Source organism: Catellatospora sp. KI3 (genome assembly GCF_029948125.1).
GTDB lineage: Bacteria > Actinomycetota > Actinomycetes > Mycobacteriales > Micromonosporaceae > Catellatospora.
In genome coordinates this window covers 1-113,736 of the sequence record NZ_JASAMB010000005.1, presented here as the reverse complement: position 1 = coordinate 113,736, position 113,736 = coordinate 1, and the positions used below count along the sequence as shown (strand labels likewise).

Here is a 113,736-nt window from a genome sequence, read left to right as displayed (position 1 = left end):
CAGCCCGACGGGCAGCGCGCGGTGGATCTACGCCGTCACCTACGTGCTGGCGATCTGGACCTGGGCGATGGGGCTCATCGGCGCCGCGCTGGCGCTGCTCACCACCGAGCGCAAGGCCGTCCGGTACGTCGCCGACGGCTCGTACTGGATCTACATCCTGCACCTGCCGCTGATCATGGCGCTGCAGGCCGCGTTCATGCGGGTGCCGCTGCCCTGGGCGGTGAAGTACCCGCTGATCCTGCTCATCGCCTTCCCGGTGCTGCTGCTCAGCTACGAGTACCTGGTCCGCTACACGTTCCTCGGCCGGCTGCTCAACGGCCGCCGCCGGCACCGGGAGCGGGCGGCCGCCAAGCCCGTCGAGGCCGTCGCCCTCGCCGCGGCGGAATGAGGGACCCCCGCCGCAAGGACGGGGGGACACGATCGTGACCAGGCTGGTGCTCAGGCGTCTGGCCTGGTCCGTCCCGATGCTCCTCGTCATCACGCTGCTGTCGTTCGTGCTCGTGTCGCTGATCCCCGGCGACACGGCACGGGCGATCCTCGGCCCGTCCGCCGCGCCCGAACAGATCGACGCGGTACGGGCGCAGCTCGGCCTCGACCAGCCCCTGCTGCAGCAGTACCTCTCCTGGCTCGGGCGCGCCATCCGCGGCGACCTGGGCTCTTCGCTGCTCACCGGCGTCGACGTCAGCCAACTGGTCAACGCCCGGCTCGCCCCGACCCTGAGCCTCATCACGCTGGCCACCCTCAGCGCCGGCGTCATCGGCGTGACGCTCGGCGTGCAGAGCGCCGTGCGCGGCGGGCGGCTTGGCCGACTGGTCGACCTGGCCTCGATGAGCGGGCTCGCGGTGCCCGGCTTCGCCCTGGCGCTGCTGCTCGTGGCCGTGTTCGCGGTGCGCTGGCCGCTGTTCCCGGCCACCGGCTACGTCGACTTCGCCAGCTCGCCCGGGCAGTGGCTGCACGCCCTGGTGCTGCCGGTGGCAGCCGCCTGCCCCGGGGCCGCGACGGCCGTGGCCAAGCAGGCCCGCGACGCGACCCTCGACGTGCTCGACCGCGAGTTCGTACGGGTCATGCAGGCCAACGGGGTGCCCCGGCGCACGATCATCTACCGGCACGTGCTGCGCAACGCGGCCGGTCCGGTCGTCTCGCTGCTCGGAGTCGTCAGCGCCAGCCTGCTCGGGGCCGCGGTGCTGATCGAGAACGTCTTCGCGCTGCCCGGCCTCGGCTCGGCCGCGGCGGTGGCCGCGTCCCAGCACGACCTGCCCGTGCTCCAGGGCGCGGTCGTCTACTTCACCCTCATCGTCATCGTCATCGGACTGCTGGTGGACCTGGTGCAGGCATGGCTCGACCCCAAGGTGCGGCTGCGGTGACGCGCGCGCCCCGACAGCTCGCGCGCACATCGCTGACCGTGCTCGCGACGCTCTGGCTCGGCGTGCTGGCCGTCGCGGTGCTCGCGCCGGGCCTGCTCACCGGCCGCGACCCGCTGGAGCAGGACCTCACCGCGTCGCTGCAGACCGCCACCGGCGAGCATCTGCTCGGCACCGACCGGCTCGGCCGCGACCTGCTCAGCCGGCTGGTGCACGGCACCGGCACGGTCCTGTGGGGCGTGGCGGTGGCCGTCGTCGTGGCGGTGGTGCTCGGCACCGTGCTGGGCCTGATCGCCGGATACTTCGGCGGCCTGCTCGACGCCGCCGTGATGCGCCTGTCCGACCTGCTCTTCGCCGTGCCCGGCATCATCCTGCTGCTGGTCGTGGCGTCGACCTTCCCCAACGACGTGACCATCGCGATGACCGCGTTCGGGGTGATCATGGCATCCGGCCTGATCCGCGTCGTACGCGGCGCCACCAGGTCGCTGCGGGCCGAGCAGTTCATCGCCGCGGCGAAGGTGGCCGGGCTGTCGGACGCGCAGATCCTCTGGCGCCACGCGCTGCCGCGGCTGCTCGGCCTGGTCATCGTGCAGGCCTCGCTGATCGCGGCGGTCACCGTGGTCACCCAGGCGGGCCTGGCGTTCCTCGGCTTCGGACCGCCGCCGCCCGCGCCCACCTGGGGCGGCCTCATGGACGAGGGCCGCGCGGTGATGGCGCAGAGCGCCTGGCCGCTGCTGCCGCCCGGCGCGGCGGTCGCCCTGACGGTGCTCGCCTTCCTGCTCATCGGCGACGCGGTCCGCGACCGCACCACGGGTGCGTGGTCGACCTCGAAGCTGGCCCGGCCGAACCGGCGGCGCAGCCGGATCGCCTCGGGCGAGGCCGACGTGTCGGCCAGCCCCGCCGTGCTGAAGGTGCGCGGACTCAGCGCCGCGATCCCGGACCGGGTCACCTTCGCGCCCCGGACCGTGGTCACCGACGCCTCCTTCGAGATCGACCCCGGCGAGATCGTCGGGCTGGTCGGCGAGTCGGGCAGCGGGAAGACCGTGACCGCGCTGAGCGTGCTCGGCCTCACCCCCGGCGGCGGCACCGTCACGGGCGGGTCCTGCATGTTCGAGGGCCTGGACCTGGTGCGGGCGACCGCCCGCCAGTGGCGGGACGTGCGCGGCCGCGGCATCGGCTACGTCGCCCAGGACTCGGCGCTGAGCCTGGACCCGAGCCTGCGGGTCGGCGCGCAGCTGGCCGCCGCGGTGCGCCGCCACACCGGCGTGAACCGCCGCGTCGCCCGCAGCCGCGCCGCCGAACTGCTGGCCGCGGTCGAGCTCACCGACCCGGCGGTGGCCCGCCGCTACCCGCACCAGCTGTCGGGCGGCATGGCCCAGCGCGCCGCGATCGCGTACGCGCTGGCGGGCTCGCCCCGGCTGCTCATCGCCGACGAGCCGACCACGGCCCTGGACATGACGGTCCAGGCCTCGATCCTGGCCCTGCTGCGGCGGCTCAGCCGGGACCGCTCGATGGCGGTGCTGCTGGTCACCCACGATCTGGGCGTGGTCGCGCAGCTCTGCGACCGGGTCGTGGTGATGTACGCCGGCCAGGTGGTCGAGCGGTGCACCACCGACGAGCTGTTCACCGGGCCCCGGCACCCGTACTCGGCCGCGCTGCTGGCGGCGGACCCGTCGCGGGCCCGCTTCGGCCAGCCGCTGCCGGTCATCGCGGGCACCGCGCCCGTGCCCGGGGCGTGGCCGCGCGGCTGCCGGATGGCCGACCGCTGCTCGCTGGTCACCGACCAGTGCCGGGCGGCCGAGGTCCCCCTACTGGAGTACGCCCACGGGTCGGTCGCCAGATGCATCCGGGTGGCCGAGCGGCAGGACGCGGTGCCGGTGTCATGAGCAGCCACGACCTTCTCGAGATCAGCAGCCTGTCGGTGGCGTACCAGGGACGCCCGGTGCTCGACGGCATCGACCTGACCATCGCGCCGGGCGAGACCGTCGGCCTGGTCGGCGAGTCCGGCGCCGGCAAGTCCACGCTGGCCTGGGCGGTGCTGGGACTGGCCCGGCCGAGCGCCGGGCGGATCGTCTTCGACGGCCAGGACATCACCCGGGCGGGCCGGCGCGGCCGCAGGCTGCTCAGCTCGTCCCTGCAGATGGTGTTCCAGGACCCGTACAGCTCCCTCAACCCGGCGCGGCGCATCGGCGACGCCCTGGCCGAGCCGCTGCTGCACCGGCGCGACCTCAGCCGGGCCGACCGCACCCGCCTGGTCGAGGAGTCGCTGCGCCGGGTCGGGCTGCCCGGCGACGCCGCGCAGCGCTTCCCCGCGCACTTCTCCGGCGGGCAGCGGCAGCGGATCGCGATCGCCCGCGCGCTGGTGGGCTCGCCCCGGCTGGTGATCTGCGACGAGCCGGTCACCGCCCTCGACCTGTCGGTGCAGGCGCAGATCATCAATCTGCTCGCCGAACTGCAGTCCGAACTGGGCCTCAGCTACCTGCTCACCGCGCACGACCTGGCCGTCGTGCGGCACCTGGCCCACCGGGTCGTGGTGCTGCACCGGGGCCGGGTGGTGGAGTCGGGACCGACGGACGTGGTGTGGACCCGGCCGGCCCACCCGTACACCCGGGCCCTGCTCGCGGCCGCGCCGGTGACCGACCCGGTCGCGGCGCGCGCGGCGGCGGCCGCCCGCGAGGCGGTCTTCAGCACGACGGTGGGCTCCGCCCCGCCCGAGTCCGCCGGCGGCTGCGCGTACGCGCACCGCTGCGCCTTCGCTGAGGCCCGCTGCCGCGTCGAGCGCCCCGTGCCGACCCCCACCCCGGACGGCACCGTGGTCGCCTGCCTGCGCCAGGACGAACTTCCTGCCCGCTGACCTCACCCGCACGACAACACCTCCATTTCAGAAAGGGATCTCCTGTGCGCATACGTAGGACACTGGCCGCCCTGGGCTGCCTGACCGTGCTGGCCGCGGCCGCGGCCTGCTCGAGCGAACCGCAGCCGAGCACCGACCCGGCGGCCAAGACGCTCACCATCGCCATCTCCGGGCCGCCGACGCTCGACCCGTACAAGGCGAACATCGACCCCAACAACATCTCCACGGTCCAGCTGGCGTACGCGTCGCTGATCCGACTCAACGCCGACCGCTCGTTCAGCCCGGACCTGGCCGAGTCCTTCGGCTACACCGACAAGCAGAACAAGATCTTCCAGATGAAGCTGCGGTCGGGGCTTACCTTCGCCGACGGCACGCCGCTGGACGCCGCCGCGGTCGTGGCGTCGCTGAAGTACCTGCTCAAGGTCAGCCCGAAGGCGCAGACCTGGACCGGCACCATCACCGACATCACCGCCGCGGACGCGCAGACCGTGGTCGTCACCAACAGCGCGCCCAACCCGGTGATGCGCCAGATCTTCAGCCAGGCGGTGCTGTCCGGTTCGGTGATCTCGCCCAAGGGCCTGGCCGACCCGACCGCCCTGGCCAAGCAGACCTTCGGCGCGGGGCCGTACGTCCTGGACGCGGCCCAGACCGTGCCCAACGACCACTACACCTACCTGCCCAACCCCAAGTTCTGGAACAAGTCCGCCCAGTACTGGCAGAAGGTCGTGGTCCGGGTGATCCCGGACACCAACGCCCGGGTCCAGGCGATCCAGTCGGGCCAGGTCGACTTCGTCTCGCTGACCTCCGACGCGGGCCCCGCGGTCAAGGCGACCGGGCTGCCGTACGCGACGGCCGGCATCGCCGTGGTCGGCATGGAGCTGGCCGACCGCGACGGCGCGGTCGCTCCGCAGCTCAAGGACGTGCGGGTGCGCCAGGCGCTCAACTACGCCATCGACCGGGCCGCGATCACGAAGGCGATCTTCGGGACGTTCGCGGTGCCGACCAGCCAGATGGCGGCCCCGGGCTTCGACGGGTACAGCAAGGAGCTCGACGACCGGTACCCGTACGACCCGGAGAAGGCCAAGAGCCTGCTCGCCGAGGCCGGCTTCCCCAACGGGTTCACCCTCAAGGTGGAGACCCAGCAGGGTTTCGGCATCAGCATCGTGGCCCAGGCCGTGGTCGCGCAGTGGAAGAAGATCGGCGTCGAGGTGGAGCTCACCACCGACACGCAGACCGCCCAGTGGCTCACCAACGTCACCTCGAAGAAGTTCCCGGTGATGGGCTTCGCCTACGGCAACCTGCCCACGTACCTGACCTCGCTGGACTTCATGCTGCCGCGGCCGGGCCCGTTCAACCCGTTCGCCAGCGGTGACGCCAAGCTGAGCCAGCTGCTGACCGCGGCGGCGGCCGAGCCGGACCAGGCCAAGCAGACCGCCCTGTTCCAGCAGGCGGCGGGCCAGATGATCGAGCTGGCCTGGCTGGCGCCGGTGATCCGGCTGCAGGGCCTGGCCGTGACCGGCCCGCGCATCGGCGGGTACGAGCAGACCGCCGACTACGGCCTGCCGAACGTGACGACGCTGCGCCCCAAGGGCTGAGCTGTCCGGGGTCGGCCGCCCATCAGCCGGCCGACCCCGGCTTCACGGACGTCCCGCCCGCGCCGCGGGTGCGGTGAAGCCGACGATCCGGCCGGTCTCCGCGCCCTCGGCCATGCTCTCCTCGCCCGACCAGTCCGCGGCCATCACGAACAGCGTCTTGCCCGCGCGCCCGCCCAGGGTGCAGGCGAAGGCGCTGGCGCCGATCTCGACGCTGTCGAGCTCCTCGCCACCCTCAGCCACCCGGACCACCTCGCCGTTGGGCACGTCGGAGTACCAGATCGCGCCCTCACCGTCGACGGTGATGCCGTGCGGCACCCCGTACGCCAGCTTCGCCCAGGTCCGGGCCTTGCCGAGGGTGCCGTCGGCCGCGACCGGGAAGGCGGTCAGCTTGTTGGCGTACGCCTCGGCGACCACCAGCAGCGCGCCGTCCCCGGCCAGCGCCAGGCCGTGCGGGAAGGCCACCTTCGAACCGACGCGCTCGGCGGTCCCGTCCGGCCGCACCAGCACCAGGAAGCCGGGTTTGAAGTCGCCCTCGGGGAAGTCGAACCCGATGTTGCCGACGTAGGCGTTGCCGTTCGCGTCGACCACGATGTCCTTGAACGGGTGCTCGGACAGGTGGCCCAGCTCGGCGTGGACGGCGAGCGTGCCGTCGGGCTCCAGGCGCAGCACCTGCGCGTCACCGCCGGAGACGATCAGCATCCGGCCGTCGGGCAGCCAGTCGAAGCAGAACGGGAACGACGGCACCTTGGCCACGACCTCGGTCTTGCCGTCCAGCGTGGCCGCCACGATCTCCTGTGCGGCCCAGTTGGAGAACCACAGCCTGCCGTCGTGCCACCGAGGCGACTCGCCGAGCACCCCGGTGACGTACTTCTTGAGCCTAGGCATGACACCCACCCTGGTAGAAGGTCCTCATAGGATTCAATCTACCCACGTATCCGCAGATCATGCGTCTGCGACACCCGGTCCGGGCACCGGACGGGTGACGTCGTGGGCCGGCGGCGCGCCGCCGGCCCACGACGTCGGCGTCACAGCCGGACGAGACCGCCGTCCGCCATGATCGTCTGCCCCGTGATGAAGGCCGCCTCGTCGGAGGCCAGGAAGCAGATCATGCCGACGACGTCGGTCGCCTCCCCCGGCCGCTTGATCGCCTGGAGCTGCGCGACATGCGCCAGCGCCTGCTCGTCGATCGGGCTCTCGGCCACGCCGGGCGTGCGGGACAGGGTCGGCCCGACCGCGTTGACCGTGATCCCGAACCTGGCCACGTCATTGGCCAGCCCCCGGGTGAAGCCGATCACGCCCATCTTGCTGGCCAGGTAGTGCGCCTGCGCGGGCAGGCCGAGGCCGATCGAGTTGCTGGTGATGTTGACGATCCGCCCCCACTGCGCGTCGCGCATGTGGTGCAGCACGGCCTTGGCCATGAGGAACTGCGAGTCGAGGTTGACCGACAGCACCTTGCGCCACGCGTCGAACTCGAGCTTCCAGATGTTGGCCATCGGGTAGATCCCGGCGTTGTTGACCAGGATGTCGCAGCGCCCCATCCCCGCCGTGATCTCCTCGCCGAGCCGGGCCACCTGCTCCGGATCGGCGACGTCACCGGTGAGGCCGAGAGCCTTGCGCCCCCGCGCCTGCACCAGGCCCACCGTCTCGAACGGCTCGACGAGGTCGACGGCGACGACGTCGACCCCGCGCTCGGCCAGGCCCACGCATACGGCCTGGCCGATGCCGCGCGCCGCGCCGGTGACCACGGCCACCCGGGCGCCGGTCACCGAGCCGTCCCCTCGACCGCCGACAGCGCACCCGACGGGCACAACTGCGCCGCGGCCAACGCGCGCTCGGTGCTGAGCTGCGCCGCGGCGTCGCGCAGCACGACCTGGCCGTCCTCCTCGTTCTGGTCGAAGAGGTCGGCGGCGGACAGGACGCACAGTCCGGCCCCGACGCAGAGCTCGCGGTCGACGATCACGTGCATTGGTTCTGCCTTCCTGACGGTGCCGGTCACCAGGTGACCGGCAGCGCGTCGATCCCGTAGATGTTGGAGTCCTTCTTGAACGGCAGGTCGTCGAGGTCGGCGCCGAGCCGGAGGGTGGGAATGCGGGAGAACAGCGTGCGGAACACGATGTGCAGCTCCTCGCGGGCCAGGTTCTGGCCGATGCACTGGTGGATGCCGTAGCCGAAGGCCAGGTGCTTGCGCGCCGGGCGGGCCAGGTCCAGCGTGGCCGCGTCGGGGAAGGCCTCGTCGTCCCAGTTCGCCGAGGCGAACGACAGCAGGATGCCCTCGTCGGCGCGGATGGTCACGCCGCCGACCTCGATGTCGCCGACGGCGACCCGCGGCAGGGCGTCGACGACGGTGAAGTAGCGCAGCAGCTCCTCCACCGCCGCCGCGGCCGCGGCGGGGTCGGCCACGATGCCGGGGATCTTCTCCGGCTGCTGGAGCAGCCCGGTGACGCCGAGCGCGATCATGCTGGCGGTGGTCTCGTGCCCCGCGACCAGCAGCAGCATGGTCAGGCCGACCATCAGTTCGTGGTCGTAGAGCCCGGTCTCGCGGTTGCTGAGCACCAGTCGCCCGAGCAGGTCCTCGTCGGTCGGGGCGGCGGTCTTCTCCCGCACCACCTGGTCGACGTAGGCGCGCAGCTCCGCGCTGGTCTGCTGGCGCTCCTCGGCCGAGACCGAGCGGCGCAGCTGCGCGTTGGCGCTGCGCTGGATGATGTCGCGCGCGTCGTAGGACAGCCCCAGCAGCTCGCACAGCGTACGGGTGGGGGTGGGCAGCGCCAGGGCGGTGAGCAGGTCCACCTCGCGCGGGCCGGCCAGCATGGCGTCGATCAGCTCATCGGCGGTGTGCTGGATGTGCGGGCGCATCGCGGCCATCCGCCGCACCGTGAACTCCGCCATCAGCATCTTGCGCCGCGGGCCGTGCTCGGGCCGGTCGAGCCCGATCAGGGAGCGGCCGACCTCGGCGATGTTGCGCCGCGTCTGCGGGGTGACCTCCTCGGTCAGCGGCATGTTCGGGTGGCGGCGGTCGGCGCTGACCCGCGGATCGTTGAGCAGCATCCGGATGTCCTCGTACCGCGTCACCAGCCAGGCGATCTGGCCGGTTGGCGCCCGCACCTGGCTGACCGGGTGCTCCACGCGCAGCTTGGCGTACTCCTGCGGCGGATCGAAGGGGCACGTGCGCTGCATCGGGAAGTCGGGGATGTGAAGGGCGTCGATCACTTGTTTTCCTCTCGGGCGGCGTCTGCCGCGTGTTCACGCAGGTGATCCAGGAGCACTGCGGACAGGCGGCTGGGTGCTTCCTCCGGCACCCAGTGCGCCGTCTCTTCGAGAATCTCGAAGCGGTAAGGGGCCGAGACCCAGTTGCCGGTCGCCTTCGCCGCGACGGCGCCGACGCCGATGTCGCGCGCGCCCCACACGTACAGGGTCGGCACGGTGGTGGGGGCGGCCTCGACGTCCTCGGGGCGGGTCGCGCGGTACCAGTTGAGGGCGGCGGTGAAGGCCCCGGGCGCCTGCATCCGCTCGACGTAGACCGCGATCCGGGCCGGGTCGCCGATCGGTCCGAGCATCCGGCGCAGGCCCGCCGCGTCCTCGGCGAGCATCATCTGCTCGGCGGCGCCGGGCTGGCGGAACATGCCCAGGTACGCCGAGCGCTGCTGCTGGTCGGCGTCGTCGCGCAGCGCGTCGGCGAAGGCCTGCGGATGCGGCACGGAGACCGCGGTGAAGGTGGTGACCCGGCCGGGGTGCCGGTCGGCGACCAGCCAGCCGATGGCGGCGCCCCAGTCGTGGCCGACCAGGTCGAACGTCGTCCAGCCCAGCGCGTCGGCGAACCGGAGCACGTCGGCCACCAGCTCGTCCATCCGGTACGCGGCCACGTCGTCCGGCCGCACCGCGGCGCTGTAGCCGCGCTGGTCGGGCGCGACCGCGCGGAAACCGGCCGCGCCGAGCGCGGTGAGCTGGTGCTCCCACTCGGCGGCGCCCTGGGGGAAGCCGTGCAGCAGCAGCACCGGCCGCCCGTCGGCGGGTCCGGCGGCGAGCGCGTCGAAGTCGCCCGCCCCGGTCGACAGGGTCAGTTTCTCGATCATTGCTTCAGTCCTCGGTATTCGCGGGTGAGCCGCTCCAGGGCCGGCACCACGTCGTTGGGTGTGGGCAGGCCCATCACCTCGGTACGCAGCCGCAGCGCGTTGTCGCGGAACGACTGGTCGGTCAGCACGCGGTTCAGGTCCTGGGTCAGTGCCTCGGGGGTGAGGTGGTCTGCGTCCGCCACGAACAGGCCGGCGCCCTGCTGCTGCAGCCCGTTGGCGTGGGCCAGCGGCCCCCACCACTGGAAGCCCCAGTGGGTGCCCGGGATGATCAGCTGCGGGGTGCCGCACTCGACGGCCGTGGCGAAGGTGCCCGCACCACCGTGGTGCACGATCGCCGCGCAGCTGGGCAGCAGCGCGCCCAGCGGCACGAAGTCGACGATGCGGACGTTGTCGGGGATGGACGGGACGGACTCGAGCTGCTTGGCGTTGAACGTCGCGATGACCTCGGCATCCACTTCCGCCACAGCGGCCAGCAGTTCGGCGGCGGGTGCCTCGCGGCCCCGGCCGTCGCGGTGCGAGGAGCCCAGGGTGAGGCAGATGCGCTGGCGGGTCTGCGGCTCGCTCAGCCAGCCGGGCAGCGCGGCCGGCGGGTTGAAGGGGATGTGCCGCAGCGGCAGGTAGTGCGGGCCGGCCGGGCGCCACTGCCACGGCGGCATCGGCTCGATGGTCCAGTGCCCGGACGCGGTGTGCTCGGTGAACTCGTGGCCGTAGCGGGCGAGCACGGGAGCCAGCCACTCGCGCAGCGGGTCCGGCTCGTCGCCGATGGCTCCGCGCAGCTGGGTGATGCCGTCCGGGCCCATCATCATGCGCGCGTGCGCCGCGCCGACGACCTGCGCGGCGACCGGCGCGGCATAGACCATCTGGTCCCAGATGACCAGGTCCGGCTCCCAGTCGCGCATGAAGGCGATCAGGTCGTCGATCATCTGGTCGGTGGAGAAGAGCTTGAATCCCCAGGTGGCGCGGGTGAGCCGCACCAGCGGGTTGTCATTGGAGAACTCCTGCTGCAGCGGCATCTCCTGGCGCTCACCGGGCGCCATTATCACAGGCTCGGGTGGGGTGGCGCCGGGGGCGAATCCGGGGTTAGGATTGAGAGGCTCACCGACCGTGATCGGACCAAAACCGACAGCAGCGATGTCGTTCGCCACCTCCGGCTTGCTCGCGACCCTGACCTCGTGGCCGGCCGTTCGTAGCGCCCACGCCAGTGGCGTCATGATGTGCAGATGCGCCTTGTTGGCGTGCGGAACGAACAAAACCCTCATCCGAAACTCCCTGCTTGGCGACGATCAGTCACGATCGCCAGGTGATGTGATGGGCGGTTTGATTCAGCGGCGCCGTCCGCCCGACCGGCGCGCCGCGTATGCGCGGCTCAGCCGCGAGCGGGACCCTCGTCATCCGACCCGGACGCGAGTTCCTGGTGTTTCGGCCCGGCCAGTCCGGGCACCGCCGGAGTCACCGGATCCGGCGCCCCGAGGCCCGCCCGGATCTGCGCCAGGCGCGCGGCACCGTCCATTTCGAGCACGGAGTGCCGCAGCTTCAGACCCCGGCCCTCGACCGACCCGGCCGCCAGCTCAGCCCGGCCCAGCGCCGTGGCGTACCGGCTCTCGATGCGGTCGCGCACCTGCTCGAAACTCGGCGCCGCGGCGGAGGGCGCGGTGAGCGAATTCATCGACTCCAGCGAGTCGGCCACCGCCTCCTGCATCTTCGCCTGCTCCAGCTGCGACAGCAGCCACGCCCGCTCCGCCAGCCGCTCCTGCAGCAGCAGCGCGTTCTCCGTGACCGCCTGACGCGCCTGCTCAGCCGAGTGGACCGCCTGCTCGTGCAGCACCCTCATGTCGGCGACGGACCGCTCGACGGTGACGAGTTGGGTGGCGAACGCCTGCGCGCTCTGGAGGTACTCCTCCGCTTTCACGGGGTCGCCCGCCGCGCGGGCCGTATCGGCCAGCACCAGCGCCTGCCGGGCCATCGACTGCATCCGCTCACCCTCGGCGAGGCTGCGGGAAAGCTTCATCTCCAGTTGCCGCTGGTTGCCGATGACGGCCGCGGCCTGCTGGGTGAGGAAGTGGTGCCGCCGTTCGATCTCGGCGACAGCCTGCTGGATCAGCACCTTGGGGTCGGCGTTCTCATCCAGTTTGGACTCTGCGGCGGCCATCAGGTAGCGCCAGCCCCGGACGAGCGCGTTCGCCATGATGATCCTCCAGCCGTGTCCGCCCCCGCTCGGGCGACGTTCTACCTGGTCATCCTCTGCGAGTCCCCGGCGTGGCACATCTTCATTCGTGCGCAGTTGGCGAGATCAAAGCAATATGGAAGAAGAAAGCAACACTCACCCTGAGTAGCGTCAGCAGGGTTCGCCACCCGTCTTCCCAGCCTGGACGGCGAAAGCCGGAGGTGGCGGGAAGCGCAGGCCCCCGGCATCCCTCGATCCCGGGAGCCTCTACATGCGTGTCCTGTTCACGACTGCCCCGTTACACGGTCACCTCTACCCCCTGGTCCCGCTCGCCTGGGCCTTCCGAACACTGGGGCACGAGGTGCTGGTGGCGTGTTCGGACCACTTCACTCCGGTCGCGCTGCACACCGGCCTGCCCGTGATCGCCAGCGGCCCCGGTGCGGGCCTGGAATCACTGGCCACTCCGGACACCCAGCAGGCCGACGCGCGGTACGCCCACGGCCTGGCCTTCGGCCTGACCTCGCAGCGCAACCTGGCCGGTACATTGTCCATCGTGGACTCATGGCGCCCGGACCTCGTCGTGGCCGAGCGCGCCGAACTGGCCGGACCGGTGGCCGCCGCCGCCCGGGGCATCCCCCATGTAGAGGTCCGCTGGGGCACCCCCGAGATGCCCGAATACCGGGCCGCGACCGAGGCGACGATGCGCCCCGAGCTCGACCGGCTCGGGCTGGCCGCGCTGCCCGAACCGGCGACGATCCTCAACCCGTGGCCGCCGAGCATGCGCCAGGCGCACGCGGGCGGGCACACCAGCCTGCGCCACGTGCCCTACGACGGCGTCTCGCGGCTGCCGGAGTGGCTGGCGTGCCCACCGGACAAGCCTCGGCTGTGCCTCACCCTGGGCACCCTGATCCCGGCGCTGGAGCAGCAGGACACCCGCGCGGTCGTGCTCGACATCCTGGAGAGCCTGGCCGGCCTCGGCGTCGATGTCGTCTTCGCCGTCGACGACGCCTTCGCCGCGCGGCTCGGCCCGCTGCCCGAGGCGGTCAGCTTCGCCGGCCGGGTGCCGCTGTCCCTGCTGCTGCGCACCTGCCGCGTCTTCGTCAACCACGGCGGCCAGGGCAGCGCGCTGACCGCCGTGGCGGCCGGCTGCCCGCAGGTGCTGCTGCCGAAGTTCGACGACATGTTCGACAACGCCGGCGCGGTGGTCCGGGCCGGCGCCGGACTGGCCGTGCCGCTGCACTCCATGACCCCGCTCTCCCTCGTCGAGGCCTGTCGGCAGGTGCTCGAGGAAGAGTCGTTCCACCGGGCCGCCGCAGTCCTCGCCGACGAGGTCGCGGCCCAGCCCTCACCCGTGGACGTCGCCGCCCGCCTACTGGGGCTTCCGCCGGCCGCCCGGCCCGACGGCGGCGGCGTCCACTGAACCTACTAACCAAAGGAAACCGAATGACCGACGACCAGAAGGCGCTGCTGCTGGAGGGCGTACGCAAATACCATCAGGAGGTCCAGACCGACCGCCCCTTCATCCCCGGGGAGACCGAGATCTGGCCCTCCGGCGCCTACCTGGACGCCGACGACCGCGTCGCGCTGGTGGAGGCCGCCCTCGACATGCGCATCGCGGCGGGGGCGAGTTCCACCAGGTTCGAGTCGGAGTTCGCCCGCCGGATGAAGCGGCGCAAGGCGCATCTGGTCAACTCCGGCTCGTCGGCCAACCTGGTCGCGGTGACGGCGCTGACCTCACCGCAGCTGGAGGACCGGCTCCGGCCGGGCGACGAGGTGGTGACGGTCGCCGCGGGCTTCCCCACCACGGTCAACCCGATCCTGCAGAACAACCTCAAGCCGGTCTTCGTCGACGTCGACCTGCGCACCTACAACACGTCGGTGGAGCGGGTCGCCGCCGCGATCGGGCCGAAGACCAAGGCCATCGTCCTGGCCCACACCCTCGGCAATCCGTACGCCGTCGCCGAGATGGCGCAGCTCGCCGAGGCGCACGACCTCTGGCTGATCGAGGACAACTGCGACGCGGTGGGTTCCACCTACCGCGGGGAACCCACCGGCACGTTCGGGGACCTGTCCACGGTCAGCTTCTACCCCGCGCACCACCTGACCATGGGCGAGGGCGGCTGCGTGCTGACCTCGAACCTCAAGGTGGCCAAGATCGTGGAGTCGGTCCGCGACTGGGGCCGCGACTGCTGGTGCCTGCCCGGCAAGCACAACACGTGCATGAAGCGGTTCGAATACCAGCTGGGGTCGCTGCCGGCCGGCTACGACCACAAGTACACGTACTCCCACATCGGCTACAACCTGAAGACGACCGACCTGCAGGCCGCGCTCGGGCTGACCCAGCTGGCCAAGCTCGACATGTTCACGGCCGCGCGCAAGCGCAACTGGCTGCGGCTGCGCGAGCAGCTGGAGGGCGTGCCGCACCTGATCCTGCCGGAGCCGACCCCGGACAGCGACCCGAGCTGGTTCGGCTTCGTCATCACCATCGATCCGAAGGCGCCGTTCAAGCGGACCCAGATGATCGAGCACCTGGAGAACCGCAAGATCGGCACCCGGCTGCTGTTCGGCGGCAACCTGCTGCGCCAGCCCGCGTACCAGGGGATCGACTGCCGCGTGGTGGGCGACCTGACCAACAGCGACATCATCACCGAGCAGACGTTCTGGGTCGGCGTCTACCCGGCGCTCACCGACGAGATGCTGAGCTACGTGGCGGACTCGATCCGGCTGCTCGCCACCGGCAAGGCCTGACCGCTACGGCCACACGCGACGAGGCCGCCGGAGCCATTCGACTCCGGCGGCCTCGCCATATTCGACCCGGCTCGGGTGCGGCCCGATCGGGTCCGCTCAGACGACGCGCTCGGGCGTCGTGGTCGCGGGAGCGTCGCTGTCGTCGGAGACCTGCTCCGGGATCGCCCCGTCCGCCGGTGCGGCGCCCGGGAACGACGGCATCATGTTCTGCATGAACACGATCGTGGCGAGGCCGCCGAGCAGCAGCAGCGCCGCCGCGATCCGGAACGCGAGCGCGTAGCCGCTGGCGGTGGCCACGTCGGGCGCCACGCCCTCACTGATCTCACCGGCCGCGAAGCGCAGGGCGATGGTCGCCGCGCCGGCCAGGCCGATCGCGCCGCCGATCTGCATCATGACGTTGAGCACGGCCGAGGCGATGCCCGACTCCTGGCCGGTGACCCGGTGCAGCGCGGTGTTGGCCGAGGCCGAGGTGACCAGGCCGAAGAAGATGCCGAACAGCAGCATGCCCGGCAGCACGCCGGTCACGTAGGACGTCTGCAGGCTGATGAAGCTGGTCAGGAACAGGCCGACGGCCGCGCCGATCAGGCCGACCACCATCACCGGCTTGGCGCCCATCTTGGGCATCATGCCGGTCGACAGGCCGACGCCGATGCCGATCGCCAGGCCGAGCGGCAGGTTGGCCAGGCCGCCCTGCAGCGGCGAGAAGTGCAGCAGCTCCTGCTGGAACAGGGTCAGCAGGAAGACGTACGTGAAGAAGGCGCAGCCGGTGAAGACGATGGCCACGTAGCTGATGGCCCGGGTGCGGTCACCGAAGAACCACAGCGGGATCAGCGGCGCCCGCGAGCGGGCCTCGATCCCGACCAGGCCGATGAGCAGCGCCACGCCGACGATCAGCGGCACCAGCACCTCGCTGGAGCCCCACTCGTGCTGCACGCCCTGCAGCAGCGCGTAGACCACCGAGACCAGGCCGAGGGTGGCGGTGATGGCGCCCAGGAAGTCGAACCGGTTGCCGTCGCGCACCATCCGGCTCTCCTTGATCAGGCGCGGCACGACGATCAGCGCGAACAGCACGATGGGCACGTTGATGTAGAACAGCACCCGCCACGAGGCCAGGTCCGTGAGCACACCCGAGAGCACCACGCCGAGGGTGCCGGCGATGCCGGACAGGCCGCCCCAGATGCCGACCGCCTTCATCCGCTCCTTGGGCTCGCTGAAGAGCACGAAGACGATGCCCAGCGCCGCGGGCACGCCGAACGCCTCACCCAGACCCTGGACGAAGCGGCTGACCACCAGCATCTCCGCGCTGCTGGCCGCGCCGGAGGCGGCGGAGGCCAGGCCGAAGATGATCGCGGCGATCAGGAACATGCGCCGCCGGCCGAGGATGTCGGCCAGTCGGCCGCCCAGCAGCAGCAGGCCGGCCGCCATGACGGTGTAGCCGTTGACCACCCAGGCCAGACCGGGCGCGGAGAAGCCCAGGTCGTCCTGGATGCGCGGCAGCGCCACGTTGACCACCGTGGCGTCGACGACGAATATGAACTGGATCAGGCCCAGCACCGCCAGCGCTTTCCAGCGCAGCGGGTCGGGAGCCGTCGCCGCCGCCCCAGGGGAGGTGGGAGTGTTCACGGGGTGTTCCTCTCTATGTCAGACGCGGTCGCTCATATCGGTGGGAGCGAGGAGACTCGGTCAGAGTTCTCGCGAATTTCCGCGGCGCCGCTCACCCGTATGTCGAAACCGCCGACCCGGTTTCGACATACACGTGAAAGACCCCACCGGGATTCCGAGGAGGAAACCGTGAAGTACGCGATTCTGATCAACCACAACAAGGAAGCCCGCGACGCCTGGCAGAGCTTCTCCGCTGCTCAGCGCAGCGAGGGCTACGCCGCGCACCAGTCGCTGCACGACGATCTCGAGAACTCCGGCGAGATGGTCGCGGCCGAGGCGCTGGCCGACCCGTCGAACGCCAAGCGCGTGCTGGTCAGCGCCGGCAGCGTCAGCACCACCGACGGGCCGTTCGACCAGAGCGAGCACCTGGCCGGCATCTACCTCATCGACGTCGAGAACGTCGAGCGTGCCGTCGAGTACGCGGCCCGGATCCCTGAGGCCGCGTTCGGCCTGGTCGAGGTGCGCCCGGTGCTCGGCGCCTCCGGCGCGGACATGTGATTACAGCTCGGGATATCGAGGACCTGCTGCGCGAACTCGCGCCGCGGGTCCTCGCCGTCCTCGCGCGCCAGCACGGCGACTTCGGCGCGTGTGAGGACGCGGTGCAGGAGGCGCTGCTGGCGGCCGCGCTCCAGTGGCCGCAGGAGGGCGTGCCCGCCAACCCGCAGGGCTGGCTGACGACGGTCGCCTACCGCCGCCGCACCGAGGTGCAGCGCAGCGAGCTGGCCCGGCGGCGGCGGGAGCACACCGCGGCGCTGCTCGAGCCGCCGACCGGCGACACGACGCCGCCCGACCGGGACGACACGCTCACCCTGCTGATGCTCTGCTGCCACCCGTCGCTCACCCGGTCCTCGCAGGTCGCGCTGACGCTGCGCGCGGTCGGCGGCCTCACCACCGGTGAGATCGCGCGCGCCTTCCTGGTGCCGGAGTCCACCATCGGGCAGCGCATCACCCGGGCCAAGGCGCGGATCAAGGCCAGCGGCGCCGAGTTCCAGCCGCCGCCGCAGGACCAGATCCCGGCCCGCATGGCGGCCGTGATGGAGGTGCTGTACCTGATCTTCAACGAGGGCTACACCGCCAGTTCCGGCAGTGACCTGCACCGGGTCGAGCTCACCGCGGAGGCGATCCGGCTCACCCGCCAGCTCCACCAGCGGTTGCCCGAGGACGGCGAGGCGGCCGGTCTGCTGGCCCTGATGCTGCTCACCGACGCGCGGCGGCCCGGCCGGACCGGCCCCGACGGCGCCCTGGTGCCGCTGGCCGAGCAGGATCGCAGCCGGTGGGACGCCAAGGCCATCGCGGAGGGGCTGAGCCTGGTGACCAGCACCCTGGCCCGCCACACGATCGGGCCGTACCAGTTGCAGGCGGCGATCGCGGCGGTGCACGACGAGGCGCCCAGCGCCGCCGAGACCGACTGGCCGCAGATCCTCGGCCTCTACGACCTGCTCGACGCCATGGCGCCCGGGCCGATGGTCACGCTCGGCCGGGCGGTGGCGCTGGCGATGGTGCACGGACCGCAGGAGGGCCTGCGGCACCTGGCCGAGGTCGACCACGATCCGGCCCTGGCCGACCACCACCGGCTGCTCGCGGTGCGCGCCCACCTGCTGGAGCTGGCCGGCGACCACCAGGCCGCCCGCGAGCAGTACGCGCTGGCCGCCCGGCGGACGCTGAGCACGCCGGAGCAGCGCTACCTGAACTCGCGCACGAGCTGACCGATGCGCATCCCACAGCTGCCGGCCGGTATCGGCGCACCGCCGTCGGGCGGCGCGCCGATCCCGGCCCGGGTCCGGTCAGCGGGCGTAGGCCAGGATGTCCAGCAGGTAGTCGCCGTAGCCGCTCTTGAACAGCGGGACGGCCAGTTCCCGCAGTCTGTCGTCGTCGATGAAGCCGGCCCGCCAGGCCGCCTCCTCGACACAGCCGATCTTGAGTGCCTGGCGCTGCTCGACCACCCGGACGAACTCCGAGGCCTGCACCAGCGAGTTGAAGGAGCCGGTGTCCAGCCACACCGTGCCGCGCTCCAGCTTGGTCACCGAGAGTTCACCCAGGGCCAGGTATGCCTCGTTCACCCCGGTGATCTCCAGCTCGCCCCGGTCGCTCGGCTTCAGCTCGCGCGCGATGTCCACCACGCGGTTGTCGTAGAAGTAGAGGCCGGGCACCGCGTACTGCGACTTGGGCACCTGGGGCTTCTCGGTGATCGACAGCACCCGGCCGTCGTCGGCGAACTCGACCACGCCGTACTCCTTCGGGTTGGAGACGGGGTAGGCGAAGATGCGCCCGCCGCTGAGCGTGCGGTAGGCCGCGAGCTGGCGGCCCAGGCCCACCCCGTGGAAGATGTTGTCCCCCAGGATCAGGGCGACCGTGTCGGAGCCGATGAAGTCGGCGCCGATCAGGAACGCCTGGGCGATGCCCTCGGGCCGCGGCTGGACGGCGTAGGAGATCTCCATGCCCCACTGCGACCCGTCACCCAGCAGGCGGATGAACTGGTCGGCCTCCTCGGGCGTGGTGACGATGAGCACCTCGCGTATGCCCGCCACGATGAGGGTCGTGAGCGGGTAATAGATCATGGGCTTGTCGAATACCGGCATGAGTTGCTTGGAAACGGCTTTCGTGATCGGCCAGAGCCGCGATCCGGTCCCCCCGGCGAGAATTATGCCACGCATAGGCGGCACTCTATCTAAAAAGCGAGTTCTCGGCTATATTCCGGAGCTGTGAAACTTCTAATCACAGGTGGCGCCGGATTCATCGGATCGGAATACGTCCGCGCCCTCTTGCAGGGAAAACTCGGGTATTCCGACGTTCGCGCGACCGTTCTCGACAAGCTGACCTATTCAGGTAACCTCGCTAATCTGGATGCCGTTTCCGACGACCCCAGAATGACATTCGTCAAGGGCGACATCTGCGATGTGTCCCTGGTGGAAGAGCTGATGCCGGGCCATGACGCGGTTATTCACTTCGCCGCCGAGACGCATGTCGACCGGGCCCTGACCGGGCCGGCCCAATTCGTGCAGACCAATGTCGTGGGCACCCAGGTGCTGCTCGACGCGGCCCGGCACAGCAAGGTGGGCAGGTTCGTACACGTCTCCACCGACGAGGTATACGGCACGATCGAAGAAGGATCCTGGACCGAGCAGCAGCCGCTCGCGCCCCGGTCGGCCTACTCCGCCGCCAAGGCGGGCTCGGACCTGCTCGCGCTGGCCAGCTACACCACCCACGGCTGCGACGTCGTGGTGACCCGCTGCTCCAACAACTACGGGCACTACCAGTTCCCGGAGAAGGTCATCCCGCTCTTCGTGACCAGCCTGCTCGACGGGGGCACCGTGCCGCTGTACGGCGACGGCCTCAACATCCGGGACTGGCTGCACGTCACCGACCACTGCCGCGGCATCCAGGCCGCGCTGACCAAGGGCCGCGCCGGGCAGGTCTACCACATCGGCGGCGGCACCGAGCTGACCAACCGGGAGCTCACCGAGCGGCTGCTGGCCGCCACCGGCCGCGACTGGGACGACGCGGTGCGATACGTCGAGGACCGCAAGGGGCACGACCGCCGCTACTCGCTGAACATCGACAAGAGCCGGGCGGAGCTGGGCTACGAGCCGCAGGTCTCGCTCGAGGACGGCCTCGCCGCGACGGTGGACTGGTACCGGGCGAACCGGGACTGGTGGGAGCCGCTCAAGGCGCGCGCCGCCCTCTGAGGACGCAGCGGGCGCCGACGGACCTTGCCGTCGGCGCCCGGATCAGCTGAGCCGGGTGTCCGGGACGCTGCGCAGGTACGCCGCGACCCGCCGGTTGTGCGAGCGGGCCTGAGCGGCCTTCTGCCAGCTGGTCGTGCCCTCCTCGACCGCCGGGTCGAGCCGCACCGAGCTGCGCACCTCCGACATGTTCCGGTACAGCTCGGGCGGCAGCGTCCGAGCCAGTTTCACCACGCCGCCGTCACTGGTGTACTCCAGCACGTGCGCGAGGATCGCGTCCTTGTCCGCCGGGAAGTCGATGTCGCGCAGTGCCTGCTGCATCTGCGCCCAATCCTGGTTCTGCATAGTTCGACTCTGGCGCGCCGCCGCCGGGCGCACCGAGCGTTCCGGCAAATCGGCGCCCGCGCGATCCGGACGTTCGGGAGCCCCGGCGGTAAACCGCCTAGCGTTCGGCGGCCTGGACCAGCATCGCCACGATCGTCGCGGCGTTGACCTGGTCGCGCAGGTAGAAGTGGTCGCCGGTGAGCCGGAAGACCGGCGGCGGGGCCTCGAAGTGGCGTGCCCACGCGGCCAGCCGCCAGTCCTCGACGGTCCGGACGCTGCCGTCGAGCACCACCGCCGAGCACGGCAGCGGCGGCTCCGGCGCATGGCGGTAGTACTCCAGCGCGGTGAAGTCCGCCCGCAGCACGCCGGCGTACAGGGCGATCATCTCGTCGTACTCGAACAGCTCCGGCGGCAGGCCGCCGTAGCGGTCCTGCAGCGCCACCAGCAGCTGGAGGTCGGACAGGTGGCTGATCGGGGGCAGGACCGGGAAGGCCCCGGGGGCGGGGAAGCTCGACAGCCACAACCGCTCCGGCAGCGGCCGGCCCCGGCGGCGCAGCGTACGGGCGACCTCGAACGCGACCAGCGCGCCGAAGCTGTGGCCGAACAGCCCGTACGGCCGCTCGGTGTCGATCTCGTCGGCCATCCGGTTCGCGATCGCGCCGACGTCGAACAGTGCGGGCTCGCTCAGCCGGGAGCCGTGACCGGGCAGCGACAGCGCGACGATCTGCGGGCGCAGGCTCAGCCTCGGCCAGCCGACGAAGTCGAACTCGCTGCCCCCCGCGTGGTGGAAGCAGTAGACGGTGTCCATGGGTTCCTCCTGGTGCCGCCCGTCGGCGCGGATGATGGTGGACGCGGCCGGGCCGCCCCCGTCCGGTGGACGGGAGCGGCCCGGTGCTGCGGCGTCAGACCGCGGCGAGTTCCTGCGCGCGCAGGCCCTCGAGGATGTGCAGGGCCAGCGCGGTGACGGTGGGCTTGCTCCACAGGATGTTCGGGGGCAGGTCCAGGCCGTAGCGGCGGGTCAGGCGCACCCGCAGCGCGACCGTCATCACCGAGTCGAACCCGAGCTCGACCAGCGGGCGGCGCGCGTCGACGTCCTCGGCGCCCAGGTTGAGCTCGATCGCCACCTGCTCCCGCACGTCGGCGGTCGCCTGGGCCCGCAGCTCGTCGTCCGACAGGCTCCAGTCCAGGCTGAAGCCCTGGCTGTCGCCGTCGCCGGCCGAGTCGCTGGTGGCGGTGAGCTCACGCAGCATCGGCAGCCGGGGCTGGTTCGGCGGCGTGGGCAGGACCCGCAGGATCGCCTGGTACGGCGCGTGGAACCGGTCGGCGAAGGCCCAGGCGCGGAACGCCTCGGCCGCCGACACGGCCTCCAGGCCGCGGCTGTTGGCCTCCATCATGGTGGTGCCGATGGACTCCGACATGCCCACACCCCGCCACGAGGTCCAGCCGATGCTGGTGGTCTCGCGGTGGCCGGTGGCGGTGCGGTGCGCCGCCAGCGTGTCCAGGAACGAGTTGGCCGCCGCGTAGCTCGCCTGACCGGTCAGTCGGGCGAACTGGCCGCACGAGGAGAACAGGACGAAGAAGTCCAGCGACCCCGGCGGGAAGATCCGGTGCAGGGCCATCGCGCCGAGCACCTTGGGCGCCATGGCGTCCTGCAGGCCTTCCAGGTCCATCTTGTCCACCATGGCGTCGCGGACGACACCCGCCGCGTGCACGATGCCCCGGACCGGCGGCAGCCCGTGCGTGGACGGGTCCACCGCCGCGGCGACCTCGGCCTCGTTGGTGATGTCCAGCGAGAGGATCTTCACCGTGACGCCAAGCGCCTCCAGCTCCAGCACGCTGTCGATCTGGCGGCGGGTGCGCGGGTCGGTGATGCCGGCCCACTCGGCGCGCGCCGGCAGGCCCTTGCGGCCGGCCAGCAGCAGGCGCCGGGCGCCCCGGTCGGCCAGCCAGCGGGCCACGAGCAGGCCGAGCGCACCCAGACCACCCGTGATCAGGTACGTGTCGGTCGCCCGGCACTGCAGCGCAGTGCCGTCGGCCGGGCGCTCGAACGAGTTCAGGCGCGCCCCGGCCACCCCCGTCGAGGTGACGGAGATGACGTCCTCCTGACCGGCCAGGCGCTGGATCGCCGGCAGCAGCCACGCGGCCGTGACCGCGTCGCGTCCGGCCAGGTCCAGCGTGCCGCCCCACAGCTCGGGGTGCTCGCCGGCGATGATGCGCCCGACGCCCCAGATCGGACCGTGGGCCAGCGCCTCGACCTCGCCCGCGGCGCGGACGCCGTCGGTGACCGCCCACAGCCGCGGCAGCGGCACCGGGTTAAGCTCGTTGGCCGTCTGCGCGTCGATGAGCCGCTGCATGGTGCGGATCAGCGTCCACGCGCACCGCTCCGCGGCCGCCTCCGGACCCTCGCCGTCCACCAGCGCCGCCGGCGCCACCAGCACCGCGCCGTACTGGCTGAGCGTCACCGGCTCCAGGTCCTCGGGCGAGAACACCCGGGCGACCTCGACGCCGGCCTGCTGCAGCTGGCTGGCCACCCAGCTCGCCGTGGCGCCGTCGCCGACCAGGACCGCCTTGGCCAGGCGGGTCTCGGTGCCGATCGACAGGTCCAGCTCGCGCCAGACCATCTCGTGCGCCAGCTCACGCGGCGGGGCGACGCTGCCGGCCTCGTCCTGGATGGCCGAGAAGCGCAGCCCGACCACCTCGGCCACGACCTTGCCGGTCTCGTCGGCGACCAGCACGTCCACCGTGTCCGAAGGCGACTTCGCGTTGCGCCGCGAGTGCACCGTGATACGGGCCGGGGGCAGACCCGTGTACGCCACCGAGTCGATGTGCGACGACATCCACTGGTGCTTGGCGTACTCGGGGGTCACCAGCACCGCGCTGATGGTCAGCGCGCCGTCGATGACCTGCGCCCAGCTGTGCGCGTACTTCGCCGGGGGCGGGGCGATGTCGATGATCGCCATCTGCTCCACGTCGTTGCGGCGGATCTCCTCCACGTCCCAGTGGAACGCGTACCCGCCGACGCCCATCCGCCGGAACATGTCGTCGACCCGGCGCCAGGTCCACTCGTCGGAGGTGCGGGCCCGCAGCGCGGCGGCGTCGACCGTCGCGTCGGGCACGCTGAGGCTCCAGTCGACGTTCGCGGTCGAGTGGGTGATCCACTCGTGGTCGTCGTCGGCCACCGCGGCGTCGGCGATCCGGGTGGACAGGCGCAGGGTGCTCTCCGACAGCACGATCTGCACGGTGCGCGACGGCATCACCGCCAGCGGCGTACGCAGCACCATGTCGGACAGGCCCGGCAGGCGACCGTCCTGCTGCGCCGCGGCGGTGAAGCTGTTGATGATGACCGCCGCCGGGGTGATCTCGACGTCGACCACCTCGTGGTCCTGCGGGTAGGGCCGGCAGTCCATGTCCAGGTAGGTCTGCCAGACCTGGCGGGCGGGGGCGCCGCTGACGCTCATCTGGCCGCCGAGCAGGGTGTGGTCGTCGGGGTTGTGCCCGCCGCCGGTCGACCCGCTCTCCCCCTCCGCGGGGAAGATCCAGTACGGCCGGTGCTGCCACGCCATCGTGGGCAGCGTGACCAGGTCCTCGCCGGGGTGCAGCGCCGTCCAGTCCACGGCCGCGCCGTTGGCGTGCAGCTCGGCGAGGCTGCCGAGCAGGATGCCCACCTCGTCGGAGTCGCGCCGCAGCGACGGCACCACGGTGGCGTCCTCGACGTCGACGGCCGACAGCGACTCCTTGATCGAGTGCGTCACCACGGGGTGCGACGAGATCTCCAGGAAGAGCCGGTGCCCGTCCTCGATCGCGGCCGCGGTCGCGGCGGCGAAGCGGACCGGCTGGCGCAGGTTGGTCGTCCAGTAGGAGCTGTCGCGCAGGTCGGCCGAGCGCGGGTCGGTCAGGGCCGTGCTGTACAGCGGCACCCGGGCCGGACGCGGATTGAGCTGCGCCGCCGCCGCGGCCACCTCCGCCACCACGGCGTCGGTGTGCGGGCTGTGGAAGGCGATGTCGGTGTCCACGGTGTAGACCGTGAGCCCCTCCGCCGCCCACTGCGCCCCCGCCTGCTCGACGACCTCGCGGTCGCCGGAGACGACGGTGGAGGTGGGGCTGGCGGCGATACCCGCCACCAGGTCGGTCCGCCCGGCGAGCTGCTGCTCGACCTGCTCGAACGGCAGGCCGACGAGCACCATGCCGCCCGCGCCCTGCAGCTGCTGCAGCGCCTTGGCCCGCTTGCAGGCGAACCGTGCCGCCTCCGCCACGTCGAGCGCTCCGGCGACCGCGGCCGCGGCGATCTCACCGACCGAGTGGCCGATGATCGCGCCGGGCTTCACCCCGTACCGGTGCCACACGTGGGCCAGGCCGATCTGCATGGCGAAGGTGAGCGCCTGCACCTGGTAGCTGGACCAGGGGCCGCCGGACTCGAGCGCCTCGCGCGGGGTCCAGCCCAGCTCCTCGTCGAACACCTGGGCCAGCGAGTCGATCGCCTGCGCGAACACCGGCTCCTCGATCAGCAGCTGCCGGCCCATCCCGGCCCACTGCGAGCCGTGGCCGGAGAACACCCACACCGGACCGGTGGCCTGGCCGGCCGCGGCCCGGCCCTTGGCGATGCCGGCGCCGCGTCCGCCCTCGGCGACGACGCGCAGCTTGGCGGCCAGCTCACCGGTGGTGCTCGCGACCACGGCCGCGCGCTGCGACAGGTGCGAGCGCCGCCGCGACAGCGTCTGCCCGACCCCGGCCAGGGAGGCCCCGGCGTTGTCGGTCAGCCAGTCGGCGGTCTCGGCGGCCACGGCCTTGAGGCCGTTCTCCGACATCGCCGACACCGGGTAGACCAGCGGCGCGTTCGCCGCGCCCGCCGCGACGGTGTCCTGCGTACCGGCCACCGCGGCCGCGTCCTGCAGGATGACGTGCGCGATCGAGCCGCCCACGCCGTAGCTGGAGACGCCGGCGATGCGCGGGCGGCCGTTGGCCTTCCATGGGGTACGGCCGTCGACCAGCTTCAGGCCGGAGGAGGCCCAGTCGAACTGCGGGTTGGGCTGCTCGTGCAGGCTCGGCGGCACCTCTTCGTGCCGCAGCGCCAGCACCGTCTTGATGACGCCGGCGATGCCGGAGCCCGCCTCGGTGTGGCCGATGTTGGGCTTGACCGAGCCGATGAGGCACGGCTTGTCGGCCGGGCGGTCGGCGCCGAACACGGCCGACAGGGCCTGCGCCTCCTCGCGGTCGCCGACGGGGGTACCGGTGCCGTGCGCCTCGACGTAGTCGACCTCGGCCGGGGAGATGCCGGCCCGCTCGTACGCCCGGCGGAGCATGTGCTCCTGCGCCGATCCGTTGGGCGCCATCATGCCCTCGGAGCGTCCGTCCTGGAACACGCCGCTGCCGCGGATGACCGCCAGGACCGGGTCGCCGTCGCGCTGGGCGTCGGCCAGCCGCTTGAGCACGACCACGCCGGCGCCCTCACCGCGGCCGTAGCCGTCGGCGGCGGCGTCGAAGGCCTTGCTCCAGCCGTCGGCCGTGGTGGCCCCGGCCGCGTCCAGCGCCACGTTCAGCGCCGGCGTGGCGATGATGTTGATGCCGCCCACGATCGCCACCGGCGACTCACCGGTACGCAGGCTCTGGCACGCCACGTGCAGCGCGGTCAGCGAGCCGGCGCACGCGGTGTCGACGGCGATGCTCGGCCCCCGCAGGTCCAGGAAGTAGGAGATGCGGTTGGCGATGCCGTAGTAGGTGGTGCCGTTGACGGCCCAGGCGCCGGTGCGGGTGATGTCCTCCAGGAGTCGGCGACCGTAGTCGTTGGAGTTCGCGGCGACGAACACGCCCGCGTCGGTGCCGCGCAGCGACAGCGGCGGGACACCGGCGTTCTCCAGCGCCTCCCACGCGAGTTCGAGCACGATTCGCTGCTGCGGGTCGAGGTAGTCCGCCTCACGCGGGGAGATGCCGAAGAAGTCGGCGTCGAACCCCTCGATGTCGGTCAGGTACGACCCCTTGCGCGTGGTCTTGCGGAGGATCGCGGTGGCCTGCGGGCTGGTCGCGCCGTACGGGTCCCAGCGCTTGTCGGGCATGTCGCTGATCGCGGTCGAGCCCGCGCTGATGAACGCCCAGAACTTGTCGAGCGAATCGAGGTCGGGGGCGAACCGGCAGCTCATACCAATGACTGCCACGGCATCCGCAAATACCCCATCCTGGCTCATGTTCCGGCTCCTTTCATGGGCCGATCAATGACGCCCCTAGGCGCATCTGCCCAGCTATCGGGGCTGTCGGTTTCGGACATCCTCACCTTTCCGCGACACAGGCGGCATCTCTCTAAGTGCGCAGACAGCGCGGGTATCCATGCCGGACAACAGCGCATTCCAAGAGAAGCGCGAATGAGTTGTTACTGGGATCCTTCTCGGCAGGTAGCACCTCCCGCCATGCGAGACAGGAGGCCCGCCGTGGCCGAGACGCCCAGACAGCCGACCCGGTCCGGCACGCCCCCGTGGCCGGACGAGTTCGCCGCGCGGTACACGGCGGCCGGGTACTGGGACGGGCGCTCGCTGGGCGAGCACCTGTACGCCGCGGCCGATCTGCGCCCCGACACGGTGTGCCTCGTGGACGGTGACGTGCGGCTGACGTTCGCGCAGTTGATGGCGCGCGCCGACGGGGCGGCCCTGCGGCTGCGCGCCCTCGGGCTGCGCGCCGACGACCGGGTGATCCTCCAGCTCGCCAACTGCTGGGAGTTCGTCGCGATGACGGTGGCCTGCCTGCGGCTGGGGGTGGTCCCGGTGATGGCGCTGCCGGCCAACCGGCGCCAGGAGATCGCCGCGGTGGCCGCCCACGTGCAGGCCGTGGCGCTGATCGTGCCCACCAGCACCAGGGACTTCGACCTGCAGGCGATGGCCGCCGAGATCGCCGCCGAGCAGGACGGCATCGCGCACGTGCTGGTGCTCGGCGACAAGGTGCTGCCGGGGCACGTCGACGTGACCGCGCTGCTGGCCCCGGCCGAGGATCCGGCCGCCGCGCGGGCGCGGCTGGACGCGACGCCGCCCGCCGGCCAGGACGTGGCCCTGTTCCTGATGACCGGCGGCACCACCGGCATGCCGAAACTGGTCGCCCGCACGCATGACGACTTCGGCTTCATGGCCCGGCGCGCCGCGGAGATCTGCCAGGTCGGTCCGGGCAGCGTGTACCTGGCGGCGCTGCCGCTGGGGCACGGCTTCCCCATGTCGGGCCCGGGCGTGCTGGGCACGCTGATGGCCGGGGGGCGGGCCGTGATCGCGGCCACGCCCGCACCGGAGCGGGCCTTCCCGCTGATCGCCCGCGAGCGGGTGACCCTCACCTCGCTGGTGCCCGCGATCATCCAGCGCTGGCTGGAGTATCGCGAGTCCGATCCGGACACCGACCTCAGCTCGCTGCTCGCCATCCAGTCCGGCGGCGCACGGCTGCCCGAGCATGTGACCCGGGGCGTCGAGCCGGTCCTGGGCTGCCGCCTGCAGCAGGTGTACGGCATGTCCGAGGGCCTGCTGTGCCTGACCCGCCCCGACGACCCCGACGAGGTGGTGTGGCACACCCAGGGGCGCCCGATCTGCGTCGACGACGAGCTGGTCCTCGTCGACGAGGACGGCGAGCCGGCCCCGGCCGGGGCGCCGGGGGTGCTGCTGACCAGGGGCCCGTACACGCCGCGCGGCTACTACCGGGCCGAGGGCCTCAACGCGCACTCCCACGCCGGAGGCTGGTACCGCACCGGCGACATCGTGCGGATCCGGCCGGACGGCAACGTCGTGGTCGAGGGCCGGGACAAGGACGTCATCAACCGCGGCGGCGAGAAGATCCCCGCCGAGGAGATCGAGAACGTCGCGCACCAGCTGCCCGGCGTCCGGATGGCGGCGGCGGTGGCGATGCCCGACGCCGAGCTCGGCGAGCGGATCTGCCTCTACGCCGTCGCGCACACCGGGCACCAGGTGACGCTCGACGACGTGCGCAACGCGATGGAGACGGTGGGGCTGGCCCGGTTCAAGCTGCCGGAGCGCCTGGTGCTGGTCGGGGAGCTGCCGGTCACCAACGTGGGAAAGATCGACAAGAAGGCGCTGCGGTCCGACATCGCCCAGCGGATCGCCGCCGAAGCGGCCTAGGCGGCCGACCGGTGCGCCCGTGCCCGCCTGAGCTGCGGGACGCGGGCGCACCGATTTTCACCGTCCGGTGCCGGTGCGGTTCAATCACACCCATGACGACGGCGAAGATCAGGCGGCTGGCCGCCCGTACCCACCGCGGGCAGACGTTCGGGCGCGACGGCGACTTCCTCGCCCACCTCGAGCGCGCCGCCGCCGCGGTCACCGGGCTGACCCGCAACCCGGCCGCCGCCCAGGCCGCCTGGCTGTACGCCGTACCCGACGCCGGGGTGGGCGCGGCCGACCTGCACCGCCTCGGCATCGCCCCGAACACCGTGCGCCTGGTCGAGACGCTGCAGCGGCGGCCCGACGAGCTGCCGGTCCCGCCGCACCACTACGCCGAGCGGCTGCTGCGCACCCCGGACGCGGCCCTGGTCCGCTACGCGGTGCTGACCGATCTGTACCGCCACCGCGCCGACGAGTCCGCGTACGAGGACCTGCGCAAGGAGCACGTCCACCTCGCCGACGCGCTCGGCCTGCCCCGCCCGTCGCTGAACCCGAAGAACCCGCTGGCGGGCCAGGACCTCGCCGCGCTGATCGCGGCCCGGCCGGCCCCGGGCGGCCACTGGGGCCCGGTCGCGCGGGCGATGGGCGAGCTGCGCGACGCCGAGGCGCTGCCCTACCTGGTGGAGGGCTACCACGCCGAGAACGTGCCCGACGGCAGGTTCTGCTGCCTGGTCGCGGTGCAGGCCGCCATCCACACCATCGTCACCCGGCCCGAGAACGCCGCCACCGCCCCGGTCGACGCGCTGATCGAGCAGTGGTGGAACGCCGAGAACGGCTGGGAGCAGCGGGTGGCGGTGTGGGGCCGGGCGGTGGCCCGCGACCGGGCCCACCGCGACGCCCTGCTGGCCAAGGCGGCCGCCAACGAGCCGGGCACGGTGTCCTCGGCCATCCCGGGGCTGGTCGGGCCGGGCTGCGCGCGCGAGGTCGAGCTGCTGCGCACGGTGGTGGAGCGCGACGACCCGCGCTGGCGCTGGGCCCGGCGGGCGGCGGTGGCCCGGCTGGTCGAGATCGGCAGCCCGGAGGCGGCCGCGGTACTGCGCGGACGGCCCCTCGACCCGACCGATCCGCCCTGGCACGCCGACCCGACCTGGCTCGCCGCGCACGGCGCCGACCTGGTCGATACCCTGGTGGCCTACCTGGACGAGTACGCGTGGGTGCACGAGGGCCCGTTCGCGCTCGGCGAGCTGCGCGCGGTCGAGGCGGTGCCCGCCCTGTGCGCGATGCTGCGCGAGCCGGTCCCGCACTTCGCGGCGATCGACGCGCTGGGCAAGATCGGATCGACGACGGCCGTACCCGCGCTGCTGGAGTGCCTGCGCGACGACCGTCCCGAGGTGCGCGACCTGGCGCTGCGGGCGCTCAGCCGCATCGGCGACCCCCGTGTGGTCGACGCCGCGATCGGCGCGTGCGACGACCCGGAGCCGCGGGTGCGGGAACGGGCGGTGCGGGTGCTGGCGCGGCACGGCGACGAGCGGGCGGTGCCGCAGCTGATCCGGGCCTGCGACACGGCGTACGCCCTGGTCGCCCTGCGTGCCCTGGTCCGCCTCGGCGACCCGCGCGCGCTGCCCACGCTGTGGCACCTGTTCGGCGACGCCGCCGCCGACCGGGCGGTGCGGCACACCGCCGGGCGGGGCCTGGCCGCGATCGCGGGCCCGCAGCAGTACGTGCACCACACCCGGGACCTGCGGGTGCGCCGCGCCTACGTGTGGCTGCTGGGCCACAAGCCCGAGTGGAAGCCGGAGTACCAGCTCAAGACCGCTGCCGCCGACGACGACGCGATCATGCGGGCGCGCGCGGCGGAGGCGTTCGGGCGGCTGGGCGATCCTGCCGGTGCCGAGCACGTACGCCCGCTGCTGGACGACCCCGACCTGCGTGTGCGCAACGCGGCCGCGACGGCGCTACGCCGACTCGGCTGACCCGCCGGGCCGACTCGGCCAGCCCGCCGGACCGTTCAGGGCTGCGGCACCTCGACCACCGCGAACGGGGTCTGGCGCCGCAGCTCGAAGCCGAGCGCCTGGTAGAGCCGGATCGCGTCGGTGTTGGTCACCGCCGCGTGCAGGAACGGCGTGTCGCCGCGGGCGTGCACGACCGCGCCCACGGCACGGACCAGCCGCCCGGCCAGTCCCCGCCCGCGCGCCGCCGGGTCGGTGCAGACCGCGCTGATCTCGGTGTACCCGGGCAGCCGCAGCCGCTCGCCCGCCATCGCCACCAGCACGCCCTCGCGGCGGATGCCCAGGTAGGTGCCCATCTCGATGGTGCGCGGCCCGAACGGGCCGGGCTTGGTCCGGGCGACCAGGTCCAGCATCTCCGGCACGTCGGCGGCGCCCAGGAGCACCGCCTCCGGCTCCTCCTCGTCCACCACGCCGGCGACGTCGATCAGCTGCACGCCGTCCAGGCCGAACCGCACCGTCCACCCCTCGGGGACCGCGAAGTCGCCGGTGAGCAGCGCGGCCCCACCGGGTCCGAGCAGCTCGGCGAAGTCGTTCCAGCCCTGCGCGCCGGCGTCCGGGGCGACCGCGCCGAACGGCGACACGTCGGGGTCGAACACGGCCGCCTGACCGGTTCGGCGGCCGAGGTCCGCGAGCGGACCGGACAGCGCGGCCCACGCCACGTTGTCCAGCAGGTCACTGCCGATCCTGTCGCCGCTCACGCGGTCCTCCGTGCCTCGGTGCCGATCAGGTCCTGCGCATGCTATCCACCCGGGCCGCGGCCGCTCAGGCCAGCGGCTGCCACCAGGGGTCGATCGCGGGCGGGGCGTCGACGTCGACCCGCTCCCCCGGCCGGGGCACGGCCAGGGCGACGTCGTGGGCCTTGGCCTCGCGCCACACCCGCTCGACCGGCTCGGACCAGGCGTGCAGGGCGAGGTTGAAGGTGGCCCAGTGCACCGGGATGAGCAGGCCGCCGCCGAGGTCGCGGTGGGCCTCGACGGCCTCCTCGGGGAACATGTGGATCTGCGGCCAGGCGTGGTCGTACGCCCCGATCTGCATGAGCGTGGCGTCGAACGGGCCGTGCCGGTGCCCGATCTCGGCGTAGCCGCCGAAGTAGCCGGAGTCGCCGGTGTAGAAGACGCGCCGCTGCTCCCCCGCGATCACCCACGAGCTCCACAGCGTGTGGTTGCGCGACAGGCCCCGGCCGGAGAAGTGCTGCGCCTCCGTCGCGGTCAGGGTCAGGCCGCCGACCTGGGCGCTCTCCTCCCAGTCCAGCTCGATGACCCGGTCGGCGGGCACGCCCCAGCGGTCCAGGTGCGCGCCGACGCCCAGCGGCACCAGGAACGGCGCGCTCTGGGTTCGGGTCAGGTGCTGGATCGTGGGCATGTCGAGGTGGTCGTAGTGGTCGTGCGAGATGACGACCGCGTCGACGGCGGGCACGTCGGACAGCGCCACCGGCATCGGGTGCAGCCGCTTGGGACCCGCGAACGGGGCGGGGGAGCAGCGGTCGCTCCAGAGCGGGTCGACGAGCACCCGGCGGCCCTCGATCTCGACCAGCGCGGTGGCGTGGCCGTACCAGGTGAGGTGCAGGCCCCGGTCGGTGACCGGCGCACCCGGGGTCACCAGCGGGACTTCGCCGCGCGGGGTGCGCCGCTGCTTGCCGAAGAGGTATTCGCGCAGCGTGCTGCCGCCCGGGGTGACGGTGCGGGTGGGCGCGGTGTTGTGGAACGTCCCGTCGTGGAAGTGCGGGGAGCGCCGCACGCGCTCGCCGCGCGCGCCGTCGGGGCGGGCGCCGAGCGCCGCGAGGATGCCACGCATGATCAGTCCTTCGTCCAGGGGTCCGCCGGCGCGCCGGGCGTACGTATAATCGGAACGTGCGCCCCACTTACTATACGGAACGCTCGCCCCGGTTGCCATCGGCCGTCGGCGTGATACGCGCCTCCGCCACCCGGCGCGCAGCTCAGGGCGTACGGGTTCAACCATGAGTGGCGATCGACCGCTGCGCGCCGACGCCCGCCGCAACCGCGAGCGGGTGCTCGCCGTGGCGTACGAGGTGTTCGCCGCCGAGGGCCTGTCCGTGCCCGTCGACGAGATCGCCCGGCGCGCCGGGGTCGGGGCGGGCACCGTCTACCGCCACTTCCCCACCAAGGAGGCGCTGTACGAGGCGATCGTGCTGGACCGGGTCGACCGCCTGGTCGGCCGCGCCCGCGACCTCGCCGCCGTCGCCGACCCGGCCGAGGCGTTCTACGGCTTCTTCACGTTCATGACCGACGAGGGCGCCACCGACAAGGGCTTGGCCGAGGCCCTGGCCGGGGCCGGGTTCGACATCGAGACCGCCGCGCCCGGCGCCGAGCGCGCCTTCATGGACGCGATCGCCACGCTGCTGGCCCGCGCCCAGGCCGCCGGGGTCGTCCGCGCCGACCTCACCGCCGCCGACGTGAAGACCCTGATGGTCGGCTGCCAGGCGATGCAGCGCTACCGCGGCGCGGCCGCGCTGGGCCCGGTCCTGGCGGTCGTCCGCGACGGCCTGCGCCCCGACCGCCCGGCCGAGCCGTGAGCCGTCAGGTCTCCCGATTCACCTGGCCCTAGATCATCGCGACGGCCCAGGACGCCAGCGCGGTGAAGTCGTCGGCGCGCAGGCCGTGCCTGGGGTCGACCCGGTGCAGCAGGGCCGGGGCCCGGTGGCGCACCGACACCCAGGCGACGTCCAGGTCCGTGACCTCGTCGTCGACCCAGGCGAACGGCCGTCCGGCGGCCCACTCGACCAGCGTCGCGGTCTTCCAGAAGACGCCGCCGGGCCCGTCCTGGCGCGGCCGGGGCCACTGGACCACCGGCAGCTCGGGCAGCCCGATCCGGGGCGCGATCCACTCGTTGGCCTCGTCGGTCCAGGTCGTCGCCCAGACCAGGTCGTACGGCAGCGCCAGCAGGCTCGGGCCGTGGTCGGGGTTCAGCCACACCCGCAGCGGCTTGCGGCGCCCCGGCATCGGCAGCGGCTGCCCCGCCATGGACGGCGTGAGTATCCGGTGCGTCTGGTAGCCGTCGGGCCGCCGGGTGGGCTTGGCCGCGTACGGGTTCAGCGGGCCGTCGACGTCCAGGAACAGCAGGGGCCGGGTGGCGGTGCCGGTCATCGGGCCACGTTAGCCGCGCCGGTGACCGGCCGTCACCGCGTTTACCGGCTCAGTCCTTGCCCCACAGGTCACCGAGCAGCATGTGGCGCGACCAGTCCTCGAACGGGATGGACTGCCCGACGTAGAGCGGATGGAACCAGGTGAAGGCGAGCACGACCAGCACCACGTACGTCCCGGCGACGATCGCGCCGATCATGACCCGGTCCTCGTCCCGGGGCCGCCCCGGCGGCGCCGTCATGATCGAGCCGAGCACGAACACCACCGCCAGGATCAGGAACGGCAGCGCGGGCAGGGCGTAGAAGCTGAACATGGTGCGGTCCGGGTACGCGAACCAGGGCAGCAGCGCCGCGCCGACCATGGCCAGCACCGCGGCGGCACGCCAGTCGCGGCGGGCGACGCCGAACCAGACCGCCGCGAGCAGCGCGGGGATGAAGCTCCACCACAGCACGGGGGTACCCAGCATCAGCACGTACGCCATGCAGCTGGGCGCGCCGCAGGCGAGGTCGCCGGTGCGGTAGAACAGCACCGGCCGGCCCTGCAGCAGCCACTGGATCGGACCCCAGCCGTGCGCCGACTGGTACGCGTGCGGGGTCTGCAGTCCGCTGTGGAACCCGTACGCCTGCTGGTGGTAGTACCACAGGTTGCGCAGCGCGCCCCAGACCGGCGGCTCGGGCTGGCCGCTGTCGCGCAGCCAGTGCCGGTAGAAGCCGCCGTCGGTGAGCAGCCAGCCGCTCCACGAGGCCAGGTAGACGCCGAGCACGATCGGCACGCAGGCCAGCAGCCAGCCGGTCTCGTCGAGGATGGCGTCGCGGACCGGGTGGCGCACCCCGGCCGTGCGCCGGGCGCCGACCTCCCACCACAGGATCAGCAGGACCAGCACCGGCAGGAACGCCAGCGCGCTCCACTTCACGGCCAGCGCGCAGCCCATCAGGACGGCGGCGGCCAGCCGCCACCACGGCACGGCGCGCGGCGGGCGGCTCGACCGGCCCGATCCGGCGGGGTTGCCGCCGCCGTCGAGGAACGCCGCCCAGCGGCGGCGCCTGGCGTCGCGGTCCAGCACCACCGCGCCGAACGCGGCCAGCACGAAGAACATCAGGTAGATGTCGAGCAGCGCGGTGCGCGACAGCACGAAGTGCATGCCGTCGAAGGCCAGCAGCAGCCCGGCCGCGACCGCCAGCACCGTGGACCCGAACAGGCGCTGGGCGATGCGGACGAGCATGAGCACGGACGCGGTGCCGAAGATCGCGGCGGTGAACCGCCAGCCGGTCTCGTTGTACCCGAACAGCTGCTCACCGAGCCCGATGATCCACTTTCCGAGCGGCGGGTGGACGACGTAGCCGGGGCCGTTCTCCGCCTCGTTCCACTCGAAGCCCTTCTCCCACAGCCAGTGCGCGTCCGTGGCGTAGTAGGTCTCGTCGAAGATCTTGCCGGGCGGCTGGGCCAGGTTGCTCAGCCGCAGCACGCCCGCGATCAGGGTGACCGCGAGCGCGGCGTACCACGCGTAGGGGTCCAGCACCCGGTCCAGCGGCGCGAGTCTGCGCCGGGCGGCTTCCCGCAGGTGGGCATGCATGGGCGCGGGGCGGGTCCGCACCTGCCGGGGCACCGTCGGCGTCTGGGTCACGCTGGGCATCGTAGTTCGGGCGAGGGCCCGCCGGGCACCCGTGGACGTCCGCGCTGCCGTCAACGACGTACCGGTGCCCCCTTGCGGGCGGGCGCGAACAGGTCGGCGAGGTCCTCGAACCGGATCACCAGCAGCGCGCAGAGCGCACCCACCGCGGTACCGGCCAGCCACTGGACCGGCGACTGCGGTCGCGTACCGGCGGCCGCCGCGGCCAGCCCGGCCAGCGCCGGCACCGCCAGCAGCAGGTCGCGGACGAGGTGGCGGCGGCTGAGCCGGCTGTCGGCGACGCCGAAGCAGTTGCAGACGGCCTGCACTCCGCGCCGCAGCACCCGCCCGATCCCGACCGCGAAGGCGGCGGTGAGCGCCAGCGCCAGCGCGAACCCCCAGACCGCGGTCGCCGGCACGGCGACCAGCGCGGCCGCCGCCAGTTCCGCCGCGACCACGGTCGCGGCCAGCACCCGGTACACCGGCGCGGGCACGGTCAGGAACGGGTGCAGCGACCGGGTGAACGCACCGAGGTCGCGCAGCTTGGCCACGGCGGCGACCAGGAACACCAGCCCCGTCGCGACCCGGCTCGCGGCGTCCACGGCGCCCAGCAGCTCAGTCATTGTCGCCTCCACAGCTCAGCGGCCGCCTCGGGGCAGCCGTCCCATCACGATGCCGACCACGGTCGCCGAGTCGACCCAGCCGAGCGTGCGCGAGTCACCGCCGTGCGGGTTGTCGGCCCGCAGCACGATCCGCCTTGCCGGGATCCGCTGCTCGGCGACGCCGGCCAGGGCCGGGTACTCCGCGCGCGGCACCGGGTCGCCCGGCAGCGCGGCGGCCCGCTTGATCACCCACTGCGAGACCGTGCCGCGCCCGAACGGGTTGTCCAGCACCACCACGTCGCCGCGGCGCACCCGGCCCGGCCGGACCCGGCGCACCAGCACCCGGTCCCCCTCGGCGTACGTCGGCTCCATGCTCGTCCCCTCGACGGTCACCGCGATCAGGCGCGCCCGCGCGTACCAGGCCGCCAGCAGCGGCAGCAGCACCAGCGCCACGGCGGACAGCGCGATCACGGCACCTCCACCGGCTGCTGGTAGCCGCTGGCCTGGAGCCGGAACAGCCTGGCGTAGACCCCGCCCGCGGCCAGCAGCTCGTCGTGGCCGCCCCGCTCGGCGACGCGGCCGCCGTCGAGCACCGCGATCACGTCGGCGTCGCGGACCGCGTTGAGGCGGTGCGAGATCAGCAGGCTGGTCTGCCCCTGCCGGTACGCCAGCACGCGGGTGTGCACGTCGTGCTCGGCCTCCGGGTCCAGGCCCGAGCTGGGCTCGTCCAGAACCATCAGATCCGGCACGGTACGCAGGAACGCCCGCGCCAGCGCCAGCCGCTGCCATTGGCCGCCGGACAGGTTCACCCCGGTGCTCGGGTCGTCGCGGTCGGCGTTGGAGGTGAAGGTACGGGTCAGCATGGTGTCGTAGCCGTCGGGCAGCGCCGCCAGCACCGGCGCGATCCCGGCCCGGCCCGCCGCGTCGCGCAGCGCGGCCCGGTCGGCGAAGACGGCCAGGTCCCCGAGGCCGATGTTGTCGGCGGCGCTCAGCTCGTAGTGCACGTGGTCCTGGAACACGCCGCTGAGCCGGGCGCGCAGCGACGCCGGGTCGAGTTCGCGCAGGTCGACGCCGTCCCACAGGATCGCGCCGCGGGTCGGGTCGTACAGCCGGCACAGCAGTTTGACCAGGGTGCTCTTACCGCTGCCGTTGCGGCCGACCAGGGCCAGCGCGGTGCCCGCCGGAATGGCCAGGTCGACGCCGCGCAGCACCCACGGATGGTCCTCGCCGTACCGGAACCACACGTCGCGCAGCTCGATGCCGTGCCGCAGCGGCGGCGCCGGGCGCTCGCCCACCGGCAGCTCCGGACCGGCGTCCAGTACGGCCGCCAGGTGCGCCAGCCCGGCCAGCCGCAGCTGGAGGGCGGCGGCGCCCTGGGCCAGCCCGGCCGTGGCCGCCTGCGCTCCGGCCACGGCGGCGACGAACATCGCCACGTCGCCCAGGCTCAGCTCGCCGCGCCCGGCCGCGAGCACCGCCCACACCAGCCCGGCCCCGGACGTCACCGCCCCGGCCAGGCCCAGCGCACCCTGCACCGACGCGTCGCGCAGGTCCAGGCGGCGGCGGCCGTCGTCGGCGGCGGCGCGCTCGGCCAGCATCCGGCCGCGCAGGAAGCCGCCGAGTCCGAACATCCGGATCTCCTTGGCGGCGTCCGGGTCGCCGAGCAGGGCCTGGTAGAACAGCTCGCGGCGGTCGTGCGGCGTCATCCGTCCGATCAGGTCGGCGCGGCGCCGCGCCAGCCGTGCCTCCGCCAGCACGGTCGGCGCCGCCGCGGCCACCACCACCGCCGTCGCGACGGGGCTGACCGCCCACAGCGCCGCGACGAACCCCAGCAGTGTGAGCCCGCTCGCGACCAGCGTGGACACATCGGACACGGTCTGGCCCGCCGCGTACGACGCCTGCCGCGCCTGCATGATCCGGTCGGCCGTGCGCGGCGACTCGAACGGGGCCAGCCCCACGAAGCGGTCCAGCGCCGTGTACAGGTCGGCCACCCCCGTGCGGGCGACCCGCCGACCGAGTTCGGCGCCCTGGTAGCGCAGCACCTGCTGCCCCACCACGAGCAGGAACCCGGTCAGCGCGAGCAGGCCCGCGTACCGGACGATCACCGCGACCGGCGCCGCCGCGGCGACCTCGTCGAAGACCGCCCTGGTCAGGCTGGCGGCCGCCACCGGCAGCAGCGCGACCACGGCGGTCACCAGCAGGTAGGACGCGGCCAGGCCCGGCGCCGCCCGCCGGATCAGCCCGGCCGACAGCGCCAGCGCGCGTCGCGTCGGGACGGGCGGCAGCGGAGCGGGCGGCATCAGACCGCGGCGGGCAGGCGCAGCACGGGCACGGTCAACCGGATCGCGTCGACGTCGAACCCGCTCGCCGAGACCTTCCGGTCGCCGTCGACCACGAACGTCGACGGGTAGATCTTATTACGGAAGGCCTTGGTCACGGCGCCGTCGACCTGCTCCTCGACCACCACCCGGGCGACCGGCTCCAGCCGCGCCCGCAGCTCGGCGGTCTCCTCCTCGGTGCCGTAGACCACGGCCAGCACCCGCTCGCGCGGCAGCTGCGCGGCGTACGGCACGAACTTGTCGGCCACGTCGTGGCAGGGCGGGCACGTGGCCGACAGCATCGCGACGACGGTGTCGGGCATCAGGTCCACCCGCGACACCGTCTCGCCGGTGGTGGCGACCGCGGTGAAGTCGAGCACCGGCTCGCCCGGCTTGGCCCGGATCTCCAGCTCCGTGCCGCTCTCCAGCAGCTCCAGCGTCGCGGTGTGCTCGCGCAGCCGGCGGATCACCCCGAAGGTCAGCAGCAGGTTCAGCAGCGCGATCAGGCCGAAGACCACGACCGCGGCGACGACGTACGCCATGACATCTCCTCGTGTTGCGCAGCAGCGACGGGCGAACGCTAGGCGGCGGCGGTACACCCGCCGAGCGGTGCGCGTACACGGGCGGCACATTCAGCGCACGACGCCGCAGCCTGCGCGGGAACCCCGAGGTGTGCCGATCCTCGAACCCCCGCGGTGTGCGCGCGGTGGGCGGGGACGGTAGGCCGCGCCCATAGCGTGGCGGCGCACGGCCCACCCGGGCCGCGCCCTACCTTTCTGGAGGACACATGCGCCAACTCGGCATGCTCGCCGACCGGCTCGTGAGCCGGTTCGTGCCGCAGGCCACGGCCTCGGCATGCATCAAGACCGGGCAGCCCTGCTCGAACCTGGGCAGCGTCACCTGCGCGGGCTGCGCGCCCAAGAACTTCTGCGGGTGCTACACCATGCCGGGCGGACCGGCGTGGTACTGCTCGGTCAACAACTGCCCGTAGCAGACCCGCTCACCTGACGACCGCTAAGGACGCCCGGCGTCCACGGCGTGCGGCGGCGTGAGACGTGCCGGCCCCGGCGGATCCGCCGGGTCCACGGAGCCGGCACCGGTCAGCAGGCCCGCCGGGACGCGCAGGTCGCCGCAGACCAGCACGTCGCTCTGGGCGCACTCCTCCAGCAGCTGGCGGGCCAGCTCCACCGGCGCGCGGTACGGCGTCAGCGCCAGCCGCGCCGCCACGAACCGCAGCGCCAGCGGCAGCCCGCCGCACAGCTCCACCAGCGGCCGCCCGATCGACGCCGCCGCCAGCCCGGCCAGCTCCGCGACCAGCCGCCCGGCCGGTCCGGGCGCCAACACCCCGAGCTCGAGGTGCGCGGTGCAGTCCAGCGCGGTGAGCTTGCTGGCGCTGGTGACCAGCACCGCGCTCTGGCTGGCGGGCGCGAGCAGCGGGCGGACCTGCGCCTCATCCTCGGCGTTGTCGAGTACGACGAGCAGCCGCCGGTCCGCGGCGACCGACCGGAACCGCGCCGCCGCCTCGTCCACGCCCGCCGGCACGCGCGTGTCGCGCACCCCCAGCGCGCGCAGCAGCCGACCCAGCACCGTGATCGTGTCGGCACCCCCGGCCCGCAGGTCCACGTACAGCTGGCCGTCGGGGAAGCGGGCCGCCAGGCGGGCCGCCGCGTGCAGGACCAGCGCCGACTTGCCCGCGCCCGGCCGCCCGTGCACCGCCACCACGGTCGGGCTGCCGCCCGGCGCCGGGCGGGCCAGTCCGGCCAGCACGTCCTCGACCACCTCGGCCAGTTCCCGGTCCCGGCCGACGAAGACGGGAGCGGCGACCGGCAGCTCCCGGGGCACCTCACGGGTCCGCTGCGACTCGACCACCAGCGCCGGCCGCGGCGCGGGGAACCGCGTCGGCGCCGTGCCGCCCAGGACCGGATCGCGCGACAGGATCGCCTTGTGCAGCCGCACCAGCTCCGGCCCCGGGTCCACGCCCAGGTCCTCGACGCAGATCTCGTGCGCCCGCCGGTATGCCGCGAGCGCGCCGCCGACGTCCCCGGTGTGGTACAGCGACAGCATGAGCTGGCACCACAGCCGTTCGCGCAGCGGGTGGCCAGAGGTCAGCCGCCGCAGCTCCGGCACCAGGTCGGCATGCTCGCCGAGCTGCTGGCGGGCCCCGATCCACTCCTCGGTGACGGCCAGCCGCTGCTCCTCCAGCGCGGCCAGCCGCTGGTCCAGGTACGGCGAGCGGACGAGGTCCTCGCCGGCCGACCCGAGCCACAGCGCCAGCGCCCGCGCGAACGCCTGCGCCGCGCGGGCGGGCTGCCCGGCCGCGAGCTCGGCGTAGCCGGTGGCCGACAGCTCGGTGAAGGTGTCGGTGTCGAGTTCGTCGTCGTCGAGGGTCAGCACATAGCCGGGGCTGCGGCTGGTGATGCGGGGCCCGCGCCGGTCGGTCAGCACCGAGCGCAGCCCCGAGGCGTAGGTCCGCATGTTCGAGGTGGCGGAGCTGGGCGGGTCGCCGTCCCACAGCGCCTCGGTGAGGCGGGCGGTGGAGACCACCCGGCCCCGGTCGAGCAGCAGGGCCGCCAGCAGCGCACGCTGCTTGCCCGGCCCCAGCGGCAACTCTTCGTCGTCGCGGCGCACCACGACCGGTCCAAGCAGCTGAAACCTCACGCGTACTCCCCGTCGGCACCCGTTTTCCAAGCCGATGCGGCGCTCGCGTCCGTCACACCAAGCACCCTGGCATCAGACATCAGACAAGGTTTAATAGAGATTTTGCAGTCTGGTCGCAAAAATCTACCAAACACTTGCATGCTTGCGCACCGTCCACAAACGATCGGGCAGGTCGGCGGGCACGAAGAGGCCCGGACACCCCAGGGTGCCCGGGCCGGGGCTGGATCAGGGCTGCTGCACCAGCCGGAACGACTGGGCACCGGTGCCGTTGCAGGCGTACTGCACCAGCTGGACGCTGTTGGCGGTCGAGGCCGCCGGCACGTCCAGGCACTTGCCGCTGTTGCGGTTGACGAAGTGGTAGTAGCCGCCGCCCTCGGCCACCGGCAGCCACTGCTGGTTGTTGCCGCCGCCGTACGCCCACAGCTGGATCGGCGCGTTGTCGGCCGTGGACACGTTGGTCACGTCCCACGACTGGGCCGCGTTCAGCCGGATGTCGACGTGCGCGTAGCCGCCGCTGGACGGGGTGAACCGGAACGACTGCGCGTTGGTGCTGTTGCAGGTGTACTGCTGGATCGCCGTCCCGTTGGCCGAGGCGGCACCGCGCGCGTCCACGCACTTGCCGTTGCCCTTGTTCACCACGCTGTACCAGGCGGTCGGCGAGATCGGGCCGGGCGACGCCGACGCCGACGGCGACGGGTTGCCGCTCGGGCTGGGGCCGGTGGTGACCCCGCCCAGCCACAGCAGGCCGTCGATCAGCCAGCGGTTCTGCACCTCACTGGCGAAGGTCGACGACAGCCGGGTGTTCGTGTCGTAGTTCATCGCGTTGTGGCCGAAGTTCGCGTACAGCATCCGGTAGTTGCGGTTCGTCCACATGATCGGGTAGTAGCCGCTGTACCAGGACTGGTTCGGATCGGTGCCGACCGGGAAGCTGGACGGGTCGATCGAGGCCAGGATGTCGATGGCCGGATTGGTGCGCAGGTCGCGCTGCCAGGAGTACCACTCGCTGACGGCCGAGGTGAACGTCGCGGGCAGCCGCAGCGTCGACGGGTGCGCCCGGTCCTCGGTCTTCAGCGTGACGCTGGTCGGGCCCCAGGTGTTGGAGACGAACGCGCCCGTGCCCAGGAACGTGTTGTAGTACCAGCTCCACGAGTTCGGGTCGGTGTTGAACGCGGTGACATGGAAGCCCATCCAGGCCCCGCCGTTGCCCATGTACGTCTGGAACGCGGCCCGCTGCGCGGTCGGCGGCGCGTCGTCCAGGAACATGATCACCTTGTACTGGGCCAGGTTGCCGGTGTTGAGCAGGCTCCAGTCGGTGGTCGCCTCCCACGAGAAGTTGTACTGCGCCGCGATCTGGGGGAACCAGACCCTGGCCTCCTTGTCGAAGTCGATGTGGGCGGCGTCCCAGGTGCCGTTGTAGAAGGCGAGCACCTTGAACGCCGGGGCGGCCTGCGCTGTTCCCGGGGTTACCGCGAACGCGGCCGCGACGGCGGCGCAGCAGGCGACGAGTGCGGCCAGCCACCGTTTCATGGCAGGGCGCAGCGATGTGAGCATGGATCCCTCCGAATTCCGCCCATGACGACGGAACGGGTTCTGCCCCATCCAGACCACCTGGAGAACCGCTCAGCAAACATTCTTAACAGCAAATCCGTAGATTGCAAGACTGGTTAACAATTCCTCGCGCCAGCCGACCAGAGCGGGCGCCGCCGAAGATTGAGAGCCGCAGACCGTGGGCCCAGAGCCTGGCCGCAGACCGTGAACCGAGAGCCGGGCCGTGGACCGTGGACCGAGAGCCGGGCCGTGGACCGTGGACCGAGAGCCGGGCCGTGGACCGTGGACCGTGGACCGTGGACCGAGAGCCGGGCCGTGGGCCGTGGCCGTGGGCCTGGCTGTGGGCCGTGGACCGAGAGCCTGACCGTGGACCGTGGCCGTGGGCCTGGCTGTGGGCCGTGGGCGTGGGCGTGGGCGTGGCCGTGGGCGTGGGCGTGGCCGTGGGCGTGGGCGTGGCCGTGGGCGTGGGCGTGGCCGAAACCGAGGGCCTGCCCGAGGGCTGGTGCCCAGGGCCGCGCCGGCGCCGAGGGGGCGAAGATCGTCGTCGCAGGTCACTTCCTCCGGTGGCAGCGGCGTTGATCGGTACCTGCGGTCGCTTCTTCGGCTGCACATCTAGCTTTCGGCCGCAGACGGCGATCACCGGCTTAAATGCGCCCGAAGATCACGACCTCGGGCCACTGCGCTGGGTCAGACCACCCACTGAACTCCCCTTTCCGACCACAGAAGCCGATCACCCAGCACGCGCACGGCCAGGAGATCCGCTTCCGGCCGTTTCAGCGGCAGAAGCCGGGGCCGCCACGGAGGCTAGGCGGTCAAGGCGGCGGCCCGTCTGCTCCCCGAGCGCGGCCACGCCGCCGCGCGGGCCGGACACGGGCCGGTGCCGGATCTCGTGCGAGACTCGATCATGCCCGTGACCAACCCCTGGCTGGCCGGACCCACCCCGACCCGCCGCCTGCCCCGCGCCCGGCTCGAGGAGCGCATCCTCAACCTGCTCTCCTCGCAGAACATGTGCGTACTGGCCACAAGCGGACCCGACGGACCGCTCGCCACCCCCGTGCGCTACTACCACCTCGACTTCACGGTCATGTTCACCGCACTGGCGACCTCGCCGAAGATGCGCAACCTCGCCACCGACCCGCGCATCTCGGTGGGCGTGTTCGCACCACTGGTCGGCCAGGCCAGCAGCCGGGGCGCCCAGTTGTTCGGCCGGGCGCGGCTACTGACCGAGTCAGACACCGACTTCGCGCACAACTGGCCCGCCTTCCGCTGGCAGTCCGATCACGTGGAGCGGTCCCGGCCACTCGACGAGCCCCCCACCGGACCACTGGTCGTGATCGAAGCCGAGCGCATCGTCTACACCGAGCACTGGCTGCGCCGCGACGGCTACGCCCCGCGCCAGTTCTGGCGCCGCCACCCCGCCTGAACTCCCCCGCACCGCACTTAGCAGTGACGCTGGCCTATCTAGAAGACGACTCGCCCGAAATCGTCTCCCAGATAGGCCAGCGTCCATGTAAAGCGGGGCGTGGAGTGCAGCCCAGCGGGTGCCGGGTCAGCGGGACTCCGGCTCAGCCGGGTGCCAGCTCAGCGGGACCCCGGCTCAACCGGATGCCGGCTCAGCGGGTCGGCTCAGCGGGGGCCGGCTCGGCCGGGAGGGGCTGCGTCGGTACGCGGCGGCGGCCCAGCGCCACTGAGATCGGGATCGCCGCCGCCAGCCCGCTGAGCAGCAGCGCCGCCACCGCGCCGAGGATGGCCGGATCGTCACCGAACGCGATGCCGACCGCGGCCAGGATCGGCCCCGCGTTGCGTACCGCCGCGACCCCGCCCATGGTCGTGCGCCGCACCTTCGACCCGGTGGCCAGCAGGGTGCCCACCCCGTACGCGCCCGCCCCGAACAGGAATCCGGCCAGCAGCGTACGCGAGCCCAGCAGGTTCACCACGTCCTGCCAGTTGCCCAGCAGCATCCCGATCAGCACGATCAGGAACGTCACGTTGGAGACCTTGACGGCATTCGGGTGCCAGGCCAGCGCGGTCTCCGGTCCGTAGTGGCGCATCAGCAGCCCGATCGCGAACGGCACCAGCTGCAGCAGCGCGACCGTACGCACCAGCACGCCGACATCCAGCGAGATGCCGCCCCCGACATCGGAGGCGCGCAGGATCGCGTTGGCCGTGAACCCGAACGTGATACTGCCCAGCGCCGCGAGTACCACCTGCGTCGCGGCGCCGGTGGTGACGTCGCCGCGCTGCACCATGCCGAGCTTCGCCCCGAACGGGCCGCCCGGCGACGACGCCGCCAGCACCAGCGCGATGAACGGGGCGGTGGCCAGCCCGAACAGTACGGCGAGCCCCCAGCCGAGCAGCGGCACGACGACCAGGTTCGCCAGCAGGGTGAGCCCGAGCAGCGGCAGGTTCGTCAGCGCGGCCCGCAGCGCGGGCAGGGTCGCGCCGAGGCCGGCCGCGAACATCGTGGTCGAGATGAACACGACGGTGACCGCGTTGAACAGCAACTTCAGCGTGTCCAATGGCTCGCTCCGACCCTCGCGCGGCCGCGGCCTCCCGACACCGCACCCGTCCCGCCGATTATGCGGTACAAAACGGGCAAATAACCGGGGAACGCCCCACCGCCCCCGGCATGATCCGGAATCGTGGACGCTGGATGCTGCTATGGCGACATCCAGCGTCCACGATCGCGGATCATCGCGCCGACCCGCACGAGAGGCGACCGCGCGCGAGAGGGCGACCGCACGCGAGGCGGCGGCGCGATGAGGCGGCGGCGCGAGCCGGCCGGGTCGGCTCAGTGCAGCAGCAGCGCCGGGTTGGCGTGGACGCGCTCGATCACCGATCCGGCCGCGCCGAGCACCGCCGCGTCGCCGGCCAGCGGCGACACCACGACCGCGGGCACCGCGCCGTAGAGCGCGCCGGCCGACAGCGCCGCCTCGACCTCGGGCCGCACCCAGGGGGCCAGCGGCGAGAAGATGCCACCTAGCACGACCGTGTCCGGGTCGAGCACCTTCACCGCCGCCGCCAGCGCGGCGCCCAGCGACCGTCCGGCCGCCAGGACCGCCTCCAGCGCCCGCCGGTCGCCGGACTCCAGCAGCCCGACCAGCGCCGAGATCGACTCGCGCGGCCCGGCCGCCGACCCGGCGGTGACGCCGGTCAGCCCGGCCGCCGCCAGGATCGCCTCCTGCCCGGCGACGCGCTCCAGGCAGCCGCGCCCGCCGCACGGGCACGGCGGTCCGCCGGGTGCGACCGCGACGTGGCCGAGTTCGCCCGCGAACCCGCGCGCGCCCCGGAACACCTGGCCGCCGACGATGATGCCCGCGCCGATGCCGATCTCGCCGGAGACGTGCAGGTAGTCGCCCAGGGTCCGGCCCGCGCCGAACCACAGCTCCCCGAGCGCGGCCAGGTTGGCCTCGTTGTCGTGCTCGGCGGCCAGGCGCAGCGTCGGCAGCCCTTCGCCGAGCAGCCCGGCCATCGGCACGTTCGACCAGCCCAGGTTGGGTGCGTGCAGCGCGTCGGCGCGGTCGAAGACGCCGGGCAGCGCCACCGACGCCCCGACCACGTCCAGCCCCTGCGCGGCGGCCGAGGCGACGGCCTGCTCGGCCAGGCGGGCCAGCGCGGTGACGATCCGCTCCGGCTGCTGGTCGCGGTTGTCGGCCGCGACCAGATGGCGGTACCGCACCCGCCGCCCCAGGTCCAGTACGCACGCGGCCAGGTAGTCGACGTTCACCTCCAGGCCCAGCCCGGCGGCGCGGTCGCGGTTGACGGCCACCGCCACGCCGGGCCGGCCGCGCTCGCCCTCGTGCACCAGCTCGCCGTCGCGGACCAGGCCCGCCTCGGCCAGCACGGCGACCAGGTTCGACACGGTGGTCTTGGTGAAGCCGGTGAGCGCGGCCAGCCTGGCCCGGGTGACCGGCTCGTGCGCGAAGACCTCGCCGAGCAGCATGGCGAGGTTGCGTTCGCGCATCGTGCCGGGCCGCATGGGTCCGCCGCCGCTATTCGTCATGACACAAGACTAATGGGTACGACCGGCGCGCCGGATCCGGGCGACCGGCTTGGCTTTTGCTGTCCCAGGTGCTTTCATGGTTTCGTCAAGGCAGTTGACGAAACGCAGTTGATGAAGACGTCGAGGAGAACTCAGGTGAGTCTTACTCCCACCCCGGCCGACCGGTTCAGCTTCGGGCTGTGGACGGTCGGCTGGCAGGCACGCGACCCCTTCGGTGACGCCACCCGCGCCCCGCTCGACCCGGTGGAGACGGTCCACAAGCTGGCCGAGCTCGGCGCCTGGGGCGTGACGTTCCACGACGACGACCTGCTGGCCGTCGAGCCCGACCGCGACAAGGCGGTCGCCGCGTTCCGCAAGGCCCTGGACGCCACCGGCATGGTCGTGCCGATGGCCACCACGAACCTGTTCACCCACCCGGTGTTCAAGGACGGCGCGTTCACCTCCAACGACCGCGACATCCGGCGCTACGCGCTGCGCAAGGTGATGCGCAACCTCGACCTGGCCGCCGAGCTGGGCGCGAGCACGTACGTGTTCTGGGGCGGCCGCGAGGGCGCCGAGACCGACGCGGCCAAGGACGTGCGGGTCGCGCTGGACCGCTTCCGCGAGGGTCTGGACTACCTCGCCGGCTACGTGAAGGACCGCGGCTACGACATCCGGTTCGCGCTGGAGCCCAAGCCCAACGAGCCGCGCGGCGACATCCTGCTGCCGACCATCGGCCACGCGCTGGGCTTCATCTCCACGCTGGAGCACCACGAGATGGTCGGCCTCAACCCCGAGGTCGGGCACGAGCAGATGGCGGGCATGAACTTCGTGCACGGCATCGCGCAGGCGCTGTGGCAGGGCAAGCTGTTCCACATCGACCTCAACGGCCAGCACGGCCCGAAGTACGACCAGGACCTGGTCTTCGGCCACGGCGACGTGAAGAGCGCGTTCTTCCTGGTCGACCTGCTGGAGCACGGCGGCTACGAGGGCCCGCGCCACTTCGACTACAAGCCGACCCGCACCGAGGACGCAGCCGACGTGTGGGAGTCGGCGGCGGCCAACATGCGCACGTACCTGCTGCTCAAGGAGCGGGCCAAGGCGTTCCGGGCCGACCCGGACGTGCAGGAGGCGATCCGGGCCTCCCGCGTCGACGAGCTCGCCGTGCCGACGGTGGCGCCGGGCGAGTCGTACGAGTCGCTGCGCGGCGAGGCGTTCGACCTCGACGCGGCCGCGGCGCGCGGCTACCACTACACCCGCCTCGACCAGCTCGCCATCGAGCACCTGATGGGCGCTCGCTGACCGCGGCGCGAGACAGGCGCGGCACGTTCCGGGGGCAGCCGGAACGTGCCGCGTTCTCGTCGTCAGCACCCGTCGAAGCCGCCAGCGCCGGTCGAAGCCGCCGGCACAGGCCGAAGGCGCCAGCGACGGTCGAGCAGGCAGCGCCCTTCGAAGGCGTCAGCGGCCGTCGAACAGGTGCGCCAGCCGGGTCGGGGCCAGCGTCACCTGGTCGAAGTGGACCGCGCAGCCGGTGCCGACCGGTGACTGCGCGACCAGTCCCACCCGCACCGGCCCGGTCTCGCCGAGCGCGAACTGCCGCACCAGCTGCCACGTCTGCCCGTCGGCACCGGCGTGGAAGGCGTAGCCGCCGTCCAGCGCGCTGATCCGCAGCCACAGCCCGTCGCCGCCGAGCGGCCAGCCGACCGCGTCGTCGGACCGGCCGTCCCGGGTGACCACGGAGAAGACCGCAGGCCGCCCGTCGGTGCCCTGCTCGTAGGTGAGCTTGGCCCAGCAGCCCGCATCGGACCACACCAGCAGTCCGCCGGCGTCCCAGTCACCACCGAAGCCGACCCGAACCCGCGCTGCCAGCTGCCACTGCGCCCCCGCCGCGCCGGTCAGGGCCCGGGCGGCACTGCCCTTGACCACGTCCCCGAACGGGCTGGCGAAGATGTCGGTCTGCCCCGCGGCGTACACCCCCAGCACGCCGTCGGCCTCCGACCACGACTCCGGCTCGACGTCCCAGCTCAAGCCCAACTCATCCATGATGCCCATGGCGGGCGATGATGTCAGACCCGGCTGGGCCGCGGCTACACCGGCTGCGGCAGCGTCTGCTGCAGCTCCGCGCGCACCGCCGGGGTCAGCGCGTCGCCCGCCTGCTTGCTGAGCTTGGCCATCTCGTAGCCGACCACCCCCACGTCCGCCGAGCCCGCCGCCAGGGTGGCCAGGCTGGACCCGTCCCGGATCGGCATGACCAGCAGGAAGCCCCGGCCCATCTCCACGACCGCCTGGCGCACGGCGTCCCCCTCGAAGATGTGCGCCGCGGTCTTGGTGACGCTGACCAGGCTGGAGGTCACCGCGGCCAGCTGGTCGGCGCTGTCGCGCGGCAGCCGGTCCGACGCCGCCACGAGCAGCCCGTCGGCGGAGACCACGACAGTGTGCACCACGCCCGCCACGCGCTCGGTGAATCCGTTGATCAGCCAGTTGAAGTCACGAGCAGCAGTGCTGATCGCCATCGCTTACCTTCCTCAATTTCGCACCTTGTGGAGCTATCCGGCCGGCGGCGCGGACACGGCCTCGGCCAGCGTCGCCTCCAGTGCCTCGTCCTCGGCTTCGGCGCGGCGGATGCCGCCCGCCAGACGGGTCAGGGTGTCGCCCAGCGTGTCCGGATCGACCTCGTCGGCCAGCGGCGCGGGCTTGACCGCGGCCGGGGCGCCGGAGCGGACCCGGATCGGCAGCCCGGCCTCGGTCAGCGCGGTCACCTGCGGCGCCGGCGTCAGCACGGTGCTCGTTGCGGTCGGCGCGGGGGCGTCCCGCGACCACCACACGCTCGCCGCCGGGTCGGGCTCGGCCGCGACCTCGCCGCGCGGCTGCGCCTGCCGCGGGACCTGCACCAGGCGGTGCCCGTCGGGCACCCGCTCGGCGGGCACCGCGACCGGCTCGGCGGCCGCGGCCCGCGCCGGTTCCGGGCGCCGGGGTGCCGGCTCGTCGGCCGGGTCGGGCGCGGGCACCAGCAGGCTCGCGGGCAGGGTCACGCGTACGGTGACGCCGCGGCCGGTGGAGTGCAGGCCGACGCCGATGCCGTGGCGGCGGGCCAGGTGCCCGACGACGACCAGGCCCATCCGCTCGGCGGCCGAGCTGTCGATGCCCACCGGGGTGCCCAGCTGCTCGTTCGCCTCCGCCAGGGCGAAGGCGGTCATGCCGATGCCGTCGTCGGTGATGATCAGCTCGGCGGTGCCGTCGGGGCGGGCGTGGCCGTGCACCTCGACCCGGGTGTCCGGCGGCGAGAACGACAGACCGTTGTCGAGCAGCTCCGCCACCAGGTTGATCACGTCGGCGACGGCATGGCCGACGAGGTGCACCCGGTCGGCGATCTCGTGGTCGACGCGCTCGTAGTGCTCGACCTCGCCCGCCGCGGCCAGCACGATCTCGTTGAGGTCGCGGGGGCGGCTCCAGTGCCGGGCGGTGTCGCCGCCCGCGAGCACCAGCAGGTTCTCGTCGTTGCGGCGCAGGCGCGCGGCGAGGTGGTCGAGCCGGAACAGGTTGCCCAGCTTGTCCGGGTCGACCTCGGCGTGCTCCATGTCGTCGAGCAGCTGCAGCTGCCGGTCGACCAGGCTCTGGCTGCGCAGCGCGAGCTTGATGAAGATCTCGTTGACGTTGCGGCGCATCGCGGCCTGCTCGGTGGCCAGCCGCACCGCGCTGCGGTGCACGGCGGTGAACGCGTCGGCCACCTCGGCGACCTCGTCGCGCGACCCCACCCGGATCGGATCGACCCGGATCGGCGCGGACGCGCTCGTGGAGGCGCGCAGCTGCTCGATCACGCGCGGCAGCCGCACCTCGGCCACGACCAGGGCCTGCTCCCGCAGCGACCGCAGCGTGAAGGCCATGTTCCGGCCGATCACGACGGACAGCATCAGCGCCGCCAGCAGCAGGCCGATGGCGGTGAGCGACCGGATCAGGGTGGTGCGCCACAGGTCGCCGCTGGCGCCGCCGACGGCGGCGACCGCGTCGTCGACCAGGATCTGCTCCACGGTACGCAGCAGCTGCAGCTCGGTCGTGCTGGCCATCCACCACTGCTGGGCGTCGACGCCGCGCTCGGCGGCCGCGCCCTCCTCCGCGATCAGCTGCTCCAGCCGGTCGGCGTTGCGCACGGCCTGGCCGGCGACGGTGTCGTCGAAGCGGGCGACCTGTGCGGGCACCGCGTCGGCCCGGAACCGCGCCAGCGCGGCGGTACGCTGGGCGCGCAGGTCGGCGATGCGGCTGTCCCAGCCGTTCTCGGTCGGCGTGCCGTAGCTGCGGCACAGCAGGTAGAGCTGGCCGCGGATCTGGGCGGCGAGCTCCTTGGCCCGGGCCAGGTCGGTGAAGCCGCGCACCTGCCGCCCGAGTTCGGCGTCGCCGCCGGGGTCGCCCGCGGGCAGCAGCGCCTGCAGGTCGGCGATGGTGCTGCTGTACAGGTCGAACACCGCCTGCGTACGCAGCCAGCCCTGCGTGACGCCCTCGCGCACCCGGGCCAGGTCGGTCAGCCGCACGTCGGCCCGCGCGAACACCTCGGCCAGCGCCTCGTCGCTGCCCAGCAGCGGCCGGGTCCGGGCCCGCAGCTGCTGCACCGCCCGGTCGACGGCGGTCCACTCCGGGGCGAGGCTGCCCACGTCGCGCTGCTGCGATCGGCGCGCCGACAGCGCGGCGAGCATGCCGACGGTGCGGTCGCGCTCGCGCTGCAGCTCGTGCACCAGCCCGGTCACCTCGACCCCCAGCTTGACCTGCTGGGAGAAGCCGTTGAGGCCGGACGCGGCGCGCACCGAGTCGGTGATCTGGACGCCGGTGACCACGAGGAAGCCCAGCAGCGGCACGGTGAGCACCGCGGCGAGCTTGGTCGGCACCCGCCAGTGCGGCGTACGCAGGGGGGAGGGTCGCCGATGGACGCCGCCCGCCCGCCAGCTGGGGGGCCGTTCGCCGGGCTCGTCGGCCGTCATCGGCGTCACCACTTCCATCTTGCAATCTGTCCTAACCGGAGCGACCCGGTCGTCGGGTCATATCTAACCGGCAGCACGAATGTTGCAGCAAGTCTCTCCGGCGGATCAACTTACCGAATCGAATACTTCCGACGCAGGGGCTTGAAACTCTCGATCGAGCACGAAAAGATACCCCGGTCCGTGCGACGGATGTCCATGTGCAAGAACATCGATTCGGAGTGTACGTCCATGATTCGGCTGCGCCCGGCCTGGTGCCTGGTTTGGTGCCTGGCCTCGGCCGCTGCTGCCACCGGCGGATGCACTTCCGTCACCCCGCCGGCGCGGCCGCTGGTCGTGGGGGTGCTCGCACCGCTGACCGGCCCGGCCGCCGAGACCGGCGCCGACGCGGTGCGCGGGGCGCAGCTGGCGGTCGAGGTCGTCAACCAGGCCCACCCGACGCTGGCGGTGCCGCTGGCCGCGGGAACCGGCCTGCCCGGACTCGGCGGGGCGGCGCTGCAGCTGGTCACCGCCGATACGGCGGGCAACCCCGTCACCGCCTCGGCGCAGGTGTCCGCGCTGGTCACCGAGCGCCACGCGATCGGCCTGATCACCGCCGACAGCGCCGAATCCACCGAGGCCGCGGGTACGGAGGTGCAGCGGCTGCGGGTGCCCCTGCTGGACGCGCGAACCACCGCCGACTACCTGACCGAGCTCGGGGTGGACTGGTACTTCCGCACCGGTCCCAGCGACAGCCAGCTCGCCGACAGCGCCTTCTCGCTGCTGGGCCGCCAGCCGGCGCGGCCGGGCGGCGGCGGGCACCGGGTGCTGCTGGTCACCGAGGCCGGCGCCGAGGGCGCCGCCGCGGCGGTGCGCCTGCGTGAACTCGTGCCGCGCTCGGGGGCCGCCGTCGCCGCGCAGGTCCAGATGTCCGCCGCGGACTCCCCCGACACGCTCGACCCGGACGTCCACTCCGGCGACGCCGGTGCCGAGCCGGACGCGGTGCTCGCCTGGGCGCGGAGCACCGCCGGCGCCGCGGCCATCGTCGCCGCCGCCGACCGCTCCGGCATCCCGCTGTACGGCCTGGGCCAGGGCTTCCGCCAGTTCGACCGGCCGCTGCCGGAGGCGACCACCATGATGCGGGCGATGCCCTGGTCGCAGGATTACGCCGGGCGCAATCCGGTCGCCCGCGACGTGCTCCGGCTGTACCAGCAGCGCTTCGACCGGCCGATGAGCGCGGCGGCCGCCGACGCCTTCACCGCGATGATCACGCTGGCCGGGGCCGTCGACGCGGCCCGGTCCGGCGATCCGGCCGCGATCCGCACCGCGCTGCGGCAGACCAGCCTGCCCGCCACTTCGATGATCATGCCGTGGAACGGGGTGCGGTTCGGCCCCGACGGGCAGAACATCCTGGCCGCGGCCGTCGTCGAGCAGTGGCAGTTCCGCGACTTCCGCCTGGTCTATCCGGTCGAGCTGGCCATCACAGCCGCCCGCTGGGGCCGGCGGGACGCCAGGTGAGCGCCGACGCGCTGCTGCTGCGCGGCGCCGTGCTGGCCGACGGCACCCGCGCCGACGTCACCGTCCGCGGCGGCGTCATCGCCTCGGTCGACCGGCCGGGCCCGACCGACCCGCACGGCCGCCCCGACCGGGTCGAGGAGCTGGGCGGCTACCTGCTGCTGCCCGCCCCGATGGAGATCCACGCCCACCTGGACAAGGCGCTGACCGCGGACCGGGTCGCCAACCCGGCCGGCGACCTGCTCGGCGCCGTCGGCGCGTGGCTGGCCTACCGCCCCGGCCGCGACCGGGACGACATCCTCGCCACAGCCCGGACCGCGCTGCACGCGTACGTCGGCAACGGGGTGACCGCGCTGCGCACCCACGTCGACCTCGGCACCGACATCGGCCTGCGCGGGCTGGAGGCGCTGCTGGAGCTGCGCGAGGAGGCGGCCGGGCTGTGCCACGTGCAGCTGGTCGCCTTCGCCGCCAACCCGCTGACCGGCGTCGCCGGGGCGGCCAACCGCGCCCTGCTGCGCGACGCGCTGGCGGCCGGGGCCGACGCCGTCGGCGCCTGCCCCGGGCTGGACGCCGACCCGGCCGAGTGCGTAGAGATCTGCCTTGAGCTGGCCGCCGACCACGGGGTGCCGGTCGACCTGCACGTCGACGAGTGGCTGCGGCCCGAACCGTGCACGCTGGCGATGCTCGCCGACGCGGTGCTGGCCACCGGCTTCCCGTACGGTGTGCTCGCCTCGCACTGCGTCAGCCTCGGCGCGATGGAGCCGGCCCGGACCGCCGCCATCGCCGACCGGGTGGCCGCCGCGGGCATCGCCGTCGCCGCGCTCCCGCAGACCAACCTCTACCTGCAAGGACGCGACCACGACCGGGCGGTGCCGCGCGGGCTCACCGCGGTGGCGGCGCTGCGCGCGGCCGGGGTGACCGTCGCGGCGGGCGGCGACAACCTGCAGGATCCGTTCAACTGCCTCGGCCGCGCCGATCCACTGGAGACCGCGGCGCTGCTCGTGCTGGCCGGACACGACGAACCGCACTCGGCGTACGCCGCCGTCAGCGCCGACGCGCGCGGCGCGGCCGGCCTGCCCCCGGTCGACATCCGCCCCGGCGCCCCCGCCGACCTGCTGGCCATCCGCGCCGGCGGCCTACGCGAGGCCCTGGCCACCGCCAGCGCCGAGCGCGTCGTCGTCCACGGGGGACGGATCGTCGCCCGCACCTCGGTGCACCGCACCCTCACCGCAGTACCCGCACAGACAGGAATTCCAGCGTGACCGACCACGGTCCGGCCCTCTCCTTCGAGCAGGTCGGCATGCACTACCCCACCGGAACCACCGCCCTGGACGACGTGACGCTGCACGTGGGGGCGGGCGAGTTCGTCGCCGTGGTCGGTCCCTCCGGCTGCGGCAAGAGCACCCTGCTGCGCCTGGCCGCGGGCCTGCTCACCCCGACCAGCGGCACCGTCGCGCGGTCTGCCGCCCGGCTGGGGTTCGTCTTCCAGGACCCGACCCTGCTGCCCTGGCGCAGCGTCCGCCGCAATGTGGAGCTCGCCGGTGAGCTGCGCCGGGAACCGGCCGCGCAGCGCCGCGAGCGAGCCGAGCAGGCGCTGGCCCGGGTGGGCCTGACCGGGGCCGCCGACCAGCTGCCGCGCACGCTGTCGGGCGGCATGCGGATGCGGGTGTCGCTGGCCCGGACCCTGGCCGGGCAGCCTGAGCTGATGCTGTTCGACGAGCCGTTCGGCTCGCTGGACGAGATCACCCGCGAGCGGCTCGGGGAGGAGCTGCAGTCGCTGTTCGTGGCCGACGGCTTCGCCGGGCTGCTGGTCACCCACTCCGTCGCCGAGGCGGTGTACCTGGCCGAGCGGGTCGTGGTGATGGCCGACCGGCGCATCGTCGGCGAGGTGGCCGTGCCGCTGCCCTACCCGCGGGAGCCGCAGGTCCGGTTCTGGCCGGACTTCACCGCGCTGACCGCGAACGTGACCGAGCTGCTGCGCGGCAGCAGCGCCGAGCGCACCGCGGCGGTGGCCCGATGAGCGCGGCGTACACGCGGCTGCGGACCGCGCTGCCGCCGCTGGCGGTGTCCGGGCTGGTGCTGGTGCTCTGGTACCTGGGCAGCTACGTGCTCATCGACGCCGACCGGCGGTTCCTGCTGCCCCCGCCGCACGAGGTGGTGCGGGTGGCGCTGGACCCGGCCAACCTGGCCGAGCTGATGGCCGGACTCGGCCTGTCGGCGCAGGTCGCGGTGCTCGGGCTGGGCATCGCGGCGGTGGTCGGGCTGCTGCTGGCGGCGCTGATGAGCCAGGCCCGGTGGATCGAGCGCGCGGTGTACCCGTACGCGGTGCTGCTGCAGACGGTGCCGATCCTGGCGCTGGTCCCGCTGTTCGGCTTCTGGTTCGGCTTCGGCCTGCCCAGCCGGGTGCTGACGTGCGTGCTGATCGCGCTGTTCCCGATCACCGCGAACACGCTGTTCGGCCTGCGCTCCACCGATCCGGCCCTGCACGACCTGTTCACGCTGCACCGGGCGAGCCGCTGGACCCGGCTGGTGAAGCTGCAGCTGCCGGCGGCGCTGCCGTCGATCCTCACCGGTCTGCGCATCTCCGCGGGTGCCGCGGTGATCGGCGCGATCGTCGGCGACTTCTTCTTCCAGCAGGGGCAGCCGGGGCTCGGCCAGCTCATCTACCTGTACCCGCGCCGCCTGCAGTCGGAGCTGCTGTTCGCCGCGGTGATCCTCGCCTCGCTGCTGGGCCTGGTCGTTTTCTGGCTGTTCGGCACCGTGGCCCGCTACGCCACGGCCTGGCACGACTCGCAGCAGCGCCCGGCCTCGACCGGCCAGGGCGCCGCCCGCTGACCGTCCCACGCACCACCTGCCGCGCACCACCGTCGTACAACAGTCCAAAAAGGAGACATATGAAGCTGTATCACGCCCCTGCGCTGCCGTTACGGCGCGCGACCGCGGTCGCCGCCCTCGCGGCGCTGCTGCTCGCGGGCGGCTGCACGGCCGAACCCGACGAACCCGCCGCCGCGCCCAGCGCGGGCAGCGGCGCCCTCGACCTGGCCGCGGTCTGCCCGGCCACGGTCGTGATCCAGGCGGCGTGGACGCCCGAGGCCGAGCACGGCGCCCTGTACCACCTGCTGGGCAGCACGAACACCATCGACCCGGACAAGAAGAAGGTGTCCGGGCCGCTGCTGTCGGGCGGGCAGAGCACCGGCGTCAACGTCGAGATCCGCGCGGGCGGTCCGGCGATCGGCTTCCAGAACGCGGGCGCCCAGATGTACGCCGACCCGACCATCATGCTCGGCCAGGTCGCCACCGACGACGCGATCGGCCTGTCGGACAAGCAGCCCGTGGTCGGCGTGGTCGCCCCGTTCGACATCGCGCCCTACATGATCATGTGGGACCCGGCGGCGAACCCGACTTTCAACTCGATCGTCGACATCGGCAAGACCGACACCCCGGTGCTGTACTTCAACGGCGCCACGTACATGGACTACCTGCTCGGCTCGGGCATTCTGCGCCGCAACCAGATCGACGGCGCGTACGACGGCAGCCCCGCCCGGTTCCTGGCCGAGAAGGGCAAGATCGCCCAGCAGGGCTTCGCCACCAACGAGCCGTTCATCTACGAGAAGGCCCTGCCGCAGTGGAAGAAGCCGGTCAAGTTCCAGCTCATCCACGACACCGGCTACCCGATCTACCCTGAGGCGATCGTGGTGCGCGCCGACAAGAAGGGCGAGCACGCCGCCTGCCTGAAGAAGCTGGTCCCGATCATCCAGAAGTCGCAGGTCGACTACATCAAGGACCCGGCCGCGACCAACGACCTGATCATCAAGCTCAACGACGCGTACAAGGGCTTCCCGTACTCCAAGGAGGCGGCCGCGTTCAGCGTGGAGCAGCAGGTCAAGCTGAAGATCGTCAGCAACGGCGGCAACACCACGCTGGGCGACTTCGACGTCGACCGGGTCAAGCGGGTCATCGAGATCGTGAGCCCGATCTACACCGGCCAGCGCAAGGAGATCAAGGCCGGGCTCACCGCCCAGGACCTGGTCACCAACGAGTTCATCGACCCGTCGATCGGGCTGAGCTGAGGAACCTCCGATGACCGTGCCGACACCGCCGTTGGCGCAGGTCGTGCAGCAGACGAGCCGCCGGGCACCCGGCCCGGCGGCTCTGTCCGCGTTCCTGGCCGACCTGCCCGCCGTGCTGCCCCCCGACCGGTACACCACCTCGCTGCCGGCCCGCACCGCCGCCTCGCGCGACTACGCGCACCTCTCCCCGGTGCTCACCGCGGTGCTGCCGGAGCATCCGGCCGACGTGGTGGCCCGGCCGGGCACGACCGACGAGCTGGCCGCGCTGCTGCGCCTGGCGCACACCCACGGCGTGCCCGTCGTGCCGCGCGGCCGGGGCACCGGCAACTACGGCCAGGCGGTGCCGCTGGCGGGCGGGCTGGTCGTCGACCTGACCCGGGCCGACCGGGTCGTCGAGGTCGGCGACGGGTGGGTCCACGCCCAGGCCGGGGCGACCTTCGTGGCGCTGGAGGCGGCCGCGCGGGCGACCGGCCAGGAGATCGCGATGCTGCCCAGCACCGTGGGCAGCACCATCGGCGGGTTCCTGGCCGGCGGCGCGGGCGGGCTGGGCTCGATCGAGCACGGCTGGCTGTGGGACGGGTTCGTGCACGCCCTCGACGTGCTCGGCTGCCCGCCGCGCGAACCCTGGCGGGTCACCGGCGCGGCCTGCCTGCCGTACCTGCACGCGTACGGCGTGACCGGGGTCATCGCCACCGCCACCGTGGGGCTGTCGCCCGCCCGGGACTGGACGGCGCTGCTCGCCTCGTTCCCCGACTGGGCACCGGCGGTCGCGGCCGCCCGGGAACTGCTGCACCTGGACCCGGCGCCCCGGCTGGTGTCGCTGGACGAGCCCGCGCTGGTGGCGACGTACCCGCCCGATCCGGCGATGCCCGCGGGGCGGCACAGCCTGCGGGCGGTCGTCGACGCGCGCACCGTCGACGCGGCGATGCGGGCGGTCACCGGCCACGGCGGGCACGTCGAGGCGGTGACGCCGGAGGCGGTCGGCTACCTGTCGACGCTGTCGTTCAACCACGTCACGCTGCGGGCCCGCAAGACCCGGCCCGACCTGTGCCACCTGCAGGTCGGCGGCGAGCCGCTGACCGCCGAGCCGGACGCGGTGCGCGCCTGCCTGCCGGGCGCGATGCTGCACCTGGACGGGCTGCGCACGTTCCTCGACCCGGACGAGCCGGCCCGCGGGCGCGGCTTCGGCGGCCTGCTGCTGTCGGAGTTCCGCGACGCGGACACGCTCTACGCCGGGGTGGAACGGCTGCGGGCACTGGGCGTGCACGTCGTCGACCCGCACACCTGGCTGCTCGGCGGCCCCGCTCTTGCCACCCTTCGCGCATCAGCAGTCTTGGCCGACCCGCGCGGTTTACTGAACCCGGGAAAACTACCGGATCCATCATCATGACGAACCGGGGCGTGCCGTCGATTCGGCAAAAGGTGGACGGCACATCCGCGCTCCCGCATCAGATTCCGCTAGACGGTGGTCTCGCCTCGCCGCAGTGGCAGTGTGTGGCTGTGTCTTCCATTACCGTCCGACCAGGTGACTTTAACTACGAAGCGCCTGTGCCCACGATAAATGTCTCCCTCCGGAATCCACGGGATCGGGTAGCGGCCAGAGGAATCCAGCCTGTTCAGCGGCAGCTCATTCTCCTCTAAGCTGCGAAGATCGACCACCTCGCCAATGGCATCCCGGATCTCTACAGATACATTGAGTGCGACTGATGGGCCTCTGTTCCAGATCACCAGATGATAGCCAGCTGACCGCACATCCCCGTCGACCATCACAACGCGAGCGAAGCTCCGCACACGATGAAAGTAGACAGTGACATCGGCTGACCTGGCCGATTGCACCCGAACACGATATGCATCGATCGAAACGATCAATGACAAGACGAGCGCCGCGCTGGCTAGCACCAGGCTGATTTGATCAGTCACAATGGTTCACATCCCGACGAGGTGAGAGGTCCGGTCACGACTGTGCGGTCAGGCCCAGGCATCCAGAAACCTATCAACCGGTTGCTAGTCGTAGGCGATGTGATGCTTGACGTCGTCGGCCACATTGGTCTGCCCGCCACTGAGGCATGCGCAGCCGGGCACGTAGCCACTGATCTCGGAACGCGCTTGGGCGGAACGGGGCTAGTCGTCGCCTTAGAGGCACGGAAGATCAATATTCCTGAGGTCGGACTATGGGGCTCTGTCGGCTGCGATCCGTCACAGCGTCTTGATCCAGCGGGCGACGCCGCTGTTACCATCCTTGCCCGAGAGCGGATCCACGATCTGTTACGTCGCGAGGAACGTGCACCGACGGGTACCGCTGTGTGCATCGACTTTAAAGGGGAAGAACGCTTATTACTGGCCCAGCCAGGTGCCAATCAACTCGTCGACCGCGAAGGTCCGTCGCGGACAGTGCTGGACTTCGCACAGACTTCTGACGCCCTCTTCATCTCAGGCTATTCCTTGATCGACTCAGCAAGGGCTGAGCAGGTGATGACGCTGGTAAGTGCAGCCAAGCGAAACGGCGCGACGATCGCACTCGATCTCGTTCCACATCGACTAGAAGATCACGTCGACAATTTTGAGCGGGTTCTTGGCGAGTTCGACGTCATCTTCGGCGAGGCCGCTACAATCCAGCGCTTGTACGGAGTAGGACCTGTGCCGACGTCCCCCAACGAACTGCGAGAGCTGGCGACAAGGGCGCTTCGAAATAAAGCGATGGTAGTGCTCCGCCCGAGCAATGAGGTCGAACTATTCGTTTCTCGCCACGATGACCTGCGCTGGGTGAATACCGGATACGAGGCGCTAACTCCGGCGGAGCGTCCCGGAAGTCTCGACCGACGCTCTCTACGTTACCTGACTGGGCTTCAATGATGTCGGCTCCCGTTAATTTGCCAACCGGTATCGGACCTACGCCTGACGCTTCTGCATTCGTAAAAGTGTTGCGGACGTACTGCGGCACGCAACCGATCGTGCTGGACATCGGCTTCGGCAACGGTCGACTCAGAGAACCGCTTGTCGCGGCTGGCGGCGCGTGGATAGGGATTGATATCGCACCAGATCGCGTGAGTCACGCGAAACACCTATCTTGGAATGTCGAAATCGGTGATGTCACGAACCGCCTACCCTTGGCCGAGGCATCGGCAGACGCAGCAGTACTATCATTCGTGTCGAATCTGATCCCACTTCGGAGGGCGCGTCGATCAGCCATCCATGAGGTGCGCCGGGTCGTGCGTCCCGGCGGCCTCGTCTGGCTCGTGGACTTTGAAAGATTGCCCACTAGAAGAGACGTTCGAGTCGGTACCGATATGTCGTTGCAGCACTGGCAGGCCATGCGCCGCCGCTACCGGATAGGTCGCCAGTTGGCAGCCTGGGCACTCAAGACCTCCACTGCGGATATAGCACGCGGATCTTTTCCCGCATTTGACGTGGTCGACGACGACGCCGGGTTATTCCGTACCCATCGGTACTCCGTAGAAGATTTCTGCTCCGCAGCTCATGATGGGCGGATATCTATTCCATTCACAGCGTGTCATCCCACCATGGCGGAGCTCTTCCAAGAATGGCGCCTCACGGAGACGCTCTCGATTTCTCGGACGGCGCGCCGCAGCCGCGGTGGCGAATGCCTGCCCGTACTCGACGTCATATTCAAAGCCTAGAGAAAAGATGCCCTCCTGATGCCTGTAACGATCGAGTGGGATGGAAACTTCGCAGACGCGACGATCCCTATCCAGGATCTGATAGATGAGCTCTTCGGCGGACAGCAGGGATTCAACGCGCGGATCGTCCGCCTGCTGCCACTTTTCGGTGGCGAGAGCGGCAGCGCCGTACTGCGTGCAATTGTCAAGGCGCCTCACTCACCGATCTCATACGTCCTCAAATGCGGGGAGGCGACGGCGATCGCAAAGGAGCGGAACGCACACATCCGATGGAGTGGCAGAACCGCCCTGTGGCAAGGCGCGCCTCCACAAACCACGGTGGACCCGGTGATTGAACGGAACGGCGACCAGTGGTCCGCTATTCTGTATCAGCTCGCCGGCAACACGGGCGCCGCAGAAGACTTGATATCGCTGGAAGAGGCGGTCGCTCGTTTTGTCTCGTCGCCGCTCGGCCGCGACCGCCAGCAGAGCTGGGCTTCTACGTTTAGCGCTCTTGCCAGAATATTGTCCTCAGCCTACTCCACCGACACCGAAAATATTCCGGCTAAAAGAGTGCTGGCGATCCCCTCGAGAGAATTGCGTGCAATTCTCTCATCAGTCGTCGCGATAGCCGGTGCCAGCTCTGCCGGGGTCGGCAGTGGTTGGCACGAGGTGTTGGACGCCATGAACGACTGGGAGCACTACATCAGCGGATTGAACCGTGACGTTAAGGCGTCTGTGTGCCATGGTGATCTCCGCGGCGCGAATGTACTATTAGACGGGTCGACCTATCACCCTTTTTTGATTGACTTCGGCGGAGTGGGGATCAACACTCCGATCATGGATATGGCGCGTCTTGAAATAGACCTTTTGGTCCGCGCTGGAGGACTGACCGATGAGACAATCCCTATAGTTCACAGGATGCTTTTCGACGCGTACCTCGATGACGCGTGGCTGGAAAGCCCTGTGCCGATATTGCGAGTCGTATATCAGCTGAGAAAAGCATTCGAACGAGCACTCCAACAGGGAATGGACGCAAATCGCGCTGGTGATGAAGTACGATTCTTTCATGCTTGTCGCATATCCACTGCCGCCAAAATGCTGCGGTGGGCAGATCGGTCTGTAACATCGGAGCAGGCTCGGCGCCATCTGTTGTGGATGGTTCTTGAGGGCCCCCGCCGGGTGGCCTCTACTGTCAGTGTGGTGGATCCGGCACATCTGTCCGACACACGGACGCCCGACTCGGGTGAGCTTCGCAGAATGCCGCTCACACCCGGCCCGGTATTGCGACAGACTTTCGACACAGGAATTGTAGCGGTACATCACTCCGACGACTGGAACGCTCGAAACAGAGCGAAGGTCAAACTGCTCGAATCCGACCAAGATCTCTGGCTACTCGCCCATTCGGGTTGGTCATATATGGCGCCCGAGGGCACGCTGTTCCCCAGCTTTTCCGACCGTATCCGCCGCCAGCGCGCCGGCGGCGGGGCGAGAACACAAATTCTGATGATGAGCCCGTTCGCCGAGGAAGGCATACTGCGCGCGCTTCAGCAAGCTCCAAGGGCCCAGCGTTTCGCCGACCTCGAGCGAACACGAACCTTCACCCGATTCTCGCGTTGCCTTGACGATTATCGGAGCCTTTTCCATCTGGCAGAAGGCGAGGACCGCGCGCTAGAAGTGAGGGTTACCCCCTTTTCGATCGGGTGCTCGGTGCTGCTTGCCGGCTCCTCGATGTTCTACGAGCCATATCACGCCGGCTTGGCATCACATCGAGATGTTCGACTGCAAGCTTTCCCAGAATTCGAGTTCAACGAAGCTGGAGCGAAGGCATATCTAGCATCGATGCTGGAGCAACTCAACTGGTATTGGGACCGTTCTCTCAGCGTTGAGGATTACCATGCGGCCGAGGCTTCCCTCAAAGAGGTCGGGATGCGCCATGCGACACTTATCGCCGGGATCTCCGATGTCTGAGGGGCTCCTCTCCACAATCGGAGACCACTACCCGTACTCACCTATTCAATATCACGACAGTTGGCTTGCGGTCGATCCCGTCATCGGCTGCAAGGCATCATGCTCGTACTGCCTTCTGAGACTCGCAGGTTGGACTGGGGTCCGCCCAGAGGTCGTCGAATCAACCACTGACATCGTTGAGCAACTCGTCAGTCACCGATATTTCATTCCAAATGAGACAAAGTTGTGCTACGGCACACGAACCGATGTATTGATGCCCGAAGTCATCCCACACATGACGGCCTTTCTGACGGAGCTTGAGAAACGCGGACTACGAAACCCGGTCGCCCTCATCTCCAAAAAGGAGATCTCCGAGGAGACCGCAGACACAATTGCGAACCTCCGGAATGTCCGGGTCGTGTTTCTATGTAGCTGGTCCGCGCTGCCAAGTCATGTCGAAAAGGGCATACGACAGGGGTCGGCCCTGGCAACGATGCGGCGACTTACCAAGCGTCAAGTGCCCGTGATCCATTATTTCCGGCCCATGCTGCCTGCCAACACGGATGAGTTGACACTGCGCGAAGTTTTGTCGTCCGCCGCCACGTGGTCACGCGCGACCGTACACGTCGGAATCAAGCTGAACGACGGCTTGCAGCGCTTCTACACCGAGAGTGAGATTCTAAAGCCAGCCGCAGGCCGACCGTCCGATGAGGGCTCCTGGACTCCTCCCGAGGCAGTTCAAAACCTACGCAGAATCGCAGCGGAGATATGTCCGGAACATCCCTTGTATGAGCATACGTCATGCGCTGTGTCCCATGTACTAGGCGAGGCCGACTATACGGCAACGATTCATCGACCGTCGATCTGCAAACCAAGCCGCTGCCCTTCACTGCAGCGAGCGAGATGTGCGGATTCGCGGAAAGTTCCGACCGCCAGCGAGGTGGAAACCTCCCTCGCCCGAATCGGCCTGACAAACAGCGCCACCGTGGAAGGCGAGCACATTCACATCGACGGATCACTCAGTCAAGAGGACTACTGCTATTTACTGCATCGCTTCAATGTACCGATAGCTAGCACGGTCAATTTCTTCCGAGTGTTCCGGGGATCGATTTTCAGTACCCCGGAGGCAGTGCCCGAAGGCCAGCCGGCAACCTCAGAGCCTAATGCCGCCAATTCGCGCGAGGAGTCAAGCCACGGGTTGTAGCGTTCGCGGGTCTAGAAGCGATTCATTTCTTGCGCATGAAGGGCAGTCAGCCGGCAACCAACTCCGGGACTCCAGTCGCAACAGTGCGGCGACCTCGGGGACTAGTGTTGAGGGATTGACCAGAAGCCCACCGCGCCTGTCGATGAGAACTCCAGCCATGGCGACCCGGACGCCGAACCTACCTTCCATCAGGCTCTTGGCTTCAGCCAGTGTTTCTCCACTAGAAATCAGATCATCGACGAGCACGACTCGTTCATCCGACGACACTTTTACCCCACGTCGCACAGTCAATGCCTCGTAGTTGTCTCTCTCTAGAAATAGCGCGCGGCATCGAAGGCGCCGTGCGACTCCCCAGGCCACAACAAGGCCGCCCTGCGTAGGACCCGCGACTATCGTTGGCCGCGCACTCGAGAGTAGGTCGGCCAGATACCCGAAAAGCTCGTCTGCTGATTCTGGTGACTGCAGGACGGGAAACTTCTCCCAGAACTCGTTCGTATGGTGCCCGGCACGCACCCGGAAATGGCCGTACCGAACGCCTCCCTCCTGTTCGAAGATCTGGCGCGTTCGCGCGGCGGCCATTGCGTCCAGGTGTGCCGCCATGATCAGCTCCTATCGATGCGGCCAGCCCTGGAGACAGCTTAAAGAGTTACCTGACCCTACGGAAGACCAGCGCAGGCAGGTGAGCGTTAATGATAATTGCCCCTCTGCATGCGAGGGCGGGGACGCAGTGACCGCATCCCCCCGCCACTCGAATCTGCGCTGGCGGTCACGCGCGGTTGGGCAGGCGGACGACGCTGACGAAGAAGTCGTCGATCTGCTTGACCACCGAGATGAATCGCTCGAAGTCCACCGGCTTGGCCACGTACGCATTGGCGTGCAGCTGGTAGCTGCGCAGCACGTCCTCCTCGGCCTGCGAGGTGGTCAGCACCACGACCGGGATGCGGCACAGCTCCGGGTCGTTCTTGATCTCGGCGAGCACCTCCCGGCCGTCGCGGCGGGGCAGGTTCAGGTCGAGCAGGATCAGGTCCGGCACGGGCGCGTCGGTGTACTCCCCCTCCCGGCGCAGGTAGGCCAGGGCCTCGACGCCGTCGGTGACGACCTGGAGCACGTTGCGCATCTTGTACTCCTCGAACGCCTCCCGGGTCATCAGGACGTCGCCCGGATCGTCCTCGACGAGCAGCACCACGATGGGGCGTTCGGCTTCGGGCATCGAGATCATGCTGAGGTCTCCTCGTCCGGTCGGCTTGCTTCGACGTCGACCGGGGCGGCCTCGTCCCCGACGGGCAGCGTGAACGTGATCGCCGCGCCGTCGGTCTGCTGCTCGGCCACCCAGATGCGGCCTCCGTGATACTCCACGATCTTCTTGGCGATCGCCAATCCCATGCCGGTGCCCGGGTAGGCGTCCTTGGCGTGCAGGCGCTGGAAGATGATGAAGATCTTCTCTGCGAACTCGGACTCGATGCCGATGCCGTTGTCGCTGACCGTGATCTCCCACTCGTCGCCGACCCGCAGCGCGGACACGTGCACCTTCGCGGGGACGTCGACGCGGGCGAACTTGAGCGAGTTGCCGACCAGGTTCGCCAGCAGCGTGCCGAGCAGCGCCTCCTCGCCCTGGATGGAGGGCAGGTCGTCCCAGGTCAGCGTGGTCTGGTCGTACTGCGTGTCGTTGGTGACCTGCTCGGCGACCGCGCGCATCACCTCGTTCAGCGCGACCGGGGTGAAGCCGCTGGTGTTGCGGCCGATGCGGGAGAAGGCGAGCAGGTCGTTGATGAGCCGCTGCATGCGCTGCGCGCCGTCGACGGCGAAGCCGATGTACTGGTCGGCCCGCTCATCGAGCTGCCCGGCGTACCGGCGCTGCAGCAGCTGGCAGAAGCTGGCCACCTTGCGCAGCGGCTCCTGCAGGTCGTGCGAGGCGACGTAGGCGAACTGCTCCAGGTCCCGGTTCGAGCGGGTCAGCTCGGAGGCCTGCGCCTGCAGCTGGCCGTTGATCGCCTCGACGGCGTGCCTGGCCTCGCTCACCTCGGCGAGGTCGGAGGCGATCTGGCGGCGCATCGTGTCGATGTCGTCGGCGAGCCGGCTCAGCTCCGGCGACCCCTGCCCGACGATCCGCGTCCCGTACGCCCCGTCCGCCACGTGCCGCACCTGTGCCGCCAGGTTCAGCACCGGCCGGGTGACCATGCGGTTGAGCAGCACCACCAACCCGGCCCCGGCCAGCACGATGATGAACCCGGCCCCGATCAGCAGCACCACCAGGCCGTCGCTGCTGGACCGCAGCGCGGCCACGGCCTTGTCCCGCAGCGCGGTGATCTCCGTCTGGAGCTTGGTCACCTCGGCGCGGGTCTGGTCGAACCGCTTCTTCGACTCGTCGGCCAGCAGGGCCTGAGCCGCCTCGGGGCCCTCGGCGCGGGCCTTGGCGATGGCCGGGTCGGCCACGACCGAACGCCACTCGTTGGCGCTGGCGCGGACCCGGCGCAGCTGGACGAGCACCTGCGGATCGTGCTCCAGCAGCGGGATCATCGCCGCGTAGAGGTTCTCCTCCTCTTCGCGCCCGGCCGTGTACGGCGCCAGTTCGGCGGCGTTGCCGCTGAGCACGAAGCCGCGCACCCCGGTCTCCTGGTTGACCAGCGCCACGCCCAGCCGCTCGCCGCTGATGCGCAGCACACCGGTCTTGTTCAGCACCACGTCGAGGTTCTCGCGGTTGCGGGCCGCGAGCATGGTGGCGCTGATCGCCAGCAGCCCCAGCAGCACCGCCGCGGCGGTGCACAGGGCGGTGACCCGGGCCCGCAGGGACCACAGCCGCAGGCTGCGCAGTGGGAGGTTCGATTTCGTCGTCACGATGCCGTTTCCTTGTTCAGCAGCACGATCGCCACGTCGTCGGCCAGCGGGCCGCCGTTGAGCGCCTCCGCCGCCTCGACCAGGGCCGAGGGCAGCGCCGACATCGGCACGCCCGCCGCGAGCCGGGCCCGGCACAGCTCGTCGAGCCGGTCGTAGCCCAGCCGCTCCGGACCGTCGCCGGTGCGCCCCTCGACCAGTCCGTCGGTGAACAGCAGCAGCGACCACGGGCCGGCGGGCAGGTCGAACTCGGTGCCGGTGCGGGGCGCGTCGCCCAGGCCGAGCAGCATCCCGTACGGCACGTCGACCGGCGCGACCGAGCCGTCGGCCAGCAGCAGCGGCGGCGGGTGCCCGGCCAGCCAGCACGCGGCCCGGCCGGTGTCGAGGTCGATGCGGAGCACCGCCATCGTCGCGAACGTGCCCGGATGGCTGCGCTCGCTGACCAGCACCTGCTCCATCGCGGCGAGCGTCGGCTCGGGGGCCACCCCGGCCAGGGTGAGCGCCCGCCAGGCCACCCGCAGCTCGACGCCGAGCGCGGCGCCGTCCACGTCATGGCCGCTGACGTCGCCGATCACCGCGTGCACGTGCCGCGGCGAGGTCTGCACCACGTCGAAGAAGTCGCCGCCCAGCAGCGCCTCGTGGCGGCCGGGGCGGTAGAAGGTGTGCACGGCGAGCCGGTCGCTGCTCATCAGCGGCTGCGGCAGCAGGCCGCGCTCCAGCCGGGCCGACTCGGCCTGGCGCAGCTCGACCTCGCGCAGCCTGCCGGCGCTGACCTCGGCGTGCTTGCGCTCGACCGCGTACTGCACGGAGCGCTCCAGCAGTGCGCCGTCGACCTGGCCCTTGACCAGGTAGTCCTGCGCGCCCTCGGCGACGGCGCTGATGCCCACGTGCGCGTCCTGCTGCCCGGTGAGCACGCAGACGGCGACCCCGGGCGCCTCGGCGAGCACCCGGCGCAGCCCCTCCATGCCCTGCGCGTCGGGCAGCCCCAGGTCGAGCAGGATGCAGTCGGTCGCGTCGAACAGCTGCCGGGCCTCGTTGAGGCTGCTGGCCACGGTCAGCTGGATGGCGGCCTGCTGCTCGTCGAGCAGTTCGCCCACCAGGAACGCGTCGCCCTCGTCGTCCTCGATCAGCAGGACGCGCAGCCGGGCCAGTCGCGCCGGTCCACGCGGCTGCACCGGCGCGGGGGGAGCCGTGAACATCGGGGGGTGGCCTACTTCCGGCGGCGGGGACGAGGTGAAGGGGACGAGGAAGCATTGTCGCAGGGTGCTCCCGATCATTTCTCACGTAGTCCGGTTGCACAACCTGGGCAAGCCTCCCCACCTGCCCGGTAACGCGTTCGGGCACCGCCGGAGGCATACCCGCGATCTTGTACGTGGCACATACCCGCAGGTAGAACGCACTTTGGCCGCGAACTCGATCAGGGACGACACGTATTCGCAGGTCACAGCCCCGGGATCGGTTCCGGGGCCGCCCCGGGCCAGGTCAGTCCCGCACCCAGTGGTCGGCCGGGGTCCGGCCGGGGCGGAAGCCGGACGCGCGCGCCCAGGCCATCGCCTCCGGGAAGCCCCGGCCCAGGTCAGCGGGGTCGTGTGCGTCACTGCCGAAGCTCACGGCGGTGCCGCCGTGCTCGCGCCACCAGCGCAGCACCGGCGCCGAGGGCCACGGTCCGGCGGTGTTCACCTCCAGCACCCGGCCCCCGGCCGCCAGCGGCTCCAGGACCGCCGCGTACTCGTCGCGCAGGGCGTGCGGGTCGAACGGCGGCCGGTCGGCGGGCCAGAACAGCACCGGCAGGTCGAGGTGGGCCAGCACCTCGAAGACGTCGCATCGTGTCACCATCAGCGCGGTCTCGGCCAGGTGGCGGCGTACCACGTCGAGCGGGTCGCTGTCCATGAGCAGCGGGGAGTACACCAGGTCGCCGCCCACGGGCAGGCAGTGCACCGACCCGACGATCCGGTCGAAGCCGCCCTGGCGCAGCACCCGCGCGGTGTCGTCGGGGAACAGGTGCGGCTCGCCCAGCTCCACCCCGGTGAGGATGCGCAGGTCGGGGTAGCGCTCGCGGCACCACCGCACCTCGTCCAGGTAGCCCGCGACGTCGAGCAGCCCGGTCGCGGCGTGGCCGCCGATCACGCGGCGGCGGCCGTCCGGCGCGGTCGTCCACGGCGTGAAGTCGGCGTGGTCGGAGAAGACCACGGCGGGCAGGCCCAGCTCCCGGGCCCGCGCGCAGGACCGCCGCATCGACCCGGTCGGGGCGTCCCAGGACCATTCGGTGTGTACGTGGCCGTCGGCCGGGACCGGTTCCGCACCTGTGCTCTCCATCGAGATCATCCTATTTACATCGACGCTTCGCCATGCCACGATGCGCCATGTCACTCAGAAGCCGCCTGACGGCCGGGCTGGCGCTGGCGATCGCCGCCGCCACCCTGGCCGCCCCGCCCGCCTCCGCCGCCGCCCCCACCGCCGCGGCCGCCCTGCTCAGCGACCCGGTGTACGACTACAGCAACGCCATCCGGGAAGCCGTCTACATCGACACCCCGCTGGACAACGACGGCGACGGCGTGCTCGACAAGGTCGTCGCCGACATCATCCGCCCCCGCGAGGCGGCCGCCGCCGGGATCCGGATCCCCGTCATCATGGACGCCTCGCCGTACTACCAGTGCTGCGGCCGCGGCAACGAGTCGGAGAAGAAGGTCTACGGCACCGACGGCCTGGTCACCAAGTTCCCGCTGTACTACGACAACTACTTCGTGCCGCGCGGCTACGCGTTCATCGCCGCCGACCTGCCGGGCACCAGCAAGTCCAAGGGCTGCGAGGACGTCGGCGGCGCCGAGGAGGTCGCGGGCGCCAAGGCGGTCATCGACTGGCTCAACGGCCGCGCCACCGGGCGTACCGCCGCGGGTGCCGTGGTCACCGCGGGCTGGAGCACCGGCAAGGTGGGCATGATCGGCAAGTCGTGGGACGGCACCATCGCCAACGGCGTGGCCGCCACCGGCGTCGACGGCCTGGCCACCATCGTGCCCATCTCGGCCATCTCCAGCTGGTACGACTACAACCGGGCCAACGGCCTGGTCAACCCGAAGGTCAGCTCGGTGCCGAGCCTGCACTCGCTGGTCAACTCGCGCCCGTCGGGCACCTGCACCAGCGTCGCCAACGCGCTGAGCAGCGGCGCCGACGCGACCACGGGCAACTACAACTCGTTCTGGGCCGCCCGCAACTTCGTCACCAACGCGAGCCGGGTCCGCGCCAGCGTCTTCGTCGTACACGGGCAGAACGACCTGAACGTGCAGGGCGTGCACTTCGGGCAGTGGTGGAGCGCGCTGGCGGCCAACAACGTGCCGCGCAAGATCTGGCTGTCGCAGGAGGGGCACGTCGACCCGTTCGACTCGCGCCGCTCGGTCTGGGTCGACACCCTGCACCGCTGGTTCGACTACTGGCTGCTGGGCATCGACAACGGCATCATGAGCGAGCCGCAGGCCGACGTCGAGCGCGCGGCCGACGTGTGGCAGACCAGCGCCCAGTGGCCGCCGGCGGGCACCTCGACGGTGAACTACGTGCTCCAGGGCACCGCGAACCCGGCGACGCTGGCCACCGGCACCGGTTCCGGTTCGCTGTCGCTGACCGACTCGGCGTCGCTGACCGAGGCCAACGCGGTCAGCTCCCCCACCACCGCCCGCACCGGCCGCAAGGTGTTCCAGACCGCGGTGCTCGCCTCGGACCTGCGCATCTCCGGTACGCCGACGATCACCCTGCGGGTGAAGTCCAGCAAGGCCACCACGACCCTGTCGGCGCGCCTGGTCGACTACGGCACCGCCACCCGGGTCAACTACCGCAGCTCCGGCGAGGGCATCAGCACGCTGACCACGCAGACCTGCTGGGGATCGTCGTCGAGCACGGACGACGCCTGCTACAAGGACACCGCCAAGACGGTGGCCTCGGCCAGCTACCAGGTGCTGGCGCGCGGCTGGATGGACGGGGCGCACCGCGACTCGCTGACCAGCCCCACCAACATGTCCACCAGCACCTACTACACCATCACCTGGAAGCTGCGCCCGCTCGACCAGGTCATCCCGGCCGGGCACCGGCTCGGGCTGGTGCTGACGCTCAGCGACGCGGAGTTCGTCTCCTCGCACTCCACCGGCGCCACGGTCACCGTCGACCAGACCGCGTGCGTGCTGCAGCTCCCGATCGCCCCGGTCGGCGCCCTGACCGGCTTCAGCGCCTCCACCCCGGCCACCGTGTACGCCCCGGAGTCCTACCCGGCCGCCGGCACCCGTTTCCAGTGACCTGACCGCGGCGCCGCCCCCGGCCCGGTGCGCCGGCCGGGGACGGCGCCGTCTCGCGGGCTCAGGAGACGGTGAGCGCGGCGAAGGCGCGGCCGATCGCCAGCACCAGCAAAACCACGCCGGCGAGCACGCCGACGACGAACCAGCCCCGGCCGTCGCCGCGCACGTGCTCCCGCAGCTGGTCGGTGGAGGTCGGGGCGGGCAGCGGCAGCCACGGCGGCGGCTTGGCGTCACGCCGGGTGATCTCCTCGCGTACGGCCCGGTTGGCGCGTTCCCAGGTGTCGCGGCGGAACTCGTAGTCCTCCGCCGAGTAGTCGGTCGGGAACCGCTGGCGGATTCGGATCAGCCGGACGTACAGGGTCTCATCGCTGACCTCCTTGAGGTCGCGCAGCATGGGATCGGTCATCGCGTACCTTTCCGGGGGAAGGGAAGAGGTCCGAAATGAACGGTATCAGGCGAAATTTCGGGTGACTGTGCCCTGAACGAGTGACTGACCTGGCCCGTACCGGGCACCCCCGGCCGGGTCACCCGCCGGCAACGTCCACATGGCAGGCTCACCGCATGCTGTTCCGGCGCGCCGACTTCCCCCTCGTCCGCAGCGACGACCTGGCCGACGAACCCGGGTTCTGGCCCCACTACCTGGGCTGGGCCCACGACGAGCGGCAGCTCATGTCCATGCTGGAGGTGGACGGCGCCGACTCCGACGCGATGTGGGAACGGCTGCGCGACCCCGAGCAGTGGCCGGTGCTGCGGGTCGCCCTGGCCGAGGGCGGCCACTACGCCGTGTACTGGCGCAACATCCCCGGTGACCTCGGCGTGGACATCGAGCGGCTCAGCGCGGGCCGGGCGCTCACCCGCGTCGCCGACCTCGCCGACGGCCGCCCGGTCGGACTGCTGGAGTGGGACGACCTGCTGGAGATCGCCGCCACCGCGCCGCGCCGGTCCGGGGTGCTCCACCCGCTGCGCCGCCTCCTGCTGCTCCTGCCGCTGCTCGGCGCCGCACCCGAGGACGCCCACCTGGTCGTACGCAAGACGTTCCTGCCCCGCCACCGCGCCGACCGGCTGCTGCTCGACGCCGCCGTGGCGATCATGCAGAACTGGTCGCACTGGGAGTTCACCGAGGATGAGCACGCTGAGAACTGACGGGCGTCCCGACCACCGGGCCGATTAGGATCATGAAATGACGATCATCGCGATCCCGTACCACCAGGACGAACAGCTCGACCCCGCCGACCTGCCGATCGCCGCGGACACCACCGTGGAGGCCCGGTTCGCCCCCGGTGCCGACCGCTGGCAGCGCCTGGTCCAGGTGCACGACACGGTCGCGGCGGCCGTGGCGGGCAGCCCGGTGCCGCCGACCGTCGTGTCCGGAGACTGCCTGGTCGCGATCGGCGTGACCGCCGGACTGCAGCGGGCCGGGCTCGACCCGGGCGTGGTCTGGTTCGACGCCCACGGCGACGTGCACACCATGGCCTCGTCCACCTCCGGCTACCTCGGCGGGATGGCGCTGCGCTGGCTCGTCGGCGGCGACCCCGAGCTGGTCACCGGCCCGCTGGGGCTGCGGCCGCTGGCCGAGGACCGGGCCGTGCTCGTCGACGCCCGCGACCTGGACCCGGCCGAGCACGACTACCTGCGTACCGCCGCCGTCACCCACCGCCAGGTCGCCGGCCTCGACGCCGCCGACCTGCCCACCGGCCCGCTGCTGCTGCACGTCGACGTGGACGTCATCGACAGCGCCGAAGTGCCGGGCCTGCGCTTTCCCGTGCCCGGCGGCCCCGACGGCGGCACCGTCCTGGCCGCCCTGCGCCGCGTGCTGGCCACCGGCCGGGTCGCCGCGCTGCACCTCGCCTGCCCGTGGCGGCCCACGACCGACGCCGACCGCGCGGCCCGCACCGAGCTGCTGGCCAGGCTCACGTCTCTCGGCTAGCCGGCCAGCCGCTTGAAGAAGAAGGTGCAGGCGCGCAGGGTGCCGCCGGGGTCGGCCGCATAGTCGGGCACCACGCCGTACGCCGTCCAGCCCGCGGCGCGGTAGAGGTGCTCGGCGTCGCTGCCGGTCTCGGTGTCCAGCAGCAGCAGGTCGATGCCGCGCGCCCGCGCCTCCTGCTCGACCGCCGCCATCAGCCGCCTGGCCAGCCCCCGGCCCCGGGCCTGCCGGTGCACCATCAGCTTGACCAGTTCGGCCCGGTGGCGGCCGTTGTCCTTGCGCCCCGGCACCAGGCTGACCGTGCCGACGACCCGGTCACCGTCGTACGCGGCCCAGACCAGGTGCCCGCCCTCGGCGACCGCGGCGGCCAGCGACCGCCACCATTCGACCGCCACCGGCGCCGGGTACGGGGCGAGGAAGCCGAGCGAGGCGCCGCCGTCGACGGCGTCGGCCAGCAGCTCGGCCAGCCCGGTCAGGTCCGCCTCGAACGTGGCCGCCGACAGCCGGCTGATCGTGATCGTGTGCACGGGAGGCTCCCTCAGGGCGCGACGAAGAGGATGACATAGCGGGCGGGACGGTCGCCGAGGTTGCGGAACCGGGAGCCGCCCCACAGCCGGAACCGCAGGCAGTCGCCCGTGGCCAGCTCGTGCGCCTGCCCGTTGACGGTGATCTCGACCGCGCCGTCGAGGACCCAGACGTGCTGCTCCAGCCCGCTGACCGGCGGTGCGTCGTACGGGATGTCGGCGCCGGGCCGCAGCGTGCCCTCGATGACCTCGCCGCGCAGCCCCGCATGCGGCGGGGACACCGACCGCCGCACGAACCCCGACTCGTCGTCGTGCCACACCGGCTGGTCGGCCGCCCGCACCACCGGCGACGGCTCCGCCTCGACCTCGGCGAGCAGCCGCGACATCGTCCGCCCGTACGCGGTACACAGCTTGCCGAGCAGCGACGCGGTCGGACTGATCTCCGCCCGCTCCAGCCGCGACAGCGTCGACCGGCTCACCCCGGTCCTGCGCGCCAGCTGATCGAGCGACCACCCGCGCTCCGCCCGCAGCTCCGACAACCGCGCCGCCAGCTGCACTTCCAACAAATCCGCTGCCCCGTCAACCATTCCCACAACAGAGACACTATCCCACATCTGAAACACCCCCACCCCCCTCCCCACCTCCGCCCCGTTGATCATGAACTTATGGACGTGTTCGACGGCGTGTCACCACCCTGGCGCCGTGATCGACTCTCGGCCGGGCCGGCTCGAGCCGCCGCTGGGCGCAGGAAGTGGCCGCAGACGGCGATCACAGGTCGATGATCGCGGTCCGCGGTCGAACCCTGCGGCTCAGCGGCATGTCGCGACCGCAGACAACGATCTACAGCGCAGGGCCGGAGGCGGCGGGCGGGAGGCGGGAGGCGGGCCAGGAGGCGAGCGGGCCGGGAGGCGGCGGGCCCAAGGGCGGGCCAGGAGACGGACAGGCTGGAAGGCGGCGGGCTGGGGCAGGCGGGCGGGCTGGGGGCGCGGGGTGGCCGGGAGTGAGGCGGCCACCCCGCGCGGTTCAGGGACGGGTCACTGGCCGGTGGAGTACAGGTTGGCGACCTCGCCGGCCGTCAGCGCCCGGCTGTACAGCCGGAACGAGTCCACCGCCCCGTCCAGGTACGGGTCGCTGTACTGCGAGCGCCCGATCCAGTTCTGCGTGGTGCTGCCCAGCGACCCCGGCGTCAGTGTCATCGCCGAGTTGCGGGCCACCTCGGCACCGTTGACGTAGAGGATGCCCACGCCGCCCCCGATGGTGACCGCGACGTGCGTCCACACCCCCGTGGGCAGTGCCGACGGGGCGTTGATGCGCTGCTCCCCACCGGAACCCGACGTGGTGATCGCGAACCGGGCCGTGCCGGAGCTGCTGCTGGGCACCAGGAACATATTGGCGGTGGTGCCGGTGCCGAAGTCGAACAGCCGCGCCCAGTTCGTGACCGCGTCCAGCCGGACCCAGGTCGCGGCGGTGAAGGCGCTCGCCCCGGCGAGGATGCCCGCGGGCAGCGAGACGTACTGCGAGGAGCCGCTGAGGTTGACCGCGTTGCCGGTGCGCCCGGCGACCCAGGTCGCTCCCCCGGCCACCGTGGCGGTCTTGCCGTTGCCGGTGGCGTCGGCGGCGCTGGTACCGGCGGTCTCGTCGAACTTGTAGTGCGCCACGAACTGCGGCAGCGGCGTGGTCGTGGTGACGTTCCAGTACACGGTGTAGCGCTGGCCGTGCATCTTGTAGAACGGGAAGAGGGTGACCGCGCCGGTGGAGGCGGTCGCGGTGAACTGCAGCGGCGTGGAGGTCGCGGCCAGCGACGACGCGGTCAGCGTGGGCAGGGCGGTCAGGTTGGTGGTGCCGTACGCCCCGGCCAGCACGATCGGGCCGTACTTGACCGCCTGGGTGGTGCTGCTGTCGGGGGTGGACTCGCGGGTCAGCGTCATCGGCAGGCTGATGTCGACGACGTCGCCCGAGGCCCAGACCCGGTTGATCGACGTGTACGACCCGGGCGTGACCCCGCTCTGCGTGGTCCCGTTGACCTTGACCGTCGCGCCGGCGGCCCACGCCGGCACCCGCACCTTCAGGGTGAACGTGCCCGCACCGGTGATGGTCAGCTTGCTCGACGGCGCCTCCGGGAACGTGGTGTCCTGCCGCACCGTGATCCCCTTGGCGGCCCAGTTGAGCTGCGAGGCGATGAACAGGTTCACGTAGAGGCTGTCGCCGGAGTTGAAGTAGATGCTGTCGACGTACTTCGTGTTGGTCTCCATCCCGGTGCCGTGGCAGCAGGTGAAGTTGTCGTAGTCGTTGCTGTAGGTCTTGATGCCGCCGGCCCGCAGCGGGATGTAGTAGCTGTGGAACCCGTGCGAGGAGTTCGGGTTCTGCGCCCCGAGCAGCTGGTTGTACAGCGCCTTCTCGTAGTAGTCCATGTAGTCGGCGCGGTTGGGGTTGGTGAAGAACAGCTGCCGGGACAGCTTGAGCATGTTGTACACGTTGCAGCACTCGGCGGTGCTGTCCGACAGCTCCGAGGCGATCCGGTCGGGGGCCTTGAAGTACTCGCCGTTGGAGTTGCCGCCGATCGCGTACGTGTGGTGCCCGACCACGATGTCCCAGAAGTTGCGGGCGATGTCGAGGTACCGCGTGGTGCCGGTGGCGTGGTACTCCCGGATCGCGCCGATCGCCTTCGGGATCTGCGTGTTGGCGTGGTAGTTGTTCAGCGCGTCGGTGTTGGCCGCCAGCGGGTCGAACACCTCCGCGTGGTCGAACTGCTGCGCCGCCGCCAGGTGGGCCGCGTTGCCGGTGAGCTGGTACAGGTTGGCCAGCACCTCGTTCATGCCGCCGAACTCGGTGTCCATCATGTTCTGGCGCTGGGTGAGGGTGAGCCGGTCGTTGCGGAACTTCACCCACGACGCCATCGCGGTGAGCACCGTCAGCGCCTGGGCGTTGCCGGTGAGCAGGTGCATGTCCAGCAGCCCGGCCATGATCTTGTGGAGCGTGTAGTACGGCGCCCACACCGACTGGCGCGCCTCCACCCGGTCGATGAAGCTCTCCGGGAACGCCGACAGGTAGCCGGTGTTGAAGCCGACCGTGGTGGCGCGGGCCTGGCAGGTCGCCAGCTGGGCCACCAGGTAGTCGCCCTTGGTCTTGTAGCTGGTGGTGCCGGTGTTGGCGTACGCCTGGGCCAGCGCCGTCAGCACGTGGCCCATCGAGTGCCCGCGCAGTTCGGTGGTGGGCGACTCCCAGCCGCCGCAGGCGGCGGCCGAGGAGCTGAGGCCGTAGTTCAGCCGGAACGTGTGCAGCAGCCGGTCGGCGTCCAGGAAGCCGAGGTAGCTCTGGGTGCGCCCGGCGTTGCTCAGGAACGGCCCGGCCAGCAGCGTGACCGCCGACAGCGGGAACGGGTACACCGAGACACCGATGTCGGTGCGCGCGGCGTACGCCGCCTGCCCGGCGGACAGGCCGCCGACGGCCGACGCGGCGGCGCCGACGGCGCCGGCCCGCAGCACGGCACGGCGGGAGATTGCGGACATGTTCTCACCCTTCTCGGGGATGGGTGCGGCGAGAGCGGAGTCCGTAATCGCTGATGGTTGTCTATGAAATCCTTTTCGGCAACACTATCGAAACAAGCACTCACGGTAATGTCATGACTTCTCTGCGTAATGACAGGCGTGGTACGCAACACGGGCAAAGCGGACTACGTTGTCGGTCGTCCCGGCGGCTGGCATCTTTGCCGCCATGCAGGCAGAGCAGCTGACAGGGTTCGCGTGGACCTTCGACGTGGTGCACCCGGATCCGGAGCGGCGCCAGACCGCGCTGGAGACCGAGCGGATGTACCAGGCGGAGTGGTCCCGGCTGAGCTCGCAGGCCCGTGTCGTACACCAGCGCGTGGCCGAGCACGACCAGCTGTCGGCGGCCATGCGCGACGCGTACGACCTCATGTTCGCCGCCCCGATCTGGCACTACATGACCAGTGACGCGACCCCGGCGGAGCTGGCGCCGTTCGCCCGGCACGCGGTGCTCTACCTGCGCTGGGAGACCGAGTTCCCGGACGAGTGGGCCGAGCACGCCAAGAGCTGGACCGCCAAGCGACTGATCCTGCGCGCGCTGGCGGCGCACGGTCCCACCCCGCAGACCCACGGCGACCTGCTGGCCCTGGTCGACGCGGCCGTACGGCGCGAGCACCGCTGCGAGGACCTCGGCTACGTCAAGGTCGCCCGTACGCTGCACGAGCCGTCGGTGCGCTGGCTCATCGAGGCCGCGCTCGGCCACCCCGACCCGCTGACCGGCCTGCGCGCCGGATACCTCGCCTGGGCCCTGGACCACCCCGCCGCCCCGGTCACCCCCGCCTCCTGGCGCGCCTGGCTGCGCTCGTGACGACGCCGCCGGAGGTCCACCTCGGTCCTTGAACGGCGATCTTTGCGGTGATGATCGCCAATCGGGGTCGGATCGGGTGCCCGGCGCGCAGGTTTCGACCGCGATCCGCGATCGTCGAGGAGTGATCGCTCCGGCTGGCTATTTCTCACGGACGGGGCCCGGCGGGTGGCGACGATCCGTGATCGCCGCTTTCCCTGTGGGCGACGTGTCGGTTGCCGGAGAATGCGGGGTGACATGGCCGCGGCGGCTCCGACCGGGCGGGCGGCCTTCGGCTGGCGGAGGAGGTCGTCATGGCCGTGGAGAACACCCTGACAGAGGCAGAGCTCCTGCTGGTACGCGATACCGGAGTGGACCAGTTGGCGCGGCTGGACGAGGACGAGCTGCTGGACCTGCACGCGCGGGTGCGGCGGGCCCGCAACAAGTACACCGGCCTCTACCGGCGGCAGGGCGCCGCGAAGGTGGCCACGGTCGGCGGCCGGGGCAAGGCGGGCGAGAAGAACACCCGCAACCGCGACAAGGCCGAGGTGTTCGAGGACGCGCTGGCCCGGGTGAGCCGCCGCCTGGCGGTGGTGGCGCGCGAGAGCGCCCAGGCGCTCAAGGCCGAGCGGCTGGAGACCGCCCGTGCCGCCCGCAACACCGCACCGCCTTCGGCCGCCCGCAAACCCGCCGCGACCCCGCGCAAGTCTCAGCGGTCGCAGCCCGCACCCGCCTCCGCACCCTCGGCGCGCAAGCGGCACGCCGCCACCCGCGCGGTGGGCGCCCGGCGCCAGGCGGCCCGCGACACCCGCTGAGCGGTCCGACCGGCCGCTCAGTCCAGCTCGGCCTGGGCCGCCGCGTGTGCTCGACGGCGGGCCGACTGGGCCTTCCAACGCGCGTCTGCGGGTCGTAGGCGATCTCCTCCCGCCGGAGCAGGTGGGCGCCGGGGACTCAGCGACGAGGCGGGGCCGCGCTGCTCGCTCGTACGACCAGGGTCGGCGCGACCCGCGGGTGGCCGGCCGCGACCGGCTCGTCGGCGTCGAGCAGCGCCAGCAGCGCCGCCATGCAGCGGCGGCCGACCTCGTCGAAGTCCTGGCGGACCGTGGTCAGCGGCGGGGAGAGGTACTCGGCCTCGGGGATGTCGTCGAAGCCGACGACGCTGACGTCCTCCGGCACCCGGATGCCGTGCTCGTGCAGGGCGCGGAGCAGACCCAGCGCCTGCTGGTCGTTGGCGCAGAAGACCGCGGTGACGTCGGGGCGCGCGGCGAGCTGCCGGCCCGCCTCGTACCCCGAGCGCGGGCTCCAGTCGCCGGTGATCACCGGCGGCACCCGCCGGTCGGCGGCCTCGAGGGTCTGGCGCCAGCCGTCGACGCGGTCGCGGGCCTCGACCCAGTCCCGGGGGCCGGACAGGTGCCAGACCGTCTCGTGTCCCAGGTCGAGCAGGTGCTGGACGGCCAGCCGGGCGCCGGCGACCTGGTCCACCGAGACGGTGGGCAGCTCGCCCGCGGCGTCGGCCTCGACCACGATCGCGGGCACGCCCGTGGGCAGGCTGTTCACGGCGGCGGCCGCCGTCATCAGGGGCGCGATGAGCACGACGCCGGCCACGGACTGGTCGGTGAGCGCGTCCACCGCCGCGGCGACCCCGGCCCGGTCGAGCTGCTCCAGGGTCACGATGCTGATGCCGTATCCGGCCTGCCGGGCCGCCCGTTCGACGCCGAGCAGGGTCGCGGCGGGGCCGTACAGGATGGTGTCGAAGCTGACCACGCCGATGACGCGCGAGCGCCGCCCGGCCAGGCCGCGCGCCAGCGCGTTGGGCCGGTAGTTGAGCTGGGCGACGGCGCGCAGCACGCGCTCGCGGGTCTCCTCGCGCACACTCGGGTGGTTGTTGAGCACCCGGGACACCGTCTGGTGCGACACGCCCGCCAGGCGGGCCACGTCGATCATGACCGCGGCGCGTGCGGTCGGCTGCTGGCTCATCCGCCCTCCTCGCCGCCATCCTAGATCCGCCCGCCACCCGGCCGGAAACCGCGGGCGAGGCGGTGTGCGCCCGATTCCGGCGACCGCCGCTGCATGATCGCCGTCTGCGGTCCGAACCCGCAACCCTCGCGACATGATCGGCATCCGAGGTCGCGAAGCGCCCCGACGACTCCTTCCTCACCGCGCATCGCGATCTTCCCCGCCGGCACGCGTTCGTCCCGGCTCGCCTCCTCCCGCCCGGCGAAGACCATGGCGCCATCACTGCGAATCGCTTTCCGGCGCTGTTTCCGATGACCGGAGAGCCGATCGAGATGCCTACGTGAACATCTTTCGACATCTGTCCGAGTGGCATTCGTCATGCGATTCCGTATCGTTCCGCAGCGACATGCTGATGATCGGCTCAGTTAGTCGCGACGGGTTGACGGCGCTTCCTAGCATGAGTGAGCCCAATCGACTGAGCAGGGCGTCGTCCGTGCAGGCAGAACCGGTGATCGATCGGTCACCGGATCGGCGGAATCGACGAGTACCGCCACGGGGGAACGGAAACAAGGATCAGGAACGTCAGCCGAACAAAGAGAAGGGCTCAGCGTGTCCCTCGACGGTGTCACCGTACCCGTGATTCTCATTGCCGCCGGAGCCGTCTTTCTGGCCGCCGCACTGGGAATCAAATTTCTGATCGAATCCAAGGCACGACAGATCACGGCCGCCATCCTCGGCGTCGCGCTGATCGCCGCGGGCGTCTACCTCTTCGTGATGCCCCGGCAGGAGGTTCCCGGCGAGGACAAGAAGCAGGCAGGCTCCACCTCCAGCGCATCTGCCGGCCCGAGCCCCAGCCCGAGCCCCAGCCCGGCCCCGAGCCCTCAGCAGTCGGTCGGACCCGACTGCGGCATGGTGGAGATCCACGTCGACCGGCTCGTGGCCGCCGGACCGGCGCTGCGGGTCGGGGCGACCATCGCGCTGACCGGGCCGGACCCCGCTCAGGGCGACGGCCGGGTGATGTGGGTCTTCGCCGAGGAGGGCAACGGCGACTGGTACGCCTGGCTGGCCAAGATCGATCGCAACAAGGGCGGCTTCTGGGTCGGCGGGATTCCGCTGGGCCGCGCGGACCACCCGGAGGACGCCAACGTCGGGGTGCGCACCGTGCACGTGATGCTGATGGACGCCGCCAGGAGCAAGGCTCTCGCCGACGACCTCGGCAAGGACTACCGCGCGTTGAAGGCCGCGCCCGCCGGTGCCACCGACCTGTACACGGTGCCGGTCGAGCGGGTCTGCACACCCAGGTGACACACCGGCGGGGCCGGGGCGCTCACGGACTCACCGAGCGCCCCGGCCCCGCCGGTCAGCGGATCAGGCGAACGCCTTCACCTCCAGCAGCCCCACGGAACTGGTGCCGTTGCTGGTCAGCGCCGTCCGCAGCCGGGTCGTGCTGACCCCGGTGAAGGTGATCGTGTTGTACGCGTTCTTCGTCAGCGTGTACGCGCTCGCGCCGGGCACGTCGACGTACGCGGTGCCGTTCCAGTACTGCAGTTTCCACGAGGCCGGCATGTCGATCCCGCCCTCGTCGTCGAAGAAGTACACCTCGGCCTTGGTCAGCGACTGCGCCGAGGACCACTGCAGCTCCGCCCACTGGGCGCCGCTGTTGGGCCAGGTGCCCCAGCGGTTGCCCGCGTTGGTGGCGCCCCAGTTCGAGCTGGTCGGCTCGTCCCCGTTGTTGATCGCCGCGCAGGCTTCCCAGGCGGACGTGTACGAGCAGCTCGGCGTCGCCGTGAGGGCGAGGTTGGTGGAGACCGGCGGCTGTACGCCCCCGCGGTTGAATATCTTGATCTCGGTGAGGCCGGTCTTGGCGCCCGAGGCGTTGGTGGCCAGCACCCGCACCCGCTGGGCGGTGACCGCCGGGAACGTGACCAGGTTGTAGTTGCCCTTCGGCGTGCTGGGCGTCTTGGCCTGGCCGGCCACGCTCACCCACGCGCTGCCGTTGTAGTACTGGACGTCGTACGACGACGGCGCCCGGTAGGTGGCCGACGCCGGACGGCTGTCCTTGAAGTAGAGCCGCACCTCGTTGAACGTCTTGGCGGTGCCCATGTTCAGCTCCAGCCAGTCCTGGCTGTTGGCCGAGCCGCCCGCGCCCCAGAACGGTTCGTTGGTGGGGAACCCGTCGACCGCGCTGCCGGTGCTGGTGCCCGACCCGGTGTAGGAGGCGGTGACGGTCGCGCCGGTGGCGAGGTTGGTCAGGGCCGGCAGGGTGGTGTCGATACCGGCCTTGGCCAGCGCGTCCACGACCCGGGCGTCGGACTGCACGACCTGGTTCGGGGCCTGCACGCCGGACACCGCGGTGTTGTACGTGACCGTGCCGCTGGTGGTGACCGCGCCGGTCGCCGGGTCCCAGGTGAAGGGCGTCAGCGAGCTGACGGTCGCCGCGCGGCTGCCGTTGATGTAGATCGAGTAGCCCTCGGGCACCCCGGCGTAGCGGACCACGCCGTCGGACGGGTCGTCCCAGATGATGCTGAGGTCGGTGTTGCGGTAGCGGATGTTGTTGACGGCGAAGTGCGACCAGCCGATGTTGATCGGGCTGAGCTCGACCTTCGCGTCACTGCGCGGGCGCAGGCCCGCGACGTCCTCGATCAGGGTCCAGTTGCTGCTGCCGAGGATGTTGTGGTGGATCCAGGAGCGGTACGTGATCGACGACCCGTTCCAGTTGGCCCAGAACTCGTTGGCGTCGGGCCAGGAGGTGTTGCCGTTGACGTACTGCGCCCAGACGTTCCAGTACAGCAGCTTCTTGTACCAGTCGGTGGTGATCCACGAGTTGGGGTAGTTGCGCAGCACCGAGCCGATGAGCCGGAACTGCACCGTGGAGTTGATGGTCGAGAAGTTGTTGCTGCCGGTGCCCGACGCCGCCTTGTCGGCCTGGTTGGCCGTGTAGAACGGGAAGATCGGGTACTGCGCCGGGTCGTCGAACAGCCGCAGCGCCTGCTTGTACGTGGTGGTGTTCGGGATCGCGTTGACCGCGAACGGGTAGTAGATGTTGATCTCTTTCCAGGGGTTGAACGCCCCGTCGGAGGCCATCCGGTTCTGGAAGAGCTGGGTGCTGGGGTTCCACAGCACGTTGACCAGCGCGGCCTGGATCTGGTCGGCCAGGGTGTTCATCTCGTTGGCCTTGGCCGTGTTGCCGATCGCGGCGTAGGCCTGGGCCGCGGCGCGGGCGCCGCTGTACTGGTAGGCGGCCTCGCCCCGGTCCATGTTGCCCGCGCGCCAGTGGAAGGACACCGCGTCGGCGTCGTTTCCGGTCAGCGCGCCCCAGTCGTACTCCAGCAGCTTGTTGTTGTTGGTGTCGTAGAAGGACAGCTGGCCCTTGACGTCACCCTCGGCGTACTTGGCCAGGTTGGCCGCGATCGCGGGCTGGCCGCCGTGGATCTGGTAGCTCTTCCACGCCGCCTCGGCGATGTACTGGGTGTAGCTGTTGGACCAGTTCTCCGGGTCGCCCGGGTTGTCGACGAACCGGCCGCCCTTGGAGGTCTGCCCGACGCTGAGCCAGTCGCCGTACGCGTACAGCGGCGTGCGCAGGTACTTCAGGTCGTCGATGTGCATCGGCTGGGTCAGCGCGATCGCGTTGTTGTAGCCGAGCGCGCCCTCGACCGAGGTCGGGAACTGGAACGTCTGCCCCGGGATGTTGGCGTCGAGGTTGTTGAACCTCATCAGCCACCAGCGGTAGTAGTAGTTCTTGTTGATCGCCGGCTCGGGCGAGTTGAAGTACGGCACGTTCTGCGCCCACCACAGGTTGTAGGCCCGCACGTGGGTCGCGAACGCGGTCGCGTTGGAGTAGCCCGCGTACGCCGTGTACTCCGTCGACGACTCCGGGATCTCGGCGGTGGTGAAGCCCATGACCACCTTCGCCGTCGCCGTGGCGCCGGCGGCGATGGTGATCGACCGGTTCAGCCCGCCGCTGGTGGCGGCGAAGCCGTCACCGGTGAGCTTCGTGGTGATCGAGGTCAGGCTGTTCTTCGTGCCCGCCGTGCCGGTCAGCTCGCTGCCGCTGCCGCTGGTCGCGTACGGCGACACCGCGCGCAGCGTGATCGTGGTCGACGCCGTGCCGCTGTTGGTGATCGACAGGTTCGTCACCGCGACGTTGTTGTTGGTGATGAACTTCTGCTGCGTGATCGAGACCGAGCCGCTGGTGTGCACGCTCTTGTAGTAGCTCGGCCCCTGCCAGCGCTGCGAGGTCTGCTCGGTGAACGTACCCGGGCTGGCGGTGATCGTGTAGGCGTTGTTGTCGCTGATGCTCTCCCAGTACGCGACGCGGCCGGCGAAGCCGAGCGTGCCCGGGGTGTGCACCTTCATGAACAGGGCACGGCCGCGGGTCATCAGGATGCCCCCGTCGGCGTCGGACGGGTCGCTGCCGCCGGACCGGCCGAGCATCCGGTCCAGCCAGAAGTCGGTGCCGGAGCTCTCGGCGTTGTAGACGGCCTGCATCATGTTGCCGGTCGAGTAGCCGACCGGCGCCGCCGGGACGGCCGGCCCGCTGAACGTGGGATAGCCGATGGTCTGGGCCGCCATGGCCGGGGACTGTGCCTGGACGGCACCGACTCCGGCGGCGAGCACGGCGCAGAGCCCGACTGCCAGCGATCTGCGCCGGGTGCGCGAGATGGTTGGCATGTGGTTCACCTCCACTAGTGGGGGACGGGGGTGAGGAACAGGGCTGCGGTGAGAGGTCTGTGGGCCCGGCCGTGCCCGCGCGGGTAGGCGGTCGCAGGCACGGCCGGGAGCTGGTACGGCTACGAAGCGGTCATCCCTTCAGCGCACCGGAGGTGAACCCGCGGACGTAGCTGCGCTGCATGAACGCGAACAGCAGCAGGCACGGCACCGCCATGAACACCACGCCCGCCTCCAGGGCGGCGTAGTCGATGGAGCCGTGACTGGCCGTGCGCATGTTCACCACCGCGAGCGTGGTGGTGAACTTGTCGGTCGAGTTGAGCAGGATCAGCGGGGCGAAGAACTCGCTCCACGAGGTCAGGAACGCGAACAGTCCGACGGTGACCAGCCCCGGCTTGACCGCCGGGAGCATGATCCGCAGCAGCGCGGTGAAGGTGGTGCAGCCGTCGACCTGGGCCGACTCCTCCAGTTCGCGCGGCACCGCCTCGAACGAGTTGCGCATCATGAAGATCGAGAACGGCAGCTGGAACATGATCAGCACCAGGCTCAGCCCGACCAGGCTGTCCTGCAGGCCGATCCAGCCCAGCAGCACGTAGAGCGCGATCAGGATGGTCGCGTAGGGCACCATCAGGATCGCCAGGGTGAGCAGGAACAGCGCGTCGCGGCCGGGGAACTGGAACCGGCCGAAGGCGTACCCGCCGAGGGTGGAGACCAGCAGGGTGCCGCCGACGGTCAGCGCGCTGACCGTGACGCTGTTGACGATGTGCTCCAGGCGGATGCCGTTGTCCGAGGTGAACAACCGGTCGTAGTTCTCCAGCCCGAAGCCGCTCGGGGTGCGCAGCGAGGCCCAGCCGCTCCAGAGCAGCGGCGACAGGAACAGGATCGCCAGCGCGATGCCGGTGACGTAGAAGCCCCACCGGCTCACGGCGTTCGACGAGTTCATGCAGGGCCTTCCTTACCCGCGCCGGCGCAGGACGCCGAGCTGGACGACGTTGAACACGATCAGCACGGCCAGCAGGGCCACCGAGATCGCCGAGGCGGAGCCGAGGTCGAGGCGGATGAACGCCTCGCGGTAGATCAGCATCACCAGCGAGGTGGTGCTGTTGTCCGGGCCGCCCCGGGTGAGGATCCAGAACTGGTCGAAGGCCAGCAGCGAGCCGGTCACCATCATGGTCAGCACCAGCGCGATGGTGGGCCGCATCAGCGGGATGGTCACCCGGCGGAAGGTCTGCCAGCGGGTGGCGCCGTCGATGCGGGCGGCCTCGTACACCTCGAGCGGGATGGCCTGCAGCCCGGTGAGGATGATCAGCATGTTGAACCCGGCGAAGCGCCACAGCACCAGGGCGACGGTCGAGCTCAGCGCCGAGGTCGAGCTGCCGCTGGTCCACGAGACGTAGCCCTCGATGATGCCCAGCTTGCGCAGCAGGTCGCTGACCGGGCCGATCTCGTCCGAGAGCAGGCCCAGGAACAGCAGCGAGGCGCTGGCGAAGCCGACCGCCATCGGCAGCAGGAACGACGTGCGCAGGAAGCCCACGCCTGGCCGCCGGTGCTGCACCAGCAGCGCCAGTCCGAACGCGACCACGAACAGCAGCACCGTCATCACGACCGTGTAGCGCAGCGTGAACCACACTGCCGAGCCGACCAGGTCGTTGTCGGCGATGCGGGTGTAGTTGTCGGGGGCGTTCATGGTGGGCGCGCCCAGCAGCGGCCACTTGTGCAGCGACATCCAGCCCACCAGCAGCAGTGGGGCGAGGAAGAACACCGCGACCATGACCGCGGTCGGGGCGGCGTACGCGGCGCCGGTCAGCGCCCGCGCCCGGCTGCGACTGCGGCTTGCCTTCGGGGACATCGACTCTCCGGATCGGGGGGTGGTGGCCCGGCCGCCGGGGGCGGCGGCCGGGCCGGGGTGGGATCAGCCCTGCTGGAGGGACTTGGTGATGGCGGTGTTGCCCTCGGCCAGCGCCTTGGCGGCGTCACCGAACAGGGCGCCGCGGACCGTCTGCAGCCAGGGGCTCTGCGGGTCGTTGAACGAGGCGTTGAAGTTCTTCGCGTACGGCGTGACGCCCTTGGCGACCAGGCTGTTGATGGTCACGATGCGGGGGTCGGCCGAGGAGTACTTGTTCGAGGCGAGGTCCGTGCGGACCGGCACGCCCTTGTTCTTGGCGATGACCTCGACCTGGGCCTCCTCGGACATGGTCCACTTGAGGAAGTCCCACGCCTGGGCCGCCTTGGTGCTGGTGGCGCCGATGCCGATCGAGTCACCGCCGATGAAGGTGGAGTCGCCGCCGTCCGGGCCGCTGATCGGGGCGACGCCCATCTTCACGCCCTTCTCCTCGATGAGGCCGAGCCACACCGACGGGCCGGGGGCGATGCCGATCTTGCCACTCTGCAGCGCGCCGAGCCAGGTCGGACCGGCCTCGTCCTTGGAGGCCGGCGCGGCCACGCCCTCTTCGTAGAGCGCGCGGTAGACGGCGAAGACGTCGGCCATCTCCTTGGAGTCGATCTTGGCGTTCTTGCCGTCGGTGTCGAGCACGTTGCCGCCCGCGCCCCAGACCGAGGGCCAGAAGGTGAACTCGACGCAGCCGCCGCAGTTGCCGCCGAAGTAGGTGCCGTGCACGTCGCCGCCGAGCTTGTTGATGGCACGGGCGTGCTCGGCGAACTCCTTCAGCGACTTGGGGCCCTTCTCGGGGTCCAGGCCGGCCTTGGCGTACAGGTCCTTGTTGTAGAGCAGCACCGACATGTCGACGGTGTGCGGGACGGCGTAGTTCTTGCCCTCCCAGGTGCCGGCCCGCACGTGCCCGGGCGACACCTTGTCCTTGAGCCCGCTGGCGGCGAACTTGTCGGTGATGTCGGCCCACAGGCCCTGCGAGGCGTACTGCGGGGCGAATACCACGTCGGAGCCGAACAGGTCCGGCAGCGCCTTGGCGCCCGCGGCCGAGGCCAGCTTCGCCGGGTACTCCTCGTTCGGGTACGAGGTGACGGTCACCTTGTTCTTGTGGGTGGCGTTGTAGGCCTCCGCGTACGCCTTGGACACCGACTCGGTCGCCGCCCGGGTCCACAGCGTGAGCTGGGCGCCGTCGTCGACCCCGTCGGTGCCCGACGCGCCCGGCGCCGCCGGGTCGTCGGCGCCGCAGGCCGTCATCGACGCCAGCAGCAGCGCGGCCGCACCGAGGGCGAGGCCACGCAGCTTCCTAACTCTCATGATCACTCCTAATGGGTCATTTGAGCGGATTTCAGATGGTGCAGTGGTGCGTCAGGTGGTGCGTTCGGGGGGATCAGGCTTCCGGCAGCCAGATCCGCATGGTGGACGGCCCGGAGCGGGCCCAGCGGTGGTACGGCACCAGCGGCACCGCCAGCGGATCGCGCCGCCCCACCGGCCCCGCGTCGGCGTACGGCCACGGCTGCTCGGGCAGGTTCTCGGTGTGCCCGCGCACCGTCACGGCGGCACCGCCGGCCGGGGCGGTGTCGGTGTCGACCCGGATCGAGTCCAGGTCCAGCTCGCCGCGCGGCGACTCGGCGCACAGCACCAGCGGGCCCTGCTCGACGGCGACGCAGCCGCGCACCGCGTCGATGCGCGGGTCGGGGCGGGTGAACCGGGGCCGCATCGGCAGCTCCAGCACGATCACGTCCCCGGCGGCGAAGTCACCGGTCAGCAGCACCCGGTCGCCCGCGACCGGCCGCGGCTGCCCGTTCACGGTCACGCCCGCCCCGGCCGCCCAGGCGGGCAGCCGCAGAGCCAGGGTCCACGCGCCGCCGGGCGCGGCCAGCACGTCCAGCCGCACCGCGCCGGCGTCCGGGTAGCTCGTGGCCATCCGCAGCGCGACCCGCCGCCCGTCGCCGAGCACCGTGTCGATCTCGGCGTCGGCGAACTGGTGCACCCGCAGCGTGTCGCCCTCGACACTGGCCACGTACGTGGACAGGCTGGCCAGCATCCGGCCGATGTTGGCCAGGCAGCAGGACACCTCGAACCACGGCGCCCGCGGCCCGCCGCCGAACCCGAGCTGCTCGACGTCGGTCGGCAGGATCCGGGTGGGCGTGCGCTGGTGCAGCGTGTGCGCGTAGAAGAAGGAGCGGCCGTCGTCGCCGATCGCGGTGGCGACCACGTTGAACATGATCCGTTCGATCACGTCGGCGTACCGTTCGCGCCCGGTGGCCAGCATCAGCCGCCAGGCGACCATGATCGCCGCGATCCCCGCGCAGGTCTCCGAGTAGGCCCGGTCGGCCGGCAGCACGAAGTCGTCGCTGAACGCCTCGTCCAGGTGCCGCGAGCCCATCCCGCCGGTCAGGTACGTGCGCCGGGCCAGGGTCCGGTCGAACTGCGCCGCCACCGTCTCCAGCAGCTCGTCGTCGCCGGTCTCCACCGCCACGTCGATCGCGCCGGCCGCCAGGTAGAGCGCCCGCACGGCGTGCCCGCGCAGCACCTGCGCCTCGCGCACCGGGATGTCGTCGCTGAAGTACGACCAGCCGAACTCGTGCGGCGGCAGGCTGCGCTGCCCGCGCCGGTCCACGAACAGGGCCGCCTGGTCCAGGTAGCGGCGCTCGCCGGTCACCCGGTACAGCTCCACCAGCGCGGGCTCGATCTCCGGGTGCCCGCAGACCGCGTCGCGCCCGTTCGGACCGAACTCCTCGCACACGTGGTCGGCCACCCGGCGCGCCACGTCCAGCAGTGCCTCTCCCCCGCCCGTACGGGCCCGCGCCACGGCCGCCTGCAGCAGGTGCCCGGCGCAGTAGAGCTCGTGCCCCCAGGCCAGGTCCTCGTAGCGGGCCCGCTGCCCCGGCCCGCCGAACGCGGTGTGCAGGTAGCCGTCGGGCGCCTGCGCCCCGGCGATCATCGCGGTCAGCTCGTCGAGCTGCGTGCCGAGCGCGGCGTCGGCCGTCCGGCCGGCCTCCCACGACATCGCCTCGACCAGCTTGTAGACCTCCGAGTCGGAGAACTCCCGGCCGCGACGCTCCCGGCTGCCCTGGCCCGCTTCAGCGGTGAAGTTGCCGGTCCAGCCGAGCTTGTCGAGCCACTCCCGGTGGTGCTCCAGGGTGTGGCGGCCGTTCACCTGCTGACGCTGCGCCCAGAAGCCCCCCGTGATGCGAACCTCTCCCAGGCCCAGCGGTCGCAGGACTCCCCGCGACGGCACCACGGGCCGACCTCCGGTGAGGTCGGCGGTCCGCGCCGTCACCGTCATCTCCGCCTCCAACAACTTCCGTGACCGCGGTCACTTGAACGTTGGAGCCACTGTGGATGCCGAAAACCTTTTCGGCAAGATGCAATCTGCGTTACATCTCGATAACGTGAATCGACGCTAGCCAAGTCTGCTGCGCACCGCTACTCTTCGACACACTGTCGAAAAACGATCGAAAGGCTTTCAGTTGGGCAGGCGGCGATCCCAGTCGGTCACCCTCACCGATGTGGCCAGACTGGCCGGCGTATCGGTGGCCACGGCGTCCAAGGCGCTCAACGCGCGCGCTGAGGTCGCCGCCGACACCAGGCTGCGCGTGCTGCAGGCCGCCAACCAGCTGTCGTTCCAGCCCAACGTGCTCGCCCGCGGCCTCATCTCCGGGCGCACCCGCACCATCGGGCTGCTCACCGACGAACTCGGCGGCCGCTTCTCCATCCCGATCCTGCTCGGCGCCGAGAACGCGCTGGGCAACGAGCAGATGTCGGTGCTGCTGTGCGACGCCCGCGGCGACGCGATCCGGCGCCAGCACTACATCCGCACCCTGCTCGCCCGCCAGGTCGACGGGTTCATCATCCTCGGCGACAGCAACGACCTGCGCCCCTCGCTCAGCCGCGACATCCCGGTGCCCGTCGTGTACGTCTACGGCCAGTCCACCGACCCCGGCGACCTGTCCGTGCTCGCCGACGACGAGGGCGGCGCCCGGCTGGCCGGGGAGCACCTGGTGTCGCTGCGGCGGCGCAACATCGCCCACATCACCGGCCCGCAGAGCTACCGGGCCGCCCGCGACCGGGTCACCGGACTCAAGGCGGTGCTGGCCGAGTCCGGCCTGACCCTGGTCGGCGGCGAGCCGCAGTACGGCGAATGGTCGCAGCGGTGGGGGCGGCACGCGGCCCGTACCCTCATCAACGCCCATCCCGAGGTGGACGCCATCTTCTGCGGCAACGACCAGATCGCGGCCGGGGTGGCGCAGGCGCTGCTCGACCACGGCTGCCGCATCCCCGACGACGTGGCCGTCGTGGGCTACGACAACTGGGAGGAGATGGCCGCCGACTGCCGCCCGCCGCTGACCACGGTCGACCTGAACCTGGAGCAGCTCGGCGCCACCGCGGTGATGCACCTGTTCGCGGCCCTGGACGGGACCGCCTCCTCCGGCGTCATCCGCCAGCCCTGCCGCCTGGTCGTCCGCGAATCCACCGGCCCCGCCCAGCAACCCTGACCCACGCCCCGCGCCCCGCCCCGCGGGGGCGCGCGGGGGCGCGCGCCGTCGTTCGGGTGCAGTTTCGGGGAAAGTGCACGAATCCCGGCCAAGATTCCTGCACTTTCCCCGAAACTGCACCCGCGCAATACGGGGTTGCGGAGTTCCGGCACGCGCTGCGGCTGCTGGCGGGCAGCGGGCGGGCGCTGGAGGTCAACAAGTGACGCGCATGTGCCGGCGGTGCTAGCGCGCGGGTTCGCCGGGGCGGTGGCGATGGTGGAAGCGTACGGCTTCTGGCCGGGAAGGCATCCGCAGGACTTCTGGACCCGCCCCGGGCGCTAACCGGCCTCGGGCGCTCGCGGCACCGGCTGCCGGGTGGGCCGGGCTCCGGCCGCGGTGAGCAGCTCGGCCGTCGCGGGCTGGTCGTACTGCAGCGCGTAGTCCAGCGGTGCCCAGCCGGTGCCCTGGTCCTCGCGCAGGTTCGGGTCGGCCCCGTGGGCCAGCAGCAGCCGTACCACGTCGTCGTGGCCCCAGATCGAAGCGGCGCACAGCGGGGTGCCCTCCTGGCCGCGCCCGCTCTCGGCGTCGGGCGCCGCACCGGCGGCCAGCAGCACCCGCGCGGCCTCGGTCGAGCCGTGCACGCAGGCCTGGTACAGCGGGGTGGTGCCCGCCCGGTCGGGTGCGCCGGGTTCGGCACCGGCGCGCAGCAGGGCCCGCACGGCCGCGGCGTCCTCCCGGAACACGGCCTCAATCAGCCGCCTGGTGAGCTTCTTGCGCCGCCGGATGTTCACGGCGTCCAGGTTAGAGGGTCGCGTGAGCGCGGGACGGGCCTTTCCTTACCTCCGGGACAGCGTTGACGGGTGATCGAGGGCCTATTAGCGTTGCGGCAAACGTTTGTCGGGGGGTGCGGTGGCATGCCCCGGGTGAAGGGACGTCATGAGGCTGAAGGTCGGCGGCGTGACCGTCGCCGAGTACGTCGTCGCGCCCGACCTCGATCCGACCCTCTCGCCGCGGCCGTACCTGCATCCGGTGCGCACGCTGGCCGGGAAGGTGGTGACCGACGCCCTGCCGGAGGACCACCGCTGGCACCTGGGCCTGTCGCTGGCGGTGCAGGACGTCAACGGCACCAACCTGTGGGGCGGCCGCACGTACGTGCGCGACCAGGGCTACACCTGGCTCGACGACCACGGGACGATCACGGACGAGGGCTTCGACGAGGCCGCCGACGACCGGCTGGTGCAGCGCCTGGCCTGGCGCGACCACAAGGGCGAGGTGCTGCTGCACGAGCGCCGCGAGATCACCGCGACGCTGGTGCACAGCGAGGCCTGGCGGCTGAGCCTGGCCTGGGAGCTGACCGCCGCCGAGCGGGTGGTGCTGGGCAGCCCGGCCACCAACGGCCGCCCGGACGGCGCCGGCTACGGCGGGTGCTTCCTGCGGTTCGCGCCGGTGCCCGACCCGAAGGTCAGCGCGGGTGAGCTGCGCGGCGAGAAGCAGGTCAACGGCTGCACCCGCGAGCGGGTGGAGTGGGCCGTGCCGGGCTGGCGGGCCACCCTGACCGGGGCGTCGCGCTGGTTCGTTCGCACCGGCATCTACCCGGGCGTCTGCGCCGCCTGGGCGTACGACAAGGTGCAGGTCATCGAGCCCGGGGTGCCGTGGCGCGGCCGGTTCGCGGCCGAGTTCGCCGACATCTAGGCCGCTACGGCGCGGTGAGCACGACCGGACCGGCGGCGGTGACGGCGATGGTGTGCTCGGCGTGCGCGGCCCGGCTGCCGTCGCTGGTCAGGATGGTCCAGCCGTCGGCGCCGGTGCGGCTGCCGTCGCGGCCGCCCGCCAGCAGCATCGGCTCGATCGCGATGACCAGGCCTTCGCGCAGCACCAGGCCCCGGCCGGGGCGGCCGGTGTTGGACACATGCGGGTCCTCGTGCATCTCGGTGCCGATGCCGTGCCCGCCGCAGCCTTCGAGCAGGCCGTAGCCCGCGCCGCGGGCCACCGATTCGATCGCGTGCGCGACGTCGCCCAGCCGCGCCCCCGGGCGGGCGGCGGCGATGCCCGCGGCCAGCGCCTGCTCGGCGGTGCGGGCCAGCCGGGTCGCGGCCGGGTCGAGCGCGCCGACGCCGACGGTGACGGCCGCGTCGGCGTGGTAGCCGTCGACGTGTACGGCGCAGTCGATGCTGAGCAGGTCACCCTCGCGCAGCACGCGCCGGTCGGGGATGCCGTGCACGATCGCGTCGTCGACCGACAGGCAGAGCACCGCCGGGTACGGCACGGGCGCCCAGCCCGGGTGGTAGCCGAGGAACGACGGTTTCGCCCCCTCGGCGGCGATCAGGTCCACGGCCAGCGCGTCCAGCTCGTCGAGGCGTACGCCGCGGCGGACACGGCGGCCAGGACGCGGGCGACGACCCGGCCCGACACACGGATGGCTTCGATCTCGGCAGGGGTTCTCAAGGTGACCATGGTTGGTATTTTAATACCAGTATTATCATCGACACCATGGTGCGTACCCCGTTGACCGAAGACGAGCGCCGCCGCGGCGCGGAGCTGGGCCGCACACTGCAGCGTGCCCGCGGCGAGCGCAGCGCCGCCGAGGTGGCCGCCCTGGCCGGGATCTCGCTGGACACCCTGCGCAAGATCGAGCAGGGCGTCATCGCGACACCCGCGTTCTTCACCGTGGCCGCCCTGGCCAGGGTGCTCGACCTCGACCTGAACACGCTGGCCGAGCAGCTCGCCGTCGCCGCCTGACCCGGTCGAGGGTCAGGCGCGTTCTGCGCGCCCGAGCCAGGGCGCCAGCGCGAAGTCGGTCGCCCAGCCTGTCGGCGTCGTCCAGCAGCACCTGCAGGGCGCCGTTGATCGCGCCCACGAAGGCGCCGGTCAGGGCGGCCGCGCTCACCATGTCCAGCCGGTCGCCGAAGGCCTCGGCCAGGTGTCGCGAGATCTCCCGCTGCGCGTCGAGCCGGCGCTGCAGGCCCCGGCCGCGCACCGCGGGCACGGTCCGGATCAGGCGCAGCCGCAGCGCGGCGAGCGGGCCGACCAGGTCGTCGCTGTCGCGCGCGGTCTGCCCCAGCGCCCGCAGCAGCACGTCCACCGGGCCGTCGTCGGGTCCCCGGGTTCGACCACCGCGACACCGGGCAGCACCGCCGCATCGTCACCGACGCGTACGCCGGCGGCCGCTGGCGGGTGCCGGACCCGAACGGGTGACACGAAACGGCGCCGCCTTGCCTCGACCTGCCACGATGACGTCACCGCACCTCCGGTAGCACCTGCGGAAGGATGACCCTGTGAGCCTGCGCTCGCGCGTCTTCGCCGGGCTGTCCGCCCTCGGCTTCCTCGTCCTGCTCTACCTGCAGCTGGCCCCCGATCTCGACTGGCGGGTCGCGGACGGCATCGGCTGCGCCGTCGGCTCGGTGATGGCCATCGGCGCGGCCGTCGCCACCCAGATCGAATGGAGCAGGTCGAAGCGCGGACGCGCCCGAGCAGTCACCGCCGCGACGGCCGTGCCCGCCGACACCACGCCACCCGACTCGGCCACGGCACCCGGTGCGCCACCCGAGCCGGATGCCACCGGCGAACCCGAACGCGACTGACCGCCCGCGACCGGGTCTACCAGGACTCCCGCTCGGTGAGCCAGGTGTCGATGCGGCGCAGCTGGCGCGGCGTGAGGCCGGACTCGACCGGCGGCGCCACGACCAGCGCCCAGGCGTCCCAGCCCGCCCGGTCCTGCGCGCGCAGCTGGTGCCGGGCGTCGTCGTCGGTCCAGAGCAGCGGACGGCCGCCGTCGATGACCCGCTGCGCGGTGGGCAGCTTCCACCAGTGATGCCGTACCACGATCAGCGGTGACGCGATCTCGGTGTCGTCGCTCTCGGCGAACTCCGGGCACTCGGCCACCGGCCAGTCCGGCAGGCCCAGCGCCACGCCGACGTTCACCGCGTACGACTGCCACGTGCTGTGCCAGCGGATCTCCGCCCGGCCCTCGTCGTGCACCCGCCGCAGGAAGTCCAGCACCGGCCGCGCGGCCAGCAGCGGCCACTCGATCCCGTGCGCGCTGGCCGCCGAAGCCCGCACCCACTGGCCCCGCGGCCACACCCGCAGATCCGGATCGTCGGTGACCGCGTTGATCACGCCGTCGATGTCGAGCAGCCAGACCGGCACCGCCACCGCTTCACACCCCTCGCCAGCCGCCTCGACGTGGCCGGAAGTCTACGCCGGACAGCGCGTCGAGCGCTCACCTGCCGAGGTGTCCGAGCAGGATGGTGCGGGTGGAGCCCATGCCGTACCGGTCGACGTCGCTGGACAGCCCGGCCGCCTCCGCCAGCAGCGGATCGGCGTCCAGCCCGGCCCGGCGCGCGCGGGCGCACAGGTCCCGCAGGCCCAGCACCTCGTCCCGGGGATCGCTGCCCTGGTCGCGGGCGGAGAACAGGATCAGCTCAGCCCGCAGCCCGGCTTCGGTGACCTCCTCGCCGCGCGGCAACCGGGCGGCCCACCGGAACGAGGTGTACCGGTCGAACAGCCGCCGGATCGCCGCGCGGACGTCCGGCTCCCCTGCCGCGTAAAGCTCGACGAGGTCGCGCAGGACCGCCTCGGCCCGCTCGTCGACGCCGAGCTCCGCCAGTGCGGCCGCCGTGTGCGCACCCAGGTCCGGGAGCATGTCCAGGTCCACGGGCATGGTCGCCACCGGCCGGTACACGGCGTCCAGCTCCGCGACCGCCCGCTCCACCCCGCTCAGATCCACCATCCCCTTGTACCAGAGACGAGCGCCCACCCGCCTTTCACGCGGGCCACCCGCCTTCCGGGCGGGGCCCGCCCGCAGTTTCGGGGAAACTGCAGCAATCGCGCCCGAGATTCGTGCAGTTTCCCCGAAACTGCACGACTGAGCGCGTGGGGTGGGTGGGCGACTGGGCTGGTCAGGAGGTCAGGGCTGCGGCCAGGCAGAAGGCGGCGGCGGTCGTGGCGATCGCGCGTACCGTGTTCCAGCGCGCCCAGCGCGCCTCGGCGAAGCGGGCCCGCACCGCCGCGAGATCCGCGATGTCGTCAGGTTCGCCCGCGGCCTTGAGCTCGTTGTTGAGCGGCACGTGGACCGCGGCGGTGATGAAGAACGTCACCAGGTACAGCGCGAACGCGGCCACGATCCACCGCAGAGCCGCCCGGTCCGGGGCACCGAGGTGCAGCAGCGCGGCCGCGCCGGTGAGCACCGGGGCACCGAGGAATCCGGCGCCCAGGAACCAGCCGTTGATGATCGCCCGGTCGATCGCCTGGAACGCGCCCACGAAAGTGCGGTCGTCGGTACGGCGCAGGCCGGGCATGACCGTGTGCGCGTACAGTCCGAACACCCCGGCCATCATGCCCGTCGCCACCGTGGCGGCGACCAGGACGACACTGCCCAGCCCGCTCACCGCTCCTGCACCACCGAGGGGAAGTACGGCCGGTCGATGCCGCGTTCTGCCAGCACCCGCTCGTAGAACTCCAGCATCTCGGTCATCTCACGCACGCCGTAGTCCAGGTCGTCGAGCGCGTCCGGATCACCGGGCCGCTCCCGCAGCGTGCGCGCCGCCCGCAGGAACAGCCCGCGCAGCTCCGCGAACGTGTCCCCCGGCACCTGCAGACTCGGATAGCGGCGATCCGGCCGCTGCGTCACCGCACGGTCGCCCTTCCGCGACAGCACCTCGACCTCATCCCGCTCCACCCGGCGATCATGCCACTCCGCGTCCACCGGGCCCGGGGTCGTTCGGCAGTTTCGGGGAAACTGCAGCAATCTTGGACTCGATTCGTGCTGTTTCCCCGAAACTGCAGCCCCGCGCACGTGGCACCCGTCAGGGTCAGCGGTAGGGCATGCGGGGGAACCAGCCGTAGTCGAACATCGCCGGCAGGCGGATGTCCCAGTACACGAAGGTGAACACGCCCAGGGCGATCAGCAGCGCGCCGGTGACCGCCGCCGTGCGGGCGGGCCGGGCCGTGAGCCAGCGTACGAAGCCGCCGCGGGTGACCAGCACCACCACCGCGAACAGCACCGCCACGATCAGGATGTTGCCCAGCGACTGCAGCACGAACGCGCCCGCGCCGTAGAGCGGGTTGCCCGTGTCGACCGCCCAGTGGAACAGCTTGTTGAACAGCGGATACGGCCGTCCGATGAGGAAGCCGCCGACGAGCGCCCCGAGGGTCACCACCCGGCCGACCGGCCGGTTCGCGAACGGGTCCGGCAGCACCCCGATCGCGGCCAGGCCCAGGTAGACGAAGACCAGGCCGATCAGGCCGAACACCACCATCGACTGGATCAGGCGTACCGGCAGGCCGCCGACGACCTCGGTGGACAGCTGCGGCAGGCGGTCGCCGAGGAGCACGCCGACGAAGCCGTACACGGCGGAGACCGTCACCATGCCCAGCGTGAGCCAGCCGATCGGCCGCAGCAGCCCGCGCAGGCCGGTCCGGGTGGCGCTCGCGCCCCCGGCCTGGCCCATCGGACCGATCGAGGCGGCCATGGCGATGTTGCACGCGGTGAACGTGCCCGCCAGCCCGGAGACGAACGCGAAGACCAGGCCGGCGACGGTACCGCCGATCGCGGTCGCCTTGGCGTCGCGGCCCAGCAGGGTGTTGGCGACGTTGTCGCCGATGACGTGGTCGACGAACTCGAACGACCACAGCACCGCCAGCGCCAGCCCGGCCGCCACGCTGCCGGCGATGAGCGCGCCCCGCCGCTTCGGACGTGCGGAGTCCGGCGGCGCTACCAGCGATCTTTCTTCAATGATAGCCATGGATGGATTGTTTTAGCTGATGGCGAGGCTGTCTCCCGCAAACGTGCGCACTGCCGGGCTTGCCGGCCGAAGTTCAGGCACTGTTACGGTCGCGTACGCCGCCCGACCGCCGGCCAGACCGTGGAGGCCCCGTTGTACTGGGATCCGATGCCGACCGTGCGCGCGGTCCTCGCCCAGCCGCGCACGGACCTGCCCGACCCCTTCCGGCCCGGTGCCACCGGCTACCTGCACGGCCGGTGGGAGGACCGGAACCGGCGCAACGTCCCCGGCCCGATCTACACCGGTGAGACCGACACCTGCCTCACCGGCCGGCTGCACGCACCCCGGCAGGTGCTCTACGACGAGGGCGGGCAGGAGTTCGTCTACCGCCAGCCGACCACGGCCGCCGAGGTGCACGCCCTGCTCACCGCCGCCGAGGAGGACCCGTTCCAGGGGTACGCGGTCGACGGCGACGAGCACTGGACGGCGGACGCGGTCCGGGCCTGGTGGCGCGACCGCAGCCGGACAGCCGAGTGGATCGCCGCCGCGCGCGGCCAGTGGCACGAGCCGGTCGACGGACGCCAGCAGACGCGCGCGGGCCACGACGAATACGCCGCGCACCTGGCCGACGGACTGCACTCCTACCTGCTCGGATACGCGTACTGGCTGGACAACCGGCGCGTGCCGCAGCCCGGTGAACTGCTACCCGAACTCTGACCCAGGTCCAGGTCGGCCTCGGTCCGGAACAGCTCAGGTCCAGATCGCTGCAGGTAGGCCGTCCTCGAAGAACTCCGGCTCGGCGGGTAGGCACCTGGCGGCGCCCGCGGCGACACGCCTGGCCGACCAGGCCGCCGCCCCGGCGTCGAGCACGTCGTCGACGCGGGCCATCCGGCCAGCCGCGCCCAGGTCTCCGACCAGGGTGATCCCAGCATCCGCCAGCAGCGCGCGGCGCGACTCCGTCCCCGCCCAGGACGTCTTTCCGGCACGCAGCGGCGCCCCCGCCATCATCGCGAACGACAGCTCTGGATGAACCTCGACAACGCGGCGGCCCACGCGGTGATCCTGACCCCGCACCCAGCCGTCCACCTCGAGAATCTTCGTACGCAGCCCGTAGGCCTGCGCTGAGACGCCCATGCCCGCTTCGACACGGTTGAGCCGCACCGCCCCGGCATGGTCGGCGGCGAGCAGCGCGTTCCGCACCGGCGTCATGAACACCGACGCCCGCCGCACCCCTGCCTCGGCCCATGCTTGCCTGTCAGCAGCGCGGGAACCCTTATCCGGCAGGCCGATGGGTATGTCGATCCCGACGACGGCCACCGCACCGGCCGCTTCGGCCGCCGCCATGAGATCGGCGATCGTCGCACCGAAGTACGCCTCCACCCGGTCACCGTCGAGCACGATGCCGACCCAACCGCGCTTGCAGGCATCGGCGCCGAGCACACGCACCGTCATCCTGGCGACGATACCGCTGTCGGCGGATCCGGCTGTCGGTGCGCACCAGTAGCATCGCGGCAGCACAACAAGCTGAAGGAGCATCGCATGACCAGCCCGGAGAAGGGTCCCGCCTCCTACTTCCCCTCCATCGAGAAGAAGTACGGGCGGCCGATCAGCGAGTGGCAGGACCTCATCCGCTCGTCCGACCTGACCAGGCACATGGAGCTGGTCAGCTGGCTCAAGGCCGAGCACGGACTCGGCCACGGGCACGCCAACGCCCTGGTCGCCCACACCCTCCAGGAGGACAAGCCAGCCTGACGGCACACGTGACTCCATTCGAGGCCGCGGCGCCAGCGTCCAGCGCAGCTCGCAGCCAAGACCCCGGGACCCAGCGCGGTCGCCGATCTCCGGGCGCTGCCATAGACCGAAACAGAGTTTTTGACCGCCAGCGGCGATCACGTCAAGGCAGGAAGTGCATGATCGCCGCTGGCGGTCAGGACCTCGTCCATAGCCCGCTGTTCTGACCGCTAGCGGCGATCATGGCGCGGTAAGTGTCCGAAGATCACGTCTATAGGTCAGTTTCCGGGCGCCGGTATGGACCGAACCCGACCTTCCGACCGCCAGTTGCAATCATGCCGAAGGCGAGAAGCGCAAGATCGCCGCCTGCGGTCACTCACCGGGCTGGCACGGCGCCGGTTTACCGGTGGATGCGGAGTCACGCACTGCAGGGTTTCCGGGACGGAGTCTCCCAGAGTGCGGTTTCCCGGGGCGGCGTCACGCGGCCGGGGCGGAATCATGCAGGGCGAGTCGCACGGGGCGAAGTCACCGGGGTGGGATCAGGCTGGGTGGCGGGGGTGGGTGCGGGTGGTCAGGGCGTGGAGGGCGAGGAGGACGTAGCCGAGTAGCAGCGGGGCGGTCACCGGGAGGAGGCTGCCGAGCAGGGTCGCGAGCAGGACGATGCCAGCCGAGGCGGCGAGCAGCGGTGGGCGGGTGAGGGCGGTGCGGAAGGCCTGGCGGTAGCCGTACCCTCGGCCGAGTAGGGGGACGGTCAGGCCGACGGCGCCGGTCAGGGCGACCCCGACGGCGCAGGTCGCGACCAGCAGCGGCCCGCCGCCGGGCACCGCGCCGGAGCGCAGCCACCACGCGTTCAGGGCCAGGAGCGACGCGGTCGCGAGGACCGCGAGCACGGCGGCGGCGCCGGGGAGCAGGCGCCGGCTGAAGGTGCGCACCAGGTCGCCGAGGGCCGGCCAGCGGCCCTCGGCGAATCGCAGGTGTACAGCCTCGGCACCGGTGGCCAGCGCGGCCCCGGCGGTGAGCACGGGCAGTGCCGCGACGGTGACGACGATCCCGGCCAGGGCCAGGTCGGCGGCGTCGCGCAGGGTGTCGCGCCAGTCGGTGCCGGTGGTGTCCATGGTCAGCCCTTGAGCCCGCTGGTGCTGATGCCCTGGACCAGGAACCGCTGGAAGGCCAGGAAGAACAGGAACACCGGGAGCAGGGACAGTACGGACATGGCCAGCATCGGGCCGAGCGAGGTCTGGCCGCTGGAGTCGACGAACAGTCGCAGCGCGATCGGCACGGTGTAGCTGGGCACGCTGGGCAGGTAGACCAGCTGGGCGAAGAAGTCGTTCCAGGTCCAGATGAACGAGAAGATCGCCGTCGTGATCAGGGCCGGGCGGGCCAGCGGCGCGATGACGTGCCAGAAGATGCGGTACGGGCCGCTGCCGTCGATCTTCGCCGCGTCGTCGAGTTCGCGCGGGATGCCCCGCATGAACTGGACCATGAGGAACACGAAGAACGCCTCGGTCGCCAGCAGCTTGGGCACGATGAGCGGCAGCGGGGTGTCGACCCAGCCGAACTCGTGGAACAGCACGTACTGCGGGATGATCAGGACGTGGCCGGGCAGCAGCAGGGTCACGATCATGAGAGCGAACCAGCCCTTGCGGCCGAAGAACTTCAACCGCGCGAACGCGTACGCCGTCAGCAGGCACGACACGCAGTTGGCCAGAACGGACGCCCCCGCGATGAGGAAGCTGTTCCAGAAGAAGCGGCTGAAGCTGACGCCGGGGATGTAGCTCCAGCCGACGGTGAAGTTGGACCAGGTCACGTCCTGCGGCCAGATCCCCTGGTTGCTGGTGATCTCGGTCGGCGACTTGAGTGCCGAGCCGAGCACCCACACCAGCGGGTACAGCACCACGGCGAGCACGAGCAGCAGCATCGCCACCCGGCTCAGGCTGCGCGCGCGGGTCATGAGTCGCCTCCGTCGGAGTAGTGCACCCAGAACCGGCCGGTGCTGAAGAAGACCACCGTGATCAGGCCGATCGCGATCAGGAAGATCCAGGCCAGCGCGGAGGCGTAGCCCATCTGGAAGTCGGTGAAGCCCTTGTCGTAGATCATCAGCGTGTAGATCTTGGTGGAGTAGACCGGGCCGCCGCTGCCGTTGCTGATGACGTAAGCCGAGGTGAACCCCTGGAAGCCGTGGATCGTCTCCAGGACCAGGTTAAAGAAGATCACCGGGGACAGCATCGGCAGCGTGACGTGGAAGAACTGGCGTACGCGGCTGGCGCCGTCGACGGAGGCGGCCTCGTACAGCTCGGTCGGGACCTGCTTGAGGCCGGCCAGGAAGATGACCATCGGGCCGCCGAACTGCCAGACGGACAGCACCATCAGGGTGCCCAGGGCCCAGTCCGGGTCGTTGATCCACGGCTCGCCCTGGATCCCGAACAGGGACAGGAAGCTGTTGAACGAGCCCTCGCCGTTGAAGATGGCGACCCAGACCAGGGCCAGCGCGACCGAGCCGCCGAGCAGCGACGGCAGGTAGAAGGCGCTGCGGAACAGGCCGATCCCCCGGCGCTCCCGGTTGAGCAGCAGCGCGACGCCGAGCGAGGCGGTGAGCTTGAGCGGGATGGCGATCAGGGCGTACGTGAGGGTGACCCGCACCGACTTCCAGAAGATCGGGTCGGTGGTGAAGATCTTCTCGTAGTTGGCGGTGCCCACCCACTCCAGCATGTCCCAGCTGGACAGGATGTCGTAGTTGGTGAAGCTCAGGTACAGCGAGAACAGCACCGGGAACGCGGTGACCGCCATGAGGCCGATCAGCCACGGGGACAGGAACACGTACCCGGCCAGGCCCTCCTGGCGCCGGCCCGGGCTGCGGCGCGATCGCCGGCGGGGCGGCGCGGGCGGGGTCGAAGCGGCCTGCGGCCGCGTCGCCGTGGCGAGAACCACGTCGCCTCTCCTTCCTAGGAACATGGGACAGCGGAATCCCCTGGTCGGCCACGGCCCGTAGGGAGGGGTCGTGGCCGACCAGGGTGGCGGCTCAGGCCAGCTTCGCGGCGGCCTCGGTGAAGAACTGCTTCGCAGCGGCCTCGGGGGTCTGCTTGGCGTACGTCACCGTCTCGGCGATGTCGCGCAGCGTGTTGCGCAGACCGCTGTGGCCCTTCGGCGGCGGCGCGGGGGCCGGGCCGAACTTGGGCGTGATCTCGTTCTCGAACGCGACCGTGTCCTTCATCTTCTGGTCGGTCAGCCCGTCCGAGACGGCCTTGCGCACGTCCAGGTTGTTGGGCAGACCGCGGTCCACGCCGAGGACCTTGCCCGCCTCGACGTCGTTGACCAGGAAGTTGATGATGTCGGCCACCACGTCGGGCGACTTGGTGGTGCGCGAGCCCGCCCAGTACGTCGACGCGCGCGCCCACTGCCCCTTCGGGTCACCCGGGTACGCCGTCATGCCCAGGTCGGCCTTGGTGGCCTTCTGCATCTCCGACAGCTGGTTGGACCACATGAACGACACCGCCGCCTTGCCCGTGACCACGAGCTGCTTGGTCACGCTGCCGTCGACGGCCTCGTGCACGATGTCGGCCGGCGGGGTCGCGCCCTTGGCCCGGGCGTCCACCCACAGCTTGAACCAGCCGGTCAGGTCCGCCTCGGTGAAGGCGAGCTTCGGGCCGTCGTAGAACTCCTTGCCCTGCGAGCGCAGCCACAGCCACAGCGCCTTGTAGTCGGAGCTGGGGTCCATCATCCCGTAGTAGCCGGGCTTCTTGGCGCTGACGCCCGCCGCCCAGGTGATGGTCTGCTCGTAGGTCCAGCCGATCTGCGGCAGCTCCAGGCCGAGCGCGGTCAGGGCCGTCTTGTCGTAGACGATCGCCGGGGTGTTCTCGCCGGTGGCGATGGCGACCTGCTTGCCGCCGAGCTGGCCGTACTTGGTCAGGCTCTCGGGGTGCTTGGACACGTCGATCTTGCCGTTGCCGGTGTACTTCGACAGGTCCAGGGTGACGTTGCGGCCCGCGTACTCGGCCAGGCCGTTGTCGTCGAGCTGGAAGATGTCGGGGGCGTTGCCGCCCGCCGCGATCGTGGCCAGCTTGTCGTAGTAGCCGGTGAAGGCCTGCCAGGTCGGGGTGATGGTCACCCGCGGGTTCTTGGCGGTGTAGAGCTTGAGCGCCTGCTCGGTGAGCTTGGCCCGGGACTCGCCGCCCCACCAGAAGAAAGAGATGTTGACGGGGGCGTTCGGGTCCGTGGCGGGCTCGTCGTCGCCGCACGCGGCCAGCAGCCCCGCCGCCGGGACGGCCAGAGCCGCGCCGGCGAGCGTACGCAGCAGGTGGCGGCGATTCCATCCGCCCGCGGGCAGGCTACCGTGGTGCTGCGCCGGCGTACCGGCCGGCGCGGGTGTCGCTGGGTGCATTAGCTGTCACTCCCTGCTTGTCAGGGCGACACCGTCAGGTGGCGGCCCCTGCCGCCGACCCGGGCCCGCAGTGCGATGCGGGCCCGGGCCTGACGAATCGCGGATGACCAATTCGGTCTGCAGCGTTACCAGTGCGGTGGTGCGGCGGTCGTCGCCATGCTGGAGCAGCATGTCGACGGCCGCCCGTCCGGCGGCCGCCGTGGGGGTGGCCACCGTCGTCAGCATGGGGCGGATGCGGCGGCTCAGCGCGGTGTCGTCTATGCCGACGACACTGATCTGGTCGGGCACCTTCACCCCGTTGTGGTCGAGGGCGTCGATGAGGCCCACCGCCATGAGGTCGTTGTAGGCGAGCACCGCCGTGGCCCCGGCCCGCGCGATCGCGTCGGCCTGGGCCGCGCCGCCCTCCTCGGTGGGCGGGTTGGGCCCGAACACGGTCAGCTCGGCGCCCGCGGTGCGGGCGGCCAGGGTCGCGGCGCGGCGGATCTCGCGGTTGGTCCACGAGCCGCGCGGGCCGCCCAGCAGCGCGATGCTCCGGTGGCCCAGGGCCACCAGGTGCTCGACCGCCAGCCGGGCGCCCTGGCCGAGGTCCATCACCACGGCGGGCAGGCCCGGCACCGGGCGGTTGACCACGACCAGCGGGACCTCGCGCGACAGCTGCTCGATCTGGGTGTTGCTCATGCGCGGGCTGCACAGCAGGATGCCGTCGACCTGCTTGGCCAGCGCCAGCACCAGCTCCTCCTCGACGCCCGCGTCCTCGCTGGTGTCGGCGACGAAGACGTGGTAGTCGCGGCTGCGGGCGTGGCTCTCCGCCGCTTTGATCAGCGGGGGGAAGAACGGGTTGGCGATGTCGGCCACGATCAGGCCGATGTTGTGCGTCCGGCCCGTGATCAGCGCGCGGGCCGCCCGGTTCGGACGGTAGCCGAGCTCCTCGGCCACGGCCAGCACGTGCGTGCGGGTCTCCGGATTGACCAGGTGCGGAGCGGAGAACGACCGCGACACGGTGGAGACGTGCACCCCGCTGGCTCGGGCGACGTCGCGGATCGTGACCGGCACTGGGGCTCCTTCGCTCTCGGTGGGTGCCCTAATGTTGCAAACGGTTGCTCCCGTGTCAACGGTCGAAGATGTCAATCCCGTTGCGGCAGTGGACCTTCAGCGCACTTAGGTCGGGACTAAAGCGCGTAAATAGGACTGATTCGCCGCCGGGCATTGACAGGTTCGCGGGCGTGGTGGTTGGTTCTGCTGCAAACGTTTGTAGCCGTCCACGACGGGGAGGCCGGATGTCCCAGCGGTACGCGATCGTCGGCACCGGCGCGAGAGCGCAGATGTTCGCCCAGGCCCTGTCCCGGTACGGGGAGCTCGTCGCACTCGCCGACGTCAACCCGGCGCGCATCGAGGCGCAGCAGCGGCGGCTGTCATCCGCCGGTGCCCCGCCCGCCGCGGCGTACCACGCCGGCGACGTGCCCGCGATGCTGGTCAAGGAGCGGGTGGACACCCTGGTGGTGTGCTCTGTCGACGCCACGCACGACACGTACGTGGTGGCCGCGCTGGAGGCCGGGTGCTCGGTGGTGACCGAGAAGCCGATGACCGTGGACGTGCCGAAGTGCCGCCGCATCCTGGACGCGGCCAAGCGCACCGGCGGCCGCGTCCAGGTCGCCTTCAACTACCGCTTCCACCCGGTGCACGAGCAGGTGCGCGGGCTGCTGGCCGCGGGCGAGATCGGCGAGATCGGCTCGGTCCACTTCGAGTGGCTGCTCGACGTGCGCCACGGCGCGGACTACTTCCGCCGCTGGCACCGCGACAAGGCCAACTCCGGCGGGCTGCTGGTGCACAAGGCCACCCACCACTTCGACCTGGTCAACTGGTGGCTGGACAGCTCGCCGGAGCGGGTCACCGCCGAGGGGCGGCTGTTCCTGTACGGGCAGGACGGCGCCCGCCACGGCTACGCCCGCGACTACGCCCGCGCCCACGGCTCGGACGCGGCCGTCGGCGACCCGTTCGCGCTGCACCTGGCCGACAACCCGGCGCTGGCCGAGCTGTACCTCGACGCCGAGGCGCACGACGGCTACCACCGCGACGTCAACGTGTTCGCCCCCGGGGTGTCCATCGAGGACGACATGGCGGTGCTGGTCCGCTACCGCAGCGGCGCGACGATGTCGTACCACCTCAACGCGTACGCGCCCTGGGAGGGCTACCGGATCGCGTTCAACGGCAGCCGGGGGCGGCTGGAGCTGGACGTGGTCGAGTCCGACCACGTCGCGCCCGGGGTGGCCGGGGCGGTCAAGGGCCACAGCGCCGCGCTGCACGGGGCCGAGGCGGCCGCCGAGTCCGGCGGGGTGTCGCTGCGGCTGCGGCGGTACTGGGAGAAGCCGGTGGAGGTGCCGGTGCCCGCGTACGACCGCGCCGGCCACGGCGGCGCCGACGCCCGGATGACCGCGGTGCTGTTCGGCGGGGCCGAAGACCCCCTGGCCCGCTCCGCGACCCAGCTCGACGGCGCCCGCTCGCTGCTGACCGGGCTGTCCGCCAACGAATCGATCGCCACCGGCCGGCGCGTGGACGTCGCCGACCTGCTCGACCTCGACGAATGGGAACCACAACATGGCTGAGCTGCTGCTGCCCGATCTCGACGCCGCCCCCGACACCGGCGCCGACCTGCTGCTGCCCGCCGAGCCGCGCACCCGCGCCATCGCCCGCGAGCTGTACGCCCACGTCCGCGGCCTGCCGCTGATCAGCCCGCACGGGCACGTCGACCCGGGCCTGCTGGCCGACGACGCCCCGTTCCCGGACCCGGCCCGGCTGATCATCGTGCCGGACCACTACGTGACCCGGATGCTGCTCAGCCAGGGCATCGGCCCGGCCGAGCTGGGCGTGCCCCGGGTGGACGGCGGCGCCTCGGAGGCGGACCCGCGGCAGGTGTGGCGGCTGTTCGCCCGGCACTGGCACCTGTTCCGGGGCACCCCGTCGCGGCTGTGGCTGGAGCAGACCTTCCGCACCGTCTTCGACGTGCACACGCCGCTGAGCCCGCAGACCGCCGACCGGGTGTACGACGAGCTGGCCGCGCGCCTGGCCGAGCCGGACTTCCGGCCCCGGGCGCTGTTCACCCGGTTCAACCTGGAGGTGCTGGCCACCACCGAGTCGCCGCTGGACGACCTGTCCCGGCACGCGCGGCTGGCCGCCGACGGCTGGGGCGGGCCGGGCGGGCGCGTGATCACCACGTTCCGGCCCGACGACATGGTGGACATCGAGTGGGCCGGCTGGGCCGAGCGGGTGGCCCGGCTGGGGGCGATGACCGGGGTGGACACCGGCACGTACGCCGGGTTCCTGGAGGCGCTGCGGCAGCGGCGGCTGGACTTCATCGCGGCGGGCGCGACCTGCACCGACCACGGGCACCTGACCGCCGCGACCGGCGGTGCCGACCCGGCCGAGGCCGCCGCGATCTTCGACCGGGCGCTGCGCACCGGCACGGCGAGCGCCGCCGAGGCCGAGGCGTTCCGGGCCCGGATGCTGCTGGAGTTCGCCGCGATGTCGGTCGACGACGGCCTGGTGATGCAGCTGCACCCGGGTGCGGTGCGCAACCACAACCGGACCCTGCACGGCATGCACGGGCGCGACGTGGGCGGCGACATCCCGCAGGCCACCGAGTACACGCACGCGCTGCGGCCGCTGCTGGAGCGGTTCGGGCACCACCCGGACTTCCGGGTCGTGGTGTACACGCTGGACGAGCACACGTTCAGCCGCGAGCTCGGGCCGCTGGCCGGCGGCTACCCGGCCATGTTCGTCGGGGCGCCGTGGTGGTTCCTGGACGCGCCTGAGGCGCTGCGCCGCTGGCGGGAGGCGGTGACCGAGACGGCCGGGTTCTACAACACGGCCGGGTTCGTCGACGACACCCGCGCCTACTGCTCCATCCCGGTACGCCACGACGTGGCCCGGCGCGTGGACGCCGGGTTCCTGGCCCGGCTCGTCGCCGAGCACCGCCTGGGTCTCGACGAGGCGGTCGAGACCATCGCCGACCTGGCCTACCACCTGCCCAAGAAGATCTTCAAGATTGGACCGCGCGCATGAAGATCACCGAAGCCGTCGTGCACGACGTACGCTTCCCCACCGCCGCCGCCGGCGACGGCTCCGACGCCATCAACCGCGGCGACTACTCGGCCGCCTACGTCGAGCTGCACACCGACGGCGGCCCGGTCGGCACCGGGTTCACCTTCACCAACGGGCGCGGCAACGAGATCGCCTGCGCGGCGATCCGGGCGCTGGCGCACCACGTGGTCGGCCGGACCCTCGACGAGATCTTCGCCGAGCCGGTGGCGTTCTGGCGGTCGCTCTCGGCCGACGTGCAGCTGCGCTGGCTGGGCCCGGAGAAGGGCGTCATCCACATGGCGACCGGCGCGCTGGTCAACGCGGTGTGGGACCTGCGGGCCAAGGCCGAGGGCAAGCCGATGTGGCGGCTGCTGGCCGAGCTGAGCCCGGAGGAGCTGGTCGCCAGCGTCGACTTCCACCACATCTCCGACGCGATCACCCCGGCGGAGGCGCTGGAGCTGCTGCGGGTCGACGACGGGTACGCGCAGCGGCTGGCGGTGCTGGAGCGCGACGGGTTCCCGTCGTACACCACGTCGGTGGGGTGGCTCGGGTACCCGGACGAGCAGGTGCGGGAGCTCACCCGGGCGGCGTACGCGCAGGGCTGGCGGGCGATGAAGATGAAGGTCGGCGGGCCGATCGAGGACGACCTGCGCCGGGCGCGGCTGATCCGCGCCGAGATCGGTCCGGACGCGCTGCTGATGATGGACGCCAACCAGGTCTGGGACGTGGACGAGGCGGTCGCCAACATGGCGGTGCTGGCCGAGGTGGACCCGTACTGGATCGAGGAGCCGACCCACGCCGACGACGTGCTCGGCCACGCGGCCGTGCAGCAGGCGGTCGCGCCGATCCGGGTCGCCACCGGTGAGGTGGCCGCCAACCGGGTCATCTTCAAGCAGCTCATGCAGGCCGGGGCGATCCAGGTGTGCCAGGTGGACGCCTGCCGCGTCGGCGGCGTCAACGAGGTGCTGTCGATCCTGCTGCTGGCGGCCAAGTTCGGCGTGCCGGTGTGCCCGCACGCGGGCGGCGTCGGCCTGTGCGAGTACGTGCAGCACCTGTCGATCTTCGACTATCTGCGGCTGGGCCGCTCGCTGGACGGGCGCATGGTGGAGTACGTGGACCACCTGCACGAGCACTTCGAGGACCCGATCACCGTCGTCGAGGGCCGCTACCGGCTGCCGACGCAGCCCGGCTACTCGGTGACGTTCAAGCCGGAGTCGATCGCGGAGTTCTCGTTCCCCGACGGGCCGGTGTGGCGGTGACCGGGCAGCTCAGCCGGGCCGCGCTGTCGCGGCTGCCCGCCTCGGCGCGGCCGCTGGTCGAGCCGGGCGCGGCCGGTACCGGCATGGTGCACTTCGGCCTGGGCGCGTTCTTCCGCGCGCACCAGGCCGCCTACACCGAGGCGGCGATGGCGCACAGCGGCGGCGACTGGGCCGTGACCGCCGTGGCCCCGAGTTCCCGCACCGTCCTGGACCCGCTGCGCGCCCAGGACCACCTCTTCAGCGTGGTCACCCTGGGCGCCGGCAGGACATCTGCGGGCGACAGCCCACACCAGATACGGTGTGGCCACACCATAGGAGGCGTGGCCGCTGGACCGACGCGGGTTGTCGGGGCGATCGCGGGCAGCGTGCTGGCGGCCGAGGATCCGCAGGCGGTGGTCGCGCTGCTGGCAGATCCGGGGGTACGGGTGGTGACGCTGACGGTCACCGAGAAGGCCTACCGTCCCGAGGCGGCCGTGCCGCGCCTGCTGATCGCCGGGCTGGCCGCCCGCGCCCGCGCCGACGCCGGGCCGATCAGCCTGCTCAGCTGCGACAACCTGCCCTCCAACGGGCGCACCCTGGACCGGCTGCTGACCGGCATGGTCCCCGACGACCTGCGCGACTGGTACGCCGCCAACGTCACCTGCCCGTCCAGCATGGTCGACCGGATCGTCCCGGCCACCACCGCGCAGACGCTCGACCTGGCCCGCGCCGACCTCGGCGTATCCGACCTGGCCGCCGTCGCGGCCGAGCCGTTCTCGCAATGGGTGATCGAGGACCGGTTCGCCGCCGGACGGCCTGACTGGGCGGCGGCGGGCGCGGTCTTCACCGCCGACGTCACCCCCTGGGAGCACCTGAAACTGCGCGCCCTCAACGGCGTGCACAGCGCCCTGGCCTACCTGGGCGCCCTGGCCGGCCGCGAGGCCATCGCCGACGCGCTGACCATGCCCGGCGCGGCCGGACTGCTGCGCCACTACCTGTCCACCGAGGTCGCCGCGTCGATGACGCCCCCACCCGGCGTAAGCGTCATCGCGTACGGCGACCAGGCGCTGGAGCGGTTCGCCAACCACGCGCTCGGACACCGGTGCCTGCAGGTGGCGATGGACGGCACGCAGAAGCTGCCGCAGCGGGTGCTGCCGATGCTGGCCGCGCCCGACCCGCGGCTGGCCTGCCTGATCCTGGCCGCGTGGGCCCGGTTCGCCGAGGGCGCCGCCGACGACGGCAGCCCGCTGGACCTGAACGACCCGCTGGCCGCGACGGTCCGGGCCGACCTGACCACCGAGGGCCTGTTCGGCCCCGGCGGCGTGCTCCCGGTGGCCGACCCGGCCCACCGCGCGCAGATCGACACCTGGCGCAGCGCCCTGGCCCGCCACGGCGCCGCCGCCCTGGTGGCGGCAGAGGCACCCGCATGAGCCGCGCCACGGGCCCCGCCGCGAGCGGCAGTTTCGGGGAAACTGCGGGAATCGGGACCAAGATTCGTGCAGTTTCCCCGAAACTGCACGCCCTACACGCCCTACGGGGCGCGAGGTGCGTGGGCGGGGCGGCGCGGGAGGGCGAGGTGGCGTGGTGAGGGCGGCGACGGTGGCCCTGGTCGGGGCCAACGGGCATGGGCTGCACCACCGGCAGGTGCTGGCGGGGCTGGCCGAGCAGGGGGTGGCCCGGCTGGTGGGGCTGGCCGATCCGGCGCCCGTGGTCGACGCACCGGCCGACGTGCCGGTGTTCACCGATCACCGGGCGATGCTGGAGCGGATCCGGCCCGACGTGGTGATCGTGTGCACTCCCCCGCACACGCACCTGGCCCTGGCCCGCGACGTGCTGCGGGCCGGCTCGGACCTGCTGCTGGAGAAGCCGCCGGTGCTGGACCGGCAGGAGCACGACGCGCTGGTCGCGGCCCGCGACACGGCGCGCCGGGCGGTGCAGATCGGGTTCCAGGCGCTGGCCTCGCCCGCGCTCGGGCGGCTGCGCACGGCGATCGCGTCCGGCGGGCTGGGCACGGTCCGGCAGGTGTCGGTGGTCGGCGCCTGGCAGCGCGACGACGCGTACTGGGGGCGGTCGGCGTGGTCCGGGCGGCGGCGGCTCGGCGGGCGGCCGACGCTGGACGGGGCGCTGGCCAACCCGTTCGCGCACGCGGTCATGCAGGCGCTGGCCGTGGTCGACGCCGAGCCGGTCGGCGTGGAGGTGTCCTGGCTGCGGGTGCGCCCGATCGAGGTCGAGGACACCGCGACGCTGCGGGTCACCCTGGCCGACGGGGTACGGGTGCTGGTCGCGGTGACGCTGGCGGGCGAGGAGTTCGTCGACGGCGACCTCATCGTCGAGGGCAGCGCGGGCCGGGCGGAGCTGACCTTCCGCGACGACCTGCTGCGGCTGCCGGGGGGCGGGTCCGAGCCGGTGCCGGGCCGGGTCACGCTGCTGGAGAACCTGGTCGAGCACCGGCGGACGGGGGTGCCGCTGCTGGCGCCGCCCGAGCGTACGGCCGGGTTCACCGCCGTCATCGAGGCGCTGCGGACGGCACCGGACCCGGTCGAGGTGGCCGGGGACGCGGTGGCGGTCGACGGCGGCACCCGGGTGCTGCGCGGCGTCAACGACGCGCTGCGCCGCTGCGCGGCCGAGGGCGCGCTGCTGGACGAGGTCGCGGTCCCGTGGACTGCAACTGTCCGGGCCGTTTCTGCAACTGGCTGAGATTGCGTGTTGTGATCCATTCGAATAGTCGCTCGATATCCGACTTAGGGCCGTCGGAGCAGGCGATTCTGTGCCTGAATAGCTGCAACAAACCTGCGTCGCGCGCTTATTGACTTCACTATTCGTCGGTTCCTATGTTGCCTGGTGACGTAACACATCGGACACATTCTGGAGCAGCGATGCGAATGCGAGGAATGGCCGCGGTCGCGGCGCTGGCGGTCCTGCTGCCGGCGTCGGCCGCGACCGCGGCCCCCGACAGCGCCCCGGGCTGGTGGGCGCAGAAGGTGGCCCGGCAGGCGCTGGCGGCCGGGGACGGCTGGGCGGCGACCGGAGCGGGCACCACCGGCGGAGCTGCGGCCGACGCGACGCACGTCTTCGTCGTACACGATCGGGACGAGCTGGCGGCGGCGCTGGCCGGCGCCGAGCCGAAGATCGTCTACGTGGCCGGGACCATCGACGGCCTGGCCGGGCCGGACGGCCCCCTGACCTGTGCCGACCTGGCCGACCCGGGCTACACGCTGGAGAGCTACCTGGCCGCCTACGACCCGGCGGTATGGGGTCGCGCCACCGACCCGTCCGGCCCGATCGAGCAGGCCCGGGTGCGCTCGGTGGCCACCCAGCGGGCCCGCACCGAGCTGCGCGTCGGCCCCAACACCACGGTGCTGGGCCTGTCCGGGGCGACCCTGCGCCACCTCACCCTGATGATCGACACCGCGCCGAACGTGATCGTGCGCAACCTGGCCTTCGAGGACGCCGCCGACTGCTTCCCGCGCTGGCGGCCCACCGACGGCGCCGAGGGCAACTGGAACAGCGAGTACGACCTGGTCTCGGTGCGCCGCTCGACCAACGTGTGGGTCGACCACAACACGTTCAGCGACGGCGACAACCCCGACTCCACCCAGCCGGTGTACTTCGGCCGCCCGTGGCAGGTGCACGACGGCGCCCTGGACATCACGCACACGTCCGACCTGGTCACCGTCTCGGCCAACGTGTTCACCCACCACGACAAGACCATGCTGATCGGCTCGTCCGACACCGTCGGGCCGGACGTCGGCAAGCTGCGCGTCACGCTGCGCCACAACGTGTTCGACGGCGTCGGCCAGCGCGCCCCGCGCGTGCGCTTCGGCCAGGTGGACGTCTACAACAACACCTTCCGCGTCCGCGAGCCGTACGACTACAGCGTCGGCCTGGGCATCCAGTCCGCGGTGTACCTGGAGAACAACTTCTTCGACCTGGGCGACGGCATCCCCGCCGACCGGGTGCTCAAGGACTGGAAGGGCACCGCGGTCACCGAGCTCGGCAGCTGGGTGCGCACCGGTACGGGCCTGGGCGGACCGGTGAGCCTGCTCGCGGCGTACAACGGCGCGCACGACCCGGACTTCGGCCCGGACGCGGGCTGGACGCCCGAGCTGCGCGCGTACAAGCCGGCGCCCGCGGCGGTCGTACCGCTGCTGACCCTGCTCTCCGGCGCCGGGCGCCTGCTGCCCTGACCTGGCACTTCAACATACGCTCCCGCACGACCGCAACCCGGTGGCGCCCTCCGGCGCGCCCGCGCCGGACCACCGGGTTGCGGACCCACAAGGAGGTCCCATGGAACACGGGTCGACACCCGGGCGCCATCGCCGCCGCCCCAGACGGTTCGGTCTGGCCGCGGCGGGCGGCACCGCACTGCTGTCGCTGGTACTGGCGGCGCTGATGAACCTGACCGGAGGCGTCGCGCTGGCCGCGACGCTGTTCTCCGACGACTTCAACGACGGCGACGCGTCGGGCTGGTCCAAGTCCGGCGGCGACTGGACGGTGGTCACCGACGGCACGTCGGCGTTCCAGCAGTCCAAGCTCGACAGCGAGCTGGCCCGCCAGTTCGCGGGCAGCAGCTCGTGGACGAACTACACCGTCAGCGCCCGGGTGAAGCCGACCGGCTTCAACGGCTCCGGCCGGTACGCCGCCCTGGGCGCCCGGTCCACCGGCTCGTCCACCCGCTACCAGCTCGCGCTGCTCAACAGCGGGCGGGCCGAGCTGCAGGTGGTCAACGGCAGCACGGTGACCGTGGTCGGCGGGGCGAACCTGGCCGTCAGCACGGGCACCTGGTACACCCTCGAGCTGTCCGTCAGCGGTTCGACGCTGACCGGGCGGGTCAACGGGCAGCAGGTCGCCTCGGGCAGCAGCTCGGCGTTCGGCTCGGGCCGGATCGTGCTGGTCACCTCGTACGCCTCGGCCCGATTCGACGACGTGGTGGTCTCCGACTCGGCCGGTCCGGTGCCGAGCAGCGGCGCCCCGTCGCCGACGCGTACGGCGGGCCCGAGCCCGTCCGGCCCGGCGCCCTCGTCCAGCCCCGGCACGATTCCGACG

The 113,736-nt window shown here is 71.6% G+C and carries 100 protein-coding genes (1 of these 100 only partly in view); 44 read left to right on the top strand and 56 right to left on the bottom strand.

All coding sequences use genetic code 11. The features are described from left to right. The 5 genes in view from QEZ54_RS10790 to QEZ54_RS10770 are tightly spaced (at most 44 nt apart) and all read left to right on the top strand, a layout consistent with a single transcriptional unit that may run on beyond the window. Positions 1–388 carry the final stretch of an acyltransferase family protein gene (locus QEZ54_RS10790; RefSeq protein WP_281304397.1) on the top strand. It extends 848 nt beyond the left edge of the window, so the window shows 388 of its 1,236 coding nt (coding positions 849–1,236); its start codon lies beyond the left edge, outside the window; the stop codon is at positions 386–388. A 34-nt stretch (positions 389–422) separates the two neighbouring features. Further along, positions 423–1,364: an ABC transporter permease gene (locus QEZ54_RS10785; RefSeq protein WP_281304396.1), complete on the top strand. Its 942-nt coding sequence runs from the start codon at positions 423–425 to the stop codon at positions 1,362–1,364. Then, entirely contained in the window at positions 1,361–3,247 is a 1,887-nt protein-coding gene (locus QEZ54_RS10780) for a dipeptide/oligopeptide/nickel ABC transporter permease/ATP-binding protein (RefSeq protein ID WP_281304395.1), read from the top strand. Before QEZ54_RS10785 ends, QEZ54_RS10780 begins: the two co-directional genes overlap by 4 nt. After that, complete coding sequence (locus QEZ54_RS10775; RefSeq protein ID WP_281304394.1) at positions 3,244–4,215, top strand: ABC transporter ATP-binding protein; 972 nt, start codon at positions 3,244–3,246, stop codon at positions 4,213–4,215. The genes QEZ54_RS10780 and QEZ54_RS10775 overlap by 4 nt, the downstream gene beginning before the upstream one ends. Positions 4,216–4,259: 44 nt before the next feature. Beyond that, positions 4,260–5,810, top strand: coding sequence for an ABC transporter substrate-binding protein (locus tag QEZ54_RS10770; RefSeq protein ID WP_281304393.1), 1,551 nt, complete (start codon positions 4,260–4,262; stop codon positions 5,808–5,810). Positions 5,811–5,852: 42 nt separating this feature from the next. On the opposite strand, the gene QEZ54_RS10765 is transcribed toward QEZ54_RS10770, so the two are convergent. From QEZ54_RS10765 to QEZ54_RS10735, 7 genes are all read right to left on the bottom strand, one after another. After that, a complete protein-coding gene (locus tag QEZ54_RS10765) occupies positions 5,853–6,695 on the bottom strand; it encodes an SMP-30/gluconolactonase/LRE family protein (protein WP_281304392.1) in 843 nt (280 codons plus the stop codon). A 140-nt stretch (positions 6,696–6,835) separates the two neighbouring features. After that, positions 6,836–7,576 carry an SDR family oxidoreductase gene (locus QEZ54_RS10760; protein WP_281304391.1) on the bottom strand — a complete coding sequence of 247 codons (741 nt, stop codon included), beginning with the start codon at positions 7,574–7,576 and terminating at the stop codon, positions 6,836–6,838. Continuing rightward, positions 7,573–7,776 (bottom strand): (4Fe-4S)-binding protein, encoded by a 204-nt coding sequence (locus tag QEZ54_RS10755; RefSeq protein WP_281304390.1) that lies wholly within the window; start codon positions 7,774–7,776, stop codon positions 7,573–7,575. Before QEZ54_RS10755 ends, QEZ54_RS10760 begins: the two co-directional genes overlap by 4 nt. A gap of 26 nt (positions 7,777–7,802) precedes the next feature. Next, positions 7,803–9,017 (bottom strand): cytochrome P450, encoded by a 1,215-nt coding sequence (locus QEZ54_RS10750; RefSeq protein WP_281304389.1) that lies wholly within the window; start codon positions 9,015–9,017, stop codon positions 7,803–7,805. Continuing rightward, a complete protein-coding gene (locus QEZ54_RS10745; RefSeq protein ID WP_281304388.1) occupies positions 9,014–9,880 on the bottom strand; it encodes an alpha/beta hydrolase in 867 nt (288 codons plus the stop codon). Before QEZ54_RS10745 ends, QEZ54_RS10750 begins: the two co-directional genes overlap by 4 nt. Next, on the bottom strand, positions 9,877–11,091 hold the full coding sequence (locus tag QEZ54_RS10740) for a nucleotide disphospho-sugar-binding domain-containing protein (RefSeq protein WP_348650534.1): 1,215 nt from the start codon (positions 11,089–11,091) through the stop codon (positions 9,877–9,879). Before QEZ54_RS10740 ends, QEZ54_RS10745 begins: the two co-directional genes overlap by 4 nt. A gap of 155 nt (positions 11,092–11,246) precedes the next feature. After that, positions 11,247–12,065 carry a PspA/IM30 family protein gene (locus QEZ54_RS10735; protein ID WP_281304386.1) on the bottom strand — a complete coding sequence of 273 codons (819 nt, stop codon included), beginning with the start codon at positions 12,063–12,065 and terminating at the stop codon, positions 11,247–11,249. A 250-nt stretch (positions 12,066–12,315) separates the two neighbouring features. On the opposite strand from QEZ54_RS10735, the gene QEZ54_RS10730 reads away from it, so the two are divergent. Together QEZ54_RS10730 and rfbH are read left to right on the top strand one after the other, a co-directional pair. After that, on the top strand, positions 12,316–13,464 hold the full coding sequence (locus tag QEZ54_RS10730) for a nucleotide disphospho-sugar-binding domain-containing protein (protein WP_281304385.1): 1,149 nt from the start codon (positions 12,316–12,318) through the stop codon (positions 13,462–13,464). A gap of 23 nt (positions 13,465–13,487) precedes the next feature. Continuing rightward, positions 13,488–14,792 (top strand): lipopolysaccharide biosynthesis protein RfbH, encoded by a 1,305-nt coding sequence (gene rfbH / locus QEZ54_RS10725; protein ID WP_281304384.1) that lies wholly within the window; start codon positions 13,488–13,490, stop codon positions 14,790–14,792. 96 nt (positions 14,793–14,888) lie between these two features. Here rfbH and QEZ54_RS10720 read toward each other — a convergent pair whose 3' ends face one another. Continuing rightward, positions 14,889–16,415, bottom strand: coding sequence for a DHA2 family efflux MFS transporter permease subunit (locus QEZ54_RS10720; RefSeq protein WP_281304383.1), 1,527 nt, complete (start codon positions 16,413–16,415; stop codon positions 14,889–14,891). A gap of 168 nt (positions 16,416–16,583) precedes the next feature. Here QEZ54_RS10720 and QEZ54_RS10715 point away from each other — a divergent pair, with 168 nt between their 5' ends. Both QEZ54_RS10715 and QEZ54_RS10710 read left to right on the top strand, forming a co-directional pair. Next, positions 16,584–16,952 (top strand): YciI family protein, encoded by a 369-nt coding sequence (locus tag QEZ54_RS10715; protein WP_281304382.1) that lies wholly within the window; start codon positions 16,584–16,586, stop codon positions 16,950–16,952. Then, positions 16,952–18,160: a DUF6596 domain-containing protein gene (locus QEZ54_RS10710; protein WP_281304592.1), complete on the top strand. Its 1,209-nt coding sequence runs from the start codon at positions 16,952–16,954 to the stop codon at positions 18,158–18,160. Before QEZ54_RS10715 ends, QEZ54_RS10710 begins: the two co-directional genes overlap by 1 nt. A 78-nt stretch (positions 18,161–18,238) precedes the next feature. Here the strand turns inward: QEZ54_RS10710 and rfbA are convergent, their stop codons facing one another. Next, complete coding sequence (gene rfbA / locus QEZ54_RS10705) at positions 18,239–19,108, bottom strand: glucose-1-phosphate thymidylyltransferase RfbA (protein WP_281304381.1); 870 nt, start codon at positions 19,106–19,108, stop codon at positions 18,239–18,241. 48 nt (positions 19,109–19,156) lie between these two features. Between rfbA and rfbB the strand changes: the two genes are divergently transcribed. Continuing rightward, positions 19,157–20,140, top strand: a complete 984-nt coding sequence (gene rfbB / locus QEZ54_RS10700; RefSeq protein WP_281304380.1) for a dTDP-glucose 4,6-dehydratase — start codon at positions 19,157–19,159, stop codon at positions 20,138–20,140. A 42-nt stretch (positions 20,141–20,182) separates the two neighbouring features. On the opposite strand, the gene QEZ54_RS10695 is transcribed toward rfbB, so the two are convergent. The 3 genes from QEZ54_RS10695 to QEZ54_RS10685 form a co-directional block, all read right to left on the bottom strand. Further along, complete coding sequence (locus QEZ54_RS10695) at positions 20,183–20,482, bottom strand: DUF2795 domain-containing protein (RefSeq protein ID WP_281304379.1); 300 nt, start codon at positions 20,480–20,482, stop codon at positions 20,183–20,185. A gap of 97 nt (positions 20,483–20,579) precedes the next feature. Continuing rightward, positions 20,580–21,269 (bottom strand): alpha/beta fold hydrolase, encoded by a 690-nt coding sequence (locus tag QEZ54_RS10690; RefSeq protein ID WP_281304378.1) that lies wholly within the window; start codon positions 21,267–21,269, stop codon positions 20,580–20,582. A gap of 94 nt (positions 21,270–21,363) precedes the next feature. Further along, positions 21,364–26,610, bottom strand: a complete 5,247-nt coding sequence (locus tag QEZ54_RS10685) for a type I polyketide synthase (RefSeq protein ID WP_281304377.1) — start codon at positions 26,608–26,610, stop codon at positions 21,364–21,366. A 270-nt stretch (positions 26,611–26,880) separates the two neighbouring features. On the opposite strand from QEZ54_RS10685, the gene QEZ54_RS10680 reads away from it, so the two are divergent. Continuing rightward, positions 26,881–28,557, top strand: a complete 1,677-nt coding sequence (locus tag QEZ54_RS10680; protein WP_281304376.1) for an AMP-binding protein — start codon at positions 26,881–26,883, stop codon at positions 28,555–28,557. A gap of 92 nt (positions 28,558–28,649) precedes the next feature. Next, positions 28,650–30,512 carry a HEAT repeat domain-containing protein gene (locus QEZ54_RS10675; protein ID WP_281304375.1) on the top strand — a complete coding sequence of 621 codons (1,863 nt, stop codon included), beginning with the start codon at positions 28,650–28,652 and terminating at the stop codon, positions 30,510–30,512. 35 nt (positions 30,513–30,547) lie between these two features. On the opposite strand, the gene QEZ54_RS10670 is transcribed toward QEZ54_RS10675, so the two are convergent. Together QEZ54_RS10670 and QEZ54_RS10665 are read right to left on the bottom strand one after the other, a co-directional pair. Then, the gene (locus QEZ54_RS10670) at positions 30,548–31,246 is read right to left on the bottom strand and encodes a GNAT family N-acetyltransferase (RefSeq protein ID WP_281304374.1); all 699 of its coding nucleotides are present in this window, start codon (positions 31,244–31,246) and stop codon (positions 30,548–30,550) included. Positions 31,247–31,310: 64 nt separating this feature from the next. Then, entirely contained in the window at positions 31,311–32,342 is a 1,032-nt protein-coding gene (locus QEZ54_RS10665; RefSeq protein ID WP_281304373.1) for an MBL fold metallo-hydrolase, read from the bottom strand. Between the two features lie 163 nt (positions 32,343–32,505). Between QEZ54_RS10665 and QEZ54_RS10660 the strand changes: the two genes are divergently transcribed. Then, a complete protein-coding gene (locus QEZ54_RS10660) occupies positions 32,506–33,081 on the top strand; it encodes a TetR/AcrR family transcriptional regulator (protein WP_281304372.1) in 576 nt (191 codons plus the stop codon). A gap of 28 nt (positions 33,082–33,109) precedes the next feature. Here the strand turns inward: QEZ54_RS10660 and QEZ54_RS10655 are convergent, their stop codons facing one another. The 6 genes from QEZ54_RS10655 to QEZ54_RS10630 form a co-directional block, all read right to left on the bottom strand. Beyond that, positions 33,110–33,652 (bottom strand): hypothetical protein, encoded by a 543-nt coding sequence (locus tag QEZ54_RS10655; RefSeq protein ID WP_281304371.1) that lies wholly within the window; start codon positions 33,650–33,652, stop codon positions 33,110–33,112. 49 nt (positions 33,653–33,701) lie between these two features. After that, on the bottom strand, positions 33,702–35,222 hold the full coding sequence (locus QEZ54_RS10650) for a phospholipid carrier-dependent glycosyltransferase (RefSeq protein WP_281304591.1): 1,521 nt from the start codon (positions 35,220–35,222) through the stop codon (positions 33,702–33,704). A gap of 110 nt (positions 35,223–35,332) precedes the next feature. Next, positions 35,333–35,881, bottom strand: coding sequence for a MauE/DoxX family redox-associated membrane protein (locus QEZ54_RS10645; RefSeq protein WP_281304370.1), 549 nt, complete (start codon positions 35,879–35,881; stop codon positions 35,333–35,335). Positions 35,882–35,896: 15 nt separating this feature from the next. Beyond that, positions 35,897–36,331, bottom strand: coding sequence for a S26 family signal peptidase (locus QEZ54_RS10640; protein WP_281304369.1), 435 nt, complete (start codon positions 36,329–36,331; stop codon positions 35,897–35,899). Next, positions 36,328–38,157 (bottom strand): ABC transporter ATP-binding protein, encoded by a 1,830-nt coding sequence (locus QEZ54_RS10635; protein WP_281304368.1) that lies wholly within the window; start codon positions 38,155–38,157, stop codon positions 36,328–36,330. Before QEZ54_RS10635 ends, QEZ54_RS10640 begins: the two co-directional genes overlap by 4 nt. Further along, the gene (locus QEZ54_RS10630) at positions 38,157–38,717 is read right to left on the bottom strand and encodes a redoxin domain-containing protein (RefSeq protein WP_281304367.1); all 561 of its coding nucleotides are present in this window, start codon (positions 38,715–38,717) and stop codon (positions 38,157–38,159) included. The genes QEZ54_RS10635 and QEZ54_RS10630 overlap by 1 nt, the downstream gene beginning before the upstream one ends. Positions 38,718–38,962: 245 nt before the next feature. Between QEZ54_RS10630 and QEZ54_RS10625 the strand changes: the two genes are divergently transcribed. Continuing rightward, on the top strand, positions 38,963–39,166 hold the full coding sequence (locus QEZ54_RS10625) for a hypothetical protein (protein ID WP_281304366.1): 204 nt from the start codon (positions 38,963–38,965) through the stop codon (positions 39,164–39,166). A 23-nt stretch (positions 39,167–39,189) separates the two neighbouring features. Here QEZ54_RS10625 and QEZ54_RS10620 read toward each other — a convergent pair whose 3' ends face one another. Further along, complete coding sequence (locus tag QEZ54_RS10620; protein ID WP_281304365.1) at positions 39,190–40,833, bottom strand: BTAD domain-containing putative transcriptional regulator; 1,644 nt, start codon at positions 40,831–40,833, stop codon at positions 39,190–39,192. 225 nt (positions 40,834–41,058) lie between these two features. After that, a complete protein-coding gene (locus QEZ54_RS10615; RefSeq protein WP_281304364.1) occupies positions 41,059–42,384 on the bottom strand; it encodes a ThuA domain-containing protein in 1,326 nt (441 codons plus the stop codon). A gap of 901 nt (positions 42,385–43,285) precedes the next feature. Between QEZ54_RS10615 and QEZ54_RS10610 the strand changes: the two genes are divergently transcribed. Then, complete coding sequence (locus tag QEZ54_RS10610; protein WP_281304590.1) at positions 43,286–43,804, top strand: pyridoxamine 5'-phosphate oxidase family protein; 519 nt, start codon at positions 43,286–43,288, stop codon at positions 43,802–43,804. A gap of 190 nt (positions 43,805–43,994) precedes the next feature. Here QEZ54_RS10610 and QEZ54_RS10605 read toward each other — a convergent pair whose 3' ends face one another. Together QEZ54_RS10605 and QEZ54_RS10600 are read right to left on the bottom strand one after the other, a co-directional pair. Beyond that, positions 43,995–44,900: a hypothetical protein gene (locus QEZ54_RS10605; RefSeq protein ID WP_281304363.1), complete on the bottom strand. Its 906-nt coding sequence runs from the start codon at positions 44,898–44,900 to the stop codon at positions 43,995–43,997. Positions 44,901–45,172: 272 nt separating this feature from the next. Next, positions 45,173–46,384 carry an ROK family transcriptional regulator gene (locus tag QEZ54_RS10600; RefSeq protein WP_281304362.1) on the bottom strand — a complete coding sequence of 404 codons (1,212 nt, stop codon included), beginning with the start codon at positions 46,382–46,384 and terminating at the stop codon, positions 45,173–45,175. Positions 46,385–46,519: 135 nt separating this feature from the next. Between QEZ54_RS10600 and xylA the strand changes: the two genes are divergently transcribed. Then, on the top strand, positions 46,520–47,665 hold the full coding sequence (gene xylA, locus QEZ54_RS10595; RefSeq protein ID WP_281304361.1) for a xylose isomerase: 1,146 nt from the start codon (positions 46,520–46,522) through the stop codon (positions 47,663–47,665). 156 nt (positions 47,666–47,821) lie between these two features. Here the strand turns inward: xylA and QEZ54_RS10590 are convergent, their stop codons facing one another. From QEZ54_RS10590 to QEZ54_RS10580, 3 genes are read right to left on the bottom strand one after another with little or no spacing between them, the layout of a single operon-like run. Continuing rightward, positions 47,822–48,415 (bottom strand): DUF1349 domain-containing protein, encoded by a 594-nt coding sequence (locus QEZ54_RS10590; protein ID WP_281304360.1) that lies wholly within the window; start codon positions 48,413–48,415, stop codon positions 47,822–47,824. Positions 48,416–48,450: 35 nt separating this feature from the next. Continuing rightward, positions 48,451–48,870, bottom strand: a complete 420-nt coding sequence (locus QEZ54_RS10585; RefSeq protein WP_348650533.1) for a roadblock/LC7 domain-containing protein — start codon at positions 48,868–48,870, stop codon at positions 48,451–48,453. 39 nt (positions 48,871–48,909) lie between these two features. After that, positions 48,910–51,333 (bottom strand): nitrate- and nitrite sensing domain-containing protein, encoded by a 2,424-nt coding sequence (locus tag QEZ54_RS10580; protein WP_281304358.1) that lies wholly within the window; start codon positions 51,331–51,333, stop codon positions 48,910–48,912. Positions 51,334–51,561: 228 nt separating this feature from the next. Here QEZ54_RS10580 and QEZ54_RS10575 point away from each other — a divergent pair, with 228 nt between their 5' ends. The 9 genes from QEZ54_RS10575 (at position 51,562) to QEZ54_RS10535 (ending at position 63,665) form a co-directional block, all read left to right on the top strand. Continuing rightward, the gene (locus QEZ54_RS10575) at positions 51,562–52,827 is read left to right on the top strand and encodes an ABC transporter substrate-binding protein (protein ID WP_281304357.1); all 1,266 of its coding nucleotides are present in this window, start codon (positions 51,562–51,564) and stop codon (positions 52,825–52,827) included. Continuing rightward, positions 52,824–54,086, top strand: a complete 1,263-nt coding sequence (locus QEZ54_RS10570; protein ID WP_281304356.1) for a hypothetical protein — start codon at positions 52,824–52,826, stop codon at positions 54,084–54,086. Before QEZ54_RS10575 ends, QEZ54_RS10570 begins: the two co-directional genes overlap by 4 nt. Next, complete coding sequence (locus QEZ54_RS10565; protein WP_281304355.1) at positions 54,083–54,844, top strand: ABC transporter ATP-binding protein; 762 nt, start codon at positions 54,083–54,085, stop codon at positions 54,842–54,844. Before QEZ54_RS10570 ends, QEZ54_RS10565 begins: the two co-directional genes overlap by 4 nt. Further along, positions 54,841–55,659 (top strand): ABC transporter permease, encoded by an 819-nt coding sequence (locus tag QEZ54_RS10560; RefSeq protein ID WP_281304354.1) that lies wholly within the window; start codon positions 54,841–54,843, stop codon positions 55,657–55,659. Before QEZ54_RS10565 ends, QEZ54_RS10560 begins: the two co-directional genes overlap by 4 nt. A gap of 59 nt (positions 55,660–55,718) precedes the next feature. Beyond that, entirely contained in the window at positions 55,719–56,894 is a 1,176-nt protein-coding gene (locus QEZ54_RS10555; protein WP_281304353.1) for a hypothetical protein, read from the top strand. A gap of 10 nt (positions 56,895–56,904) precedes the next feature. Then, on the top strand, positions 56,905–58,284 hold the full coding sequence (locus QEZ54_RS10550; protein ID WP_281304352.1) for an FAD-binding oxidoreductase: 1,380 nt from the start codon (positions 56,905–56,907) through the stop codon (positions 58,282–58,284). 551 nt (positions 58,285–58,835) lie between these two features. After that, positions 58,836–59,747, top strand: a complete 912-nt coding sequence (locus tag QEZ54_RS10545) for a PfkB family carbohydrate kinase (RefSeq protein ID WP_348650530.1) — start codon at positions 58,836–58,838, stop codon at positions 59,745–59,747. An 803-nt stretch (positions 59,748–60,550) separates the two neighbouring features. Next, positions 60,551–62,482 carry a phosphotransferase gene (locus tag QEZ54_RS10540; RefSeq protein WP_281304351.1) on the top strand — a complete coding sequence of 644 codons (1,932 nt, stop codon included), beginning with the start codon at positions 60,551–60,553 and terminating at the stop codon, positions 62,480–62,482. Next, a complete protein-coding gene (locus QEZ54_RS10535; RefSeq protein ID WP_281304350.1) occupies positions 62,475–63,665 on the top strand; it encodes a hypothetical protein in 1,191 nt (396 codons plus the stop codon). The genes QEZ54_RS10540 and QEZ54_RS10535 overlap by 8 nt, the downstream gene beginning before the upstream one ends. A gap of 766 nt (positions 63,666–64,431) precedes the next feature. Here the strand turns inward: QEZ54_RS10535 and QEZ54_RS10530 are convergent. From QEZ54_RS10530 to QEZ54_RS10515, 4 genes are all read right to left on the bottom strand, one after another. After that, complete coding sequence (locus QEZ54_RS10530; RefSeq protein ID WP_281304349.1) at positions 64,432–64,884, bottom strand: response regulator; 453 nt, start codon at positions 64,882–64,884, stop codon at positions 64,432–64,434. Next, a complete protein-coding gene (locus QEZ54_RS10525; RefSeq protein ID WP_281304348.1) occupies positions 64,881–66,500 on the bottom strand; it encodes a sensor histidine kinase in 1,620 nt (539 codons plus the stop codon). The genes QEZ54_RS10530 and QEZ54_RS10525 overlap by 4 nt, the downstream gene beginning before the upstream one ends. After that, positions 66,497–67,696: a fused response regulator/phosphatase gene (locus QEZ54_RS10520; RefSeq protein WP_281304347.1), complete on the bottom strand. Its 1,200-nt coding sequence runs from the start codon at positions 67,694–67,696 to the stop codon at positions 66,497–66,499. The genes QEZ54_RS10525 and QEZ54_RS10520 overlap by 4 nt, the downstream gene beginning before the upstream one ends. 283 nt (positions 67,697–67,979) lie before the next feature. Then, complete coding sequence (locus tag QEZ54_RS10515) at positions 67,980–68,813, bottom strand: PHP domain-containing protein (protein WP_281304346.1); 834 nt, start codon at positions 68,811–68,813, stop codon at positions 67,980–67,982. Positions 68,814–68,860: 47 nt separating this feature from the next. Here QEZ54_RS10515 and QEZ54_RS10510 point away from each other — a divergent pair, with 47 nt between their 5' ends. Beyond that, on the top strand, positions 68,861–70,777 hold the full coding sequence (locus tag QEZ54_RS10510; RefSeq protein ID WP_281304345.1) for a Xaa-Pro dipeptidyl-peptidase: 1,917 nt from the start codon (positions 68,861–68,863) through the stop codon (positions 70,775–70,777). A gap of 61 nt (positions 70,778–70,838) precedes the next feature. Here the strand turns inward: QEZ54_RS10510 and QEZ54_RS10505 are convergent, their stop codons facing one another. Then, complete coding sequence (locus QEZ54_RS10505; RefSeq protein ID WP_281304344.1) at positions 70,839–71,183, bottom strand: hypothetical protein; 345 nt, start codon at positions 71,181–71,183, stop codon at positions 70,839–70,841. A gap of 155 nt (positions 71,184–71,338) precedes the next feature. Between QEZ54_RS10505 and QEZ54_RS10500 the strand changes: the two genes are divergently transcribed. Both QEZ54_RS10500 and QEZ54_RS10495 read left to right on the top strand, forming a co-directional pair. Then, positions 71,339–71,920: a hypothetical protein gene (locus QEZ54_RS10500; RefSeq protein ID WP_281304343.1), complete on the top strand. Its 582-nt coding sequence runs from the start codon at positions 71,339–71,341 to the stop codon at positions 71,918–71,920. Positions 71,921–71,957: 37 nt separating this feature from the next. Beyond that, positions 71,958–72,704, top strand: coding sequence for an arginase family protein (locus QEZ54_RS10495; protein WP_281304342.1), 747 nt, complete (start codon positions 71,958–71,960; stop codon positions 72,702–72,704). On the opposite strand, the gene QEZ54_RS10490 is transcribed toward QEZ54_RS10495, so the two are convergent. From QEZ54_RS10490 to QEZ54_RS10480, 3 genes are all read right to left on the bottom strand, one after another. Then, positions 72,701–73,228: a GNAT family N-acetyltransferase gene (locus QEZ54_RS10490; RefSeq protein WP_281304341.1), complete on the bottom strand. Its 528-nt coding sequence runs from the start codon at positions 73,226–73,228 to the stop codon at positions 72,701–72,703. The genes QEZ54_RS10495 and QEZ54_RS10490 overlap by 4 nt on opposite strands. Before the next feature lie 11 nt (positions 73,229–73,239). Then, a complete protein-coding gene (locus QEZ54_RS10485; RefSeq protein ID WP_281304588.1) occupies positions 73,240–73,782 on the bottom strand; it encodes an XRE family transcriptional regulator in 543 nt (180 codons plus the stop codon). Positions 73,783–74,259: 477 nt separating this feature from the next. Further along, positions 74,260–76,734: a beta-L-arabinofuranosidase domain-containing protein gene (locus QEZ54_RS10480; RefSeq protein WP_281304340.1), complete on the bottom strand. Its 2,475-nt coding sequence runs from the start codon at positions 76,732–76,734 to the stop codon at positions 74,260–74,262. Between the two features lie 205 nt (positions 76,735–76,939). On the opposite strand from QEZ54_RS10480, the gene QEZ54_RS10475 reads away from it, so the two are divergent. Both QEZ54_RS10475 and QEZ54_RS10470 read left to right on the top strand, forming a co-directional pair. Then, on the top strand, positions 76,940–77,578 hold the full coding sequence (locus tag QEZ54_RS10475) for a hypothetical protein (RefSeq protein WP_281304339.1): 639 nt from the start codon (positions 76,940–76,942) through the stop codon (positions 77,576–77,578). Between the two features lie 290 nt (positions 77,579–77,868). Further along, positions 77,869–78,369 (top strand): hypothetical protein, encoded by a 501-nt coding sequence (locus tag QEZ54_RS10470; protein ID WP_281304338.1) that lies wholly within the window; start codon positions 77,869–77,871, stop codon positions 78,367–78,369. 136 nt (positions 78,370–78,505) lie between these two features. Here QEZ54_RS10470 and QEZ54_RS10465 read toward each other — a convergent pair whose 3' ends face one another. Beyond that, positions 78,506–79,531, bottom strand: a complete 1,026-nt coding sequence (locus QEZ54_RS10465; RefSeq protein ID WP_281304337.1) for a LacI family DNA-binding transcriptional regulator — start codon at positions 79,529–79,531, stop codon at positions 78,506–78,508. Positions 79,532–80,146: 615 nt separating this feature from the next. Between QEZ54_RS10465 and QEZ54_RS10460 the strand changes: the two genes are divergently transcribed. After that, complete coding sequence (locus QEZ54_RS10460; protein WP_281304336.1) at positions 80,147–80,815, top strand: hypothetical protein; 669 nt, start codon at positions 80,147–80,149, stop codon at positions 80,813–80,815. Positions 80,816–80,878: 63 nt separating this feature from the next. Here QEZ54_RS10460 and QEZ54_RS10455 read toward each other — a convergent pair whose 3' ends face one another. From QEZ54_RS10455 to QEZ54_RS10435, 5 genes are all read right to left on the bottom strand, one after another. Next, positions 80,879–84,181, bottom strand: a complete 3,303-nt coding sequence (locus QEZ54_RS10455; protein ID WP_281304335.1) for a discoidin domain-containing protein — start codon at positions 84,179–84,181, stop codon at positions 80,879–80,881. Between the two features lie 130 nt (positions 84,182–84,311). After that, positions 84,312–85,121, bottom strand: coding sequence for a carbohydrate ABC transporter permease (locus QEZ54_RS10450; protein ID WP_281304334.1), 810 nt, complete (start codon positions 85,119–85,121; stop codon positions 84,312–84,314). Between the two features lie 12 nt (positions 85,122–85,133). Next, positions 85,134–86,027, bottom strand: coding sequence for a sugar ABC transporter permease (locus QEZ54_RS10445; RefSeq protein WP_281304333.1), 894 nt, complete (start codon positions 86,025–86,027; stop codon positions 85,134–85,136). Positions 86,028–86,090: 63 nt separating this feature from the next. Beyond that, complete coding sequence (locus tag QEZ54_RS10440; RefSeq protein ID WP_281304332.1) at positions 86,091–87,380, bottom strand: sugar ABC transporter substrate-binding protein; 1,290 nt, start codon at positions 87,378–87,380, stop codon at positions 86,091–86,093. A 73-nt stretch (positions 87,381–87,453) separates the two neighbouring features. Then, positions 87,454–89,355: a beta-L-arabinofuranosidase domain-containing protein gene (locus tag QEZ54_RS10435; protein WP_281304331.1), complete on the bottom strand. Its 1,902-nt coding sequence runs from the start codon at positions 89,353–89,355 to the stop codon at positions 87,454–87,456. A 184-nt stretch (positions 89,356–89,539) separates the two neighbouring features. On the opposite strand from QEZ54_RS10435, the gene QEZ54_RS10430 reads away from it, so the two are divergent. Next, on the top strand, positions 89,540–90,565 hold the full coding sequence (locus QEZ54_RS10430) for a LacI family DNA-binding transcriptional regulator (RefSeq protein WP_281304330.1): 1,026 nt from the start codon (positions 89,540–89,542) through the stop codon (positions 90,563–90,565). 317 nt (positions 90,566–90,882) lie between these two features. On the opposite strand, the gene QEZ54_RS10425 is transcribed toward QEZ54_RS10430, so the two are convergent. Next, positions 90,883–91,335, bottom strand: a complete 453-nt coding sequence (locus tag QEZ54_RS10425; protein WP_281304329.1) for an ankyrin repeat domain-containing protein — start codon at positions 91,333–91,335, stop codon at positions 90,883–90,885. A gap of 145 nt (positions 91,336–91,480) precedes the next feature. On the opposite strand from QEZ54_RS10425, the gene QEZ54_RS10420 reads away from it, so the two are divergent. Continuing rightward, positions 91,481–92,236, top strand: a complete 756-nt coding sequence (locus tag QEZ54_RS10420; protein ID WP_281304328.1) for a DUF6807 family protein — start codon at positions 91,481–91,483, stop codon at positions 92,234–92,236. Between the two features lie 4 nt (positions 92,237–92,240). Here the strand turns inward: QEZ54_RS10420 and map are convergent, their stop codons facing one another. Together map and QEZ54_RS10410 are read right to left on the bottom strand one after the other, a co-directional pair. Further along, on the bottom strand, positions 92,241–92,876 hold the full coding sequence (gene map, locus QEZ54_RS10415; RefSeq protein WP_281304327.1) for a type I methionyl aminopeptidase: 636 nt from the start codon (positions 92,874–92,876) through the stop codon (positions 92,241–92,243). Then, positions 92,867–92,998, bottom strand: coding sequence for a hypothetical protein (locus QEZ54_RS10410; RefSeq protein ID WP_281304326.1), 132 nt, complete (start codon positions 92,996–92,998; stop codon positions 92,867–92,869). The genes map and QEZ54_RS10410 overlap by 10 nt, the downstream gene beginning before the upstream one ends. A gap of 36 nt (positions 92,999–93,034) precedes the next feature. Between QEZ54_RS10410 and QEZ54_RS10405 the strand changes: the two genes are divergently transcribed. After that, positions 93,035–93,283, top strand: a complete 249-nt coding sequence (locus QEZ54_RS10405; protein WP_281304325.1) for a helix-turn-helix transcriptional regulator — start codon at positions 93,035–93,037, stop codon at positions 93,281–93,283. Here the strand turns inward: QEZ54_RS10405 and QEZ54_RS10400 are convergent. Continuing rightward, positions 93,207–93,626: a hypothetical protein gene (locus QEZ54_RS10400; RefSeq protein WP_281304324.1), complete on the bottom strand. Its 420-nt coding sequence runs from the start codon at positions 93,624–93,626 to the stop codon at positions 93,207–93,209. The two genes, QEZ54_RS10405 and QEZ54_RS10400, sit on opposite strands and share 77 nt — an antisense overlap. A gap of 193 nt (positions 93,627–93,819) precedes the next feature. Here QEZ54_RS10400 and QEZ54_RS10395 point away from each other — a divergent pair, with 193 nt between their 5' ends. Further along, the gene (locus tag QEZ54_RS10395; protein WP_281304323.1) at positions 93,820–94,125 is read left to right on the top strand and encodes a hypothetical protein; all 306 of its coding nucleotides are present in this window, start codon (positions 93,820–93,822) and stop codon (positions 94,123–94,125) included. A 16-nt stretch (positions 94,126–94,141) separates the two neighbouring features. Here QEZ54_RS10395 and QEZ54_RS10390 read toward each other — a convergent pair whose 3' ends face one another. From QEZ54_RS10390 to QEZ54_RS10370, 5 genes are all read right to left on the bottom strand, one after another. Beyond that, positions 94,142–94,696: a hypothetical protein gene (locus tag QEZ54_RS10390; RefSeq protein WP_281304322.1), complete on the bottom strand. Its 555-nt coding sequence runs from the start codon at positions 94,694–94,696 to the stop codon at positions 94,142–94,144. A 67-nt stretch (positions 94,697–94,763) separates the two neighbouring features. Further along, positions 94,764–95,300 (bottom strand): hypothetical protein, encoded by a 537-nt coding sequence (locus QEZ54_RS10385; protein WP_281304321.1) that lies wholly within the window; start codon positions 95,298–95,300, stop codon positions 94,764–94,766. Between the two features lie 142 nt (positions 95,301–95,442). After that, positions 95,443–95,931: a DUF1772 domain-containing protein gene (locus QEZ54_RS10380; RefSeq protein ID WP_281304320.1), complete on the bottom strand. Its 489-nt coding sequence runs from the start codon at positions 95,929–95,931 to the stop codon at positions 95,443–95,445. Continuing rightward, positions 95,928–96,221 (bottom strand): hypothetical protein, encoded by a 294-nt coding sequence (locus QEZ54_RS10375; protein ID WP_281304319.1) that lies wholly within the window; start codon positions 96,219–96,221, stop codon positions 95,928–95,930. Before QEZ54_RS10375 ends, QEZ54_RS10380 begins: the two co-directional genes overlap by 4 nt. A 133-nt stretch (positions 96,222–96,354) precedes the next feature. Continuing rightward, complete coding sequence (locus tag QEZ54_RS10370) at positions 96,355–97,287, bottom strand: hypothetical protein (protein WP_281304318.1); 933 nt, start codon at positions 97,285–97,287, stop codon at positions 96,355–96,357. Between the two features lie 147 nt (positions 97,288–97,434). On the opposite strand from QEZ54_RS10370, the gene QEZ54_RS10365 reads away from it, so the two are divergent. After that, on the top strand, positions 97,435–97,983 hold the full coding sequence (locus QEZ54_RS10365; protein ID WP_281304317.1) for a hypothetical protein: 549 nt from the start codon (positions 97,435–97,437) through the stop codon (positions 97,981–97,983). Between the two features lie 33 nt (positions 97,984–98,016). Here QEZ54_RS10365 and QEZ54_RS10360 read toward each other — a convergent pair whose 3' ends face one another. Continuing rightward, the gene (locus tag QEZ54_RS10360) at positions 98,017–98,718 is read right to left on the bottom strand and encodes a DUF429 domain-containing protein (protein ID WP_281304316.1); all 702 of its coding nucleotides are present in this window, start codon (positions 98,716–98,718) and stop codon (positions 98,017–98,019) included. Between the two features lie 87 nt (positions 98,719–98,805). On the opposite strand from QEZ54_RS10360, the gene QEZ54_RS10355 reads away from it, so the two are divergent. After that, the gene (locus tag QEZ54_RS10355) at positions 98,806–99,018 is read left to right on the top strand and encodes a DUF4287 domain-containing protein (RefSeq protein WP_281304315.1); all 213 of its coding nucleotides are present in this window, start codon (positions 98,806–98,808) and stop codon (positions 99,016–99,018) included. 518 nt (positions 99,019–99,536) lie between these two features. On the opposite strand, the gene QEZ54_RS10350 is transcribed toward QEZ54_RS10355, so the two are convergent. The 5 genes from QEZ54_RS10350 to QEZ54_RS10330 all read right to left on the bottom strand — a co-directional run bounded on the left by QEZ54_RS10350 (position 99,537) and on the right by QEZ54_RS10330 (position 104,428). Then, on the bottom strand, positions 99,537–100,112 hold the full coding sequence (locus QEZ54_RS10350) for a hypothetical protein (protein ID WP_281304314.1): 576 nt from the start codon (positions 100,110–100,112) through the stop codon (positions 99,537–99,539). A gap of 2 nt (positions 100,113–100,114) precedes the next feature. Further along, positions 100,115–100,948 (bottom strand): carbohydrate ABC transporter permease, encoded by an 834-nt coding sequence (locus QEZ54_RS10345; RefSeq protein ID WP_281304313.1) that lies wholly within the window; start codon positions 100,946–100,948, stop codon positions 100,115–100,117. Then, positions 100,945–101,826 carry a sugar ABC transporter permease gene (locus tag QEZ54_RS10340; RefSeq protein WP_281304587.1) on the bottom strand — a complete coding sequence of 294 codons (882 nt, stop codon included), beginning with the start codon at positions 101,824–101,826 and terminating at the stop codon, positions 100,945–100,947. The genes QEZ54_RS10345 and QEZ54_RS10340 overlap by 4 nt, the downstream gene beginning before the upstream one ends. Positions 101,827–102,016: 190 nt before the next feature. Continuing rightward, positions 102,017–103,375: an ABC transporter substrate-binding protein gene (locus QEZ54_RS10335; RefSeq protein WP_281304312.1), complete on the bottom strand. Its 1,359-nt coding sequence runs from the start codon at positions 103,373–103,375 to the stop codon at positions 102,017–102,019. A 6-nt stretch (positions 103,376–103,381) separates the two neighbouring features. Beyond that, on the bottom strand, positions 103,382–104,428 hold the full coding sequence (locus QEZ54_RS10330; protein ID WP_281304311.1) for a LacI family DNA-binding transcriptional regulator: 1,047 nt from the start codon (positions 104,426–104,428) through the stop codon (positions 103,382–103,384). A 224-nt stretch (positions 104,429–104,652) separates the two neighbouring features. Between QEZ54_RS10330 and QEZ54_RS10325 the strand changes: the two genes are divergently transcribed. From QEZ54_RS10325 to QEZ54_RS10295, 7 genes are all read left to right on the top strand, one after another. Then, positions 104,653–105,978, top strand: coding sequence for a Gfo/Idh/MocA family oxidoreductase (locus QEZ54_RS10325; RefSeq protein ID WP_281304310.1), 1,326 nt, complete (start codon positions 104,653–104,655; stop codon positions 105,976–105,978). Further along, positions 105,971–107,434 carry a glucuronate isomerase gene (uxaC, locus tag QEZ54_RS10320; protein ID WP_281304309.1) on the top strand — a complete coding sequence of 488 codons (1,464 nt, stop codon included), beginning with the start codon at positions 105,971–105,973 and terminating at the stop codon, positions 107,432–107,434. Before QEZ54_RS10325 ends, uxaC begins: the two co-directional genes overlap by 8 nt. Continuing rightward, complete coding sequence (locus tag QEZ54_RS10315) at positions 107,431–108,711, top strand: enolase C-terminal domain-like protein (RefSeq protein ID WP_281304308.1); 1,281 nt, start codon at positions 107,431–107,433, stop codon at positions 108,709–108,711. Before uxaC ends, QEZ54_RS10315 begins: the two co-directional genes overlap by 4 nt. Beyond that, entirely contained in the window at positions 108,708–110,120 is a 1,413-nt protein-coding gene (locus QEZ54_RS10310) for a mannitol dehydrogenase family protein (RefSeq protein WP_348650529.1), read from the top strand. Before QEZ54_RS10315 ends, QEZ54_RS10310 begins: the two co-directional genes overlap by 4 nt. A 154-nt stretch (positions 110,121–110,274) precedes the next feature. Further along, positions 110,275–111,387, top strand: coding sequence for a Gfo/Idh/MocA family oxidoreductase (locus QEZ54_RS10305; RefSeq protein WP_281304306.1), 1,113 nt, complete (start codon positions 110,275–110,277; stop codon positions 111,385–111,387). A 179-nt stretch (positions 111,388–111,566) separates the two neighbouring features. Continuing rightward, entirely contained in the window at positions 111,567–112,877 is a 1,311-nt protein-coding gene (locus QEZ54_RS10300) for a polysaccharide lyase family 1 protein (protein ID WP_281304305.1), read from the top strand. 100 nt (positions 112,878–112,977) lie between these two features. Next, a partial coding sequence (locus QEZ54_RS10295; protein WP_281304304.1) for a family 16 glycoside hydrolase occupies positions 112,978–113,736 on the top strand: 759 nt, incomplete at its 3' end.

What these genes read in the sequence shown, in the direction of transcription:
- QEZ54_RS10675 (WP_281304375.1), top strand. Translation starts at nt 28,650, where the DNA reads ATGACGACGGCGAAGATCAGGCGGCTGGCCGCCCGTACCCACCGCGGG.
- rfbA (WP_281304381.1), bottom strand. Translation starts at nt 19,108, where the DNA reads ATGCGTGGCATAATTCTCGCCGGGGGGACCGGATCGCGGCTCTGGCCG.
- QEZ54_RS10365 (WP_281304317.1), top strand. Translation starts at nt 97,435, where the DNA reads ATGCCGACCGTGCGCGCGGTCCTCGCCCAGCCGCGCACGGACCTGCCC.
- QEZ54_RS10405 (WP_281304325.1), top strand. Translation starts at nt 93,035, where the DNA reads ATGGTGCGTACCCCGTTGACCGAAGACGAGCGCCGCCGCGGCGCGGAG.
- QEZ54_RS10560 (WP_281304354.1), top strand. Translation starts at nt 54,841, where the DNA reads ATGAGCGCGGCGTACACGCGGCTGCGGACCGCGCTGCCGCCGCTGGCG.
- QEZ54_RS10345 (WP_281304313.1), bottom strand. Translation starts at nt 100,948, where the DNA reads ATGACCCGCGCGCGCAGCCTGAGCCGGGTGGCGATGCTGCTGCTCGTG.
- rfbH (WP_281304384.1), top strand. Translation starts at nt 13,488, where the DNA reads ATGACCGACGACCAGAAGGCGCTGCTGCTGGAGGGCGTACGCAAATAC.
- QEZ54_RS10645 (WP_281304370.1), bottom strand. Translation starts at nt 35,881, where the DNA reads ATGACTGAGCTGCTGGGCGCCGTGGACGCCGCGAGCCGGGTCGCGACG.
- QEZ54_RS10515 (WP_281304346.1), bottom strand. Translation starts at nt 68,813, where the DNA reads ATGGAGAGCACAGGTGCGGAACCGGTCCCGGCCGACGGCCACGTACAC.
- QEZ54_RS10445 (WP_281304333.1), bottom strand. Translation starts at nt 86,027, where the DNA reads ATGTCCCCGAAGGCAAGCCGCAGTCGCAGCCGGGCGCGGGCGCTGACC.
- QEZ54_RS10575 (WP_281304357.1), top strand. Translation starts at nt 51,562, where the DNA reads ATGATTCGGCTGCGCCCGGCCTGGTGCCTGGTTTGGTGCCTGGCCTCG.
- QEZ54_RS10510 (WP_281304345.1), top strand. Translation starts at nt 68,861, where the DNA reads ATGTCACTCAGAAGCCGCCTGACGGCCGGGCTGGCGCTGGCGATCGCC.
- QEZ54_RS10420 (WP_281304328.1), top strand. Translation starts at nt 91,481, where the DNA reads ATGAGGCTGAAGGTCGGCGGCGTGACCGTCGCCGAGTACGTCGTCGCG.
- QEZ54_RS10755 (WP_281304390.1), bottom strand. Translation starts at nt 7,776, where the DNA reads ATGCACGTGATCGTCGACCGCGAGCTCTGCGTCGGGGCCGGACTGTGC.
- QEZ54_RS10495 (WP_281304342.1), top strand. Translation starts at nt 71,958, where the DNA reads ATGACGATCATCGCGATCCCGTACCACCAGGACGAACAGCTCGACCCC.
- QEZ54_RS10315 (WP_281304308.1), top strand. Translation starts at nt 107,431, where the DNA reads ATGAAGATCACCGAAGCCGTCGTGCACGACGTACGCTTCCCCACCGCC.
- QEZ54_RS10655 (WP_281304371.1), bottom strand. Translation starts at nt 33,652, where the DNA reads ATGACCGGCACCGCCACCCGGCCCCTGCTGTTCCTGGACGTCGACGGC.
- QEZ54_RS10555 (WP_281304353.1), top strand. Translation starts at nt 55,719, where the DNA reads ATGAAGCTGTATCACGCCCCTGCGCTGCCGTTACGGCGCGCGACCGCG.
- QEZ54_RS10775 (WP_281304394.1), top strand. Translation starts at nt 3,244, where the DNA reads ATGAGCAGCCACGACCTTCTCGAGATCAGCAGCCTGTCGGTGGCGTAC.
- QEZ54_RS10335 (WP_281304312.1), bottom strand. Translation starts at nt 103,375, where the DNA reads ATGCACCCAGCGACACCCGCGCCGGCCGGTACGCCGGCGCAGCACCAC.
- QEZ54_RS10610 (WP_281304590.1), top strand. Translation starts at nt 43,286, where the DNA reads ATGCCCGTGACCAACCCCTGGCTGGCCGGACCCACCCCGACCCGCCGC.
- QEZ54_RS10660 (WP_281304372.1), top strand. Translation starts at nt 32,506, where the DNA reads ATGAGTGGCGATCGACCGCTGCGCGCCGACGCCCGCCGCAACCGCGAG.
- QEZ54_RS10540 (WP_281304351.1), top strand. Translation starts at nt 60,551, where the DNA reads ATGCCTGTAACGATCGAGTGGGATGGAAACTTCGCAGACGCGACGATC.
- QEZ54_RS10360 (WP_281304316.1), bottom strand. Translation starts at nt 98,718, where the DNA reads ATGACGGTGCGTGTGCTCGGCGCCGATGCCTGCAAGCGCGGTTGGGTC.
- QEZ54_RS10355 (WP_281304315.1), top strand. Translation starts at nt 98,806, where the DNA reads ATGACCAGCCCGGAGAAGGGTCCCGCCTCCTACTTCCCCTCCATCGAG.
- QEZ54_RS10580 (WP_281304358.1), bottom strand. Translation starts at nt 51,333, where the DNA reads ATGACGGCCGACGAGCCCGGCGAACGGCCCCCCAGCTGGCGGGCGGGC.
- QEZ54_RS10450 (WP_281304334.1), bottom strand. Translation starts at nt 85,121, where the DNA reads ATGAACTCGTCGAACGCCGTGAGCCGGTGGGGCTTCTACGTCACCGGC.
- QEZ54_RS10480 (WP_281304340.1), bottom strand. Translation starts at nt 76,734, where the DNA reads ATGTCCGCAATCTCCCGCCGTGCCGTGCTGCGGGCCGGCGCCGTCGGC.
- QEZ54_RS10440 (WP_281304332.1), bottom strand. Translation starts at nt 87,380, where the DNA reads ATGAGAGTTAGGAAGCTGCGTGGCCTCGCCCTCGGTGCGGCCGCGCTG.
- QEZ54_RS10410 (WP_281304326.1), bottom strand. Translation starts at nt 92,998, where the DNA reads ATGGTCACCTTGAGAACCCCTGCCGAGATCGAAGCCATCCGTGTGTCG.
- QEZ54_RS10765 (WP_281304392.1), bottom strand. Translation starts at nt 6,695, where the DNA reads ATGCCTAGGCTCAAGAAGTACGTCACCGGGGTGCTCGGCGAGTCGCCT.
- QEZ54_RS10455 (WP_281304335.1), bottom strand. Translation starts at nt 84,181, where the DNA reads ATGCCAACCATCTCGCGCACCCGGCGCAGATCGCTGGCAGTCGGGCTC.
- QEZ54_RS10535 (WP_281304350.1), top strand. Translation starts at nt 62,475, where the DNA reads ATGTCTGAGGGGCTCCTCTCCACAATCGGAGACCACTACCCGTACTCA.
- QEZ54_RS10600 (WP_281304362.1), bottom strand. Translation starts at nt 46,384, where the DNA reads ATGACGAATAGCGGCGGCGGACCCATGCGGCCCGGCACGATGCGCGAA.
- QEZ54_RS10500 (WP_281304343.1), top strand. Translation starts at nt 71,339, where the DNA reads ATGCTGTTCCGGCGCGCCGACTTCCCCCTCGTCCGCAGCGACGACCTG.
- QEZ54_RS10735 (WP_281304386.1), bottom strand. Translation starts at nt 12,065, where the DNA reads ATGGCGAACGCGCTCGTCCGGGGCTGGCGCTACCTGATGGCCGCCGCA.
- QEZ54_RS10300 (WP_281304305.1), top strand. Translation starts at nt 111,567, where the DNA reads ATGCGAATGCGAGGAATGGCCGCGGTCGCGGCGCTGGCGGTCCTGCTG.
- QEZ54_RS10590 (WP_281304360.1), bottom strand. Translation starts at nt 48,415, where the DNA reads ATGGGCATCATGGATGAGTTGGGCTTGAGCTGGGACGTCGAGCCGGAG.
- QEZ54_RS10530 (WP_281304349.1), bottom strand. Translation starts at nt 64,884, where the DNA reads ATGATCTCGATGCCCGAAGCCGAACGCCCCATCGTGGTGCTGCTCGTC.
- QEZ54_RS10370 (WP_281304318.1), bottom strand. Translation starts at nt 97,287, where the DNA reads ATGGCTATCATTGAAGAAAGATCGCTGGTAGCGCCGCCGGACTCCGCA.
- QEZ54_RS10740 (WP_348650534.1), bottom strand. Translation starts at nt 11,091, where the DNA reads ATGACGCCACTGGCGTGGGCGCTACGAACGGCCGGCCACGAGGTCAGG.
- QEZ54_RS10505 (WP_281304344.1), bottom strand. Translation starts at nt 71,183, where the DNA reads ATGACCGATCCCATGCTGCGCGACCTCAAGGAGGTCAGCGATGAGACC.
- QEZ54_RS10325 (WP_281304310.1), top strand. Translation starts at nt 104,653, where the DNA reads ATGTCCCAGCGGTACGCGATCGTCGGCACCGGCGCGAGAGCGCAGATG.
- QEZ54_RS10695 (WP_281304379.1), bottom strand. Translation starts at nt 20,482, where the DNA reads ATGCAGAACCAGGATTGGGCGCAGATGCAGCAGGCACTGCGCGACATC.
- QEZ54_RS10615 (WP_281304364.1), bottom strand. Translation starts at nt 42,384, where the DNA reads ATGCTCACATCGCTGCGCCCTGCCATGAAACGGTGGCTGGCCGCACTC.
- QEZ54_RS10350 (WP_281304314.1), bottom strand. Translation starts at nt 100,112, where the DNA reads ATGGACACCACCGGCACCGACTGGCGCGACACCCTGCGCGACGCCGCC.
- QEZ54_RS10520 (WP_281304347.1), bottom strand. Translation starts at nt 67,696, where the DNA reads ATGTTCACGGCTCCCCCCGCGCCGGTGCAGCCGCGTGGACCGGCGCGA.
- uxaC (WP_281304309.1), top strand. Translation starts at nt 105,971, where the DNA reads ATGGCTGAGCTGCTGCTGCCCGATCTCGACGCCGCCCCCGACACCGGC.
- QEZ54_RS10475 (WP_281304339.1), top strand. Translation starts at nt 76,940, where the DNA reads ATGCAGGCAGAGCAGCTGACAGGGTTCGCGTGGACCTTCGACGTGGTG.
- QEZ54_RS10470 (WP_281304338.1), top strand. Translation starts at nt 77,869, where the DNA reads ATGGCCGTGGAGAACACCCTGACAGAGGCAGAGCTCCTGCTGGTACGC.
- QEZ54_RS10690 (WP_281304378.1), bottom strand. Translation starts at nt 21,269, where the DNA reads ATGGACACCGTCTACTGCTTCCACCACGCGGGGGGCAGCGAGTTCGAC.
- QEZ54_RS10745 (WP_281304388.1), bottom strand. Translation starts at nt 9,880, where the DNA reads ATGATCGAGAAACTGACCCTGTCGACCGGGGCGGGCGACTTCGACGCG.
- QEZ54_RS10625 (WP_281304366.1), top strand. Translation starts at nt 38,963, where the DNA reads ATGCGCCAACTCGGCATGCTCGCCGACCGGCTCGTGAGCCGGTTCGTG.
- QEZ54_RS10465 (WP_281304337.1), bottom strand. Translation starts at nt 79,531, where the DNA reads ATGAGCCAGCAGCCGACCGCACGCGCCGCGGTCATGATCGACGTGGCC.
- QEZ54_RS10630 (WP_281304367.1), bottom strand. Translation starts at nt 38,717, where the DNA reads ATGGCGTACGTCGTCGCCGCGGTCGTGGTCTTCGGCCTGATCGCGCTG.
- QEZ54_RS10665 (WP_281304373.1), bottom strand. Translation starts at nt 32,342, where the DNA reads ATGCGTGGCATCCTCGCGGCGCTCGGCGCCCGCCCCGACGGCGCGCGC.
- QEZ54_RS10635 (WP_281304368.1), bottom strand. Translation starts at nt 38,157, where the DNA reads ATGCCGCCCGCTCCGCTGCCGCCCGTCCCGACGCGACGCGCGCTGGCG.
- QEZ54_RS10730 (WP_281304385.1), top strand. Translation starts at nt 12,316, where the DNA reads ATGCGTGTCCTGTTCACGACTGCCCCGTTACACGGTCACCTCTACCCC.
- QEZ54_RS10550 (WP_281304352.1), top strand. Translation starts at nt 56,905, where the DNA reads ATGACCGTGCCGACACCGCCGTTGGCGCAGGTCGTGCAGCAGACGAGC.
- QEZ54_RS10435 (WP_281304331.1), bottom strand. Translation starts at nt 89,355, where the DNA reads ATGACGGTGACGGCGCGGACCGCCGACCTCACCGGAGGTCGGCCCGTG.
- QEZ54_RS10650 (WP_281304591.1), bottom strand. Translation starts at nt 35,222, where the DNA reads ATGCATGCCCACCTGCGGGAAGCCGCCCGGCGCAGACTCGCGCCGCTG.